General features: G+C 58.1%; 105 protein-coding genes and 1 riboswitch (1 of these 106 cut by a window edge). Of the genes, 65 read left to right on the top strand and 40 right to left on the bottom strand.

Annotated elements, in window-relative coordinates; all coding sequences use genetic code 11:
* The 3 genes in view from ACR0AD_RS15865 to ACR0AD_RS15855 are tightly spaced (at most 14 nt apart) and all read right to left on the bottom strand, a layout consistent with a single transcriptional unit that may run on beyond the window.
* Nucleotides 1–591: the 5' portion of an ABC transporter permease gene (locus ACR0AD_RS15865; RefSeq protein WP_480484048.1), read on the bottom strand. The gene continues 438 nt to the left of window position 1, outside the view; only the first 591 of its 1,029 coding nucleotides appear in the window; the start codon lies at nucleotides 589–591; its stop codon lies beyond the left edge, outside the window.
* Between the two features lie 14 nt (nucleotides 592–605).
* Nucleotides 606–2,519: an ABC transporter substrate-binding protein gene (locus tag ACR0AD_RS15860; RefSeq protein ID WP_267363794.1), complete on the bottom strand. Its 1,914-nt coding sequence runs from the start codon at nucleotides 2,517–2,519 to the stop codon at nucleotides 606–608.
* On the bottom strand, nucleotides 2,512–4,284 hold the full coding sequence (locus tag ACR0AD_RS15855) for an ABC transporter ATP-binding protein (protein WP_480488302.1): 1,773 nt from the start codon (nucleotides 4,282–4,284) through the stop codon (nucleotides 2,512–2,514). The genes ACR0AD_RS15860 and ACR0AD_RS15855 overlap by 8 nt, the downstream gene beginning before the upstream one ends.
* 233 nt (nucleotides 4,285–4,517) lie before the next feature.
* Between ACR0AD_RS15855 and ACR0AD_RS15850 the strand changes: the two genes are divergently transcribed.
* The 6 genes from ACR0AD_RS15850 (at nucleotide 4,518) to ACR0AD_RS15825 (ending at nucleotide 11,694) form a co-directional block, all read left to right on the top strand.
* Complete coding sequence (locus ACR0AD_RS15850; RefSeq protein ID WP_480484045.1) at nucleotides 4,518–5,015, top strand: class I SAM-dependent methyltransferase; 498 nt, start codon at nucleotides 4,518–4,520, stop codon at nucleotides 5,013–5,015.
* A 19-nt stretch (nucleotides 5,016–5,034) separates the two neighbouring features.
* Complete coding sequence (locus ACR0AD_RS15845) at nucleotides 5,035–5,664, top strand: glutathione S-transferase family protein (protein ID WP_480484044.1); 630 nt, start codon at nucleotides 5,035–5,037, stop codon at nucleotides 5,662–5,664.
* Nucleotides 5,665–5,774: 110 nt separating this feature from the next.
* On the top strand, nucleotides 5,775–8,177 hold the full coding sequence (locus ACR0AD_RS15840; protein WP_480488300.1) for a GcvT family protein: 2,403 nt from the start codon (nucleotides 5,775–5,777) through the stop codon (nucleotides 8,175–8,177).
* Nucleotides 8,178–8,179: 2 nt separating this feature from the next.
* Nucleotides 8,180–9,718: a trimethylamine methyltransferase family protein gene (locus ACR0AD_RS15835; protein ID WP_480488298.1), complete on the top strand. Its 1,539-nt coding sequence runs from the start codon at nucleotides 8,180–8,182 to the stop codon at nucleotides 9,716–9,718.
* Nucleotides 9,719–10,393: a TetR/AcrR family transcriptional regulator gene (locus ACR0AD_RS15830; protein WP_480488296.1), complete on the top strand. Its 675-nt coding sequence runs from the start codon at nucleotides 9,719–9,721 to the stop codon at nucleotides 10,391–10,393.
* Nucleotides 10,390–11,694 (top strand): NAD(P)/FAD-dependent oxidoreductase, encoded by a 1,305-nt coding sequence (locus ACR0AD_RS15825; RefSeq protein ID WP_480488294.1) that lies wholly within the window; start codon nucleotides 10,390–10,392, stop codon nucleotides 11,692–11,694. The genes ACR0AD_RS15830 and ACR0AD_RS15825 overlap by 4 nt, the downstream gene beginning before the upstream one ends.
* 121 nt (nucleotides 11,695–11,815) lie before the next feature.
* Here ACR0AD_RS15825 and ACR0AD_RS15820 read toward each other — a convergent pair whose 3' ends face one another.
* The gene (locus ACR0AD_RS15820) at nucleotides 11,816–12,178 is read right to left on the bottom strand and encodes a DUF3307 domain-containing protein (RefSeq protein WP_480488349.1); all 363 of its coding nucleotides are present in this window, start codon (nucleotides 12,176–12,178) and stop codon (nucleotides 11,816–11,818) included.
* Between the two features lie 187 nt (nucleotides 12,179–12,365).
* On the opposite strand from ACR0AD_RS15820, the gene ACR0AD_RS15815 reads away from it, so the two are divergent.
* Nucleotides 12,366–15,419 carry a cyclic nucleotide-binding domain-containing protein gene (locus ACR0AD_RS15815; RefSeq protein WP_480488292.1) on the top strand — a complete coding sequence of 1,018 codons (3,054 nt, stop codon included), beginning with the start codon at nucleotides 12,366–12,368 and terminating at the stop codon, nucleotides 15,417–15,419.
* A 6-nt stretch (nucleotides 15,420–15,425) separates the two neighbouring features.
* On the opposite strand, the gene ACR0AD_RS15810 is transcribed toward ACR0AD_RS15815, so the two are convergent.
* The 9 genes from ACR0AD_RS15810 to ACR0AD_RS15770 all read right to left on the bottom strand — a co-directional run bounded on the left by ACR0AD_RS15810 (nucleotide 15,426) and on the right by ACR0AD_RS15770 (nucleotide 23,609).
* Entirely contained in the window at nucleotides 15,426–15,713 is a 288-nt protein-coding gene (locus ACR0AD_RS15810; RefSeq protein ID WP_480488347.1) for an ArsR/SmtB family transcription factor, read from the bottom strand.
* 111 nt (nucleotides 15,714–15,824) lie between these two features.
* Nucleotides 15,825–17,057, bottom strand: a complete 1,233-nt coding sequence (locus ACR0AD_RS15805; RefSeq protein WP_480488290.1) for a mandelate racemase/muconate lactonizing enzyme family protein — start codon at nucleotides 17,055–17,057, stop codon at nucleotides 15,825–15,827.
* Between the two features lie 23 nt (nucleotides 17,058–17,080).
* Complete coding sequence (locus ACR0AD_RS15800; protein ID WP_480488288.1) at nucleotides 17,081–18,175, bottom strand: Zn-dependent alcohol dehydrogenase; 1,095 nt, start codon at nucleotides 18,173–18,175, stop codon at nucleotides 17,081–17,083.
* 82 nt (nucleotides 18,176–18,257) lie between these two features.
* Complete coding sequence (locus ACR0AD_RS15795; protein ID WP_480484036.1) at nucleotides 18,258–19,457, bottom strand: TCR/Tet family MFS transporter; 1,200 nt, start codon at nucleotides 19,455–19,457, stop codon at nucleotides 18,258–18,260.
* Between the two features lie 86 nt (nucleotides 19,458–19,543).
* A complete protein-coding gene (locus ACR0AD_RS15790) occupies nucleotides 19,544–20,260 on the bottom strand; it encodes an alpha/beta fold hydrolase (RefSeq protein ID WP_480484035.1) in 717 nt (238 codons plus the stop codon).
* 12 nt (nucleotides 20,261–20,272) lie between these two features.
* Nucleotides 20,273–21,061, bottom strand: a complete 789-nt coding sequence (gene pcaD / locus ACR0AD_RS15785; protein ID WP_480488286.1) for a 3-oxoadipate enol-lactonase — start codon at nucleotides 21,059–21,061, stop codon at nucleotides 20,273–20,275.
* 60 nt (nucleotides 21,062–21,121) lie between these two features.
* Nucleotides 21,122–22,096 carry a threonine ammonia-lyase gene (locus ACR0AD_RS15780; protein ID WP_480488284.1) on the bottom strand — a complete coding sequence of 325 codons (975 nt, stop codon included), beginning with the start codon at nucleotides 22,094–22,096 and terminating at the stop codon, nucleotides 21,122–21,124.
* Nucleotides 22,093–22,923 (bottom strand): alpha/beta fold hydrolase, encoded by an 831-nt coding sequence (locus tag ACR0AD_RS15775; protein ID WP_480488282.1) that lies wholly within the window; start codon nucleotides 22,921–22,923, stop codon nucleotides 22,093–22,095. Before ACR0AD_RS15775 ends, ACR0AD_RS15780 begins: the two co-directional genes overlap by 4 nt.
* The gene (locus tag ACR0AD_RS15770) at nucleotides 22,923–23,609 is read right to left on the bottom strand and encodes a haloacid dehalogenase type II (RefSeq protein ID WP_480484031.1); all 687 of its coding nucleotides are present in this window, start codon (nucleotides 23,607–23,609) and stop codon (nucleotides 22,923–22,925) included. Before ACR0AD_RS15770 ends, ACR0AD_RS15775 begins: the two co-directional genes overlap by 1 nt.
* A gap of 126 nt (nucleotides 23,610–23,735) precedes the next feature.
* Between ACR0AD_RS15770 and ACR0AD_RS15765 the strand changes: the two genes are divergently transcribed.
* Nucleotides 23,736–24,164 carry an FKBP-type peptidyl-prolyl cis-trans isomerase gene (locus ACR0AD_RS15765; protein WP_480488280.1) on the top strand — a complete coding sequence of 143 codons (429 nt, stop codon included), beginning with the start codon at nucleotides 23,736–23,738 and terminating at the stop codon, nucleotides 24,162–24,164.
* Between the two features lie 33 nt (nucleotides 24,165–24,197).
* Here ACR0AD_RS15765 and ACR0AD_RS15760 read toward each other — a convergent pair whose 3' ends face one another.
* From ACR0AD_RS15760 to fabA, 4 genes are read right to left on the bottom strand one after another with little or no spacing between them, the layout of a single operon-like run.
* Nucleotides 24,198–24,377, bottom strand: a complete 180-nt coding sequence (locus tag ACR0AD_RS15760) for a hypothetical protein (protein WP_480488278.1) — start codon at nucleotides 24,375–24,377, stop codon at nucleotides 24,198–24,200.
* A gap of 58 nt (nucleotides 24,378–24,435) precedes the next feature.
* A complete protein-coding gene (locus ACR0AD_RS15755) occupies nucleotides 24,436–25,227 on the bottom strand; it encodes an enoyl-ACP reductase FabI (protein WP_480488276.1) in 792 nt (263 codons plus the stop codon).
* A 5-nt stretch (nucleotides 25,228–25,232) separates the two neighbouring features.
* Nucleotides 25,233–26,462 (bottom strand): beta-ketoacyl-ACP synthase I, encoded by a 1,230-nt coding sequence (gene fabB / locus ACR0AD_RS15750; protein ID WP_480488274.1) that lies wholly within the window; start codon nucleotides 26,460–26,462, stop codon nucleotides 25,233–25,235.
* Nucleotides 26,463–26,493: 31 nt separating this feature from the next.
* Nucleotides 26,494–27,003, bottom strand: a complete 510-nt coding sequence (gene fabA / locus ACR0AD_RS15745) for a bifunctional 3-hydroxydecanoyl-ACP dehydratase/trans-2-decenoyl-ACP isomerase (RefSeq protein ID WP_209505371.1) — start codon at nucleotides 27,001–27,003, stop codon at nucleotides 26,494–26,496.
* A gap of 188 nt (nucleotides 27,004–27,191) precedes the next feature.
* Between fabA and irrA the strand changes: the two genes are divergently transcribed.
* Nucleotides 27,192–27,608 (top strand): iron response transcriptional regulator IrrA, encoded by a 417-nt coding sequence (irrA, locus tag ACR0AD_RS15740; RefSeq protein ID WP_267366106.1) that lies wholly within the window; start codon nucleotides 27,192–27,194, stop codon nucleotides 27,606–27,608.
* Here the strand turns inward: irrA and ACR0AD_RS15735 are convergent.
* Entirely contained in the window at nucleotides 27,586–28,509 is a 924-nt protein-coding gene (locus ACR0AD_RS15735) for a LysR family transcriptional regulator (protein ID WP_480488272.1), read from the bottom strand. The genes irrA and ACR0AD_RS15735 overlap by 23 nt on opposite strands.
* Before the next feature lie 83 nt (nucleotides 28,510–28,592).
* Here ACR0AD_RS15735 and ACR0AD_RS15730 point away from each other — a divergent pair, with 83 nt between their 5' ends.
* A complete protein-coding gene (locus tag ACR0AD_RS15730; RefSeq protein WP_480488270.1) occupies nucleotides 28,593–29,390 on the top strand; it encodes a phytanoyl-CoA dioxygenase family protein in 798 nt (265 codons plus the stop codon).
* A gap of 6 nt (nucleotides 29,391–29,396) precedes the next feature.
* On the opposite strand, the gene ACR0AD_RS15725 is transcribed toward ACR0AD_RS15730, so the two are convergent.
* Nucleotides 29,397–30,260 carry a hypothetical protein gene (locus ACR0AD_RS15725; protein WP_480488268.1) on the bottom strand — a complete coding sequence of 288 codons (864 nt, stop codon included), beginning with the start codon at nucleotides 30,258–30,260 and terminating at the stop codon, nucleotides 29,397–29,399.
* Nucleotides 30,261–30,382: 122 nt separating this feature from the next.
* Between ACR0AD_RS15725 and miaB the strand changes: the two genes are divergently transcribed.
* From miaB to cmk, 10 genes are all read left to right on the top strand, one after another.
* The gene (gene miaB, locus ACR0AD_RS15720) at nucleotides 30,383–31,702 is read left to right on the top strand and encodes a tRNA (N6-isopentenyl adenosine(37)-C2)-methylthiotransferase MiaB (protein WP_480488266.1); all 1,320 of its coding nucleotides are present in this window, start codon (nucleotides 30,383–30,385) and stop codon (nucleotides 31,700–31,702) included.
* Nucleotides 31,703–31,874: 172 nt separating this feature from the next.
* A complete protein-coding gene (locus ACR0AD_RS15715; protein ID WP_480488264.1) occupies nucleotides 31,875–32,639 on the top strand; it encodes an outer membrane protein in 765 nt (254 codons plus the stop codon).
* A 136-nt stretch (nucleotides 32,640–32,775) separates the two neighbouring features.
* Nucleotides 32,776–33,798 carry a PhoH family protein gene (locus ACR0AD_RS15710; protein ID WP_209505382.1) on the top strand — a complete coding sequence of 341 codons (1,023 nt, stop codon included), beginning with the start codon at nucleotides 32,776–32,778 and terminating at the stop codon, nucleotides 33,796–33,798.
* Nucleotides 33,799–33,834: 36 nt separating this feature from the next.
* The gene (gene ybeY / locus ACR0AD_RS15705) at nucleotides 33,835–34,329 is read left to right on the top strand and encodes an rRNA maturation RNase YbeY (protein WP_480488262.1); all 495 of its coding nucleotides are present in this window, start codon (nucleotides 33,835–33,837) and stop codon (nucleotides 34,327–34,329) included.
* Nucleotides 34,330–34,364: 35 nt separating this feature from the next.
* Nucleotides 34,365–35,252, top strand: a complete 888-nt coding sequence (locus ACR0AD_RS15700) for a hemolysin family protein (RefSeq protein WP_267366995.1) — start codon at nucleotides 34,365–34,367, stop codon at nucleotides 35,250–35,252.
* Nucleotides 35,249–36,763, top strand: coding sequence for an apolipoprotein N-acyltransferase (gene lnt / locus ACR0AD_RS15695; RefSeq protein ID WP_480488260.1), 1,515 nt, complete (start codon nucleotides 35,249–35,251; stop codon nucleotides 36,761–36,763). The genes ACR0AD_RS15700 and lnt overlap by 4 nt, the downstream gene beginning before the upstream one ends.
* A 30-nt stretch (nucleotides 36,764–36,793) precedes the next feature.
* A riboswitch (SAM-SAH riboswitch) is annotated at nucleotides 36,794–36,842 on the top strand.
* A gap of 5 nt (nucleotides 36,843–36,847) precedes the next feature.
* Nucleotides 36,848–38,029 carry a methionine adenosyltransferase gene (gene metK / locus ACR0AD_RS15690; protein ID WP_480484020.1) on the top strand — a complete coding sequence of 394 codons (1,182 nt, stop codon included), beginning with the start codon at nucleotides 36,848–36,850 and terminating at the stop codon, nucleotides 38,027–38,029.
* A 94-nt stretch (nucleotides 38,030–38,123) separates the two neighbouring features.
* On the top strand, nucleotides 38,124–38,834 hold the full coding sequence (gene trmB, locus ACR0AD_RS15685; RefSeq protein WP_480473788.1) for a tRNA (guanosine(46)-N7)-methyltransferase TrmB: 711 nt from the start codon (nucleotides 38,124–38,126) through the stop codon (nucleotides 38,832–38,834).
* 68 nt (nucleotides 38,835–38,902) lie between these two features.
* The gene (gene aroA, locus ACR0AD_RS15680; protein WP_480488258.1) at nucleotides 38,903–40,249 is read left to right on the top strand and encodes a 3-phosphoshikimate 1-carboxyvinyltransferase; all 1,347 of its coding nucleotides are present in this window, start codon (nucleotides 38,903–38,905) and stop codon (nucleotides 40,247–40,249) included.
* Entirely contained in the window at nucleotides 40,246–40,863 is a 618-nt protein-coding gene (cmk, locus tag ACR0AD_RS15675; RefSeq protein WP_480488256.1) for a (d)CMP kinase, read from the top strand. The genes aroA and cmk overlap by 4 nt, the downstream gene beginning before the upstream one ends.
* A gap of 24 nt (nucleotides 40,864–40,887) precedes the next feature.
* Here cmk and ACR0AD_RS15670 read toward each other — a convergent pair whose 3' ends face one another.
* On the bottom strand, nucleotides 40,888–41,364 hold the full coding sequence (locus ACR0AD_RS15670; RefSeq protein WP_480473785.1) for a YHS domain-containing (seleno)protein: 477 nt from the start codon (nucleotides 41,362–41,364) through the stop codon (nucleotides 40,888–40,890).
* A gap of 629 nt (nucleotides 41,365–41,993) precedes the next feature.
* Here ACR0AD_RS15670 and rpsA point away from each other — a divergent pair.
* The 6 genes from rpsA to ACR0AD_RS15640 all read left to right on the top strand — a co-directional run bounded on the left by rpsA (nucleotide 41,994) and on the right by ACR0AD_RS15640 (nucleotide 48,923).
* Complete coding sequence (gene rpsA, locus ACR0AD_RS15665; RefSeq protein WP_480473784.1) at nucleotides 41,994–43,670, top strand: 30S ribosomal protein S1; 1,677 nt, start codon at nucleotides 41,994–41,996, stop codon at nucleotides 43,668–43,670.
* A gap of 270 nt (nucleotides 43,671–43,940) precedes the next feature.
* On the top strand, nucleotides 43,941–44,225 hold the full coding sequence (gene ihfB, locus ACR0AD_RS15660; RefSeq protein ID WP_050603110.1) for an integration host factor subunit beta: 285 nt from the start codon (nucleotides 43,941–43,943) through the stop codon (nucleotides 44,223–44,225).
* A 7-nt stretch (nucleotides 44,226–44,232) separates the two neighbouring features.
* Nucleotides 44,233–44,583, top strand: a complete 351-nt coding sequence (locus ACR0AD_RS15655; RefSeq protein ID WP_267365457.1) for a LapA family protein — start codon at nucleotides 44,233–44,235, stop codon at nucleotides 44,581–44,583.
* Between the two features lie 5 nt (nucleotides 44,584–44,588).
* The gene (locus tag ACR0AD_RS15650) at nucleotides 44,589–45,233 is read left to right on the top strand and encodes a phosphoribosylanthranilate isomerase (protein ID WP_480484014.1); all 645 of its coding nucleotides are present in this window, start codon (nucleotides 44,589–44,591) and stop codon (nucleotides 45,231–45,233) included.
* A gap of 97 nt (nucleotides 45,234–45,330) precedes the next feature.
* Nucleotides 45,331–46,578: a tryptophan synthase subunit beta gene (gene trpB / locus ACR0AD_RS15645; protein WP_267365446.1), complete on the top strand. Its 1,248-nt coding sequence runs from the start codon at nucleotides 45,331–45,333 to the stop codon at nucleotides 46,576–46,578.
* Nucleotides 46,579–47,267: 689 nt separating this feature from the next.
* The gene (locus tag ACR0AD_RS15640) at nucleotides 47,268–48,923 is read left to right on the top strand and encodes an Ig-like domain-containing protein (protein WP_480488254.1); all 1,656 of its coding nucleotides are present in this window, start codon (nucleotides 47,268–47,270) and stop codon (nucleotides 48,921–48,923) included.
* 27 nt (nucleotides 48,924–48,950) lie between these two features.
* Here the strand turns inward: ACR0AD_RS15640 and ACR0AD_RS15635 are convergent, their stop codons facing one another.
* The 7 genes from ACR0AD_RS15635 to ACR0AD_RS15605 form a co-directional block, all read right to left on the bottom strand.
* A complete protein-coding gene (locus ACR0AD_RS15635) occupies nucleotides 48,951–49,325 on the bottom strand; it encodes a DUF2237 family protein (RefSeq protein ID WP_480488252.1) in 375 nt (124 codons plus the stop codon).
* A 9-nt stretch (nucleotides 49,326–49,334) separates the two neighbouring features.
* Complete coding sequence (locus ACR0AD_RS15630) at nucleotides 49,335–50,498, bottom strand: serine hydrolase domain-containing protein (RefSeq protein ID WP_480488250.1); 1,164 nt, start codon at nucleotides 50,496–50,498, stop codon at nucleotides 49,335–49,337.
* 83 nt (nucleotides 50,499–50,581) lie between these two features.
* Complete coding sequence (gene pth / locus ACR0AD_RS15625; RefSeq protein WP_480488248.1) at nucleotides 50,582–51,262, bottom strand: aminoacyl-tRNA hydrolase; 681 nt, start codon at nucleotides 51,260–51,262, stop codon at nucleotides 50,582–50,584.
* A 142-nt stretch (nucleotides 51,263–51,404) separates the two neighbouring features.
* Nucleotides 51,405–52,052 (bottom strand): 50S ribosomal protein L25/general stress protein Ctc, encoded by a 648-nt coding sequence (locus ACR0AD_RS15620; protein WP_480484009.1) that lies wholly within the window; start codon nucleotides 52,050–52,052, stop codon nucleotides 51,405–51,407.
* Between the two features lie 248 nt (nucleotides 52,053–52,300).
* Nucleotides 52,301–53,467, bottom strand: a complete 1,167-nt coding sequence (locus ACR0AD_RS15615; protein WP_480488247.1) for an alpha-hydroxy acid oxidase — start codon at nucleotides 53,465–53,467, stop codon at nucleotides 52,301–52,303.
* A 145-nt stretch (nucleotides 53,468–53,612) separates the two neighbouring features.
* Complete coding sequence (gene trpA, locus ACR0AD_RS15610; RefSeq protein ID WP_480488245.1) at nucleotides 53,613–54,404, bottom strand: tryptophan synthase subunit alpha; 792 nt, start codon at nucleotides 54,402–54,404, stop codon at nucleotides 53,613–53,615.
* Between the two features lie 79 nt (nucleotides 54,405–54,483).
* Complete coding sequence (locus ACR0AD_RS15605; protein WP_480488243.1) at nucleotides 54,484–54,972, bottom strand: acyloxyacyl hydrolase; 489 nt, start codon at nucleotides 54,970–54,972, stop codon at nucleotides 54,484–54,486.
* 200 nt (nucleotides 54,973–55,172) lie between these two features.
* On the opposite strand from ACR0AD_RS15605, the gene ychF reads away from it, so the two are divergent.
* From ychF to ACR0AD_RS15575, 6 genes are all read left to right on the top strand, one after another.
* The gene (ychF, locus tag ACR0AD_RS15600; RefSeq protein ID WP_480488241.1) at nucleotides 55,173–56,270 is read left to right on the top strand and encodes a redox-regulated ATPase YchF; all 1,098 of its coding nucleotides are present in this window, start codon (nucleotides 55,173–55,175) and stop codon (nucleotides 56,268–56,270) included.
* Nucleotides 56,271–56,335: 65 nt separating this feature from the next.
* Entirely contained in the window at nucleotides 56,336–57,217 is an 882-nt protein-coding gene (locus ACR0AD_RS15595; RefSeq protein ID WP_480488239.1) for a LysR family transcriptional regulator, read from the top strand.
* A gap of 85 nt (nucleotides 57,218–57,302) precedes the next feature.
* The gene (locus tag ACR0AD_RS15590) at nucleotides 57,303–59,006 is read left to right on the top strand and encodes an NAD(P)H-dependent oxidoreductase subunit E (protein ID WP_480488237.1); all 1,704 of its coding nucleotides are present in this window, start codon (nucleotides 57,303–57,305) and stop codon (nucleotides 59,004–59,006) included.
* Between the two features lie 13 nt (nucleotides 59,007–59,019).
* Nucleotides 59,020–61,803, top strand: a complete 2,784-nt coding sequence (gene fdhF, locus ACR0AD_RS15585; protein ID WP_480488235.1) for a formate dehydrogenase subunit alpha — start codon at nucleotides 59,020–59,022, stop codon at nucleotides 61,801–61,803.
* Nucleotides 61,804–61,914: 111 nt separating this feature from the next.
* On the top strand, nucleotides 61,915–62,703 hold the full coding sequence (locus ACR0AD_RS15580) for a cyclase family protein (RefSeq protein WP_480488233.1): 789 nt from the start codon (nucleotides 61,915–61,917) through the stop codon (nucleotides 62,701–62,703).
* Between the two features lie 10 nt (nucleotides 62,704–62,713).
* Nucleotides 62,714–63,235, top strand: a complete 522-nt coding sequence (locus tag ACR0AD_RS15575; protein ID WP_480488231.1) for a thioesterase family protein — start codon at nucleotides 62,714–62,716, stop codon at nucleotides 63,233–63,235.
* Between the two features lie 21 nt (nucleotides 63,236–63,256).
* Here the strand turns inward: ACR0AD_RS15575 and ACR0AD_RS15570 are convergent, their stop codons facing one another.
* Both ACR0AD_RS15570 and ACR0AD_RS15565 read right to left on the bottom strand, forming a co-directional pair.
* Entirely contained in the window at nucleotides 63,257–67,303 is a 4,047-nt protein-coding gene (locus ACR0AD_RS15570) for a translocation/assembly module TamB domain-containing protein (RefSeq protein ID WP_480528954.1), read from the bottom strand.
* Between the two features lie 38 nt (nucleotides 67,304–67,341).
* Nucleotides 67,342–69,147, bottom strand: a complete 1,806-nt coding sequence (locus ACR0AD_RS15565; RefSeq protein ID WP_480483998.1) for an autotransporter assembly complex protein TamA — start codon at nucleotides 69,145–69,147, stop codon at nucleotides 67,342–67,344.
* Between the two features lie 329 nt (nucleotides 69,148–69,476).
* On the opposite strand from ACR0AD_RS15565, the gene ACR0AD_RS15560 reads away from it, so the two are divergent.
* Entirely contained in the window at nucleotides 69,477–70,412 is a 936-nt protein-coding gene (locus ACR0AD_RS15560; protein ID WP_209598213.1) for a LysR family transcriptional regulator, read from the top strand.
* Between the two features lie 36 nt (nucleotides 70,413–70,448).
* On the opposite strand, the gene ACR0AD_RS15555 is transcribed toward ACR0AD_RS15560, so the two are convergent.
* The 3 genes from ACR0AD_RS15555 to ACR0AD_RS15545 form a co-directional block, all read right to left on the bottom strand.
* On the bottom strand, nucleotides 70,449–71,435 hold the full coding sequence (locus ACR0AD_RS15555; RefSeq protein WP_480488227.1) for a type I glyceraldehyde-3-phosphate dehydrogenase: 987 nt from the start codon (nucleotides 71,433–71,435) through the stop codon (nucleotides 70,449–70,451).
* A 53-nt stretch (nucleotides 71,436–71,488) separates the two neighbouring features.
* On the bottom strand, nucleotides 71,489–71,812 hold the full coding sequence (locus ACR0AD_RS15550; RefSeq protein ID WP_480483996.1) for a hypothetical protein: 324 nt from the start codon (nucleotides 71,810–71,812) through the stop codon (nucleotides 71,489–71,491).
* 111 nt (nucleotides 71,813–71,923) lie between these two features.
* Complete coding sequence (locus ACR0AD_RS15545) at nucleotides 71,924–72,757, bottom strand: bifunctional allantoicase/(S)-ureidoglycine aminohydrolase (RefSeq protein WP_267366556.1); 834 nt, start codon at nucleotides 72,755–72,757, stop codon at nucleotides 71,924–71,926.
* Nucleotides 72,758–72,981: 224 nt separating this feature from the next.
* On the opposite strand from ACR0AD_RS15545, the gene ACR0AD_RS15540 reads away from it, so the two are divergent.
* Nucleotides 72,982–73,290 (top strand): hypothetical protein, encoded by a 309-nt coding sequence (locus ACR0AD_RS15540; RefSeq protein WP_480488225.1) that lies wholly within the window; start codon nucleotides 72,982–72,984, stop codon nucleotides 73,288–73,290.
* 15 nt (nucleotides 73,291–73,305) lie between these two features.
* Here ACR0AD_RS15540 and ACR0AD_RS15535 read toward each other — a convergent pair whose 3' ends face one another.
* Nucleotides 73,306–74,241: a 2-hydroxyacid dehydrogenase gene (locus ACR0AD_RS15535; protein WP_480488223.1), complete on the bottom strand. Its 936-nt coding sequence runs from the start codon at nucleotides 74,239–74,241 to the stop codon at nucleotides 73,306–73,308.
* Nucleotides 74,242–74,472: 231 nt separating this feature from the next.
* Between ACR0AD_RS15535 and ACR0AD_RS15530 the strand changes: the two genes are divergently transcribed.
* From ACR0AD_RS15530 to ACR0AD_RS15520, 3 genes are read left to right on the top strand one after another with little or no spacing between them, the layout of a single operon-like run.
* Nucleotides 74,473–75,276: a thioesterase family protein gene (locus tag ACR0AD_RS15530; RefSeq protein ID WP_480483993.1), complete on the top strand. Its 804-nt coding sequence runs from the start codon at nucleotides 74,473–74,475 to the stop codon at nucleotides 75,274–75,276.
* Nucleotides 75,277–75,320: 44 nt separating this feature from the next.
* Complete coding sequence (locus ACR0AD_RS15525) at nucleotides 75,321–75,995, top strand: DUF1007 family protein (RefSeq protein WP_480483992.1); 675 nt, start codon at nucleotides 75,321–75,323, stop codon at nucleotides 75,993–75,995.
* Nucleotides 75,980–76,894 (top strand): nickel/cobalt transporter, encoded by a 915-nt coding sequence (locus ACR0AD_RS15520; protein ID WP_480488221.1) that lies wholly within the window; start codon nucleotides 75,980–75,982, stop codon nucleotides 76,892–76,894. The genes ACR0AD_RS15525 and ACR0AD_RS15520 overlap by 16 nt, the downstream gene beginning before the upstream one ends.
* A 1-nt stretch (nucleotide 76,895) precedes the next feature.
* On the opposite strand, the gene truA is transcribed toward ACR0AD_RS15520, so the two are convergent.
* Nucleotides 76,896–77,663: a tRNA pseudouridine(38-40) synthase TruA gene (gene truA, locus ACR0AD_RS15515; RefSeq protein WP_480483990.1), complete on the bottom strand. Its 768-nt coding sequence runs from the start codon at nucleotides 77,661–77,663 to the stop codon at nucleotides 76,896–76,898.
* A gap of 107 nt (nucleotides 77,664–77,770) precedes the next feature.
* Between truA and ACR0AD_RS15510 the strand changes: the two genes are divergently transcribed.
* From ACR0AD_RS15510 to ileS, 8 genes are all read left to right on the top strand, one after another.
* Nucleotides 77,771–79,186: a YcjX family GTP-binding protein gene (locus tag ACR0AD_RS15510; protein WP_480488219.1), complete on the top strand. Its 1,416-nt coding sequence runs from the start codon at nucleotides 77,771–77,773 to the stop codon at nucleotides 79,184–79,186.
* Nucleotides 79,183–79,638: an N-acetyltransferase family protein gene (locus ACR0AD_RS15505; protein ID WP_480483988.1), complete on the top strand. Its 456-nt coding sequence runs from the start codon at nucleotides 79,183–79,185 to the stop codon at nucleotides 79,636–79,638. The genes ACR0AD_RS15510 and ACR0AD_RS15505 overlap by 4 nt, the downstream gene beginning before the upstream one ends.
* Nucleotides 79,631–80,620: a YcjF family protein gene (locus ACR0AD_RS15500; RefSeq protein ID WP_480483987.1), complete on the top strand. Its 990-nt coding sequence runs from the start codon at nucleotides 79,631–79,633 to the stop codon at nucleotides 80,618–80,620. The genes ACR0AD_RS15505 and ACR0AD_RS15500 overlap by 8 nt, the downstream gene beginning before the upstream one ends.
* A 62-nt stretch (nucleotides 80,621–80,682) precedes the next feature.
* Nucleotides 80,683–81,393 (top strand): VIT1/CCC1 transporter family protein, encoded by a 711-nt coding sequence (locus ACR0AD_RS15495; RefSeq protein ID WP_267367744.1) that lies wholly within the window; start codon nucleotides 80,683–80,685, stop codon nucleotides 81,391–81,393.
* Nucleotides 81,394–81,469: 76 nt separating this feature from the next.
* Nucleotides 81,470–82,786, top strand: coding sequence for an SDR family oxidoreductase (locus tag ACR0AD_RS15490; protein WP_480488217.1), 1,317 nt, complete (start codon nucleotides 81,470–81,472; stop codon nucleotides 82,784–82,786).
* Nucleotides 82,786–83,265 carry a DUF2269 family protein gene (locus ACR0AD_RS15485; protein WP_480488345.1) on the top strand — a complete coding sequence of 160 codons (480 nt, stop codon included), beginning with the start codon at nucleotides 82,786–82,788 and terminating at the stop codon, nucleotides 83,263–83,265. The genes ACR0AD_RS15490 and ACR0AD_RS15485 overlap by 1 nt, the downstream gene beginning before the upstream one ends.
* An 80-nt stretch (nucleotides 83,266–83,345) precedes the next feature.
* Nucleotides 83,346–86,054: a DUF2339 domain-containing protein gene (locus ACR0AD_RS15480; protein ID WP_480488215.1), complete on the top strand. Its 2,709-nt coding sequence runs from the start codon at nucleotides 83,346–83,348 to the stop codon at nucleotides 86,052–86,054.
* A 164-nt stretch (nucleotides 86,055–86,218) separates the two neighbouring features.
* The gene (gene ileS / locus ACR0AD_RS15475) at nucleotides 86,219–89,131 is read left to right on the top strand and encodes an isoleucine--tRNA ligase (protein WP_480488213.1); all 2,913 of its coding nucleotides are present in this window, start codon (nucleotides 86,219–86,221) and stop codon (nucleotides 89,129–89,131) included.
* Between the two features lie 42 nt (nucleotides 89,132–89,173).
* Here ileS and ACR0AD_RS15470 read toward each other — a convergent pair whose 3' ends face one another.
* A complete protein-coding gene (locus tag ACR0AD_RS15470; protein ID WP_480488211.1) occupies nucleotides 89,174–91,144 on the bottom strand; it encodes a hypothetical protein in 1,971 nt (656 codons plus the stop codon).
* A gap of 132 nt (nucleotides 91,145–91,276) precedes the next feature.
* On the opposite strand from ACR0AD_RS15470, the gene ACR0AD_RS15465 reads away from it, so the two are divergent.
* Nucleotides 91,277–91,732, top strand: coding sequence for a methylated-DNA--[protein]-cysteine S-methyltransferase (locus tag ACR0AD_RS15465; RefSeq protein ID WP_480488210.1), 456 nt, complete (start codon nucleotides 91,277–91,279; stop codon nucleotides 91,730–91,732).
* Between the two features lie 76 nt (nucleotides 91,733–91,808).
* On the top strand, nucleotides 91,809–92,276 hold the full coding sequence (locus ACR0AD_RS15460) for a hypothetical protein (protein ID WP_267364127.1): 468 nt from the start codon (nucleotides 91,809–91,811) through the stop codon (nucleotides 92,274–92,276).
* 22 nt (nucleotides 92,277–92,298) lie between these two features.
* On the opposite strand, the gene ACR0AD_RS15455 is transcribed toward ACR0AD_RS15460, so the two are convergent.
* From ACR0AD_RS15455 to fsa, 4 genes are all read right to left on the bottom strand, one after another.
* Nucleotides 92,299–92,994: a CDP-alcohol phosphatidyltransferase family protein gene (locus tag ACR0AD_RS15455; protein WP_480483981.1), complete on the bottom strand. Its 696-nt coding sequence runs from the start codon at nucleotides 92,992–92,994 to the stop codon at nucleotides 92,299–92,301.
* 69 nt (nucleotides 92,995–93,063) lie between these two features.
* Nucleotides 93,064–93,984, bottom strand: coding sequence for a tyrosine recombinase XerC (locus tag ACR0AD_RS15450; RefSeq protein ID WP_480483980.1), 921 nt, complete (start codon nucleotides 93,982–93,984; stop codon nucleotides 93,064–93,066).
* On the bottom strand, nucleotides 93,981–94,688 hold the full coding sequence (locus ACR0AD_RS15445) for a DUF484 family protein (RefSeq protein ID WP_480483979.1): 708 nt from the start codon (nucleotides 94,686–94,688) through the stop codon (nucleotides 93,981–93,983). Before ACR0AD_RS15445 ends, ACR0AD_RS15450 begins: the two co-directional genes overlap by 4 nt.
* A 197-nt stretch (nucleotides 94,689–94,885) precedes the next feature.
* On the bottom strand, nucleotides 94,886–95,539 hold the full coding sequence (gene fsa / locus ACR0AD_RS15440) for a fructose-6-phosphate aldolase (RefSeq protein ID WP_209505487.1): 654 nt from the start codon (nucleotides 95,537–95,539) through the stop codon (nucleotides 94,886–94,888).
* Nucleotides 95,540–95,627: 88 nt separating this feature from the next.
* Here fsa and ACR0AD_RS15435 point away from each other — a divergent pair, with 88 nt between their 5' ends.
* The 4 genes from ACR0AD_RS15435 to ACR0AD_RS15420 all read left to right on the top strand — a co-directional run bounded on the left by ACR0AD_RS15435 (nucleotide 95,628) and on the right by ACR0AD_RS15420 (nucleotide 100,526).
* Nucleotides 95,628–97,823 (top strand): primosomal protein N', encoded by a 2,196-nt coding sequence (locus ACR0AD_RS15435; protein ID WP_480488208.1) that lies wholly within the window; start codon nucleotides 95,628–95,630, stop codon nucleotides 97,821–97,823.
* Nucleotides 97,824–97,902: 79 nt separating this feature from the next.
* On the top strand, nucleotides 97,903–99,135 hold the full coding sequence (locus tag ACR0AD_RS15430) for an MFS transporter (RefSeq protein ID WP_480488206.1): 1,233 nt from the start codon (nucleotides 97,903–97,905) through the stop codon (nucleotides 99,133–99,135).
* Nucleotides 99,136–99,201: 66 nt separating this feature from the next.
* Complete coding sequence (locus ACR0AD_RS15425; RefSeq protein WP_480488204.1) at nucleotides 99,202–100,080, top strand: 50S ribosomal protein L11 methyltransferase; 879 nt, start codon at nucleotides 99,202–99,204, stop codon at nucleotides 100,078–100,080.
* An 89-nt stretch (nucleotides 100,081–100,169) separates the two neighbouring features.
* The gene (locus ACR0AD_RS15420) at nucleotides 100,170–100,526 is read left to right on the top strand and encodes a hypothetical protein (RefSeq protein WP_267364115.1); all 357 of its coding nucleotides are present in this window, start codon (nucleotides 100,170–100,172) and stop codon (nucleotides 100,524–100,526) included.
* A gap of 105 nt (nucleotides 100,527–100,631) precedes the next feature.
* Here the strand turns inward: ACR0AD_RS15420 and ACR0AD_RS15415 are convergent, their stop codons facing one another.
* Nucleotides 100,632–100,847, bottom strand: a complete 216-nt coding sequence (locus ACR0AD_RS15415; protein WP_267364114.1) for a DUF1127 domain-containing protein — start codon at nucleotides 100,845–100,847, stop codon at nucleotides 100,632–100,634.
* Between the two features lie 333 nt (nucleotides 100,848–101,180).
* Here ACR0AD_RS15415 and ruvC point away from each other — a divergent pair, with 333 nt between their 5' ends.
* From ruvC to ACR0AD_RS15345, 14 genes are all read left to right on the top strand, one after another.
* Nucleotides 101,181–101,678 (top strand): crossover junction endodeoxyribonuclease RuvC, encoded by a 498-nt coding sequence (gene ruvC / locus ACR0AD_RS15410; protein ID WP_209598197.1) that lies wholly within the window; start codon nucleotides 101,181–101,183, stop codon nucleotides 101,676–101,678.
* On the top strand, nucleotides 101,675–102,352 hold the full coding sequence (gene ruvA, locus ACR0AD_RS15405; protein ID WP_480488202.1) for a Holliday junction branch migration protein RuvA: 678 nt from the start codon (nucleotides 101,675–101,677) through the stop codon (nucleotides 102,350–102,352). The genes ruvC and ruvA overlap by 4 nt, the downstream gene beginning before the upstream one ends.
* A 4-nt stretch (nucleotides 102,353–102,356) precedes the next feature.
* On the top strand, nucleotides 102,357–103,376 hold the full coding sequence (gene ruvB / locus ACR0AD_RS15400; protein WP_209505511.1) for a Holliday junction branch migration DNA helicase RuvB: 1,020 nt from the start codon (nucleotides 102,357–102,359) through the stop codon (nucleotides 103,374–103,376).
* 64 nt (nucleotides 103,377–103,440) lie between these two features.
* Entirely contained in the window at nucleotides 103,441–104,064 is a 624-nt protein-coding gene (locus ACR0AD_RS15395) for a hypothetical protein (protein WP_480488200.1), read from the top strand.
* Nucleotides 104,061–104,444 (top strand): tol-pal system-associated acyl-CoA thioesterase, encoded by a 384-nt coding sequence (gene ybgC, locus ACR0AD_RS15390; RefSeq protein WP_480483971.1) that lies wholly within the window; start codon nucleotides 104,061–104,063, stop codon nucleotides 104,442–104,444. Before ACR0AD_RS15395 ends, ybgC begins: the two co-directional genes overlap by 4 nt.
* A 109-nt stretch (nucleotides 104,445–104,553) precedes the next feature.
* Nucleotides 104,554–105,249 carry a protein TolQ gene (gene tolQ / locus ACR0AD_RS15385; protein ID WP_209505518.1) on the top strand — a complete coding sequence of 232 codons (696 nt, stop codon included), beginning with the start codon at nucleotides 104,554–104,556 and terminating at the stop codon, nucleotides 105,247–105,249.
* Between the two features lie 2 nt (nucleotides 105,250–105,251).
* Nucleotides 105,252–105,728, top strand: coding sequence for a protein TolR (gene tolR / locus ACR0AD_RS15380; protein ID WP_480483970.1), 477 nt, complete (start codon nucleotides 105,252–105,254; stop codon nucleotides 105,726–105,728).
* Between the two features lie 9 nt (nucleotides 105,729–105,737).
* Complete coding sequence (locus tag ACR0AD_RS15375; RefSeq protein WP_480488199.1) at nucleotides 105,738–106,841, top strand: energy transducer TonB; 1,104 nt, start codon at nucleotides 105,738–105,740, stop codon at nucleotides 106,839–106,841.
* Nucleotides 106,838–108,157 carry a Tol-Pal system beta propeller repeat protein TolB gene (tolB, locus tag ACR0AD_RS15370; RefSeq protein WP_480488197.1) on the top strand — a complete coding sequence of 440 codons (1,320 nt, stop codon included), beginning with the start codon at nucleotides 106,838–106,840 and terminating at the stop codon, nucleotides 108,155–108,157. The genes ACR0AD_RS15375 and tolB overlap by 4 nt, the downstream gene beginning before the upstream one ends.
* A 72-nt stretch (nucleotides 108,158–108,229) precedes the next feature.
* On the top strand, nucleotides 108,230–108,739 hold the full coding sequence (gene pal, locus ACR0AD_RS15365) for a peptidoglycan-associated lipoprotein Pal (protein WP_267364104.1): 510 nt from the start codon (nucleotides 108,230–108,232) through the stop codon (nucleotides 108,737–108,739).
* A gap of 4 nt (nucleotides 108,740–108,743) precedes the next feature.
* The gene (ybgF, locus tag ACR0AD_RS15360) at nucleotides 108,744–109,568 is read left to right on the top strand and encodes a tol-pal system protein YbgF (RefSeq protein WP_480488343.1); all 825 of its coding nucleotides are present in this window, start codon (nucleotides 108,744–108,746) and stop codon (nucleotides 109,566–109,568) included.
* Nucleotides 109,559–110,818, top strand: coding sequence for a tRNA lysidine(34) synthetase TilS (tilS, locus tag ACR0AD_RS15355; protein WP_480488195.1), 1,260 nt, complete (start codon nucleotides 109,559–109,561; stop codon nucleotides 110,816–110,818). The genes ybgF and tilS overlap by 10 nt, the downstream gene beginning before the upstream one ends.
* Before the next feature lie 75 nt (nucleotides 110,819–110,893).
* Nucleotides 110,894–112,810, top strand: a complete 1,917-nt coding sequence (ftsH, locus tag ACR0AD_RS15350; protein ID WP_267367030.1) for an ATP-dependent zinc metalloprotease FtsH — start codon at nucleotides 110,894–110,896, stop codon at nucleotides 112,808–112,810.
* A gap of 98 nt (nucleotides 112,811–112,908) precedes the next feature.
* Nucleotides 112,909–113,505, top strand: a complete 597-nt coding sequence (locus tag ACR0AD_RS15345) for an MOSC domain-containing protein (protein ID WP_480484072.1) — start codon at nucleotides 112,909–112,911, stop codon at nucleotides 113,503–113,505.
* Nucleotides 113,506–113,737 lie beyond the last annotated feature (232 nt).

Below are 113,737 nucleotides of genomic sequence, written 5' to 3'. Positions count from 1 at the left end.
CTTGTCCCAACTCAGCGGCTGACCTTCGAATTGCGGGTCCATCAGGCCGCCGATAGGCAGGTTGAAATACCGATGCCCGTAGTAGAACAGGATCAGGGCCAGCAGGAAGTTTGGGGTCGCCAACCCCAGATAACCCACAAAGGCCGAGGTATAATCAATCCATGTCCGTGATCGCGCCGCTGCAATAACACCTAATGGAAGGGCAACGGCATATACAAACAGGATGGCGGCCAGATTGACGACGACCGTCAGCCAAAGCGTGTCGCCCACAATTTCAGATACAGGCCGGTCAAATTCAAATGACCAGCCGTAATTGCCTTGGATCAGACCGGAAAATCCGTGCGGTCCCGGCCAGAAGCCCACCCAGATCAGGTACTGTTCCCACATGGGGCGATCCAGAGCGTACTCGGCGCGCAGAAACTCGGCCTTGGCGACACCTGCTGACTGGCCCGAAGCCTGAAGTTCGGCAATCTGGTTGCTCAGGTAATCACCGGGCGGCAGGTTGATGATTATGAAAATCAAGACCGAGACTACCAACAATGTCAGCAGCATCGTGAAAAAGCGATACACCGCATAGCGCAGCATGACCATTTAGCTGCTCCTGCTTAGTCGGCGAAAAAGAACTCGTCCGGGCGGTGAACGCCGAAATGCGCACCGGGCTCCCATGCCCACATGGCCTGTTCCGGCACATTGCGCAGACGGTTCGACACGACAATCGGTTGGGGTGCTCCGTTCAGGATACCGATGGCAAAAAGCTGGTCGGCGTGGATTCTCAGCATCTCAGTCCAGACTTCCTTGCGTTCGTCATCGGTAGTTGCGACCTCCCAGTCATGGGCCAGTTGCATCAGGCGTTCTGCCTCGGGCATGTCGGGGGCTTCCCCGGCTTCACCACCTGTCTGATAAAACTGGCCCCATTTCGGCCAGGCCAGGAAGACCTGATCGGTTGGTGCCAGGTACGCCGGTGACGTGTGCGCTTGCGGGATGCCGTCATCCCATCCATACCAGACCGATGCCATCGAGTTGCCGGCAAACACCCGGTTGCGCAGGATATCGCGATCCAACGGGCGCATGACCAGCTTGACCCCGATCTCGCGCCAGGTGTCAGTAACGATCTGAAGGGCGTTTTCAACCTCTTGCCGCTCGCCGGCGGTTTCGATCACCAGCTCCATTGGGCGCCCGTCCGGTAGCAGGCGGATACCGTTCTTGTCGCGCTGGGTCAGGCCGACCTCATCCAACAATGCATTGGCCTGGCCGACATCGTAACCGGCCCATGCGGTGGCATTCTTTTCATCGTAAAAGGGCGAGGCAGGCAGAACCGACATTGCGCCGGGATGCGCAAGCTTGAAATACAAAGCCTGGTTGATTGTCTCGCGGTCGATGGCAAGGGACAGGGCGCGCCGCACACGGACGTCACGCAACACGTCGCGCCAGACGTCATCCTCGAAATTGAGGTTCGGATAAATCGCGATTTGCGACGCAACGCCGGTTTTCCATAGCAATGTCTTGTAGCCGCCTTGCGCCTCGCCTTTTTTCAGGATCGAAGCGTCGCGGAAATCCAGACCCCGGCCTTGCAGGTCGCTTTCCCCTGCATTGGTTTTGGCAGCGACCAGACCGGGGGCAACGATCTCCATCTCGACCACATCGATATAGGGCAGCTGAACCCCTTTGCTGTCGATGCGGTGGTAATAGGGGTTACGTACGAAATTGTGGCGGATTTTCTTGCCGGAACTTGCATTCAGCCAGGGTTGCAACGTGGGCAATTCGTGATTGTCGAACTTGTACAGGTTGTCGAGCTTGTTGTGCAGCGCGGCCCAGCTTTTGACGCGGGCATCGTCGACCAGAAAGGCAAGTTCCTCGGGGTCGGCATATTTCTCGTGATATCGTTTCAGGAAAGCTGCTGGGCGATAAATAAAGGGCGGTCTTGCCTGAGCCAGCGATTGTAGAAAACCCGGGTTAGGGTCCTCCCATTCGAAAATCACAGTGGTTTCATCCGGGAAGGTAACGGTGGGTGATTTGCCTTCGACTATCAGAAAATCCGGCGGGCCTGACGGGCTGAGCAATTTGTTGTTGGCAACGTCTTCCCACCAATAGCGGAAATCTTCCGACGTAAACGGAGAACCGTCTGACCATTTGTGCCCTTCGCGCAGTTTCAGGGTGAACTTGCGGCCGTCTTCGTTTTCAAACGACGCCAGCAAATCGGGGATAATCTCATAGTTCTGGTCAAAACCGACCAGCCGGGCATAGCCATAGACAACCATCTGGCGGATATCTTTGGACCGCGTGATCATGGTGCGCAGGGTGCCGCCCTGTTTGCCGAACTCGCGACCCTTTGCTGCCAGATCTACAATCAGCGGGTCCGCTGGCAGGCGCTCCTGAACGGGTGGCAGATTGCCCGCTTCTACTTCCGCGTTCCAGAACGCGCTTTCCTGCGGCGTCGGAATTGTCTCTGCCGTGGCGGGCAGCATCCCGATGAGCGCCAGCGAAGCGGCCAGGATCAGGGGGCGAGTGGTCTTAAACATGGCAACGTACCTTATGGCCCGGTTCCAATTCCACCAATGAGGGTATCACGGTGTCCGAGAAACGAAAGGCTTCATCCCAACTGTCCGGCGCGCCGGCGCCCAAGGAAACCACTTGCAGGTCGATCGGGCGATTGATGTCGGGTTCGGGTTGAGCGGCAATCAGCGCTTTGGTGTAGGGGTGGCGCGGATTGTAGAAAAGAGTTTCGGGGGGTGCTTGCTCGACGATCAGGCCGCGACGCATCACGGCAACTTCGTCGGCGATCCGCGCGACCACAGCCAGATCGTGCGAGATGAACAGATAGGACAGGTTCAGGCTGTCCTGTAGATTTTCCAGCAGGGTCAGAATCTGCTCTTGTACAGATACGTCCAGCGCCGAGGTGGGTTCGTCACACACGATGAGCTGTGGATCGAGCATCATGGCGCGGGCTATCGACAGACGTTGCCGCTGGCCCCCCGAAAAGGCGTGTGGATAGCGTTTCAGCATGTCGGCTGTCAGGCCGACGCGCTGCAACATCTCGGCGGCCTTGTCGCGCTGCTCGGCCGTTGTTCCGATACGGTGAATTTCCAGCGGCTCGGTCATCGCGTCCTGAATGCGCATCCGCGGGCTGAGCGAGCTGTAGGGATCCTGAAACACCATCTGCGCATTGCGCTGAAACGCCGTGCGCTGGGCGCGGGTCATGTTGTGCACTGTGATGGGATCGGCATTCGGCACGGTGCGAAACAGGACTTCTCCGCCGGGATCGGGCAGTTCTGCACCCAATGCAATCCGCGCGGCTGTTGTTTTACCTGATCCGCTTTCACCGACAATGGCCAGCGTCTTGCCGCGTGCCAAATTCAGATCTACCCCTTTGCACGCATAGATTTCCTTGTCGGCCTGCCACCCTTTGCTGGACCGCATCGTGTAGGTTTTGGAGACACCCTTCATCTGAAGGATCAGATCGTCGTCCGGCATCGGTATACCCACAGCATCCTGATCTGGAATTTCCGGTGCAGCATCAAACAGTTGTTTGGTATATGGATGTGCGGGGGAGGTCAGGATTGGTGCGGCCGAGCCAGCCTCCATGATGCGGCCCTTGTGCATGACCACAACCTGTTCGGCCATGTTGGCGACCACGCCCAGATCATGGGTCACCAGAATAAGCGCCATGCCGGTCTCGCGCTGCAATTCCTTGATCAGCCCCAGAACCTGCGCCTGAGTGGTCACATCCAGCGCGGTGGTTGGCTCATCCGCGATCAGCAACTCGGGTTTGGATACCATGGCCATCGCAATCATGGCGCGTTGGCGCATTCCGCCCGACAGTTCGAACGGGTAGGAGTCATAGGCGCGCTGCGGATCTGGAAAGCCCACGCGCTCGAACTGCGTCAGGACCTTTTTGCGCGCCTCAGACTCAGATAGCCCGCGATGCAGCCACAGGACTTCACTGACCTGATTCCCAATCTTGTGCAGAGGTGACAGCGATCGCATGGGTTCCTGAAAGATCATCGAAACGCGATTGCCACGAATGCCGCGCATTTCCCGCTCGGAGACAGCTGTCAGGTTACATGTGCCCTTGGAATCATTCAGAGTTATCGTGCCGCTGCGTATCTGGGCCGTTCGCGGCAGAATCCGCAAGACGGCCCGGCACGTGATGGTTTTACCCGATCCCGATTCACCGACCAGCGCCAAGGTTTCTCCTGGTTTGACATCGAAATTCACATCCGTGACCACTGAACTTCCCGCACCAAAGCCGATGCTGAGGTCTCTGACAGACAACAACGCTCTCATGCAGGTTTTCCAACCGTTTGGCCGCTTGGTGACATCGGTCGTTTCAACTCCCCGTGATTTTTTCGTCAGTGTCGCGCGGTTCCGCCTGTCTAGTCAAACCCGTTCTTGGGCTGAAATGTCGCGAAAATGTGAAACTTTGGGCTTCGTCGCTACACAAAGTCTTGAGAATTTGTCATCTAAGGCGGCGTCGGGGGCACCTATGCTTTCGATTGGTATCAAGGAGATATTTGCCAGTGTCCGAGAATCAAAGTCGTCTGGACTTGTTTATCGATCGTATGGTGTCGCAGCGCGCCTGCCTGGATCACGCGATTGCGCAAACGGCAGGCATGGCTGGCCCGGTGTTTGAACTGGGTCTGGGCAATGGGCGCACCTATCATCATCTTGTGCAGCATATCGATGGACGCCCTGTCTTTGTGTTCGAACGCGCGGTGGCTTCGCACCCTGATTCAACCCCGCCCGAGGATCGGGTGATCTTGGGGGATGTGCGCGAGACGCTGCCAGCGGCGGTCGACAGGTTTGGACCGACAGCAAGCCTCATTCATGCAGACCTTGGGGGGCATAATCGCGAAAAGAACGACATCTTTGCGCGGCTTGTTTCCCCGTTGATCGAGCCCTTGCTGGCATCGGGTGGATTAATGGTATCAAGTGACCGGATGTATTTCGAGGCGCTGGAGGAAATGCCGTTGCCCGAGGGTGCCGTCGAAGGGCGCTGTTTCATCTATCGGCGCTGACCAGAGAGAAGGGGCCCGCATGATATTCTACGATTGCTCTACGGCCCCAAACCCGCGCCGTGCCCGCATGTTTATCGCGGAAAAAGGGTTGGACATCGAAACGCACGAAATCTCGATTGCTGAGGGCGCGCAGTTGAGCACTGAGTTTCGTGCGGTGAACCCCCGGGCCACAATCCCGGTTCTGGTAACGGATGAAGGCGCAGTCCTGACCGAAAATCTTGGCATCGCCGCGTATCTTGAAGCGCGTTTCCCCGAGCCGTCCTTAATGGGCCGTACCGCTGATGAAAAAGGGTTGGTCTTGATGTGGAACGCAATTGCCGAGCAGCAGGGTGGTGCGCCCATCGCTGAGGCTTTGCGCAACAGCCACCCGGCGTTCAAAGACCGTGCCATTCCCGGCACGGTAAATCATGCGCAGATCCCCGAACTGGCGCAGCGTGGGCGCGAGCGGGTTGCGTCGTTTTTTGAACTGCTGGAGGCGCGGCTGAAGCAAAGCGCGTATGTTGCGGGCGATGAATTCACTCTGGCGGATATATCCACTTTTGTTTTTGTCGATTTCGCGCGCGTCATTAAGATGCGGATACCGGACGGCAATACGAACACGCAGGTTTGGTTTGAAAGCGTGAAAACCCGCCCAAGCGCCCAGCTTTAGGTTTGCAAAGCATTCGGCAGAGTTCTCGCATTCCGTACTGTACATAAATGTCTAGACAGAACTGAACAGTGCCACTAGCGTCTTCCCAGATTCTGTTCAGGGAGGTCGGGATGAAATCCCAATATCGCGTAGTGGTCATTGGAGGGGGCGTCGTTGGTGCTTCGGTTCTGTATCATCTGGCCAAATTCGGCTGGTCGGATGTGGTCATGCTGGAGAGGCGGCGGCTGGCATCGGGATCGTCCTGGCATGCAGCGGGCGGTATCCATGCCCTGAACGCGGATCCAAACATGGCCTCGTTGCAGGCCTACACAATTGACCTGCTGAGTGAGATCGAAAAAGAATCGGGCCAGAATATCGGTTTGCACATGACCGGTGGTCTGACGCTGGCCGGTACGCCTGAACGCTGGGAGTGGTTGCAGGCTAATTACCGCATCTTCCAGTCCATCGGCATTGATGATTGCGAGCTGCTGACCCCGCAAGAGGCACAGAGACGCTGCCCGATCATGTCAACCGACGGTGTTTTGGGCGCGATGTGGGCGGATCGCGAAGGGTATATCGATACGACAGGCACTGTTCAGGCTTATGCGAGTGCGGCCAGAAAACGCGGTGCCGAATATTTCGAGGAAACCAAGGTCGAAGAGCTGATCCAGACAGATGATGGTTGGCAGGTTGTGACCGATAAGGGCACGATCACCTGTGAACATGTGGTCAACGCGGCCGGGCTCTGGGCCAAGCAGGTTGGGCGTATGGCCGGGGTAGAGTTGCCAGTCTCACCGTTGAAGCACCACTATCTGATCACAGACACTGTGCCCGAAGTGGCGCAGGCGGATTTCGAGATGCCGATGACTGTGGACCTCGAAGGATTCACCTATATGCGGCAGGACCAGAAGGGCGTTCTGGTGGGGATCTACGAGGTCGATCACGAACACTGGGCGATGGATGGCGCGCCGTGGAACTATGGCGAGGAACTGTTTCAGGAACAGCTTGACCGGATCGAGAACGAACTGACATTGGGCTTTGAGCGGTATCCGTCAATCCAGAACGTGGGCATCAAGACATGGGTCAATGGTGCGTTCACGTTCTCGCCGGACGGTAACCCGCTGGTCGGTCCGGTTCCGGGCAAGCGCGGCTATTGGACCGCCTGCGCGGTGATGGCCGGGTTCCTGCAAGGTGGTGGCGTTGGCAAAACACTGGCCGAATGGATGATCCATGGTGAGCCCGAAGCGGACGCCTGGCCGATGGATGTGGCGCGCTATGGTGATTTCGCACAGAACAAGCGGTATATCCGTGAAACCACTGGCCAGTTCTATTCGCGCCGCTTTGTGATGACCTACCCGAACGAGCAATTGCCTGCGGGTCGCCCGCTGAAGATGGCTCCGGCGCATGACGCGATGACCGAGGCCGGATGCAAATGGGGTGTCAGCTGGGATCTGGAGGTGCCGCTGTATTTCGCGCTCAAAGGGTTCGAGGAAACGCCAACGCTCAAACGTTCGAACGCGCACGACATCGTGGCCGCTGAATGCAGGACCATCCGTGAGGGCGTGGGCCTGATGGATATCACGGGTTTTTCCCGCTTTGAGGTTTCGGGCCCAAATGCCAAAGCGTGGCTGGATAACGTTATGGCATCGAAACTGCCCGCCCCGGGTCGTGCCAAACTGGCGCCGATGCTGGGCGAGGACGGGCGGCTCAAAGGCGATCTGACCGTGTTGAACTGGGGCGATGGCACCTGGTGGATCATGGGCAGCTATTACCTGCGCGCCTGGCATATGCGATGGTTCAACGATCATATGACGGATGGGGTCACTGTCCGCGACCTGGGAGAGGAGTATTGCGGGTTCGCCGTGGTCGGACCAAAATCGCAGGCGGTGGTCGAAAAATTGGCCGAACAGGATATCTCGGGTCTGAAATTCATGGGCTGCGGTGATTTCGACATCGGTCTCGTCCGTGCCCGCGTGGCTCGTATGTCGGTGACCGGCGAAAAAGGGTATGAAATCAACTGCCGCTATGGCGATCACATCAAACTGCGCCGCATTTTGCTGGAAGCCGGTGCAGAAGAGGGTATCCGCGAGTGCGGTTTCAATGCGATGCTATCAACCCGGCTTGAGAAAAGCTTTGGCATCTGGTCGGCAGAGTTCACGCAGGCTTACACACCCGGCATGACCGGCATGGATCGCTGGATCGACTGGGACAAGGATTTCATCGGCAAGAAGGCCGCTCTGGCCGAACGGGATGGCAATGGCCCGGTGCAGGTGCAGGTGACACTGGAAATCGATGCGTTGGACGCCGATGCCAGCGGGTATGAGCCGGTCTGGGCCAATGGTGAACGCGTGGGTTTTGTGACCTCAGGCGGTTACGGGCACTATACCGGCAAGTCGTTGGCGATGGCCTTGATTGACCGTGACAAGGTGGACCCGGGTACGGAACTGTCTGTCCATGTGGTGGGTGTGGAATGTCCGGCGCGGGTAATTGCACCGTCGCCTTACGACCCTCAGGGCAAAGCGATGCGGGGCTGATCATGACGGCTCCGGACCGACGACGCCGAAGGCGAGGGGGCGAGGCTGCCCCGCAGCCCAGCCGCGACGTGAACTATCGCCAGCTCAGGAACCCTTTCCCTTTGATGGAGGTGTTCCCGGCTGACCAGATCGCGAACATGCACGAGACAGCGTTGCGTACGCTCGAGGAGTTGGGTGTAAAGACCTTGCTTCCCGAGGCACGCAAGCTGTTCAAGCAGGGTGGTGCGCGCATGGATGAAGACAGTGAAATGGTCTTTATCGGGCGCGAGATGGTTGAGGCTGCTGTTTCCTCGGCCCCCAAATCTATCGCTTGTCGCGCCGGTTCACGGCATCGGGATTTTACTCTGGAACTGGGATCGCTGGTTTTTCAACCAGGGGCAGGCGCACCGAACGCAACCGATCTGGAACGTGGCCGTCGCCCGGCGACGGGTCAGGATTATCTGGAGTTTCTGAAGCTCACCCATCATTTCGATGTGTTCCAGATGATCTCGCCTCAGGTTGAACCGCAGGATGTACCGACGCATTTGCGCCACTACTTCACGACACAGGCGCAGATGGAACTGACCGACAAGTTTCCGTTCCTCTTCTCGCGCGGCATGCCGCAGGTCATGGATTGCTTTGAGATGCTGTCCACGGCGCGCGGTCTGTCGGATGATGAGTTTCGGGGCAATGCGCATTGTTACACGATCATCAACACAAACAGCCCGCGCACGTTGGATATTCCCATGGCGCAAGGGCTGATCGACTTTGCGCGCCACGGTCAGATGTCGATCATCACTCCGTTCACTCTGATGGGGGCGATGGCGCCGATCACCGTGGCCGGGGCAATCACCCTGTCCCATGCCGAGGCGCTTGCCGCGCTGACCTTGACGCAGCTGGCCAGACCGGGCGCTCCGGTCTGTTATGGCACGTTCACCAGCAATGTGGACATGAAATCCGGCGCACCTGCATTCGGGACGCCCTCGCATTTTCAGGCGTCACTTGCCGCAGGCCAACTGGCGCGTCACCTTGGCCTGCCCTGGCGGTCGGCGGCAGGGTCGGCGTCAAACAGCAACGACGTACAGGCGGCGAATGAAAACCAGTTTGGCCTCTGGGGTTGCCTGATGGCCGGCGCGACTGTGATCATTCATTCAGCGGGCTGGCTGGAAGGGGGATTGACCGTATCCTTCGAAAAGCTGGTCTGTGATGCCGAGGTGCTGAACATGGTGGCCGAGCTTTGCGCAGGCGCGCAGGCGGGGCCTGCCGAGATCGGCTTTGATAACGCTTTAAGTGAGGTCGCGCCCGGCGGTCATTTCTTTGCCTGCCCCCAGACGATGGAGCGCTACTCCACCGAGTTCTATCAACCGCATGTCCATGACTACGCCAATTTCGGCACATGGACCGAGCGAGGATCGACGGATGCCAACCAACGTGCAACGGGGGTTTGGCAGGGTATCCTGAACGATTTCAAGGCCCCCGCCATAGACAATGATCGTTTTGGTGCCTTGCAGGACTTTATCGCACGCCGCACCGCAGAGGGCGGGGCGCCACCGGAGAGTTGAATGAACAACAAACCTATCCTTCACCGCGACGATCCCGAAGCCGAGCCCCTGATCGGCAATATCAAGGTGACCCGCGACGACTGGCTGAACGTGGCGATGGACGTGCTGATTTCGGACGGGGTGGACCAGATCAAGGTTCTTAACCTGGCCGAGCGGATGGCCGTGTCACGCTCATCCTTCTACTGGTACTTCAAGTCCAGACAGGAACTTTTGGATGCACTGCTGGCGCGGTGGCAGGCGACCAATACGGTTGCGCTTGTAAAACAGGCCGAAGCACCAGCCGACACGATAACGGGCGCGGTCTGCAACGTGCATCGTTGTGTGGTCAATACGGATTTGTTTGACACCGCGTTGGATTTTGCCGTGCGCGACTGGGCGCGTAAATCGGGCAAAGTACGCCGTGCGCTGGACCAGTCAGACACTCGGCGACTTGAAGCTTTGCACGCGATGTTCGCCAGATACGGCTATTCCGAGATTGAGTCCGAAACACGTGCGCGCGTGCTGTATTACATGCAGATCGGATATGACCTTGCACAATTGAACGAACCCTTCGAGACGCGGATCTCGATGGTGCCGAATTACCTATACGCCTTTACAGGCGTCGAACCGAAACCCGAAGAAGTTGAAGAATTCAGCGCATATTCCCGGCGCTACTGGAAAGGAGACCCGACATGAGTCAACCAGACGCAATCATCATCGGTACCGGCGTGATCGGCGCGGCCATCGCGTTCGAAATGTCCAAGGCGGGTTGGAAAACCCTGTCTCTGGATCGCAACGCACAGGTTGGACACGGTTCAACCGCCGGGTCCTGCGCGATCATCCGGATGCATTATTCCACCTTCGATGGAACGGCGTTTGCCTGGGAAGGCTATCATTACTGGCGCGACTGGGCTGACTATCTTGGACTGCCGGAGGGGGCCAATCTGGCTCAGTTCAGGGAAACCGGCTGCCTGGTTATGAAGACCGAGGCGAACGGGATGCTGGAAAAGCACATGCGCAATTCATCAGAACTGGATTGCCCGTTCGAAGAATGGTCGGGGGAAAAAGTGGTTGAACGCCTGCCGGTTTATTCGCTGGACAGCTTTGCCCCGGCACGCCGTTTGGATGATCCGGAATTCGGCCAGCCCAACGGGCGAAAGATGTCGGGTGGAGTGTACTGGCCTCAGGCGGGGTACGTCACCGACCCGGCCTTGTCGGCGCAAAACCTGATAGATGCTGCCAAACAGCACGGAGCCGAGGTTCGCACCAGTGCCGAAGTAACCGAGATCCTGACCGAGGATGGACGTGTTTCCGGTGTAAAACTTGCCTCAGGCGAAGAAATCCGCGCAAGGGTTGTCGTGAACGTGGCCGGGCCGGGCTCGGCTATCATCAATGGGATGGCAGGCGTTCTGGATGACATGACCATCAAAACCCGCCCCCTGCGGCAAGAGGTCGTACATGTCCCTGCCCCGGAAGGGTTCGACTTTGAAAACGACGGAACCATCGTCTCGGACAGCGACATTGCCTGCTATTGCCGCCCGGAACACGGCAATCACATCCTTGTGGGATCAGAGGATCCGGAGTGTGATCCGCATCAATGGTGCGAGGATGACGTCACCTACAACCGCGAATTCACGGATCAATGGACCACACAGGCCATGCGATATGCGCAGCGCGTGCCTTCCCTTGGCATCCCATCGAAAACGCGTGGTGTGGTTGACCTTTACGATGCCTCAACCGACTGGATTCCGATCTATGACAAATCCAGCCTGCCGGGGTTTTACATGGCCTGCGGATCCAGCGGGAACCAGTATAAGAATGCACCGATTGCGGGTAAGATGATGGCAGCCCTGATCGCATATTGCGAAGGCGGAGCGGATCACGACGCGGAACCGCTGCAATTCGAACTGCCTTATATCAAACGGACCATCAACGTGGGCTTTTACTCACGCAAGCGCCCGATCAATGAGGAAAGCAGTTTTTCGGTTCTGGGCTAGTCGGGTTTTGGCATCGATCAAAGTCGAGCGGGGCAGGTTAACAGCTTGCCTCGCTATGACCGGCCGAAGGATAGGCGCATAGCTTCCGGGCTGCGCATCGGACGGCATATCCTGGTTCGAGCTACGTTGCCGCGAAAGTCACCCAGGCCCAGACCATCGCCACATAGGTCAGGTTGTGCAGGCACTGGTCTAACCCAGCCGCACGCCAGAACGCGGCCTGCGTCGGCTCAAGCTGTTTCTTGTCTGAATAGCTAGCTTTCAAGAAATCGATATTGAAATGAATGACCCATTCAAGCAGTCCGACAATCAGGATGAACAATACCGGAGCGCCAAACGCGGCAAACACGATAACAGAGCCCGCAACATGTACTGCTGCGTGCTGCGCGCGTCCCAAGTGAAAATACTCGCCTCGGCCAGAGAGCATTTTCGGTGTCTGGAGGTAGTAGTCAGCGAACATGTGCTTGACCTGAAAAAGGCAAAGCATAAGTAACACCGCGCCAATACTGGCAGTCAAAAGAACCCTCCCGATATCGTTCTAAACTGACTTTAGGCAATAACACGGCCATGCGTAAATGAACTAGTTCACATAAGATAAAGAAAATTCTCGGGTGGGAAAAAATTTGCATAACGTGTCAGTATGGCAGTAAATTCAAACCGTTGAATCCGGGTGCGTGGCATCCGGGCCGCGTTATCAGCCAGCAGTAGGGGCAGGTTCCATAGAACGCACGATTTTCCGCTTTATCTGGAAATACTCCAAACGCGATCAGCTGATCCTGCTGGCTGTGACGGCGACGTTGTTTCCGCTGCTCTATCTTACGCTGGAGTTGCCCAAGCGTATCATCAACGACGCAATCGGTTCGACAACGGCCGAAGTGGATGTCTGGGGCTATACGCTTTCACAGACGAATTTCCTGATCATCTTGTGCTTTGTTTTCCTTGTTGCCGTGTTGGCGCACGGGCTGATGAAAATGCGCATCAACACCATGAAGGGTGTGCTGAGCGAACGCATGCTGCGACGGTTTCGGTATCAGCTGGTCAGCCGCGCGCTTCTTTTTCCGCAACCCTATTTCGAACGGGTCAGCCAGGGCGAAATGGTCTCGATGATCACAGCTGAGAGCGAACCGATGGGTGGGCTGATGGGCGATGCGATCAGCCAGCCGGTTCTGCAAGCCGGTCAGATGATTACCATCCTTTCTTTCCTGTTCTTGCAAAGCTTTTGGTTCGGGCTGGCCGCTGTCGCCCTGATCCCGGTGCAGGCCTGGTTAATCCCTAAATTGCAGCGTCAGATCAACCTGTTGAACAAGAAACGTATTCAGGAAGTTCGGGCGTTGGCTGCCCAGATCGGCGAAAACGCGGCAGGTGCGTCAACCCTCCGCAGCAATGGCGGCTGGCGCTATCGCCGGGCTATGATCTCCGATCAATTGGGGCGGCTTTTTGCGATCCGCTTTGATATTTACCAGAAGAAGTTCTTTATGAAATTCATAAACAACTTCATCTCGCAGCTGACACCATTCATGTTCTACCTGATCGGTGGCCTTCTGGTGTTGCAGGGCTCGGTTTCTTTGGGGGCGTTGGTTGCGGCGCTGGCGGCGTACAAGGATCTGAGCTCACCCTGGAAAGAGCTGCTGACCTATTACAACCAAACTCAGGACATGTCGTTGCGCTGGGATATCGTCGTTGACCGTTTCGATCCGGCTGGACTGAAGGACGAAGCGCTGTTCGAGGGCGAACCAGCAGAGCGCCCCCACCTCAGCGGCGATATAGCACTAAAGCACGTCTCGGTTCGCGACATGGACGGCAATCAGGTGCTGGATGATCTGAATCTGACTTTCCCCGGCGGCAAAACGATTGGTATCGCCGCACCCAGCGAAGAGGACCGGCGCGCCATGGGGGAGTTACTGACTCGCGAGATTTTGCCCGCTGCCGGCACGGTTCAGGTGGGGGATCTGAATCTGGCAGACCTGCATCAGGGCGTTGTGGCCGCACGTATCGGGTATGCCACATCCCGCCCGGTGATGTTTCAGGGAACGTTGGGTGACAACGTGATGATGCCGATGCGGTTCAAACCTTTGGCTGAATCCACAGATGACCCAGATTTTGCCGAGACCTTGCGGGCTGGAAACAGCATGGATCCGTTCAGGGCGGAATGGCTTGACCCGGCGCTGGCCGGGTTTGAAGACGCGACGGCGTTGCGCGATTGGTGGTTGCAACTGATTGATGGAATGGGGTCCGGGGCTGCCCTGTTCCGGCGTGGTGCTGAACAGAGCTTTGTTGCGACCGAACACTGCGAACTGGCAAAGAAACTGGTCGAGCTGCGCCCGCTTGTGCGGCAGGCGGTCCATGACGCGGGTCTTGAGCAGCAGGCGCTGATTTTCGACCGGAATGCTTACAACCCGGCGCTGCCTGTTGCAGAAAACCTGCTTTTTGCGACGCCTCGCGTGCCGGTGACGCAGGCTTTGCTTGCCCGGCAGAAGGTTTTCCTCATGCAGTTGCGAGAGTTGGGACTGGATGAGACGTTGATCGCCCTGACGCGTGACGTGATCGAGATGCTGCGCCAGATCTTCGGGTTCGACGGAACCGACCATCCGTTGTTCCGCAAGCTGGGTCTTGATGCAAAGACCTATGAGGCAGCTGTGGAGCTGGTTGAACAGACCCGCAAAGAGGGAACGTCAGGGCTGGATGACGAACAGCTGGCCAGTATGTTGGCCGTGCCTTTCGTCGTCTCGGCTGAACAGATTGGCCCGGCGTTCACGGATGAGCTGAAGGACCGCATTCTGGAACTGAGGCAGAGTCATTCGGACAAGCTGTTGGAAAGTCTCAAGGACGCTTTTGTTCCGCTGGACCCGGAAGATTTCGCGCCTGGATTGACGGTCATGGAAAACGCGCTGTTCGGCAAGGTCAGCCAGATTGGTGGCGCGCGATCGGATGAGGCCCGCAAGGTCATTGTGGACGTGTTGGAGGAGAACGGCGCGCGTCCTTTGGTGGTCGAGCTGATTTATGACATTCCGGTTGCTTTGGGTGGGCAGAGCCTTCCGGCGGTTTTTGCCGAACCGCTGGCGTTTACCCGCGCGACAATCAAGAAGCCGGATATCCTGATCCTGGAGCAGGCATTGGCCAGTTACGACATGAAAACGCAGGTGTCGGTCTACAAGAAGCTGCGCGAGTTGTTGCCGGATGCCACGGTGTTCTACCTCAATGACCAGTTCGAAAACCCGGACGTATTCGACATGTTCGTGGAAATCCGGCAAGGTCGTGTCGTCTCGGACGGAGGACCGGTAGACGTGGGAAAAGACAGCGCATCTTCAGCAGATCTGGCGCGGAAACTTCGCGCGCTGGAGCAAACTCCCTTGTTTTCGGGACTGGACCGGAGGCAATTGCGCCTTCTGGCTTTTGGCGCGCAGTGGTTTGATGCCAAGCCCGGGCAGGTGGTGTTCCTGAAAGATGATCAGCCGACCGATGGCGCTTATGTGGTGCTGGAGGGTGAGGCCGGCCTGTACCTGCCGCAGGAAGATGGCCCCGACCAGTTGATCACCACCGTGGGGCCGGGCGCATTGGTGGGTGAGCTTGGTCTGATCCGCAAAGAACCACGCGCGCTGAGCATGGTGGCCGAAACAAACCTATCCTGTCTTCGGATCGGTGAAGAAGAGTTCCTGGCCGTTGTGGAAAACGATGCGGCAACCGCGTTCAAGCTGATGCAGGTGATCGCCGGTTACGTGTCCAATTAGGCGTGATCAGCTGGCAGGTTCGCAAAACAGATCGTACAGCAGGCCGATCATCTGCGCTGCATTCCCATCGCGCAGCGAATAATAGATCGTTTTGCCATCCCTTCGGGTGGTGACAAACCCTTCTTCCCGCAAGCGTGCCAACATCTGGCTGACGGCGGCTTGCCGCAATTGCAGCAAATCTTCAAGCTGGCCTACGGATTTCTCACCATTCCCAAGGTGGCACAGGATCATCAGGCGCCCTTCATGCGCCAGTGTCTTGAGAAATGCCGCCGCGCGGGCTGCATTTTCTTTCATTTCTGATGGTGTGTCCGAGGTGTGTGCCTGAGGTTCGGTTTCTAGGAGTGTCACGTTTTGACCGTTGTGCCATTAATCTTGGGTTAATATGCCTCAAACACGTCTGTGTTGTCACCCCTCGGTTGCAGGGGCACCGCCCTGAAAAGCATTGCCGTTAACATAATCGCAGGGCTCTTCCTGCATTTGCAGATGCAAGCCGCGACCTTCATACGGATGCGCGCGCGCCAGTTCTTCGTCGATGTCGATCCCAAGGCCCGGATCGGTCGGAGCGATCACGAAGCCGTTCTCTACCTGAATGGAGCCTTTGATAAGCTGATTATGGAACGGTGTTTCGATGGTTTCCAGCAACAGCAGGTTCGGGATCGACGCGGCCAGGTGGACATTGGCGGCCCATTCGACCGGTCCTGCATAAAGATGTGGCGCCATCTGAGCATTAAATATCTCTGCTATGGCGGCGACTTTCTTCATCTCCCAGATTCCGCCGGCACGCCCCAGCGCCGGTTGCAGGATTTCCGCAGCCCCGGCGCGCAGAACGGCTCCGAACTCGGCCTTGGTTGTCATGCGCTCTCCGGTGGCGATGGGGATACGGACGTTGCGGGCGACACGGGCCATGTCTTCGATCATATCAGGTGGCGTGGGTTCTTCGAACCATAGGGGCTGGTATGGTTCCAGCGCCTGCCCCAGCCGGATGGCCCCGGCCGTGTTGAACTGCCCGTGTGTGCCAAACAGCAGGTCAGCCTTGTCCCCTACCGCTTCGCGAATTGCCTTGCAAAAGGCGACGGACATGGAAATGTCACTCATCGCGGGCATGTGGCCGCCACGGATTGTATAAGGGCCCGCCGGGTCGAATTTCACCGCGGTATAGCCGCGCCGCACCATTTCGGCAGCTGTTTCACCCGCTTGTTCGGGAGAGGTCCAGAAGTCGGTCAGATTGTGATGCGGCAAAGGGTAGAGGTAAGTGTAGGAGCGAATTCGTTCGTTCACCTTGCCACCCAACAGCGCATAAACCGGACGGTCGCGATCCTTGCCCAGAATATCCCAGCAGGCGATCTCTAACCCCGAGAATGCGCCCATTGCCGTCAGGTCGGGGCGCTGCGTGAAACCGCTGGAATAGACGCGACGGAACATAAGTTCGATGTTCTCGGGGTTCTCGCCCAGCATGTGCCGTTCGAACACATCCCGAATGACGTGGCGCATCGCCTCGGGTCCGACGGACGAGGCATAGCATTCGCCCCAACCGGTGATGCCGGTGTCAGTCGTCAGCTTAACCAATATCCAGTATCGCCCCCCCCAACCCGGAGCGGGTGGGGCGGTGACGATGATGTCGAGATCCTGCAGTTTCATCTCAGTTTCTCCGGGCCGGGGGATCAGGTTCTGTCGAACAGGATCACGTTGCGCTTGGCAGATCCGGTTTTGGTATCGGCAATGGCCTCGTTGATCTGGTCCAGCGACCAGCGGCCCGAGATCAACTCGTCCAGTTTCATCCGACCTTGCTCGTAGAGGTCGATCATCCAGGGGATGTCCCGCTGAATAACCACATCACCCATTTTCGAGCCGACAACACCCTGACCCAGGGCTGCCAGAACAACCGGTTCATAGCTGGCCATGCTGCCCGAATGCGGCATTCCGATCATGATGGCCTTGCCGCCGCGGCCAAGATAGCGCGGGGCCTGATCATAGGCGGCGATTGCGCCGACAGTGATCAGAACCGCATCGGCGCCGCGCCCGCCAAGGGCATCGAACGCCGCGTTCCAGGGTTCTTGCAAGCTGGCCAGAACGCCATGGGTCGCGCCGAACTCCTTCGCGATTTCCAGCTTTTCTTCGGTCATGTCGACGGCCACGATCCGCCTTGCGCCTGCGATCCGCGCGCCCTGAATAGCGTTCAGGCCAACGCCGCCGGCGCCGATGACCACAACATCCTGACCCGGACGCAGACCGGCCGCGTTTACCGCAGCACCAACCCCGGTGATTACCCCGCAAGACAGAAGGCTAGCCAGGTCTTTGGGCAGGTTTTCGGGGATCCTGACGATTTGCCGATGGCTCACCACAACTTTTTCGGCAAACGCACCGCAGGCCATGGCCTGTTCCAGAGGACTACCGTCAGCCGTTTTTAGCGGGCCTTTGACGGTGTCGTACGGTGTTTCGCAATTTGTCGGGTGCCCTCCGGCACAGGTGGGGCAGGACCCGCACGCGCGGATCAGCGTTACAACCACAGGCTCGCCAATCCTGAAGTCACCGGCGGCCTCTCCAACTGCGGAGATCACGCCTGCGGCTTCGTGGCCGTAAACGGCGGGCAGAAAGCCGCCCCAGGCACCTTCGGCATAGGATATGTCCGAATGGCAGATGGCTACTGCATCCAGCGTCACTTCGACCTCGCCCGTGCCGGGGGGTGCCAGCTGAACCTCTTCGATAACCAAGGGTTCGCCGAATGCCCGGCAGACTGCGGCTTTGATTGTTTGCATGTTTTCCCTCACTTCCGTTGGGCCCACGGTGGCGTGGGAAAGGATTGATCGCAAGGCAGAAACCGTCATGTGTGTGTCGTTGTTAAGCCACGACAGGCGGGGACCGGCGAAATAACACAAACCCGGCCAGCATCAGCGCCAATGCCAGCAGGAACGGAGCACCCGGCAGGTACAGCGGTGTGTCGGGGCGAATGAATTGCGCAAATACGCTGGTCATGACCAAGGGCGAAATGACCATCGAAAGCGCGTGGAGCGCGGACAATACACCCTGCAACTCTCCTTGCTGCGAATCCGGTGTCGCTTTGGACATCATTGCCTGAAGTGCCGGTGTGGTGATTGCCCCGATTGCGGTGATTGGGATGAACAAAAGCGCAATGAACCCGTTGGTCAGAAAGGCCAGAATTGCGAAGCTGAGGATTTCAAAACCCATCCCGTAGATGATGGCGCCCCGCTCGCCGCACAATCGGATTGCGGGGCGGATCAGACCGCCTTGCACAACGGCCATGCCGATCCCGTAGACGCCCAGTGACAGGCCGATCATCTGAGGGGACCAGCCGAACCGCTCGGTGGTGAAAAAGGACCAGATAGCGGGGTAGACGTATATTGAGACCGAATACAGAAAGTAGACCCACAGCATAGGCCGGATACCGGGCAGTGCAGCAATGGCGCGCAGCGAATTCACCGGGTTGGCGCGGCGCAAGTTGAAGGCGCGCCGGGTCTTGTCGGTTACGGTTTCAGGCATCACGAAACAGCCTACGGCAAAGATCAGTGCCACCAGCCCTGCCGCCACCCAAAACGGGGCACGGGTTCCATATTCGCTGAGCAACCCGCCGATCACCGGGCCGAGGACAAAACCCACGCCAAAGGCCGCGCCCAACAGGCCGAAGTTCGCGGCCTTGTCCTTGGGATCGGAGATATCCGCCATGAACGCGGCAGCGGTGGAATGTGTGGCTGCGGTTATACCGCCGACAATACGACCGGCCAGCAACAGCCAGATACTGCCGGCCACGGCCATAACCATATAATCAAGCGCCATGACGAACAGCGACACCAGTAGTACGGTTCTGCGACCATAGGCGTCGGACAGGTTTCCCAGGATTGGACCAAAGACGAACTGCATCGCCGCAAAAGCCGTACTCAGCACTCCGCCCCAGATCGCCGCATTGGCAAGTGAGCTGCCCTGCACGTCTACAATCAGTTGCGGCATGATTGGCATCACCAGACCAATGCCCATTGCGTCGATCATGACGATGCTGAGGATGAAGAGTGATGGCAGGCGCATGGGACTCGGGCAGGTGATCTGTTCGTGGCACCCTAGGCACAGTCACCGAATGTGGGAAGACAGAGTTTTACGTACAATCTGCGGTATCACCCGAATTTGCTTGCCAATTCGCTTAGCAATCCGGCCAGTTCCTGTGGATGCGAGAAAAACGGAGAATGCGAACTGTCGATGGTTAGCCGCAGGTCCTTCGGGATGAACGCGCACATGTCCGCCTGATACTCCGTGGGGATTGTTTGGTCATCCGTGGTGCGGATATAGGCCTTGGGCACTTCGTTGAAATTCGTGCCGACCGGCAGTGGTGTTTCCTGGGGGAGAATGGCCTGTGGGCACAGGCGCGCATAGGCGTAAGGCAGAATATCGTCCGGACAATCGTGATAGAACAGCCTGGGAATGGCATCTACCGACACGGTGTAAGACAGACCGTCTGCGGATTTTTCGACTGCGTGAGCAATGGTTTGCCGTGGCCCGCGCCTGCGCATATCTGCCAGCGAAAGCCCATCGTGAGGCACGTAGGCGCACAGAAAGATCAGGGCGCGCATGGCGTCCGGTCGAGCCTCGGCGGCGGCGCTGATCGGATAGCCGCCCCACGAGTGACCCACGACAATCGTATCGGGCGTGCAGGCGCTCAGAACGGCATCGCGGCAAGTGTCCAGTGTCACCTCGGACACCGGCGTTGGATCCGCACCATGGCTGGGCATGTCGATGGCCCGGGCAGAGTGTCCCAAAGCCTCAAGCGCAGGGATCAGATCGCGCCAGCACCAGGCACCGTGGCAAGAGCCGTGGACCAACAGGAAAGACGCCATTGCTGTTCTCCTTCAGATATGCCCGATATCGGTCAGAAACCGGGTTAGGATTGCTGCGTATTCTGCGGGTTTCTCGACACAGGGCAAATGGCCAGCTTTGCGGATCAGTTCGAACCGCGATCCGGGGATCAGGTCAACAGTTTCGCGCACCAGATCGGGCGGGGTCGAGCCGTCCGTGCTTCCGGCGATGCCAAGTGTAGGCAGGCGCAGGCCGCTTGTGGGTGTATAGAAGTCGGTCCCGGCGATGGCAGCGCAACAGCCAAGATACCCGTCAAGGGGTTGGCTGACCATCATGTCGCGCCATGGCAGGTGGTCTTGCGCCGCGCGGAAATCACGGGAAAACCAGCGTTCCATCGTGGCGTCCGCCAGTGCTTCGATCCCACCGCGACGCACGGCGTCGATCCTATCCTGCCAGACTGCGGGTGTGGCAATTTTGGCAGCGGTGTTCGACAGAACCAGCGCACGTATCTGATCCATACGTTTGACGGCCAGCCCCTGTGCAATCATCCCGCCAATGGACAGGCCGACAAAAACGCAGTCGCGAACCTTCAGGTGATCCAGCAGTACCTCGGCATCACGAATCAGGGCGCCCATAGAATAAGGCACCGGTGGAACCGAGGATTGCCCATGTCCGCGTTTGTCATACCGGATGATGCGCAACCCGTTGGGCAAGTGCGGTAACACGGCGTCCCACAGGTGCAGGTTTGTTCCCAATGGGTTGGCAAAAACCAGTGGCGCGCCATCCGCCGCACCATCGACACGGTAATTCAGTTTCACGTCGCCCAGATCAGCGATCTTCATGACTCAGGTCCTTGCAGCCCCGGCGTTCCAGGTGCAACTTGCACAGGTTTGGGGTGCCTGTCAGGTCAGGAATTCCAACGCCCTGGCAAAAACATCCGGATCGACATTACCACCCGAAGTAACTACGATCACGTCGTCGCCCTCGATCTCGTCGCCCCGGAACAGCGCCGAGGCCAATGCGACTGCGCCGCCGGGTTCCAGCACGATCTTGAGGCGCAGGAAAGCAAGTGCCATGGCCCGCAGCGCCTCGTCTTCGGTGACCGAAATACCGGGTCCGCAAAGACGGTTTAGGATGGGAAAGGTGATATCGCCGGGTTGCGGTGTCAGGATAGCATCGCAAATATTGCCTGATGCCGCGTTGTTGTTCTGAATCCGTCCCGTCGCCAGTGATCGTTTGACGTCATCGAACCCTTCCGGTTCGCACGGGCGTACCCTTAGGTCGGGGGCGTGTTTTTCAAGCGCCAGCGCAATGCCAGAGGTGAGGCCGCCGCCACCACAACAGACCAGAACATCCGCCTGAGAAACCCCAAGTTCCGCTGCTTGTCTGGAGATTTCCAAGCCGGTGGTACCTTGCCCGGCAATCACCTGAGGCTCGTCATATGGCCGGATCAGGGTTAGCCCGCGTTCGGCGGCGATGGTTTCCCCGATCTCTTCGCGGCTTTCGTTTGCGCGGTCGTAAAGAACAACTTCACCCCCAAGCGCTCGGGTGTTTTCGATTTTCAGGTGCGGCGCGTCCGACGGCATGACAATGACCGAAGCAATTCCATGTTTCGACGCCGCCATCGCAACGCCCTGCGCGTGGTTGCCCGAGGAATAGGCAATCACGCCGCACTGGCGTATGTCTTCGTCCAGCGCGGATATGGCAGACCAAGCCCCCCGAAACTTGAAACTGCCCGTATGTTGCAGGCATTCCGGCTTGACCCAAATCCGGCGCCCGGCGATCGCGTCAAGAAATGGCGACGACAGAATTGGTGTCTCGCGGACATGTCCCTTAAGCCGTTTGGCCGCAGCTTCGATCATTTCAATTGTGCTCATGCAGCGTTCTTCAATACCTTTTTGATGACATCCAGAGATTGAGGCTCATTCAGGAACGGAACATGCCCGCGATCCGGGACTTCGGCCGAGATCAGACCGGGATGCCGCCGATGCATCTCAGCCAGGGTTTCGGCGCTCAGAACGTCCGAGTTCGCGCCCCTGATCGCGCCGCAGGGTATGTTGCGCAGCGCTTCAAAAAACAACCAGTAATCGGGTATGGCACCGCTCGCGGCCTGTTCCAGAAGCGCCTTGCGCAGGGCCGGGTCATAGCGCAGCGCCAGCCCGTCCCCTTGTTGTTTGTATTGAATTTCGGCCTGTTTGCGCCAGATCTCCAGCGGAACCCTGGGAAATTGCGGCTCCATCATATGTTTCAGGGCGGCAGCAGCTTCGTCATGGGTTTTCGCGGTGGGTTGCGCGCCCACATAGGCCATGATCTTGGCTATGCCTGACGTCTCGATGACGGGCCCCACATCGTTTAGGATCACACCGACCAAACGTTCGGGGTGGCTTGCTGCCAGTGCCATGGCAATCAGCCCGCCCCGCGAGGTGCCCAGAATGACCGCTTTTTCGATGCCCAGAAAATCCAGCAGTTCAATCGCGTCATGGGATTCACGAAAGATGTTGTAGTTCATGAAATCGGGATCGTAGTCCGAGCGGCCGCGCCCCCTGTAATCCATCGCAATCATGCGCAGTTCAGTGGCATGTGGTGCGAAATACGAAAAATCCCGGCTGTTCCTAGTCAATCCGGCCAGACACAAAAGCGGCGTGCCCGATCCATGGTCTTCGAAATAGATGCGCTTGCCGTCCGAAGTCGTAAAGTCTGACATCAAAGACCAGCCAGCTTGGGAATGGTGGTCAAATCAGACAGAACATGCGCTGGCGTCCACGGCAGCCGGTCCATTGGTTCCCCGATCCGATTGACCCAGGCGGTGACAAAACCATAACCGCTGGCCCCCGCGGCATCCCAGCCGTTTGAACTGACGAACAAGACTTCGTCGCGGGCGCAGTCAAACCTGTTCTGAACCAGATCATAGACACGGGAATGGGGCTTGAAGACCCCAACGCTTTCGACCGACAGCACGTCATCCAGCACATCGCCGATCCCGGCGGATTGAACAGCACCGTCCAGCATGGGCGGTGATCCGTTGGACAGGATGGCAGTCTGCATCCCGCCATCCTTGAGGGCATTCAGCATGACAGGAACTTCGGGATAGGCCTGTAACTCCCAATAAAGATCCAGCAGGCGTTGGCGCAATTCTGGGTTGCCCTGAAGGCCGGCAGCTTCCAGCGCCCAGTCCAGCCCGTCCTGCGTGACATCCCAAAAATCCGCATGGGCATCCGCCACAGCGCGCAGCCATGTGTATTGCAATTGCTTCAGGCGCCAATGTCCCGCGACCTCGGGCCATTTGTCTTTCAGGGCTTCGAACCCCGGCTCGCCTGCCGCCTGCCGGGCGGCGGCCGCTACGTCAAACAGCGTTCCGTAGGCGTCGAACACGCAGGTCGTGATTGCCATATGACCCTCCTTTGATTGCGCGCAGGTTGGCACAACGCGAAAGGGGGGGAAAGGGCCAAGGGTTTACAACTTTGTGTCAATCTCTAGGGTTGGCCGCTTAACCCCTAAAAACGGCCGGAGGCCACTATGACCGAAATCAAGCAAGGTGACACGGTTCGCATCCATTACACAGGGACATTGTTGGATGGCAAAGTCTTTGACAGTTCGGATGGGTGCGATCCGTTGGAGTTCGTGGTAGGATCGGGCCAGATCATTCCCGGTCTGGACAGTGCCATGCCCGGTTTGTCCGCAGGTGACAAGAAACGGGTCGAGATTGCCTGCACCGACGCTTACGGCCCGATCAACCCTGCGATGCGTCAGGAAATCCCCCGCGAGGGTATTCCCGAGGATATTCCGCTGGATCCGGGCACTCAACTGCAGATGCAGACACCGGACGGTCAGGCCGTACCTGTGACAGTTGTGGACACCAACGAAGCGACTGTGACCCTGGATGGAAACCATCCGTTGGCCGGACAGGATCTGGTGTTTGAGATTGAAGTCGTCTCGATCAATTGAGACATAGTTCGGGTTGGAACGCCTGCCCGGACTTCAGCCGATCAAAGCTTCAACAGCCGCGCGCACCTGTGGCTGGGTGAAAAAGACAAACACCAGCAGTAATGATGTCAGCGCGAGCAGCAGCACTCTGGCCCGCTGGCTGAGGAAAGCGGACTTCTTCCGGCTTTGCACTGATCGTGCGTTGTTTGCAATGATTTGATCTAGCTTGCTCATATCGAAGTCCTGCCGCCCAAAGATGGTGAAATCTTGGCGGCGGCAGGGAAAGATATGGTCACATGAAATCGGGTTGCGGCATGCCCAGAACGTGGAAACCACCGTCAACGCGGATGATTTCGCCAGACGTGCAGGCTCCCGCATCAGATGTCAGGTAAACTGCGGTCCCGCCAACAGCTTCCAGAGTGGCATTCGAACGCATCGGCGCATTCTGATCGCAGAACTTATATGTCCTGCGCGCCCCGCCAATGGCGGCACCGGCAAGGGTTTTCATCGGTCCCGGTGAGATTGCGTTCACGCGGATACCATCCGGGCCAAGGTCATTGGCCAGATAACGGGTCGCCGATTCCAGCGCCGCCTTGGCAACACCCATGACGTTGTAGTTCGGTACCACCCGGTTTGATCCCTGATAAGTCAGCGTCAGCAGCGAGCCCCCATTGTCCTTCATCATCGGATAGGCGCGGCGTGCCACCTCGATGAAAGAATAGGCCGACACGTCCATCGAGTGTTTGAAGTTCGCCCGCGTGGTATTCAGAAACCGGCCTGTCAGCTCGGATTTATCCGAATACGCAATGGCATGAACAACAAAGTCGATGGTGGGCCAACGCTGGGCCAGTTCACCAAAGGCACGATCCAGTGACTCGTCGTCGGTCACATCGGCATCCACCATGAAATCGCTGCCAAGGCTTTTAGCGAGAGGTTCCAGCCGTTTGCCGAAAGCCTCGCCCTGATAGGTGAAGGCCAGTTCTGCGCCTGCCTCGTGCATGGCCTTGGCAATGCCCCACGCGATTGAGCGGTCATTGGCCACGCCCATGATCAGGCCGCGCTTACCTTTGAGAAGATCCGACATCACTTTCACCCGTTATACTTAGACAGAATCATGGACCCGTTGGTGCCGCCAAAGCCGAAGCTGTTGGTCATGACACTGTCCAGTCCTGCGTTTTCAACCACTTCAGTTGCAATTTCACCGGGCAGGATGCCTTGGGCGAGTGTGTCGACATTGATCGACGGCGTAATGAAATCATTGTCCAGCATGAGTAGGCAGAAGATCGCCTCAAGCGCTCCTGCCGCGCCTTGCGCGTGGCCAGTCATTGATTTGGTCGAGGAAATCGGTGGCACGTTACCTTCACCGAAGATTCGGCGCACAGCCTCTACTTCACCCACGTCACCGACAGGTGTCGAGGTCCCATGTGCGTTGATATAGCCAACTTTGCGACCTTCGGGCAGTGTGTCCAGCGCCAGCCGCATTGCGCGCTCGCCGCCTTCACCCGAAGGGGCCACCATGTCGTGGCCATCCGAGGTAGCAGCATAGCCGGTGACTTCGGCATAAATCTTTGCGCCGCGGGCCAGAGCGTGCTCCAACTCCTCCAGAACGAGGATGCCGCCGCCACCGGAAATCACAAACCCGTCACGGTTTTCGTCAAACGCGCGCGAGGCTTTCTCGGGCGCGTCGTTATATTTTGACGACATCGCGCCCATTGCATCGAACAGGCACGAAAGTGTCCAGTCCAGTTCCTCGCCGCCGCCAGCGAACATGACGTCCTGCTTGCCCAGCATGATCTGTTCGGCCGCGTTGCCGATGCAATGTAGCGAGGTCGAGCAGGCCGAGGTGATCGAATAGTTGATACCCTTGATCTTGAATGCGGTCGCCAGGTTTGCCGAGATTGTCGAGCACATGCATTTCGGCACTGCGAACGGACCGATCCGCTTGGTCGCGCCTGTCTTCAGAACGGTCTGATGCGCCGTCAGCATCGCGCTTGTCGACGGGCCGCCAGAGCCCGCAACCAGTCCGGTGCGGGGATTAACGATCTGGTCTTCGGTCAGCCCGGAATCGGCAATCGCCTGGCTCATGGCGATATGTGCATAGGCGGCCCCGGGACCCATGAATCGCAGGGTACGTTTGTCCACGTGTTCAGCCACGTCAATCTTGAGCGTACCCGCGATCTGACTGCGAAACCCGTGTTCCACCATCTGTTCGCTGGCTTCGATCCCGGATTTACCAGCTTTAAGCGAGGCCAGAACCTCTTGGGCATTATTCCCGATCGAAGACACTACCCCCAGACCGGTGACGACTACTCGACGCATGTGCGCACTCCTTATTTCGGGTCGGTCAGGCTCAGGCCTCGGACAGAACGACCTTCATATCTTTGACATCATAGATCATCTCGCCATCGGCTTCGACGATTCCATCTGCCACACCCATGGTCAGGCGACGTGTCTGAATCGCTTTTTTGAAATCGATTTTATACGTTAGCATCTTGCGGTCGGGACGAACCATACCGGTCAGTTTCACTTCGCCCACGCCGACAGCCATGCCGCGCCCTTGCCAGCCACGCCAACCCAGGTTGAAACCGGTCAGCTGCCATAGACCGTCAAGGCCCAGGCAGCCCGGCATAATTGGGTTGCCGGGAAAATGGCAGTCAAAGAACCAAAGGTCAGGGGTGATATCGAACTCGGCCAGCACATGGCCCTTACCGTGCAGGCCACCGTCTTCCGAGATGTCGGTAATCCGGTCCATCATCAGCATTGGCGGGGCGGGCAATTGTGCATTGCCGGGGCCAAATAATTCGCCGCGGGCGCATTTCAGCAGATCGTCTTTGTCAAAACTGCTTGGGAACTGGGCCATTCTTGCCGCCTCTCCTGCCGTGGGTCCGTTCGTTATATCTGGCCTCGTCTAGCACCCGTTTGCAAGGTCCTGCAAGAGCAGCGGCTACATCATGTTGTGTATGCCGCGTTCTTTGCGAATGAATTTCATTTGAAATTGCCAACCATGCGCTCCTATATATAATGGAAGTGACTATGGGTATTGGATCAATGACACCGCAGAGCGGCGATATAGCAACGGGTTGGCTGGTGAACGCTGGCCTGCGTCCGACGCGTCAGCGCGTGGCGTTGGCCGAGCTTTTGGTGGGCGATGGCCGCCATCGTCACGTCACCGCCGAGAGCCTGTTTGAATCGGCCAAGGCGAATGGCGACGCTGTTTCACTGGCGACGGTTTACAATACCCTGCGCGCGTTTTGCGACGCTGGCGTTCTGCAGGAAATCACCGTGGACGGGTCAAAAAGCTACTTCGACACGAATACGCATGATCACCCTCATTTTTATTGGGAGGATGAGGCGCGCCTGAGTGACGCGCCGTCGGACCAATTGGTGATCCAGCGCCTGCCCGAAGCACCCGAAGGGGTCGAGATTGCCTCGGTCGACGTTGTCATTCGCCTGCGCAAAAAGTAGCGCCAATACCGCCTCTCAAACTCGCCAACAACAAACGTTCAACCTGATCAATCGTTGCGTCAGAGGGCCCTGTTCCGTGGCGCGCAAGTACAACCGATTCAGTTGCGTCCTGATTGCTGATCGGAACACTGACAAGACGTTTATTGTCATAACTGACCGGGCTGAGCGGGCTGGTATAACTGATCCCGATCCCTTCGCCATGGGCGGCAAGACTGCGCTGGATCTCAATCGACGCCGCCCTATGCGCGACAGTCGGGTGCAGACCGTTGCGCCGGAAGAGACTGAGGATGTGTTGGGCCGACCAGCCTTCTGTTGACAGGATCAACGGGTGAGCAGCCAAGTCAGCCAGTGAGACCATGCCCGCTGTCGCCAACAGATGATCCGGTGGCATTAGGGCCTTTGGTTGACTGTCGAACAGTTTTGTTCGTGTGAACCCCGCATCCATTGTCAGCTCATAGGTGATGGCAATATCGATCTGGCCATCAATTAATCTGTTCAGCAGCCCTTCAAAGGAAGCAGCAAAGTATGTGATTGCGATGTTTGGAAAAGTGTCGCGCAAATGGTGCAGGGCGGGTGCTAATAGGAAGGGGGCGAGGTCCGTAAAACACCCCAATCTTAGACGTGTCGTACCCGACGGCGGAGTTTCTGATGACTCGATTTGGGCTGCGCCTTTCAGCAGGGTCTCGGCCTGATCGATGAATTTTCGCCCCTGAGGCGTCAGCGCCATGGCCGAGCCTCGGCGGCGGATGAACAGAGGGTGACCCACATGTGCTTCGACACGCGTCAGGGCTGTAGACAGGGCTGGTTGCGAAACATTCAGGTATTGTGCGGCTGCTGACAGGCTGCCGTGGCGCCCGACCGCGCAAACATATTCGTACTGACGCAGTGAAATGTATAACATGAAATTAATTATAACTTCGAAAGATATGATTTGAACAGAACACTCCTTCTACGCAAAAGATTGAAAAACGAATGGAGACCCGGATGCCTCACCCGCTTGTTACCCAAGAGATGATCACAACGTATCAGGATGATGGCGTCGTTCTGATCAAAGGGCTGTTTGCAGACTATGTGGATCAACTGCGGAAGGGTGTGGCCGCGAATATGGCAGAGCCTGGCCCGTATGCATCAGAAAACAAGAAAGAGGGTCAAACGGGTCTGTTCTTTGACGATTACTGCAACTGGACCCGCATTCCACAGTTCCGCGAGGCGATCGAAAACTCGCCCGCGGCCGAGGTCGCAGCGGACCTGATGCAGTCGAAAAGCGTGCAGGTGTTTCACGACCACGTATTGGTAAAAGAACCCGGGACATCCATGGCCACGCCCTGGCATCAGGATGGCCCATATTACTTCGTTGAAGGTCAGCAAACCATCAGCTTCTGGTCTCCGCTGGATCCGGTCAGGCAGGCGACGTTGCGCTGTGTCGCAGGCTCTCACCGGTGGGAGAAAGAGGTGCTGCCAACCCGCTGGGTTTCCGAGGAAGGTTTTTTCCCCGATGAAGGGCAGTACATCCCCGTGCCGGACCCGGATGCCGAGGGCATGAAAGTCGTTGAATTCGAAATGGACCCCGGTGACGCCGTTGCCTTCAATTATCGCACCCTTCACGGTGCGCGGGGTAACCACTCGGATAGCCGTCGCCGCGCCTTTTCTCTCCGGCTGGTCGGCGATGACGCACGGTATGTAGAGCGTCCAGGCAGAACCTCTCCACCTTTTCCCGGCCATGGCATGACACCGGGGCAGCGTCTTCGTGAAGACTGGTTTCCGGTCCTGTTTGAGCGCTGAGGCGCTTCAGAACCATTGGCCTGATTCGATCAGACCCAGATCCAGCAGCTGCCGCGAGTGCCATTCAAAAGGCACGGAGTTGCGCCAGCTAAAATTTGGAATGTCAAAAGTCGACCCGGCATTTGTTTTGAGCGCCTTCGCAGCGCGGAAGGAACAAATAGCTGCGGTCATGTTGTGATGCCAAGGGCAGGAATAGGTATTGTATTCCGGCTCATTGAACGTGTGGTCGGATTTCAGGATCAGGCCCTTTTGCGCCTTGAACAGGGCGATGCGGTCGATGCGACGGCGTTCATAGGGAATGTGATCCTCGAACCGCCAGCGCAAGCCACCTGACAGGTCAACCTGCCGGTCCAGCGTTTGGCCGTCAGGGTCGCGGCGTGATTGGGCATAGTAACCCGTTTTGTCGAACAAAGCCTGTTCGGGGGCGACACCGTTGGGAAAAGCGGTCAGATCCTCGGCATAAAGGTCGATGACGTAGCTCAGCATCGCGTTGCGGCGTTCTTCGCTGTGAAAGGCCAGCATTTCGCCAATGCTGCGCGTTTCGCAGAACGGAAAGAACAGGTACTCGGCGTTATAGCAGTAATACATCCAGATGCTGGGTGCGGCCTGAATTATTCTGTTCAGGGTATCGACAACCACCGTTCGGGGAACGCACTTCAAGGTGACCCGATGCACCCGGTCGGTCAACGCGGGCTCCAGTCGGAACTCCTGAGGCATGAAGGCGATAACGGATTTGAACCCTAGTTTCAGATGGTGATGCAGAGTACTTTCCAACTCGACCTCATCCTCGGCAAAGACCATCGCAACGGGGCCTTGCGCCATTGCGGGCTGCCCGGCTTTCAGGAAATGGTCGAGGGAATCGTATTGCATCGGCTGTTTTCAGTTTTGTCTTGCTGGAAAGTTCCGCCAAATTCGGGTAATTGCGCCCGCATTGCAAGCGGCGTTCGAAGCATATAGACGACGCCGGTCCAGCGAATGCAAAGGCCCGTCTCATGTCCGAACCGAAGAAGCTGTTTATCAAGACCTATGGCTGTCAGATGAATGTCTATGACAGTGAACGCATGTCCGAGGCGCTGGGCGGGCAGGGCTACGTTGAAACCCAGACCCCCGAAGATGCGGATATGATCCTGCTGAACACGTGCCACATCCGCGAGAAAGCGGCAGAAAAAGTGTATTCCGAACTGGGGCGCTTCAAGGGTCTGAAGGCCGAGAAGCCTGATCTGAAAATCGGCGTGGCGGGCTGTGTTGCTCAGGCGGAAGGCGAAGAGATCATGCGCCGCCAGCCGCTGGTTGATCTGGTGGTCGGCCCGCAAAGCTATCACCGCCTGCCCGAGATGGAGGCAAAGACCCGAGCGGGCGAAAAGGCGCTGGACACGGATTTCCCCGAAGAAGACAAGTTCGAAAAATTGAAAAACCGCCCCAAGGCCAAGCGCGGACCGACGGCGTTTTTGACTGTTCAGGAGGGCTGCGATAAATTCTGCGCCTTCTGCGTGGTTCCTTATACACGCGGTGCTGAAGTCAGCCGCCCAGCCGATCGCATCATCCGCGAAGCCCATGATCTGGTCGAACGCGGGGTACGCGAGATCACGTTGCTGGGCCAAAACGTCAACGCCTATCACGGTGCCGGGGCGAATGGTGACATGACGCTTGCCGGCTTGATCTGGGAACTGAACAAGGTCGACGGGCTGGAACGCATCCGCTTTACCACCTCGCACCCAAACGACATGGCCGACGATCTGATCGAGGCGCATGGCACCTGTGACAAGCTGATGCCTTATCTGCACCTGCCGGTTCAGTCGGGTTCGGACCGTATCCTCAAGCGGATGAACCGTAGCCATACGGCAGAAAGCTATCTGCGGCTGGTCGAACGCATTCGTGCGGCGCGTCCAGATATCGTGATGTCGGGGGACTTCATTGTTGGTTTCCCAGAAGAGACCGAAGATGATTTTCAGGCCACGATGGATTTGGTCGAAGAGGTCAAATACGGCTATGCCTATTCCTTCAAATACTCCACACGTCCGGGAACCCCGGCAGCTGAACGGTCGCAGGTTGATCCGGCTGCGGCAGATGAACGGTTGCAGCGGCTTCAGGCCTTGATCACGCGCCATCAGCGAGAGATTCAGGACGGTATGGTCGGACGCACTGTCCGCGTTCTTTTCGAAAAACCGGGTCGCTTGTCCGGGCAGATGGTTGGAAAGTCCGAATATTTGCATTCGGTGCACGTAAAAGGACCAGAGATCGCCACGGGTGACTTGAGAGAAGTCCGGATCACTGAGTCCGGGGCGAATTCTCTGGCCGGTGAGTTGTTGTAGGTCGGTGTAAACACCTCCCGGACACCATAGTTGGTGTTTGTTTCCAAAATTTACCCTTGATTTATTGCTTGGAACTATGCTCCGAGAGGAGCCATGGTTTTTTGGGCGCAAGGATCTGCGTCTGCAAATCGGCGATATGCCGGTCCCGGAAAACGGGATGAGGGAGGTACGAGTGTCGACTATCAAGAGCTTTGGGAGCCTGAGCAGGTTGAAAACACTGACGCTAACTGCCGCTGTTACACTGATTGCCGGCGTATCCATGGCCGGTGATTTGAAAGGTGACATAAGCGATCCGGAAGTGGTCAGCCCGAAAAGATTCAGCAGCGATGTCCGCGCTTTTTACCTGGGACTTACCGGCGGTTATGGCTCTGGCGGGGACGATCGGTTTGGCCTGACAACGCCCGGCGGACAGTTTGATATCGGTGATCAGGATTTATCCGGAACATACGGGGGCCTCCGGGGCGGCTGGCGTGGTGTCTTACCAGCTGCAGGTGGGCGCGACTACGTCTATGGCTTTGAAGTCGGGTATGAATTCGCATCCCTAGACGACACTGTCAGCAGGCGGATCGGCGGCGTCAATGTGCAAGGCGGAACAGAGATATCGGATGTTCTGGCAGTCCGATTTCGCAATGGTCTGACAAACCGCAGCGGACGAATTCTGTATTTCTTCAGTGTCGGATATCTGTGGGGCGATGTGGAAACAACCAACAGTATTGCATCGGGCACTTCGGTTCAGAATTTCTCGGTGTCAGATCGGCGGAACGGCTATTCGGCAAGCATAGGGGCCGAGCATAAGTTGTCGGGCAATTGGTCGATTACGGGCGAATATGAATATGTCCAGTTCCAATCAAAGGACGTCCAGTTCAGTTCTGGCTTCTCCACTAAGTCCACACCAAAATACAGCGGCTTGAGAATCGGGCTGAATTACACCTTCTGATGTACATCCAATCGGCAACCGATCACCATTAAATCGGCTGTTATGACATCTCAGCATTTATTTTTGAAACTGTGGCTTGCGCCTACCAAGATTTGTTGTCTACGCTCGGGGTGAACAGCCAAGACAGGAGAGCGGATTGGCCATCGGTGCCCTGACCCCACCGCAAGATGAAATGCCCCAACACGAGGCGTTCGTAGAATTTCCCGACAACCGATTGCTGATTGACCTGTGCGGTGAATATGACCGCAATCTGGCCGAGATCGAAACAAAGCTTTCGGTCCAGATTGTGCGCCGCGGCAATCAGCTTGTTGTGATGGGCGATGAAGATGCTCAGAAACAGGCGGTTGAGGTACTTCAATCGCTGTATACAAGGCTTGAAGGTGGGCGCGAGGTTGAGGCCGCAGACGTCGATCGCGAGTTGAGGATGGGTGTTTCAGAACAGGGAACCGGAAGCCGGGATGGCGACCAGCTTGAAATGTTCAAGGGCGGTTCGGTCGAGATCAAGACCCGCAAGAAGCTGGTTGAACCGCGCACCGACGCCCAGAAAGCCTATGTCCAGTCACTGTTCAACAATGAGCTGGCCTTTGGAATTGGTCCCGCGGGGACGGGTAAGACCTATCTGGCAGTGGCGGTCGGGGTTTCGATGTTCATCGGCGGACATGTGGATCGAATCATCCTGAGCCGTCCGGCGGTCGAGGCGGGCGAGAAACTGGGCTATCTGCCAGGCGACATGAAGGACAAGGTCGACCCTTACATGCAGCCGCTTTATGACGCGCTGAACGATTTTCTGCCCGGAAAACAGTTGGCCAAGCTGATCGAAGAGAAACGAATCGAAATCGCTCCGCTGGCCTTTATGCGCGGTCGTACGCTGGCCAACGCATTTGTGGTTCTGGATGAAGCGCAAAACGCCACCACGATGCAGATGAAGATGTTCCTGACCCGTCTGGGCGAAGGAAGCCGCATGGTCATAACTGGCGACCGGTCACAGGTCGATTTGCCGCGTGGCGTTCAATCGGGCCTGGCGGACGCTGAGAGGTTGTTGAAAACGATCCCGAATATCAGCTTCAACTACTTCACTTCGAAAGACGTGGTGCGTCACCCGCTTGTCGCTGCGATCATCGAGGCGTATGAGGCCGATGCGGGCCGTGAAACCACGTGAACACATAGCCCGCTAACGAGGCTGTTGCGCGGTAAGATGACCCTGGATCTCATTTTCGAGGACGAAAGGTGGCAAGATCTTGAGGTCTTGTCACAAAAGGCGATTAACGCCGTTCTGACCCATTGCGGTTTGGCCCCGGAGCTGTGCGAAGTCAGTATTCTGGGGTGCAACGATGCGCGGATTTCGGAACTGAACGCAGAATTTCGCGGCAAACCGACGCCCACCAATGTGCTGAGCTGGCCTGCGGAAGACCTAGCTCCGGACGAGCCAGGGCAATCACCACGCCTGCCAGAGCCGGACTTTACCGGCGAGATTGTTCTGGGCGATGTTGCGATTTCCTATGACACTTGTGCCCGCGAGGCGGCCGAGGCCAACAAGGCAATGAGTGACCATGTGACCCATTTGCTTGTTCACGGAACGTTGCATTTGCTGGGTTATGATCACATTCGTGACCCCGATGCCACCTTGATGGAAGAGATTGAGGTCAAGATACTTGGCAAATTGGGTATTGATGACCCATATAAGGTATAATGTGGGTTCAAGACCCGATCAGTTGGAACAAGGTAATGGGCGAAATAGAAGGCAGTTCTAGGGCGGCGCAAAGCGCGCAACCTCAGGACAGCAGTACTGAAACGGAAGAGAAAACCGGTCTGTTTTCTCGAATCCTCGAAGTGTTTTCGAGCGATGATACTCAACCGGACCAGACGGTGAACGGGCAAAACGCGGCTGTGGCGCAGCCACGCGGGATGATTAACCTGCGCCGGATGCGCGTTGAGGATGTTGCCATCCCTACCGCTGAAATCGTCTCGGTACCTTCGACGATCACAAAAGATGAACTGGCGGACGTTTTCCGAAGCAGTGGTATGTCGAGGATTCCAGTCTATGAGGGAACCTTGGATACACCGCTTGGTTTTGTTCACCTCAAGGATTTTGCTCTGACCCACGGTTTCAACGGTGGGGGTAAAAAGTTTGATCTGACCTCTATGCTGCGGACGCTATTGTTCGTGCCGCCATCCATGCCAATCGGCGTCTTGTTGACCAAGATGCAAACCGAGCGGCGTCACATGGCATTGGTGATTGATGAATATGGCGGCGTTGATGGTCTGCTGACGATCGAAGACCTGATCGAGCAGGTCGTGGGTGAAATCGCTGACGAGCACGATGCGGATGAAGACCAGCTTTGGGTGCAGGAAAAGCCCGGATGCTATGTGGTACAGGCACGTGTGCCGCTCGAAGATTTCGAGGCCGAGATTGGCCGGTCTCTGACCAGTCATGAAGACGTCGACGAAGAGGAAATCGATACTCTGGGCGGGCTTGTCTTTATGCTCTCCGGCCGCGTTCCGGCGCGGGGTGAGGTTGTCATTCACCCAGAGGGCCCGGAATTCGAAGTGATCGAAGCCGATCCACGCCGAATCAAACGGCTGCGCGTCATGCTGCCGGACGTTGCTGCATGACCCCAGTAAGGGGCTGGCCATTATCGTTGAGATTGTTGGTCGCTGCCACCCTTGGCGGGGCAGGCGCGTTTGGTCAGGCGCCTCATCTGTATTGGGGCGCAACCGTTTTGGCTCTGGTCCTGATTGTGCCGATTTTCCTTGCCAGCGAAACCCGAGGCCGGGCGGCATGGGTCGGCTGGGCCTTCGCGACCGGCTATTTTGCCCATGCCCTTGGCTGGATCATTGAGCCGTTTCAGGTGGATGCTGAACGACATGCCTGGATGGCCCCGTTTGCGTTAGTATTCTTGGCGGGCGGACTGGCCTTGTTCTGGGCTGCCGCCTTTGGCCTGTCGCGCAATATTGGTGCCACGCCCATTCGTCAGGGCATATTACTGGTTGCAGTCTTGTCCCTGGCAGAGGTGGCGCGTGGATATGTGATGACCGGCTTTCCATGGGCTGGCGTCGCGCAGATTTGGGTGGATACACCGGTGGCTCAGGTGCTGTCTCTGGTTGGGCCATATGGGTTGAACGCGCTGACCTTTGCCGCAACGTTACCAATTGGCGCGGCATTGGTGCAGGATAAACCCTTGAACGGTTTGGTGCGGACCCTGGGTTGTACCGGCGTGATGGCAGCGATGGCGATTGCCTACGGGTTGACGCGACCCGTCGTTCAGGACGGTTCACATCTGGTTCGCGTGGTCCAGCCGAATGCCCCTCAGCACCAAAAATGGGATCCGGCATATGCGCCTTTGTTTTTCGCGCGTCAGGTTGAATATACCGCAGCCTTTCCCAGACCCGACCTGATTGTCTGGCCCGAGACCGCAGTTCCAGCTTGGTTAGGTAGCGCACAACCGTTTCTGTCAACTGTTGCGGATGCCGCGCAGGGTGTGCCGGTGATATTGGGGATTCAGCGCGCAGAAGGCCCGAGAATCTTCAACTCGCTGGTCTATCTGGATGAAACCGGGCGTCAGGCAGGGTTGTATGACAAACACCATCTGGCGCCTTTCGGTGAATACGTCCCCTTGGGTGACCTGATGGGGCGTTTCGGGGTCAGTGGCTTGGCAGCCACAACCGGGCACGGGTTCAGCGCGGGGCCGGGCCCCGCCCTGTTGGACCTCGGCAAGCTTGGAAGCGCATTGCCCCTGATTTGCTACGAAGCCATTTTCCCGCAAGATGTGAATGGTGCGCCGGGCCGGGCTGACTTCTTATTGCAGATCACAAATGACGCGTGGTTTGGTACGCGGTCGGGACCGTTTCAACACCTGGTGCAAGCCCGGATGAGGGCAATTGAGCAGGGCTTGCCGATGATACGTTCGGCCAATACCGGTGTATCGGCCATAATTGACCCATTGGGTCGGGTGACTGCGTCGTTGGCTCTGGGTGAGGCAGGATATGTGGACGCCGCGTTGCCGCAACCACACCGTCGCACGACTTATGCACGTATCGGGGACAGTCCGATCGTTGTTGTCTTACTGTTTATTCTGGCGATGGCGCTGTTTCGTACTCGCGGCAACCGGGCAATTAGAGATTGACCCCAACTTTGGGCAAGCGTATGCGTCTGTGGTCTGCCACAACGGCTTCCTGGCGTGGCGGAGAAACCTTAATGGAGCACATTTATGTCCCGACAGAACTATACTTTTACTTCGGAATCCGTTTCTGAAGGGCACCCGGATAAGGTCTGTGACCGTATCTCGGATGCTGTCCTTGATGCATTTCTAAACGAAGAGCCTGAGGCGCGCGTGGCCTGCGAAACCTTTGCCACGACCAACCGCATCGTTATCGGTGGCGAAGTTGGTCTGTCGGACAAGGACAAACTGCATGACTACATGAGCCGCATCGACGAAATTGCGCGCGAGTGCGTGAAAGACATCGGATATGAGCAGGACAAGTTCCACCACGAAACAGTCGAGGTGACGAACCTTCTGCACGAACAATCCGCCCATATCGCGCAGGGCGTGGATGCCGCGGACAACAAGGACGAAGGCGCTGGCGACCAGGGCATCATGTTTGGCTTTGCCACAACAGAAACGCCTGCGCTTATGCCTGCGCCGATCCAGTATTCGCACGCAATCCTGCGGCGTCTGGCCGAAGTGCGCAAGAACGGCACCGAGCCTGCACTGGGGCCGGATGCGAAATCTCAGTTGTCCGTCGTTTATCAAGACGGCAAACCAGTCGGCGTCAGCTCGATCGTTCTGTCGACGCAGCATCTGGATGAGGCGCTGACGTCGGATGACATCCGCGCCATCGTTGAACCCTATATCCGTGAAACTCTGCCCGAAGGCTGGCTGTCGGCTGATACCGAATGGCACGTCAACCCGACCGGCAAATTCGTTATTGGCGGACCGGATGGCGACGCGGGTCTGACCGGTCGTAAGATCATCGTGGATACCTATGGTGGCGCGGCCCCGCATGGTGGCGGTGCTTTCTCGGGCAAAGATCCGACCAAGGTTGACCGTTCGGCGGCCTATGCCGCGCGCTACCTGGCGAAAAACGTCGTAGCCGCCGGTATGGCCGAGCGCTGCACCATTCAGTTGAGCTATGCCATTGGCGTATCGAAGCCGCTGTCGATCTATGCAGACACGCATGGCACGGGTCAGGTTGCAGATGCGGCGATCGAAAAAGCAGTTGGCCAGATCATGGATCTGACACCCCGCGGCATTCGTCAGCACCTTCAGCTGAACAAGCCGATCTACCAGCGTACAGCGGCTTACGGTCACTTTGGCCGCGAACCGGATGCGGATGGCGGTTTTAGCTGGGAACGCACTGATCTGGTCGACGCGCTGAAATCCGCAGTTTGATCTGAAAAATCCAAAGCGCGCCTTCAGGGGCGCGCTTTTTTTGGGGCGGTGCACGCCCTTGCAACGTACTCCACTGCGCAGTATGGCCACCGCCATGAGCACAGAGACCCCACAACGCCCGCGCAGAAACTTTTATGGCCGCTTCAAGGGCAAGACCCTGAAGCCCAGTCAAAAGACCTATCTGAACGAAGATCTGGCCGCCTTGTCGCCCGGCGCCGTGGACTGGGCCTCGAATCCCGAACGCAAGCCACTGGACCTGAACGATCTGTTCGGCGGCAAGCCGGTCTGGTTGGAAATTGGCTTCGGAGGTGGTGAGCATCTGGTGCACCAGGCGCAAAACAATCCTGACATTGGCATCATCGGGGCCGAGCCATACATCAACGGTGTTGCCATGCTGCTGGGCAGAATCCGTCAGGCAGGTGTTGAAAACCTTGCCGTGCACCCCGGCGATGTGCGCGATCTGTTCGACGTGCTGCCAGAGGCCAGCATTTCGCGCGCGTTCCTTCTCTATCCCGACCCATGGCCCAAAACGCGGCATCATCGCCGTCGATTTGTAACCCAGGAACATCTTGAACCGCTGGCGAAAGTGCTGAAACCCGGGGCGATCTTCCGGGTTGCAACTGACATTCCCGATTATGTGCGTCAGACCTTGGAAGAGGTTCCGCGCGCCGGGTTTGAATGGCTGGCCGAACGCCCTTCTGACTGGCGCGAGCCGTGGGGCGACTGGATCTCCACGCGATACGAACAGAAGGCGCTGCGCGAGGGTCGGACACCTCACTACCTGACCTTCCGACGCAAAGGCTGATTGCCGCTGGACCAACGGGCGTCAATTCGCTAATCGGCTTGAGCACTGATAGCGCAAAAGGAGCCCTCATGTCCGGACACGGCACGCCCATCCCGATGACCTCGCATCCCTGCGGCCCGCTGACCGGCACGGCCGAGGTGCCCGGCGACAAGTCGATTTCGCACCGGTCGCTGATCCTTGGTGCGATGGCCGTGGGTGAAACCAGGATTTCGGGTTTGCTGGAAGGCGAAGACGTACTGGATACCGCAAAGGCGATGCGTGCCTTCGGCGCTGAGGTCACAGAGCACGGAAACGGGGAATGGACAGTGCACGGCGTGGGTGTCGGTGGCTTCGCCGAACCGGGTCAGGTGATCGACTGTGGCAACTCGGGAACCGGTGTGCGGCTGATCATGGGGGCGATGGCGACCTCTCCGATCACGGCGACCTTTACCGGTGATGCCAGTCTGAACAAACGCCCCATGGCGCGGGTGACTGACCCTCTGGCCTTGTTTGGGGCACAATCGGTTGGGCGATCCGGCGGGCGCTTGCCGATGACCATCGTCGGCGCTGCGGACCCGACCCCTGTGCGATACGAAGTTCCTGTGCCGTCGGCGCAGGTGAAATCCGCCGTACTTTTGGCGGGTCTGAATGCCCCCGGAAAGACCGTTGTGATCGAGAAAGAGGCTACGCGTGACCATTCCGAACGGATGCTGGCTGGATTTGGTGCCGAAATCACGGTCGAGGATACCGACGAGGGCCGTGTTATCACTCTGACCGGTCGCCCGGAGCTGAAGCCACAGGTCATCGCTGTACCGCGCGATCCGTCCAGCGCGGCTTTTCCGGTTTGCGCGGCATTGATCACACCTGGATCGGATGTTTTGGTGCCGGGGATCGGTTTGAACCCCACACGCGCGGGCCTTTTTACAACCTTGCGCGAGATGGGCGCTGATCTGACCTATGAAAACGAACGCGAAGAAGGGGGCGAGCCGGTTGCCGATTTGCGCGCCAAGTACTCGCCCAACATGAAAGGCATCGACGTTCCTTCCGAGCGTGCCGCCTCGATGATTGATGAATACCCGGTTCTGTCTGTGGTGGCTGCAAATGCCACAGGCACAACGATGATGGGCGGCGTGAAAGAGCTGCGCGTGAAGGAAAGCGACCGGATTGACGCCATGGCCCGTGGCCTGCGCGCCAACGGGGTGACAGTCGCTGAAGGCGACGACTGGTGGTCGGTTGAAGGGCTGGGCATCGGCAACGTTCCGGGCGGCGGCACCTGCGAAAGCTTTCTGGATCACCGCATTGCCATGTCGTTCATGGTGATGGGTATGGGGGCGCAGAATCCCGTAAGCGTGGATGATGGTGGCCCGATTGCAACGTCGTTCCCGATCTTTGAACCACTGATGGCGTCGCTGGGCGCAAAGGTACAGCGCACGTGAGTTTCACGGTTGCCATTGACGGACCAGCGGCTGCGGGCAAGGGCACGATATCCAAGGCTGTGGCGGCGCATTTCGGCTTTGCCCATCTGGACACGGGCTTGCTGTATCGCGCTGTCGGAAGGCGGACCCTGGAAGGGGTTGACGCGCTTGAGGCCGCACAGGCCCTGACAGCGGAAGAACTTGAACAAGGCGACCTGCGCACCGCCGAGATTGCGCAGGCAGCTTCCAAAGTGGCGGTTCTTCCGGAAGTTCGTGCGGCCTTGGTCAATTTTCAGCGCGCTTTTTCCCGCAGGGCAGGTGGGGCCGTTCTGGACGGTCGTGATATCGGCACGGTGATTTGTCCGAATGCCGAAGTGAAGCTGTTTGTAACAGCCAGTGCTGAAGTGCGCGCCGAGCGACGCTTCCTGGAGCTAAGTGCAAAAGGCGCTGACGTAACCCGTGAACAGGTTCTGGCAGATGTCAGAGAACGGGATGCGCGAGATGCTGAGCGCAGCACCGCTCCGATGAAACCCGCTGAGGATGCCGTGCGGTTGGACACCACCGATTTGAGTATCGAGGCGGCGTTGGCCAAAGCCCTTGAGGTGATCAACGCAAAACTGCCCGCGACGCGTTAACGCCGCAGGCAAACGGGGCAGGTCTTACAGCTCGCCCACGGCGACGGTTTTGATATTCGCCCATTGGTCATCCGCCGTCTTTGCGGTGGCGACAACGTCCTTCAAAAAGGCTGCCCGGGTTTCCGCGTTCAGGAACAGAAACAGTTTTCCGTCTGCGACAAGGTATTGATCCGGGTCACCGTCAAACTTCTTGCCGACCGATACGCCGAATGAACAGAAGCCACCATGCTGCGGCAGGTATGCAGCAGGGTTTGCCTCGAACGCTTCACGGTTCGCGGCGGACGTGAAATAATAGGAGGCTCCGTCATAAGTTGACGAGTGAGTGGCGAAGCCTTCGACCGGGTTGCCATCATTGACCAATGCAACCAGATCAACGCCATGTGCGGCCAGTGGCGCACCAGCGGCTGAAATGCCGTTGGACACGTTGATTTCGTCAGCGGCAAAGGCCGGGGTGGACAGGGCAATTGCAGTCGCCATGGCGGCAAAGATGAGAGATTTCATAATATTTTCCTTTTGGTTCTGGTTTCGGGTCGACCTCTTTGTCGACCGATAAAGCTAAAATAGGGAAAGGATACGGAACGTTTAATCTCAGATACGTCACCAAATCTTGCAGATCGTACAAACAGTCGAATGGTTGGCGTTCACTCTCCAATTCTCCACCATCCATCCTGTGACGCAGGAAGCCGGGCGCCGCGTGACGCGCGAAAAGTTGAGACATATCACTTTTGCGTTGCATGCTGAGGCTTAGCCGCGTGGTTCGGTTCCCGGTACCAAGATTCCTTCGGGCAAGAACCTGCCGCGGACCATGCAGACTTTTTCAGTCAGAACCTGCTATCATTCAGGTTGCCATCTTGCATTGGGGATCAGCGCTAGGCAGGAGTTCCTGCGCGCGCTGCCGCGCACCATAGGCTTTGCACTTGCACCGGTTCAAGATTCAGCCTATACGCGCGCTGTCGATACAAGGGCGGTCAACGTCCGGATGACGTTTCTGAGCAGGGCCGGGTTAACTCGGCCCTTTGTGTTTGTTTGCTCGGGGCGCACCGGATCACGCCTGAAGACGTCATGAAACAAGACCGGCGGAGACAACCGCTCGGCCAGCAAAAACGTACTGTAAAGGAAATGAACGCCACATGGCTAACACATCCATGGAGGAATTCGAAGCCCTCCTGAACGAAAGCTTCGAAATGGACACGCCCGAAGAGGGTTCTGTTGTCAAAGGCAAGATCCTGGCGATTGAAGCCGGTCAAGCCATCATCGACGTCGGCTATAAAATGGAAGGCCGCGTTGATCTGAAAGAATTTGCAAATCCCGGCGAAGCACCTGAAATCGCTGTCGGCGACGAGGTCGAAGTTTACCTGCGTGCCGCAGAAAACGCCCGTGGCGAAGCCGTCATCTCGCGCGAGATGGCCCGCCGCGAAGAGGCATGGGACCGCCTGGAAAAAGCATATGCCGACGACCAGCGTGTCGATGGTGCGATCTTTGGCCGCGTCAAAGGTGGCTTCACCGTCGATCTGGGTGGCGCAGTTGCATTCCTGCCCGGTTCGCAGGTTGACGTACGCCCCGTACGCGACGCAGGCCCGCTGATGGGTCTGAAGCAGCCGTTCCAGATTCTGAAAATGGACCGCCGCCGTGGCAACATCGTTGTGTCGCGCCGCGCAATCCTGGAAGAATCGCGTGCCGAACAGCGCGCCGAAGTCATCGGCAACCTGACCGAAGGTCAGAACGTCGAGGGCGTGGTCAAGAACATCACCGAATACGGCGCATTCGTTGACCTGGGCGGCGTAGATGGCCTGCTGCACGTCACTGACATGGCATGGCGTCGTGTGAACCACCCGTCCGAGATCCTGACGATCGGTGAAACCATCAAGGTTCAGGTCATCAAGATCAACAAAGACACCCACCGCATCAGCCTGGGCATGAAGCAGCTTCAGGAAGATCCGTGGGATCTGGTTGCTGCCAAGTACCCTCTGGGCTCGGTTCATCAGGGTCGCGTCACCAACATCACCGACTACGGCGCATTCGTCGAACTGGAAGCCGGTGTCGAAGGTCTGGTGCACGTGTCCGAGATGTCCTGGACCAAGAAAAACGTCCACCCCGGCAAGATCGTCTCGACCAGCCAGGAAGTCGACGTCATGGTTCTGGAAATCGACGGTGCCAAGCGCCGCGTGTCTCTGGGCCTGAAGCAGACTCAGCGCAACCCATGGGAAGTGTTTGCAGAAACCCACCCCGAGGGCACCGAAGTCGAAGGCGAAGTCAAGAACATCACCGAATTTGGTCTGTTCATTGGCCTCGAAGGAGACATCGACGGCATGGTTCACCTGTCGGACCTGTCCTGGGACGAGCGTGGCGAGGATGCGATCCAGAACTACCGCAAAGGCGACATGGTTTCGGCCGTTGTCTCGGAAGTGGATGTCGAGAAAGAGCGTATCTCGCTGTCGATCAAAGCTCTGGGCGGTGACAAGTTCGCAGAAGCCGTTGGCGGCGTGAAGCGTGGCTCGGTCATCACTGTCGAAGTGACTGCAATCGAAGATGGCGGCATCGAGGTTGAGTACGAAGGCATGAAGTCGTTCATCCGTCGTTCCGATCTGTCGCGTGACCGTTCCGAACAGCGCCCCGAGCGTTTCTCGGTCGGTGACAAGGTTGATGTCCGCGTAACCAACGTCGACAGCAAGACCCGTCGTCTGGGTCTGTCGATCAAGGCACGCGAGATCGCAGAAGAGAAAGAAGCCGTGGAACAGTACGGTTCTTCCGACTCGGGCGCGTCGCTGGGCGACATTCTGGGCGCAGCGCTGAAGTCGGGCGACTAAGCCCGGGGCGCATCCCAAGTATGATTTACGGCCTCGCATGGAAGTGCGGGGCCGTTTTTGTTGCGAATCAACATGTTCCAAACACGCTGCTCAAACTCGATAATGTTCGCGCTTGAAGTGTGTAAATCGCCCTGTCGGGCAAAATTTCGTGTGAGAATATGGCAAAATAAAGCCTCAACACGCAGAGTATCCGTTCCCCCGTTCTGGGTTTTTTCCTATACTGTCAAAACAGTAGACCTGTCACACCGGCTGCCTGGGAGGGTATCACGAATGATCCGTTCAGAACTGATTCAGAAAATCGCTGACGAAAACCCGCATCTCTATCAGCGTGATGTCGAGCGGATTGTGAACACCGTGTTCGAAGAAGTCACCGATGCCATGGCGCGCGGCGACCGGGTCGAACTGCGTGGCTTTGGTGCCTTTTCGGTGAAAAAGCGGGATGCCCGCGTTGGGCGCAACCCCCGTACCGGTGAAACCGTTCAGGTCGAAGAAAAATGTGTACCATTTTTCAAAACTGGTAAGTTGCTCAGGGATCGTTTGAACGGTAAAGCCTGACCTCATGATGCGTTACCTTCGATATGCTTTTCTTGGGACTCTCGGGATCGTTCTGATTTCCGTTTCCTTGGCAAATGTTCAGTCTGTAGAACTGAAACTGATGCCCGATGCTCTGGCCGAGCTTCTGGGCTTTAACGTCAGTACCTCTTTACCACTTTTTCTGGTCGTTCTGGGCGGTGTTGTCGCCGGTTTGATCATCGGTTTCATGTGGGAATGGCTGCGGGAACACAAACACCGCCGCGATGCGACCGTGAAAAAGGGCGAGGTCCGCAAGCTTGAACGCGAGGTCAAGAAGCTCAAGAAAAAGCAGAACGAGGGTAAGGATGATGTTCTGGCCCTGCTTGACGAGGCCAGCTGAGGCTTATGTCTACCGATGTGTCCGTTAAAATCTGCGGTTTGACCGCCTCAGAACATGTGCGCGCAGCCGTTGCAGCCGGTGCGCGCTATGTCGGGTTCAACTTTTTTCCCAAATCGCCCCGTTACGCACCGATACCGCAAGCCGCGGCGTTGGCCGCCGAAGTACCAGTCGGCGTCGCCAAGGTCGCTCTGGCCGTGAATTTCTCGGACGCGCAGCTTGATGAGATTGTCGCGGGGGTTCCGCTGGATATGTTGCAGCTTCACGGCGGAGAGAGCCCCGAGCGTGTGGCAGAGATCAAGCAGCGCTATGGCCTGCCCGTCATCAAGGCGATCGGTGTTGCCGAGGCCGAGGATTTGGCTGCGATTGATCTGTATTCCGAAGTTGCAGACCAGCTTCTGATCGATGCAAAGCCGCCGAAGAATTCGGAACTTCCCGGCGGCAACGGTCTTCCTTTTGACTGGCGGCTGCTGGCAGGTCGAAAATATTGGCGCAGGCCGTGGATGTTGTCCGGTGGTCTGAACCCAGACAATGTCGCTGAGGCGATCCGCATGACGGGTGCGCGGCAAGTCGATGTGGCGTCGGGTGTTGAAAGCGCGCCGGGCGTAAAGGACGCTGGACTGATACAGGCATTTATCGACGCGACACGCTGATTTTGTTTGCCGCTGCCAGGGGCGACATGGTGCGTTTTGCCATGGCAAATCCCGCGACGACCACCTATGAAAGTCAGGTACGACGAGGGAGACACCCATGGCCAACGATCTTTTCAATTCCTTCATGTCCGGCCCTGACGAGCAAGGGCGCTTTGGCATATTCGGCGGGCGTTTTGTCAGCGAAACGCTGATGCCGCTGATCCTGTCACTGGAAGAGGAATACAACAAAGCCAAGGATGATCCGACCTTCTGGGCCGAGATGGATGATCTGTGGGCCAACTATGTGGGCCGCCCCTCACCTCTGTATTTCGCGGAACGCCTGACCGAGCATCTGGGCGGGGCGAAGATCTATCTGAAACGTGATGAGCTGAACCACACCGGCGCACACAAGATCAACAACGTGCTGGGCCAGATCATTCTGGCGCGACGCATGGGCAAGACCCGGATCATTGCCGAGACCGGGGCAGGGCAGCACGGTGTGGCCACAGCCACGGTCTGCGCGAAATTTGGTTTGAAATGCATCGTCTATATGGGTGCCCATGACGTGCAACGTCAGGCCCCGAACGTGTTTCGTATGCGCCTGCTGGGGGCCGAGGTGATCCCTGTGACCTCGGGTCGCGGTACGCTGAAGGACGCGATGAATGACGCGCTGCGTGACTGGGTGACCAATGTGCGCGATACGTTCTACTGCATCGGCACAGTGGCCGGTCCGCACCCATACCCGGCGATGGTGCGTGATTTCCAGTCGATCATTGGCAAGGAAGCGAAAGAGCAGATGATGAAGGCCGAAGGCCGTCTGCCCGACACGATCATTGCGGCAATCGGCGGCGGCTCGAACGCGATGGGTCTGTTCTATCCTTTCCTTGATGACAAGGACGTCAATATCATCGGTGTCGAGGCCGGCGGTAAAGGTGTAAATGAAAAGATGGAGCATTGCGCCTCGCTGACAGGCGGTCGTCCGGGCGTTCTGCATGGCAACCGCACCTATCTGCTGCAGGATGATGACGGGCAGATTCTGGAAGGCTATTCGATTTCGGCCGGTCTGGACTATCCGGGTATCGGGCCCGAACATTCCTGGTTGCATGAGGTTGGTCGCGCGACTTACGTCTCGATTACCGACAAGGAAGCGCTTGAGGCATTCCAGCTCTGCTGTGCCACTGAGGGTATCATTCCGGCGCTGGAACCCAGCCACGCTCTGGCGCATGTCATGAAGATCGCGCCCGAGTTGCCCAAGGACCACCTGATCTGCATGAACATGTGTGGACGCGGTGACAAGGATGTTCAGACCGTCGCAAAATACCTGAACTTTGACATGTCTGACACCGAGGGCCGCACGGCCGGTTGATTTCGAACCGGGGCCACATGCCCCGGTTTACAGTCTTGATCAAGCAAGCTGTCGGAACACCCTTCGGTCCACCCTTGATTGTAATGCTGCTCCGAAATGGCCTTCGGATCTAATTGGTGTTTTAACGGGCGCAGACGGATTGTTGTTCCTGCCCTGGTGTGGCATCCGGTTTGGTCACCGTATGTTGGCCCTCGCAGGCGATCTTTTTGAACCCGACGGAGCCCGGTCAAAGAATCGTCCACAAGCGATATTACCCCGTTCAACCTGCGCCCGAAGGTTTCCAATTGGAGATCAGTGCAGCAAGCGGTGCCGTACTGTTGCAAAATTGCTGGACTGTCAGTGACTATGTCCTTTCTGTCTTTGCATGTGATTTTCCAGCGCAGCCTGTCTCACGTTTCTATCTCCACTCGACAACACAGCAAAAATTGGGTGTTTCAAGCCGTTTGAGATTTGGTCCAGGTCAAAACCCGCTTGTTCCAACAACACGACGTGTCCCGCACGCCCCAGTTGATTCCTGTCGCGTTCTATACAGCGTCTTCCAATTGAATTAACTTCTCATTAACCGGCGATTTGCGGTCGGTTCTGGGGATGTCTCTGCGAAGATGGGGCAAGGATGACGCTGCTTGGGATGCGATTTTAACCCCGGGCACTCTGGTGTTTGGCACCCACGCGGTGCTGTAGGAGGTAATATGGTTTGGTCCGCAATTACGAGGCTGTCGTGCCTGGGTCTTTTGGTTTCCGCGCTTTTGATGGGAAGCGTCAAAGAGGGTCTGGCGTTTGGCAACCCTTCGTTTCCGTCCCAGATAGTCGCAACACCCAACGGCGGGCAGATTTTCTTTTCCAATCTACAAGGCACTGCGACAGCGTTCATGTCGTTGGGCGGCTCGGGTGAAGGCCCGGGAGGATCGTTCTATTTCAACAATGGTGTTTTGACTCAACCTGCTATTACGCCAGCAGGATTGGCCAATCTTGGATATATTGGCGCGACGATACTCAGCCAGAATGGAGCCGATTCCACTTACGCCGCTGATGGCTATCTTGGGGTCATGTTCACCGCGCGCGAAACCGTCGGAGGGCCGCTTTACCTTTATGAAATCGCGCTGTCGGGTGTCACGAATACCCAGATTATCAACACTCGGACTTTGGCAGACACGACGCAGCCGACGGCCTCAATTGGTGCGCTGACAACAATCGGGAACGGTACGTTCCAAGCGGTGATCACACTGAGTGAACCCAGCACAGATTTCACGGTGGGCGACTTGTCGGTTACCAATGCCTCCGCAAGCCTGACAGGATCGGGAACCAATTATGTTGCGACGTTAACTGCGCAAAATAACGGTACAATTGAGCTGTTTATTCCCGCAGGCGTTTTTTCGGATGCCGCCGGGAACCTGAACCTTGCGTCCAACAGGGTCAGCACACAACAGGGTGTAACGGACACACAGCGACTGGTGCAGGCCTTTCAGAACGCCCGGGCCAACAGCCTCGTGACCAATCAGCCAGAGCTGACGCAGTTTCTTCAGCAATCAGGATCAGGTGCGCTGGACTCGTCGGTAACGCAAGGATCGGGGTATCTGAAATTTGCAAGTGACCCAACCCACCCGGTCTGGTTCAATCTGTCCGGGAACTGGAGCTCTCAAAACGATTACGACAGTTCTTATGCCTTGGCCGTGGTGGGGGCGCATGGCTGGGTGAACTCGAACCTTCTGATCGGCGCCATGTTGCAGATCGACTATGCCGAAACCGAAAACGGCCCGGCCAGCGTGGATGGCACAGGGTGGCTGGTCGGACCTTATGTCGTCGCAAAACTGCCCAGCCAGCCAGTGTTTTTCGAAGGGCGTGTTCTGTACGGTCAGGCTGATAACGACATTTCTCCACTGGGCACCTATACCGACAGTTTCGATAGTGAACGCTGGCTGATCCAGTCGCGCGTAACCGGAGAGTTCAAGCGCGGTAACCTGACACTTTTGCCGTTGCTGGATGTTAGCTATGCCAGCGACGATCAGGAGGCTTATACCGATAGTCTGGGCAACCTGATCCCACAGCAGGATTTCAGCCTGACCACTGCACGGTTGGGTATGGATTTCAGTCATCCAATCCAGGTGTCGCGTGGTCAGATGATGTTGACCGGTGGTTTGTCTGGTATCTGGAGCACAACATCTGGCACAGGCACTGTTCCTGGCGTGACACCGATAGGGGATACCGCCCGCGCTCGCGCTGATCTGGGTTTTGACTATCGGCTGGAAAACGACAGCCTTCTGGCTGCAAACCTGTTCTACGACGGTATCGGCGAAAGTGGTTTTGAAAACTACAGTGTCAGCCTGATCTGGCAAATGGCATTCTGAATCAGCCGTGCGCCCCTTATGGGGCCTTCAGGTCTTTGCCTTATTTTGAAGCAAAATGTCGAGTGGTACGATCTCAAGCGCGCGTTGATGTGTCGCCTCCAGATGAACCTGCGGTGCACATCCTTCGTCATGAGCTTGCAAAAACCGGCTGGCGCATAAACACCAGCTGTCGCCGGGGTGAAGGCCTGGAAAGTCGAATTCGGGTCGTGCCGTGCTCAGATCATTGCCGACATATTTTGAGAATGCCAGAAACTCGGCCGTCATCACGGCGCAGACGGTATGACTGCCCTGATCCTCGGGGCAGGTATTGCAGGCGCCATCCCGGAAAAACCCTGTCAAAGGGTCGCGAGAGCAAGGGGCCAGAACGCCACCCAGTACATTGATACTGTCTTGTTTCTGCATAAAGACATCTTACAGACTTTCCGCAATCTTGCGGAACATTTCGATGTTCAGGTCATTTACACCCGGCTCACGGAACAGCCTGTCTGCACCGGTGGACACAATCAGAACACCCCTGGGCTGGTTGAAATAGATGTATTGCCCATAGACGCCACGGGCCAGAAACTCTCCTTCATGCGCGCCGCGGGGAATCCACCATTGATACCCGTACCCGATCTCTCCTTGTGCGGTCGGTGCGCTGGGTTGGGTGGCTTCGAAAATCCATTCGGCAGGAACCAGTTGTTTTCCATTCGCGATGCCGTCCTGCAGGATCATTTGCCCGAACCGGGCGAAATCGCGCGTAATAAAGTTGAGGCCCCCCAAAACAAAAGCGACCCCTGCACCATCAGTGATGTAGTATCCGTCCCGCTCCAGCCCCAACGGTTGAAGGATCTTTTCCGTCAGAAGGTCTGCCACATTCCGCCCGGTCGCACCGCGTATCACCATGCCCAGAACATGGGTGTCGATCGACACGTATTGCCAGGTTTCACCCGGCGTCGCAAAGCTGTCTTGCAGCGAGGCTGCAAAATCGTCCAGCTCACCACCCAGGGCAACCACACGCCCCATCCGGTTGATGTCGGAATTTGGGTCGAGATAATCTTCATCAAACGTCACGCCGCTTGCCATGTTCAGCACGTTGCGGATCGACGCGGTTTCATACGCGCTGCCTTTCAGTTTGGGCGCATATTTGACGACCGGGTCATCCAACGACCCGATTGCGCCCTCTTGCAGCAGGACACCGAAGAGCGCCGAAAGATAGCTTTTGGCGACCGACCAGGAAATCCTCCGGTCATCCGGCCCGGTGCCAAGATAATATTCCTCGAATCTGATCTTGCTGTTCTGCATGACCAGCAACGACGTGACCGATCGTTCATCGATCCAGCTGTCGGTTCCTTCCGGCAAGTCGAATCCTTCGCCATAAGGCAGGTCCCAGGTTGGCGCGTCTCCGCGCGGCAGGTTTACGGTCAGAAAAGCCTCATCCATATGCGAGAAATTGTGAACGATCTTCTCTTCCGAAAATAACGAGTTTACGGCCAATAGGCGCTGCAATTCTTCGCGCTTCCACAGCCCGACGGCAGTGGCGGCCAGAACCAGCGTCAGTACGATGCGCAGCACCCACTTCAATATGGATTTCATCGCATTGCCTCCCTAGTTGGCCGGTATTGGAACGCGGGAGGTTGCATTCTGCAACCTCTACGTAACGGAAAGAGGCCGGGGTGCTACCTGAATTTGTCCAAAAGCTTCTGCATGGCGGACCGGTCGTCATCCTCGGTGTCGGGTGCGGGCGTTGAAGGTGTGTCGGCTTTAGGTGCAGCGGTTTTTGATGATCGCGGCGGGGCAGTGCGCAATGCAACTGCATTCATGAACTTGCCGCCCTCGTCCTGTGCCAGGTAGGGTGCTCCGTCCGAAACACCCCGAAGAAACTCGTCCAGCCAACTGGTTTCGGATTTCGCGAAATCACTGAGCACGTACCCCGAAACCATTTCCTTGCGGCCCGGATGCCCGATCCCAAGGCGTACACGGTCATATGCCGCCCCGATATGCTCATGGATCGAGCGCAGACCGTTATGCCCGGCGTGCCCGCCCCCTGCCTTGACGCGCAATTTACCCGGAGCAAGGTCCAATTCGTCATGAAATACAACAACGTCGGTGGACTCCAGCTTGTAAAACCGCATCGCCTCACCCACGGATTGACCCGAACGGTTCATGTAGGTCTGCGGTTTCAACAAAAGAACTTTCTCAGTGCCAAGCCGCCCTTCCGAGATCTCGCCCTGAAACTTCGACTTCCAGGGGCCAAACCCATGATCTTCTGCGATCCGGTCCAGGGCCATGAACCCGATATTGTGCCGGTTCCGGGCATATTTCTGACCCGGGTTTCCCAATCCAACAAACAGCTTCATGTTTCCGTTTTGCCTCTGTAGCTCCAAAACCATTTCATGCCCGGAAATCGTCAGGAAATCCAGTCAGGCCTGATTATTGGACCCGCAAAAAAAACGGGGCTCACCCGAGCCCCGCTTCAAAGTCGGAAACATTGTTCCAGACTTATTCTTCTTCTTTTCCGACAACTTCGACTTCATCGGCTGCAACTTCACCATCTTCATCGTCGTCGCTGGTGGACAGACCAGTCGGCGCCGAGATGTTGGCAATCACAAAGTCACGGTCGATGGTTGGTTTGGTGCCCTCAGGCAGTTCAACCGACGAAATGGTCACAACGTCATTGATGTTCAGACCGGTCAGATCAACGGTGATCTTTTCAGGAATGTCACCGGCGGTGCACATCAGTTCGACTTCCGGGCGGACAACGGTCAGAACGCCACCCTTTTTGATGCCAGGGGCCGCAGCTTCATTGATGAACTCAACGGGGATGAACAACGCGATCTTGGTGGTCCGGCGCAGGCGCATCAGGTCCAGATGGGTCGGCAGGTCTTTGACGACATCACGCTGAACGTCGCGGCAGATGACGCGGACGTCATCGTGGCCTTCAACTTTCAGGTTCCACAAGGTCGACTTGAACCGGCCCGCTTTCAGGCGCTTGAACAAGACGTTGAACGGGATCTGGATTGGCAACGGTTCTTTGTCGCCACCAAATACGATGCCCGGAACCATGCCGTCGCGGCGTGCTTGACGAGCGGCGCCCTTGCCTGTCCCCGTCCGTTCCAGAGCTACGAGATCAGGAATCTCACCAGCCATGATATATTCTCCAATGTTAGGGCGGGCATCCTCCAAGGCTGTATACCCGCGTGAAGCCGCGTCCTTAGCTTGATTCACCCGATTTGGAAAGAGGTATTTCTTGCCATGCCGTTCGGATGGGTTCTATCGCCTGTCCTGGAGTATTTATCGGGTGGACGATTGAAGGATCCCCAGCTTCATCTGGCCAAAAATATCCCGGGGGAGGCGCCCGGAACGGGCGTCGGGGGCAGAGCCCCCTGATTGACCGGTTACGCTTGCCAGCGGCCCCCGAAGTTTTCAGGTATCAGCAGATTGTGACGCCCCAACGCAGCCACATTTTTCTCACCACAAAGCGCCATTGTCGTATCAAGCTCCCTCTGGATCAGCTCAAGCGCCGTGGTGACACCTTTCTGACCCATGGCACCCAGACCATACACAAACGCGCGGCCAACATAGGTCCCTTTGGCCCCAAGCGCTAAGGCTTTGAGCACGTCTTGTCCGGATCGGATACCGCTGTCCAAATGCACCTCGATATCGCCCCCAACCGCATCCATGATCTCGGGCAGGACACGAATTGAGCTTAGCGCGCCGTCAAGCTGACGCCCACCATGGTTTGACACGACAATGGCATCGGCACCCAGCTTGGCGGCCATCCTTGCGTCATCCGCATCAAGGATGCCCTTAAGGATCACTTTCCCGCCCCATTGCTCCATCAGTTTTTCAACCTTCGACCAGTCGAGGCTGGGGTCAAACTGTTCTGCAGTCCAGGCCCCCAATGAAGACGTGTCCGAAATACCATGCACATGCCCCACGATATTGCCGAACTCGCGCCGCTGGGCCCGCAGCATTTCAATGCCCCAGGCCCATTTGGTCATCAGGTTGGCGATGGTCTTTGCCGTCAGTTTGGGCGGGGCCGACAGACCGTTTTTCAGGTCCTTGTGCCGTTGGCCCAGAATTTGCAGGTCGAGCGTGATTACCAGTGCGGAACATTTAGCGTCTTTTGCTCGCTGGATCAGGCGGTTGATGTAGTCCGTGTCCTTCATCGTATAAAGCTGGAACCAGAATGGTTTGTTGGTATATCCGGCCACATCTTCAATCGAGTTGATGGACATGGTGGACAGCGTAAAGGGCACACCAAATTCCTCGGCGGCTTTGGCGGCCTTCATCTCTCCGTCTGCATGTTGCATCCCCGTCAACCCGACCGGGGCAAGCGCAACAGGCATTGAAACGTCTTCGCCAATCATTTGCGAAGATGTCGACCGACCGGACATGTCGACCGCAACCCTTTGGCGAAGGCGTATTTTTTCAAAATCGGTCGTGTTTTCGCGAAAAGTCTGTTCTGTCCAGCTGCCGCTTTCGGCGTAGTCATAGAACATACGGGGCACGCGGCGTTCATATATGCGTTTGAGGTCTTCGATATTGGTGATCACAGGCATGAAAACAGGGCTCCGCGTTCATTGGTTAGTTTTCTTTACCAATTCATTCCCAAGGCTGCAATGTCTTGACGTCACAGTGAAGGGACGCGAAAAACCCGCCGCGGTATCCGCGACGGGTCACAATTCTCGCATGTTGGCTGCGAAATCAGGCGCTGTGCGCGCCATCCGAAAGAGATTTCACAAAGGTCAGCACGTCGGTCACAGGTTTACCTGCGCCGATCTGGCTGACGATCGCTGACCCGACCACCGCGCCGTCCGACACCGAAGCGATATTGCGCGATTTCTCGGGTGTGTTGATCCCGAACCCCACGATCACCGGCAGATCGGTCGCGGTCTTGATGCGGGCAACCTCGGGGCCAACATCTGTTGCCTCTGCCTCGGCTGCGCCAGTTATCCCGGTGATCGAAACGTAATAAACAAAGCCCGAAGTGTTTTGCAGAACACGAGGCAGGCGTTTGTCATCCGTGGTCGGGGTCGCCAGGCGAATGAAATTCAGACCTGCCGCTTGCGCGGGCAGGCAGAGTTCTTCGTCCTCTTCGGGGGGAAGGTCCACCACGATCAACCCGTCAATCCCTGCCGCTTTTGCATCGGCCAGAAACGCGTCGACACCGCGGCTGTAGATCGGGTTGTAATACCCCATTAGGACAATGGGGGTTGTATCGTCTGTTTCCCGAAACGTTCGTGCCAGATCCAATGTGCGTTGCAAGGTCATGCCCTGCTCAAGCGCACGTTGGCCCGCAGCCTGAATAGTAGGGCCATCGGCCATCGGGTCGGTAAAGGGTAGGCCCAGCTCGATAACATCCACGCCAGCGCCTGGCAGGCCTTTGACCACTTCAAGCGAAGTGTCATAGTCGGGATCCCCGGCCATGACATAGGCGACAAAGGCCTTCTTGCCTTCAGCTTTCAGGGCGGCGAACTTGGCGTCGATACGTGTCATCGGATGTCCTTGCACTCGGGTTTCGACCTGATGTGCAGAAACTTTGACCGAAAATCAATCCCGCCCAGACAGGAATGGATCAGAAGCCCAGATGATAGCGTACCAGCAGGGCATTCACGCCCGGGTTTTCGTCATTGGTACTGGCGTTGGATTTATGGGTAAGCGCGACAGACACGCTGTTGCCATTGTTCAGGTTATAGCCAAGACCCAATAGGCTGCGAATCTGAAAATCGCCCCCAAGATCATTCAGGTCGTTGCTGGCATTGTAGTAGCCGGGCATTACACTGCCTTCCAAGAACCAGCGATCGCTCAGCGCATACTGCCCGATCAGGCCCGCGCCGATATGCGTGTCACCATCTTCATCTACAGTTAGGGCCGCACCCCAACCGGCGCGAAACCGCGTGGCCTGATGAAATGGTGCATGGTGGTATTCAATCGAGATCAGGCCCTGATCCTCGGACGTGTCTTCGGAATAATCAGCGTATCCAGCGCCAAAAACAATGGTCTGTGCCTGGGCTGACACGCAGGCCGTTGCCGCCATTACGGTTACAAGAAAAAAGTGTTTCATCGGGTTCCGCTAACAAAAAGTGATCGTGCGATATTAACTGGTTATCGTAGGCGCCGTTTTTCAATTTAGACAAGAACACATTTTCCAAACAATTTTGTGATGTGGCGAAATGGACTCGGCAAAGGTGCCGCCAGCAATCCCTTGCGCATCTAGGCGGACCTGCATAGAAGCTGCGATCGTATTCTATGCAGGAGGCCGTGATGGGCTTTAAGATGGGAATCGTGGGTCTGCCGAATGTCGGCAAGTCGACCCTGTTCAATGCGTTGACCAAAACCGCAGCTGCGCAGGCCGCGAACTTCCCGTTCTGCACCATTGAACCCAATGTCGGGGATGTTGCGGTTCCCGACGCCCGCCTCGACAGGCTGGCGGCGATTGCGTCCTCAAAACAGATTATCCCGACACGGATGACTTTTGTGGATATCGCGGGTCTGGTGAAAGGCGCGTCAAAGGGCGAAGGGCTGGGCAACCAGTTTCTGGCGAATATTCGCGAAACGGATGCGATTGCCCATGTGCTGCGCTGTTTCGAAGACGGCGACGTGACACATGTCGATGGTCGCGTTGATCCGGTTGCGGACGCTGACACGATCGAAACCGAGCTGATGCTGGCCGATTTGGAAAGCATCGAAAAGCGCCGGGCCAATCTGGTGCGCAAGCTGAAGGGCAACGACAAAGAGGCGCAACAGCAAGATCGCCTGTTGGCCGAGGCGCAGGCCATGCTGGAAAGCGGCAAGCCCGCACGTCTGGTCGAAGTCAGCGACGAGGACGCCAAGGCTTGGAAGATGTTGCAACTGCTGACCACCAAACCGGTTCTCTACGTCTGCAACGTGTCCGAGGAAGACGCCGCACAAGGCAACGAATACACTGCCCGCGTGGCCGATATGGCCGTCGCGCAGGGCAATGCCCATGTCATCATCAGTGCCAAGATCGAAGAAGAGATAAGCCTGCTGGATGAGGACGAAGCCCAGATGTTCCTTGAGGAGATGGGATTGGAAGAGCCCGGCCTCGACCGTCTGATCCGCGCTGGTTACGATCTACTGAAGCTGGAAACCTATTTCACCGTTGGCCCGAAAGAGGCCCGCGCCTGGACCATCCGCACTGGCACCGCCGCTCCGCAGGCCGCCGGTGTGATCCATGGCGATTTCGAAAAGGGTTTCATTCGTGCCGAGACCATCGCCTATGACGACTATGTCGCCGCAAATGGCGAGCAGGGCGCGAAAGAGGCGGGTAAGATGCGGGCAGAGGGTAAGGGCTATATCGTCAAGGACGGCGATGTGATGCACTTTTTGTTTAATACCTGATCAATTGGGCTGTTCCTGTCGGGTGAGCGGGGTATCCTGCCTTATCCGCAGCATTGGAGCTTTCCTTGATCGAAATCCGCGACCTGCAACTGCTCAGCGCTTTGGCGCGGCATCGGCATTTTGCCAAGGCGGCCGAGGAGTGCGGGATTTCACAGCCTGCGTTTTCTATGCGCATCCGCAATCTTGAGGATCGTTTGGGTGTCTCCATCGTCCGCCGCGCCAACCGGTTTCAGGGCCTGACCGAAGAGGGCGAGATGATCGTCCAGCGGGCGCGGCGTATTCTGGACGACACCAAGGCGCTGGAACAGCAGGTGCTTGCTGCAAAGGGAGAGATTACGGGCACACTGATCCTCGGCGTGATCCCGACCGCAATCGCTTTCACGGGACGGTTGGTCAAAAGGCTGCGTGACGCGCATCCTCGTATCGTCACACGCATTGAAACCATGTCAGCCACCGCAATCCAGCATCGACTGGACGAAGGCAGCCTTGATGCTGGAGTAACCTATGGTGACAGTATCGGCACCGATTTCCGGCAGGTTCAGCCCCTTTACGAGGAAACCTATGTGTTGTTGGTGCCCACGCATCTGACGGACCAAAGCGGCCCGATTCCGTGGGCGCAGGTCTCAGAATTTCCGCTCAGCCTTTTGGAGCCGCAGATGCAGAACCGGCGTATTCTGGATCGGGTGTTTGCCGAACAGGGGCTGCACCCTGACATCGTGGCCGAAACCAGCGGTTTCACGGCTTCGATGGTCATGGTGCGGGAGGGGCTGGCGGCGACGGTTGTCCCTCGGGTTCTGGTGCGCGCGCTGGGCGATTTGAAGGGAACGAAAGTGTTGCCGCTGATCGAACCTGTTGTCAGCAAACCGATTTGTCTGGCGACCCTTAACCGGGACCCCGAGTTGCCGACGGTCAAGGCTTTGCGGGATGTGGTGACCTCTTTGCGGTGATAAGGTGTCGTTATCGTGCGATTGCCAAAAGCGATTTGACGATATGTTTGCCTGATGAGAGACGGAACCTCAATCGGAGGGCATCATGGCACCATTAGATACCAAGCCATCAGGCGCACCCAAGGGCGTCTGGAAGTCAGGTAAAGGCAAGGGGCGGCACACACCCAAGGGCCGTCAGTTCACGGATGAGGCGCAGGCTGAAATCACACGCCTGCTGGGCGATCGTCCGCGCCGCCGCGATCTGTTGATCGAATTCCTGCATTTGATTCAGGACGAACACGGTCATATCAGCGCCGACCATATCGCGGCATTGGCCGTCGAGATGCGGATCGGTCAGGCCGAGATCTACGAAACCGCGACTTTCTATGCCCATTTCGATGTGGTGAAAGAAGGCGAGACGCCACCTCCGGTGTTGACCATCCGGGTTTGTGATTCCCTGTCTTGCGAAATGGCCGGTGCCCAGCAGTTGCAGAAGGCGCTGGATGATGGTTTGGACCCTGCCGAAGTTCGCGTTGTTCGCGCGCCCTGCATGGGGCGTTGCGATACCGCTCCGGTATTGGAGATTGGCCACAATCACATTGATCATGCGACCCCCGAAAAGGTGCAGTCGGCGATTGCAGCAGGGGACACCCATGCGCATCTGCCCGACTATGAGACCTTCACGGCCTATGAGGCAAACGGCGGCTACGCCAAGCTTAAAGAGCTGCGCGACGGCGGTGATTGGGAACAGGTGCAAGAAGACGTCCTGTCCTCGGGTCTGCGTGGTCTGGGCGGCGCTGGCTTCCCGTCGGGTAAGAAATGGGGCTTTGTTCGTATGAACGAAGGTCCGCGCTATCTGGCGGTAAACGGCGACGAGGGTGAGCCCGGCACGTTCAAAGACCGCTATTATCTGGAGCGCACGCCGCATGTCTTCCTCGAAGGTATGCTGATCGCCGCTTGGGCAGTCGAGGCCGAGACCTGCTTCATCTACATGCGCGACGAATACCCGGCAGTGCTGGAAATTCTGCGCCGTGAGATAGCGGCATTGGAAAATGCCGGTATCGTCGCAAAGGGTTACATCGACCTGCGCCGGGGGGCCGGTGCCTATATCTGCGGTGAAGAATCCGCGATGATCGAATCGATCGAGGGCAAGAAGGGCCTGCCGCGCCACCGTCCTCCGTTTGTGGCGCAGGTTGGGGTCTTTAACCGTCCGACCTTGGTGCACAATGTCGAGACGCTGTATTGGGTCTCAAAAATCTGCCGCGAAGGGCCGCAGGTTCTGAACTCTGTTGAAAAGAACGGTCGCAAGGGCCTGCGCAGTTATTCAGTCTCGGGGCGTGTGGCGAAGCCGGGCGTTTACCTGCTGCCCGCAGGTTCGACCATTCTTGATGTGATTGATGCCGCCGGCGGCATGGCTGATGGCCATGTGTTCAAGGCGTATCAACCGGGCGGGCCGTCGTCTGGTCTTCTCCCCTCGAGCATTGACGACGTCCCGCTCGACTTCGACACGCTTCAACCGCTTGGCACTTTCATCGGGTCTGCCGCCGTTGTGGTTCTGTCCGATCAGGACACCGCCCGCGATGCCGCGCTTAACATGCTGCGGTTCTTCGAGGATGAAAGCTGTGGCCAGTGCACCCCCTGCCGGGCAGGCTGCGAAAAGGCGGTCAAGCTGATGCAGGCCGACAAGTGGGACACCGATCTGTTGGAAGATTTGTGCCAGGTCATGAGCGATGCCTCGATCTGCGGTCTGGGGCAGGCGGCCCCGAATCCGATCCGCCTGGTCATGAAACATTTCGCTGACGAAATCTGAGGGAGACAGAGCCATGCTTGACGCAAGCCCAACCAAGACCGTCACCTTCAACCTGAACGGCGATGACGTCACCGTGCCCGCGGGCACCACGATCTGGGAAGCGGCTAATGGCCGGGGCCTGGTGATCCCGCATCTGTGCCACAAGCCTGCACCGGGATACCGCCCCGATGGCAACTGCCGCGCCTGCATGGTCGAGGTGGAGGGCGAGCGCACGCTGGTCGCCTCGTGCATCCGCCCGGCGGCCGATGGGATGGTGGTCAAGACCGACACCGACCGCGCCGAAAAATCGCGCGCCATGGTCATGGAACTACTGGTGGCCGATCAGCCCGAGCAGCCGCATGACGTATCCAGCCATTTCTGGGATATGGCCAAGCTGAACGATGTCAGCGACAGCCGTTTTCCTGCGAAAGAGGCCGAGAAAATCCCGCTTCTGGATGACAGCCATGTGGCGATGCGTGTCAATCTGGATGCGTGTATCAACTGCAACCTTTGTGTTCGGGCCTGCCGCGAAGTGCAGGTGAATGACGTGATTGGCATGGCTGGTCGCGGTCATACCGCGCAGGTGGTGTTCGACCAGAATGACCCGATGGGTACCTCCTCCTGTGTTGCTTGCGGTGAATGTGTTCAGGCCTGCCCCACCGGTGCGCTGATGCCTGCCACCGTGTTGGACGACCAGCAGCAAGGGGACAGCAAGGATTACGATAGCGAAACCGAAAGCGTCTGCCCGTTCTGCGGTGTGGGCTGCAAGGTGTCGCTGAAGGTCAAGGACGGCAAGGTGAAGTATGTCGAGGGCATCAACGGCCCCGCAAACGAAGGTCGTTTGTGCGTCAAAGGTCGCTTTGGCTTTGACTACATCCACCACCCGCACCGCCTGACCAAACCTTTGATCCGGCGCGAGGATGCGCCCGCCAAGGGGCTGAACGTTGATCCAGGCAACCTGTCGACCCATTTCCGCGAGGCGACCTGGGAAGAGGCGATGGACTTGGCCGCGACCAAGCTGATGACCCTGCGCGCCGAAGACCCACGTTCGGTTGCGGGCTTCGGTTCGGCCAAGTGCACCAACGAAGAGGCGTATCTGTTCCAGAAGTTCATCCGTCAGGGCTTCAAGCACAACAACGTCGATCACTGCACCCGTCTGTGCCACGCTTCATCCGTTGCGGCGCTGATCGAGAATGTGGGTTCGGGCGCGGTGACGGCGACCTTTAACGAGATCGAAAACGCCGATGTGGCGATCATCATCGGTTCGAACCCGATCGAGAACCACCCTGTCGCGGCGACCTATTTCAAGCAGTTCGCCAAGCGTGGCGGCAAACTGATCGTTATGGACCCCCGTGGCGTTGGTATGCGCAAGTTCGCGGATGAAATGCTGCAGTTCCGTCCGGGGGCGGATGTCTCGATGCTCAACGCGATCATGAACGTGATCGTCGAGGAAGAGTTGTATGACAGCCAGTACATCCACCGCTGGACCGAGAACTGGGAGGCCGAGAAAGAGCACCTGCGCGCCTTCACGCCCGAAGCGATGGCACCGATCTGTGGTATTGAACCGGATCAGCTGCGCCGTGTCGCGCGTACCTTTGCGCAGGCCAAAGCTGGCCTGATCTTCTGGGGCATGGGCGTCAGCCAGCACATCCACGGCACCGACAACTCGCGCTGCCTGATTTCGCTGGCTCTGATGACGGGCAATGTCGGTAAACCCGGCGCTGGGCTGCACCCGCTGCGGGGGCAAAACAACGTGCAGGGCGCATCGGATGCGGGCCTGATCCCGATGTTCCTGCCGGACTATCAGTCGGTGACTGACGACGGCGTTCGTGCCAGGTTCAATGATGTCTGGCATTCGGATGACTTCTCGAACGAGAAGGGTCTGACGGTGACCGAAATCATCGATCAGGCCTATGCGGGCAATATCAAGGGCATGTATATTCAGGGTGAAAACCCGGCCATGTCCGACCCGGATGTGAACCACGCCCGCGCGGCGCTGGCCAAACTGGATCTGATGATCGTGCAGGACATCTTCCTGACCGAGACGGCGAACTATGCCGATATCATCCTGCCTGCCTCGGCGCTCTATGAAAAGAACGGTACGGTGTCGAACACCAACCGTCAGGTACAGCGTGTACGGCCTGCCGTTACCCCCCCGGGAGAAGCGCGCGAAGATTGGAAGATCACGGTCGAGCTGGCACAGCGCATCGGGCTGAACTGGGATTACACCGATGTCTCTCAGGTCTTTGCCGAGATGAAACTGACCATGGCATCGCTTGACAACATCACGTGGGAGCGTCTGGAGACCGAGACGATTACCTACCCGTCGCTCAGCGAAACCGATCCGGGTCAGGCCATCGTGTTCGGGGATGGTTTCCCCCGCTCGGGCGGTAAGGCGAAGTTCACCCCCGCCAGCGTCATTCCGCCGGATGAGGCCCCGGACGAGGAATACCCGATGATCGCCACCACTGGCCGTCAGCTGGAACATTGGCACACTGGCTCAATGACCCGCCGGTCCAACGTTCTTGACGCGGTGGAGCCCGAGGCGAACTGTTCGATGAATCCACGTACGCTCAAGCTGATGGGAATCGAGCCGGGCGACATGATCCGCCTGACCACACGCCGTGGTTCGATTGAGATCATGGTCCGCGCGGACCGGGCGATTGCCGAGGATATGGTGTTCATCCCGTTTGCCTATGTTGAGGCGGCGGCGAACATCCTGACAAACTCAGCCATCGACCCTTATGGCAAAATCCCCGAGTTCAAATTCTCGGCCATTCGCGTCGAGAAGATCGAAGGCGCAGTTGCGGCTGAGTAAACCCAATACATATCAAGCAAAGAAGGCGGCCAGACGGGTCGCCTTTTTCTTTTCTTGACAGACGCTTGTGCTCGACCAACCTTGTTTGGGAATATGGTGGAGGAATTTTTTATGGCACGTCGTTTCGTCGATCTGTCCGTTCCGTTGGAAACCGGGATCGTGTCTGACCCGCCAATCATGTTGCCGCAAATCGAATATCTGACCCATGACCAGACGGCAGAACAGGTCATGTCTTTCTTTCCGGGCCTAGAACGGCAAGACTTGCCGAACGGTGAAGGATGGGCAATCGAACGGTTGCAGGTCGCGACTCACAACGGCACGCATTTGGATGCGCCGTATCACCATCATTCCACGATGAACAAAGGTGAACGGGCGATAACCATCGACGAAGTGCCGTTGGAATGGTGCATGAACCCTGGCGTCAAGCTGGACTTTCGACACTTCGAGGATGGGTATGTCGTTACCGCGGCAGATGTCGAAGCCGAATTGAAGCGCATCGGCCACGAGCTTTGCCCGCTGGATATCGTCGTAGTCAACACTGCGGCAGGGACACGTTATGGCGCGCCGGACTATCTGGTCAAAGGATGTGGAATGGGGCGCGAGGCGACGCTTTATCTAACGGAACGTGGCGTGCGTGTCACCGGCACCGACGCCTGGAGCTGGGATGCCCCGTTTCCGCTCACCGCTCAGGAATACGCTGAGACCCGAGATCCATCTATTATCTGGGAAGGACACCGCGCGTCGATGGATATCGGGTATTGCCACTTGGAAAAGCTGACCAATCTGGAAGATTTGCCGCCCACCGGGTTCGAGATTTCCTGTTTCCCCTTCAAGATAATAGGGGCCTCTGCGGGATTTGTCCGGGCCGTGGCAATACTTGACGATGAAGACGCACAGTAAAGGGGGCCAAATGCAGCCGACTTCGACACCTCCTGGCGGGCATGATGGCCCGTATGCCGCGCCTGTGGAAATTCGCGGCTTTGAAGTACGGCCCGAATGGATCGACTATAACGGCCATATGAATGTCGGGTTTTACGGTGTCGCCTTTGACATGGCGTTGGAAAAGCTGATGGTTGACCATCTCGGGTTGGGCGAGGTGCAGGTCAAGGCGTTGGGGCAGGGGCCTTACATCCTGCAGTCTCATCTGCATTTCGTGCAGGAGGTCAAAGACAGTTCATGGTTTTATTTCAGGTTCCGAATGTTGGATGCTGACAGCAAGAGAGGACATTATTTCGCGCAGATGCTTTTGGCAGAAACTGACGAGATTTGCGCGACGCAAGAGGCGCTTTTCATGAATGTCAGCCACAGCACCGGGCGATCCACACCCTATCCGGATTGGGCAGCGGCGCGTCTTGCGCAAATGGTGGATGATCACAAATCTCTGGAACCGGCTTCGCAGACCGGCCAACCGATAGGAATTCGCCGAAATTAGTTTCCGGGCTCGGACGCGATTCTAATAGTCCTTTGAAAAGAACACTCCGATGCCCGTTTCGCCACGACCGTCAACCGTGCCCTTGACCGAGAAATTGTCGGTTACATCAAGGTTCAGGTTCACCTCGGTATTGCCTTCGGTATTGACGGTAAAGTCGGTGTAGAGGTTTTCACCCAGATAGGCCCCGGCACCCAGTCGGCCCGCGCCACCCTCTGACGCACCAACATCAATCGTATCAACACCGGTAGAGTCGCGTAATCCCTTGGTCGCATCCCCGCCAGCACCGCTGAGCTGCGCCAGCGATGCGGCCATCTGCGCAATCAGGAACGGTGAGATTTCCGAGAACCTGTTCCCAAAGAGCAGCATCGCCAGCGCCTCTTCAGCCGGACGCTCGGGATCGGAAAACACGTTAACCTCGGGTGAATCCAGTGGCCCTGCGATTTCGATGGTCGCGGTGCCGTCCGAGGTGCTGGCAGAGGATTCAAACTCGATATAAGGCGTCAAGTCACCTTGTAGGGTCACGATGCCTTTGGTCAGGGCCAGCCTGCGGCCCAGAATATCGAAATTACCGCGGATCAATTCAATCTGACCTGACGGGACCACCGAGGTCGTCGTACCACCAATGGAGATCCGGCCGCCCAATTCGGCATTTACACCGCGCCCCCGTACGAACACAGCTTTGGGTGCCAGCAAGTTGACGTCCAGTGCTATTCTGGACGTGCGTTGCCCCTTGTCTTCGGTGGCTACCAGACCTGCACGCTCACGCGTGATGAAACTGGCTCCGCTTTCGTTGACATGCTGTATCTCAGGGATCGGTGCGGCACCTACAGCCCCCGAAGCCGCAGCGAGGTTGATATTGGTCTCACCAAAGGTGATCTGCCCGGCCAGCGAACTGTTCCCGGCTAAGGCGCCGGTCATGGCAATCTGGCCATTCAAAGTCGTCTCATACAAAAGCCGATCGGTCAGGACGAGGTTGTCGATTGTTGTCGTGATCTGCGCGTTGAACGGGGGCGTCAGATCGACAGGTCCATTTACGGTAAAGCCACCACCGGCCCGCACACCGCCGTTCAGTTTGATGGTTGCACGGCTTTGCGCCAGATCCACCTGTCCGTTGATCCCGGTGATGGTCTGACCCGCGCCGGGAAGTGCTAGGGATGTTCCCGAGGTGGTAATCGACCCGCTTAGGGACGCCAGATCAGCCGGGCCTTTGAGGGCCAGATCAAAACGTGCGGACCCTTCAATCTTGTTAGGCGTGATGAAGACGTTTGCTATCCCCAGGTTTACGCCACCCTTCGCTGAAATATCTGCATTGCTGCTGGTTTCATCAAAGGTGCCTGCAACCGTGCTGACGATGTCTGCGGGACCTTGCGCCTTGGCGTCGATGGTCCAAACGCCACTGTCCCGCTTTGCATTGCCCGCAGCGGTAAGGGTGCCGGGAAACTCTGGCACAAACCTTTCGATGCGGTTGAACTTGGCATCAAAGTCCAGATCGGCGGATCCATTTGTGTCCACCGTACCGGCCACTTTGGCATAGGAACTCTCTGGCCCCAGCAGATGAGCTGACCCTTCCAGCCCGGATTGTGTCGGAGCGACGTTGCCGTCCAGCTTCAGAGGCCCGGAGAGTGTTTTCGACAGCCGCCCCAAATCATCCAGCGCAGCGGTAAAGGTCAGTCCGCCAGCATCGCGGTCCAGTTTGCCGGATGCATCCGCAGAAAGGGCGGTGCCGATCAGCTGGAATGTGCGAATATTCAGACCGGCCTCGTCATTCACCGCATCCACCGTCAGGTTCGTTCGCCCCTGGATCAGGTTGTCAACCGCATTGATGCCGGATTTGATGTCATCAGCAGCCAGGTTGCCTTTTACGTCAAAGGCCTTGCTGCCAACCGTACCTTTGCCTGCGACATCCGTGATAATCGAACCTGCAAGATCTCGCCCGGCAAGAGTTGAAAAGGGTGACAGGTCCGGGATGTTCAGACTGACCTGCCCGTCCACAGCCAAAGCATCCGTCGGATCGTCAATTGTTGCTGCGGCGCTTGCCACAAGGGCTGAACCTTTGATCACCGCGTCGCGGATTTCAATCTGCTTCTGGCTCAGCGCGCCGTCGAACGTGATCTCGGTCCGGCCGACCAGCAGCGGGTCAATCTCGGGTAGGCCCGTTTTGACATCCCGGCTCATCATGCTGGCTGTGCCATCGAATTCGAGCGTCTGAACAGTGCCTTTGCCGTCCAGTTTCGCCTGTACCGCACCGCCAAGCTCACGTTTGGCGAGGCCCGAGAACACGGAAAGGTCCTGCGCGTTGACTGTTGCTTGCCCATCAATCGTCACGTTGCCGTCAGGGGTGGTAACCGCGCCATCCGCCTGCGCGCGCAGAGCGTCGCCGATCAGCGTAAAATCCCGGATCGTTACGCCATCCGCTCCGCGTTTGGCGTCCAGCGTGATTGTTGTGTTGCCCCTTATCACCGGGTCAATGTCGTCGCGCCCTGTGGAAAGATCGCGCCCTTCGACCTCAAGCTTGCCATCGAAACTGCCTTCAAGCGGCGAACCCTGGCCGGTGAGCCGGGCAGAGGCCTGACCGCCCAGTTCCAGCTGCGCCAGACCCGAAAAGCGCGACAGATCGGTCGCCTGCAACGTCGCAGCACCATTGACGGCCAAACCACTGGACAAGCCGCTGATCTCGGCATCAACGCCCAGTTCATAGTCCGAGCCGACCATCTCGACCCCTGACAGGTTCAGGGTCTGATCCCTGCCATATTGGAACATACCGTCCAGCGTAATGCGGTCGCCAACGGCGGTGTTCAGGGCATCGTCAGTCAGGTCGATACCGTCCAAAGCAGCCTGCAAATCACCGTCGATCCGCAAAACGTCACCCTGTTCCAAGGTCCCTTGCGCCGTAATCTGCGCGCGTTGCAGGTTCAGGGTGTCGGATCTTACGGCGTTAGCGGTCAGACTTAGATCCCAGAGATTGCCGTTTTTCTCATCAAACAACGCAGAGACCTGCGCAGCTTCGATCGATGTGTCGCCACCTGATAACGGAAGGACGACGCTTTGCCCCTCTGGTGGCGTAATGCGTCCTTGCAGGGCCGCCAGTTGCAGCCGACCGCCCGGCGCCAGTTGCAACGCCCCTTTCAGGTTCAGTGCCTGAGAACTGAGTTCCAGATCACTGATATCCAACGCGCCTTCAGGCAGGGTCCGTCCTTCCACGATCAACTGCGTTTTGGGGCCGAAGAACGTATCCATATTCTCAGCGACAAAGGGCGTTAGGTCACCGCCCAGATCTGCGGTAAAGGCGATGCCCTCCTCCGCGCTAGCCGCGGCTGTTGGGGCCGAACGCAACCGAACCTGTCCGGTCACTCGTGGCTGCCCATCACTGCTCAGGCCAATATCGGCCGTAAAATCCGTCACCGGCCCGGACCCTTTCGCGGACAATCCGATCGGAGGGCTGTCCGGCATTTTTAGCGCGGTCGAGATCAGACCCCCCGCAGCTTCGGTGACCTGAAGGTCAAGATCGATCTGGCTGTCAGTGTTCCTAAAACCCGCAGCCAAAGAGATTTCATCACCGGCCCGATCCAGTCGGGTGATGTCCAGTTTGGTGTCCAGCGTGCCGTCGGCCAGCGACAGGTTGCCATTGACGGCCAGTTCCGCCGCAACGCCGATCAAAGGTTTGCCCAATGCCAGCTCGCCAATACGGATTTCGCCGATTTCGATGGCCACAGGCAGTTCAGGCAGTTGAAAAGCCTGGGTCTCGGCAGAAGGGGACGGCGTGTCCTTGGTCGTGGTGCCCGGCGCACGGGCCACGTCGATTTCCTGTGCGGTCAGCGCGTTGACCGAAAACCGCCCGCGGATCAGCGCCAACCGGTTCCAATCCAGTTCCGCTCCCCGAATGGTCAGCCAGACCCCTTCATCATCGGCCACCGTGATCTCGGCAATGGTGGCGCGTGAACTCAGCGCGCCTTGCAGGCCTTTGACGGTGACATTCTGATCGTCGCCCGACAGCGTGTCCTGTAGGAACCGCTCGATCATGCTGCCGCCTTCGTCCTCCTGCGCGGGGCCGGCCACTGGCACAAGCATCAGCGTGCCAATCAGCAGAGGGTATGAAAGGTGCCGTCTCAAAACGCTTGCCCGATCCCGATATAGAATTGCAAACCGTCTCCGGTGGGGCCGCTTACCGGGAAGGCCAGGTCAAACCGCAGGGGTCCGAAGCCGCCCAAATCATATCTTACGCCGATACCGGCACCTGCATGATCTTCCGCGCCACTTCCAATAAAGGAAGAGGTATCGACGACACCGTAGTCGTAAAACCCAACCAGCGACAGAGAATCTGTCACCTTGCCCCGGATCTCGCCGGAAAGTCCAAGAAAGGACTTGCCGCCTGCGACACCGGTCCCGACAGGGATGCCAAGGCTTTCATAGGGTTGCCCGCGCACGGTTCCCGCACCACCGGAAAAAAACAGAAAATCGGGTGTGACACCATCTGCTGGTGGACCAATGATTGATCCAATTTGCGCCCGCCCCGCCAGCACTATCCTTCCACCCGTGCCAAGGCTGGTATAGGCCCGACCGTCGAAGAACATGCGAATGCCAGTGTCTGTGCCAGAAAAACCGACAAACGGCATTATCTGAGAATCCAGATAGAAACCGCGTGTGGCACTAACTTTGCTGTCTCGCTCATCCCATTCCGAGCGGAAGGGCAGGATAAAGTATCTGAACTTGCGGCCACTTCCATAGGCGTCGTCAGCATCTGACCACTGTAACCCAGCCGAGGCTTCGGCATAGAGCGTGTCCGAGAATGTGCGGCGCGCACCATATGCCACAGACGCAACCGAGACATTGTAGTTTTCGGTGTTGCGGCGCTCCAGCAACGCGTTCCAGAAAGTATTGTCGTCCGGACCCAGACGATCGGGCTGATCCAGGCGCAATCCGATCCGCCCATCAAGATCTTCGGAACCACCGATATTTCGTATCGCGGCCTCGAACCGCAGGCGTTCCGCGCGTTTGAACATGTTTCGATGTGTCCAGGTCGCGGTCACGTCGAGGCCGTCGCGCGAGGCCAGCTCGAGCCCAAAGGTCAGCTGACGCTTTGGCAAGTCTTCGAATGTGGCGTCGAAATCCAGTGTGCCGTCGGGGTTTGCTGTCTCATGTTCCTGCAATGACACGACGTTGAACGTGCCGGTGCGGCGTAAACGTGTTCCAACCTTCTGGATTTTTTCTGGTGAGTAAACTTCTCCGCTTGGGAAACCGGCGATTTTTTCGATGGACCGGTGGCGCACATCCGTGTCGCCCTTGATGAACATTCTGCCAAACGTCAACCTGCGCCCCGGGTCCAGATCAATCTGCGCATCCAGACGGGCCTGCGCGTGGCGGGCGATGATGGTCTGATCCTCAATTTTCGCTTTCGCATGGCCCGCATTCCGCCACCCCTGCACACCGTCCGAGCCTGCTTTTTGAATGGCTCCGGTCGTTGCCAACTTGCCGGGGGCGAAACCTTCGGGCAGAACGGTGCCGGACGCCAGGGGCTGAACAATGGCCGTGCCGAATTTGAAGCTTGGTCCGGTTTCAACGGTAATTGCGGCCCTGTTGATCTGTGTTGGCACAGTCAAAGAGCTCAACTCAGCGGCTTCCTGCCCGTCAAGCTTGATGCTGACAACCGGGCTGAAATACCCTTCATCATACAAGATCTGTACAAGCGTGCGGTAATCCGACAAGGCGGCAGACAGGATCTCAAGTGGCGTATCCAAGCCCCGCTCTTTCGCTGTTGTAACCGATGATGTCTTTTTCAGGCGTTCAACCAGTTCCTTCGAAGCGCCCGGCGCCGTCAGAGAGGTTTCCAGCGCCATCAGAGCAGTCGGGGTCAGTGAAATGACAATGGCACTCAGCCAGAACTTCAAACGGCCTTGCGGCGTGCGCCCTTGCATGAATTGCCCCAATTGTCCCAGTTCCAAATCTCAGCTACCGTGTCACGGACGGTCTTATAGTGTCAGGTTAGAACATCTGAATGCTATTGGGAAAAGGGATAAACGCGGGATCGGGTAATTTTGGTCAAATTGTCCCGGTTTGTGCCGACACATCGTATTGCGCATCTAGATTGGCAGACTGGAATTGCCGCGTTGCAGGCGATAGTCAACCGTATGCAACAAATGTCCGGGCTGGCCTTTGGTCTTGGCCAGTGCAATTCACTAGGCAAACGGGCGGTTCTTCGGTATTCCCAGTATATTGCCAACGGGTATCAAAAAAAACCGAAAAAATGTCCTATCTCGACAACATCCGAACCTTTGTCAGGGTTTACGATCTGGGCAGCATGTCTGCGGCCGGGCGGGATCTTAGGATTTCGCCAGCGGTGACATCGGCGCGAATATCGCAGCTTGAGGACCATCTGGGTGTACGTCTGTTCCAGCGCACCACACGCAACCTGTCCCCGACAGAGCAGGGAAAGGCATTCTATCCCGGTGCGGTGGCGGTTCTGGATGCGGTGGACGAGGCCGAGGCTCAGGTCACACATCTGACCGAGGCACCGCGCGGGTCGTTGTTCGTGGCGTCTCCACTGGGGGTGGGGAGGCGATTGCTGGCTCCACATGTGCCCGAGTTTCTTGCGGAATACCCCGAGATTGATGTCCGGTTGCGCCTGACGGATCGCTCGGTTGATCTGACGACGGAAGGTCTGGATCTGGCGTTTTTCATTGGCCAGCCCGAGGACAGCACGTTGCGTATTCGCAAGATTGCCGACTGCCAGCGTGTACTGTGCACTGCGCCAGACTATGTGGCGCGGCGCGGTATGCCTAAGACCGGGGCTGACCTGATTGCCGACAAGCATGAATGCCTGAATCTGCGCTTTCCGGGTGCGACCGAGTTTCAGTGGATGCTGGTCACACCCGATGGCCCGAAACGATTTGCCGTGTCCGGGCGGTTCGAATGTGATGATGGGGATGTTCTGACGGATTGGGCGTTGTCCGGTCAAGGCATTGCAATGAAGCCGGTTTTCGAGGTGGCCGAGCATCTGAAATCCGGCCGCCTCGTGCCGGTTGCAACGGAAACTCCGCCTGTTTCAGTTCAGATGGCCTGCCTATACACGCATCGGCGCCATCAGGATCCAAAGGCACGCCTGTTCATGGATTTCATGATTGAACGGATCAGTAAGGTGGTTCGCGTTACAGAATACCCTGTCGCGGGGCCTAAACCATAGTTGCCGACCCGACGCTGTGTACGAAGGTTAGTCCGGTCACGACGCGGCCATCAGACGGGCCACGTCCAGCATGCGAGCCGAAAAGCCCCATTCATTGTCGTACCAGCCGAAAACGCGCACCTGATTTTCTCCGACCATGCGGGTTTCCGGCCCGGCAATGACCAGCGAATCCGGGCGCGCCCGCAAATCGGAAGAGACCAGCGGCATATCCGTCCAACCCAAAACCGGTGACGCGACAACAGCCTGACGCAAAGCACGATCGAAATCCTCGGCCCGCATACCGCGTTCCAGCGTGACCACGAGGTCGACCGCCGAAACGCTGGCTGTCGGGACGCGAACTGCGGCACCCGAGATGCGCCCGGCCAGATGTGGAAGGACCACGTCGATCAGGTGTGTGGCGCTGGACGTTGTCGGAACCATGGACAGCGCACCGGCCCGCGACCGGGCAAGGTCGCCGCGCGGGGCGTCAACCATGGGTTGGCTGTTGGTATAGCAATGGATGGTTGTCATATGGCCCGACAAAATACCGCCAATGTGGTCCAGCACTTTGACCAGCGGTGCCAGCCCATTCGTTGTGCAGGAGGCGTTCGATACGATCCGGGCGCTGCCCAACTGATCCTCGTTCGCCCCCAGAACGACGGTTAAGTCGGCCGCAGGCGAAGGACCCGAGATCAGGACCTTGCTGGCGCCCGCAGACAATCCGCGACGCGCCACGTCGGATGCGCGCGCGACCCCGGTACAATCCAGCATCACGTCTACGCCGGATAAATCAACGCGTGTCAGATCGGCACTGTGCGTCATAGGAACAGAGCGTCCGTCTACGATCAGCGCGGCATCGCCCTGTGACACATCGCCGGGATAGGGGCCGAAGGTGCTGTCGTATTTGAACAGGTAAGCACAGGTCTCCAGCGGCGCGATGTCATTGATCAGCACCAGCTCGATATCCGACCCTTCGGGCAGGGCCAGAACCTGCCGCAGGATCGTGCGGCCAATGCGGCCGAATCCGTTTATCGCGAGTTTCATGCGCAAGCTATGGCAGGGCGTCGGGTCGATCTCAATGCCTGATCAGCAACAGCTTACTTGCACCTGACCTGAGAAAAGAACTGACCCGATATATTCTGGTACATGCTGTTGAAGATCACCTTGCAGCCCGTCGCTTGTTGAATGGCAGTAATAGCTTGCGTCGTGCGAAGGCGTGGGGGCGGGCCGAACGGGTTCAGGTTGTTGTTGTCGCGTGTGGCGCGATAAATGACCGGTTCGTCTGCGACCTGTGTCACAGCCCAGTTGCGGCTCATGACGAAGACGGATTTGGTCTCTTCCCCCGCAATGGCGGGTGCGGTGTGCAGGATTGCAGAGGTAGAGAGTGTGGCAACGGCTATCAGGGCAAGGCGCAGTTTCATGGACAAATCTCCAATGCTCAAAACAAGAAGTTACCTGGATTTCAGCAAATTCCGACCCTTGTGTGAAGCCCCGGGGCAAAAGATCACTGCGATTCCCAGCCAGCCCAGCGTTTAGCGGCGCGACAGGGACAGGGGCATATGCCGGTTGACGTCCTTGTAAAGCAGATACCTGAACCGGCCCGGCCCCCCTGCGTAACAGGCTTGCGGGCAAAAGGCGCGCAGCCACATGTAATCTCCGGCCTCAACTTCGACCCAGTCCTGATTGAGGCGATAAACCGCTTTCCCTTCCAGAACATAAAGCCCGTGTTCCATCACATGGGTTTCGGCGAAGGGAATGACCCCGCCTGGTTCGAAATTGACGATGTTCACATGCATGTCATGGCGCAGGTCCTGCGGGTCTGCGAACCGCGTGGTGGACCATCGGCCTTCGGTGCCCGGCATTTCGACAGGCGTCACATCGCGTTCGTTGGTGATGATCGGGTCTGGCGCGGACAACCCGGGAACGGACTCATAGGCTTTGCGGACCCAGTGGAACCGGGCTGCCGTCTGGCCAGTGTTCCGCAATGTCCAGTCGCTGCCGGCGGGGATATAGGCGTATCCGCCTGTCTCCAACACATGGTTTTCCGAGTTCAGCGTCAAAGTGACTGTTCCTTCGACGACAAAAAGCACTGCCTGTGCTTGCGCGTCTGTCTCTGGCTGATCGCTGCCGCCGCCGGGCTGCACTTCCATGATGTATTGCGAGAACGTTTCGGCAAATCCGCTGAGCGGGCGTGAAAGAACCCACAGGCGTGTTCCTTCCCAGAACGGCAGATAGCTGGTGACAATGTCGCGCATCGTACCTTTGGGAATGACCGCATACGCGTCTGTGAACATGGCGCGGTCGGTCAGCAACTGGTTCTGGCCGGGGTGGCCGCCGGTCGGGGCGAAGTAGGTCGGATGGGTCATTTGTGTGCCTCGGGATCGTTTGAATGGCACTATGGGGACAAAGGCGCGGCGCTATTAGGTCCTGACACGCGATAGGTTTGTTCGGGATATTTTGAAGGTCGGCACCCCGGGGCTTGGCCCTGCTGAAACAGAGGTATATCCTTGGTCGTAAATGATTTCAGTTCTGTGAGGCCACAATGAAAGCCCAGTTTTTACCCGTCATTGCCGCGTGTGGCGCCCTATTGATGACCGGTTCCGCCGGCGCCAAGTCACTCTCCCGAATCATAGCTGAGATGGGGCTGTCCCCGGCAGACTTTGAAGTGGTCAGTGAAACCTCGAATGCCCTTTTGAACAATGGCACGCCCTCCGTAGGGCAGGAACGGTCCTGGCAAAACGACGAGACCGGCTCAAAAGGAACGATCCGGGTGCAAAACGTTCAGGGCAACTGCGTCGGCCTTCAGCATGTCATCCAGCCGGAAGGCAGCGATCAAAGCCGCGAGATCAGAACCCGCCGGTGCAATGACGGTAACGGAAACTGGATCCTGACGCCCTGATCTCTGACTTGGTTATCAGTACCCCAGATCGCGACTGACTTCGTGCAACAGGGGATCGCCGGACCTGAGCCTATGGTAGTTCTCAGCCACATCCGACAGTGCGTCCCCCAGATACCAGCCCGAGACATGCGGTGTGATCGTCACAGAAGGGTGCCGCCACAAGGGACTGTCTTTTGGCAGCGGTTCCTGTGACGTGACGTCCAACACGGCATGGCCCGGTGAGCCGTTATCCAGCGCCGCGATCAGCGCCGCCTCGTCAATCAGGTTTCCGCGTCCGGCGTTCAGCAACTGACTGCCCGGCTTCATCGCGGCCAGCGTCTGTGCGTCAAACAAACCCGCGGTTTGCGGCGTCGAAGGAAGGATGGCACAGACGTGATCACATTGCCCCAATAGCCGAGGCAGCGCGTCTTGCCCATGCAGGCAGGTGACACCATCGATGGACTTTGGTGAGCGGCTCCAGCCCATGACCTGAAACCCGACGGCATGTAACATGCGGGCAGTGCGGGCCCCTATATGGCCCAGACCCAGAACGCCCACAACCGTATCAGGTGTGAAGATAGGTGCGCGCGGCAACCATTCGGCGCGGCTCTGGGATGCCTCGTGAAAAACCATATGGCGCTGAGCGCGCAGAATATAGGCCAGAAACCATTCGGCAATGCCCTGCGCAGGCGCGTCTGGCTTCAATCGCGCTACACGGATATGCGGAGGCAGGTCCGGATGGCCAACTATGGTCTCAACCCCGGCCCCCAGCTTCTGAACCAGTTTCAGGTTGGGCAACTTCGCCGGGTGATTGCTTTGCATGCTGACCACTGCAAGCATCGTAATGTCGTTGGGGTCGCCCAGCGTTCCGGGTGTGCGGATGTCTGCACCGGGCGCTAAGGCTTGTAGTGAGGTGGCGATTTCCTCATCCCCAATCCAGTCCGACAACCCGGTTTCAATCAACAACGCCATATGCGACCCCACTTGGATGTGATGTGGTGACGTCCCGTCACAGCGGTGGACAGGATCAGGTCTGTTAAGCCATCCTCGTGCCTAAAAGTACAGCCCGGTTTCATAACCCGAAAAGGACAGTTTCGTGAAGATACCACTCACCTCGTGCAAGGGAAACCACGTTACTTCGCAACCGGTTACCGGTATGAGTGAGCCGAGGCACACAACGCAGCGAATGACCAGAGGGGACTGATGGCAGGGCTCGACTTCACGGATCAGACCTATTTTCATCAGCGCGAGGATGGGGCGTTTGTAGGACATGATCCTGCACGCGGTCCGTGGTCTGCCGATCATTGCCACGCAGGGCCGGTCAGCGGGTTGATAGTGCGGGCAGCGGAAACTGAGGTTGGCCCCGAAAAGATGCTGACCCGCCTGACAGTTGACCTGTTGCGCCCTCTGCCCTTGGCCGGGTTGCGGGTTGCCGCAGAAACCACGCGCCATACCAAGACGCTGGCGACCACACGGGTTACGGTGCATGATCTGGATGACACACTCTGCGCCACGGCCACCACCATGCATCTGGTGCGGCGCGATCTGGGCGTGGTGGCAAACGTCGAAACCAGCGCGCCACAGTTGGAAGACGCGGTAGAAGGTCCTTTTCCAATCGGCGAGATTCGTCATGATTTGAAGGGGTTTGCCCACTACAGTGACATCCTTTATCCCAAAGACGGCAAACAGGGGGCCGGACCCAAAACGGTCTGGATGCGCACCCCAAAGCTGTTGAGCGGCGAAGATCAGTCGCCCATTCAGGCACTGTGCCCGTTGGCGGATTGCGGCAATGGAATCTCGTGGAATGCTCCGACGTCGGAAATGGGGTTCATGAACACCGATCTGACCGTGAATATCCACCGCGAACCGGTGTCAGATTGGCTGGCGTCCCGTTCGGTTTCACATTGGCAACCTACGGGCATCGGCATGTCTCAGTCCGTGCTTTTCGACACGCAGGGTCCTGTAGGAACCGCTCTGCAAACACTTGTGCTGTTCCCGCCAGTCTGAAGGTCGGCCAGTTTCCGCATGTGTGTGTAAAGGCCGTTGTCGCCGTGTCCCTTCAGACCTATATTGCGCATATGCGCTGGCTGTTCACTGTCATGACCTGTTGCCTGCCGATCCCGGCACTATCCCACCCGCATGTCTTTATCGACACCGGGCTGGAATTCATCGTGGATGAGGCCGGTCACCTGACCCATATCCGGGTGACTTGGGCATATGACGAATTCTACTCTCTGCTTGTTCTGGAAGACATGAATTTGGATCAGGATGCTGACGGCATTTTGACGAAAAGCGAAGAAGAACGTCTGAGCGGGTTCGATATGCAATGGGTCGAGGGGTATAACGGCGACTTCGTGCTCACCAAAGACGGAGCGCTGGTTGCACTGTCCGGTCCAATGGAGCCCAGTGCGACAACGGAAGATGGGCGGGTCGTGACCACCCATATGCGCGCGGTCGAAGGCGACGCGATACCTGCCATAGGGCTTTCCGCCAAGGCATTTGATGAGTCCTTCTATACGGCCTACGAGATTACGCGCCCTGTAACCGTGACGGGCCCGGCTTTATGCCGGGTGGATCGTAACGACCCTGACATAGACGGGCAGCTTGCACAGATGCAGGCGTTTCTGTTGACACTGGACGCGGATTACGACCTGGAGGAAAACGATATTCCCTTGGTTGGTGAGAGCTTTGCGACCGAGATCCTCATTTCATGTCCCGTTTCCTGATTGTTCCGGTCGCTCTGGCCTTTGGTTTGCTGCTTTGGTTCTGGGGCAGTGGTGGGTTTGACAGTCTGGCAGGTTGGGCAGCCGGAGAGCAGCGTGACTTTCAGAACCAGATCGCGCGGTCCTTGCGTTCAGCGCGCGCGGAACAGCCTCAGGCGGTGGCCACGCTTCTGACTGTCTGTTTCGCCTATGGGTTCTTTCATGCTGTGGGTCCGGGCCACGGGAAGGTTTTGATCGGCGGCTACGGTTTGGGTCGGCGTGTCGCCTTCTGGCGGTTGTCGGCGATCAGTGTATTGTCCAGCCTTGGTCAGGCGGTGACGGCGGTTGTGCTGGTCTACGCGGGGGTACTGGTCTTTCAGATGTCCCGCGAAAGCCTAGTTGGGACGACCGAACAGGTGATGGCTCCGATCAGCTACGGGGCCATTGCGTTGATTGGGCTTTGGCTGGTTGTACGGGCTGTGCGCAATTTCGCACGACAGCAAAAAAAGCATGTCTCTAACGATCACACCCATCGGCACCATCATGATGAGGGAGCCTGTGCGGAGTGCGGTCATCGTCATGGTCCAACCGCGGACGAGGTCGCAAATGTGGGCACGTTGCGCGAAGCCCTGATCCTGATCGCAGGCATAGCAGCGCGGCCTTGTACCGGTGCCTTGTTTGTACTGATCCTGACGTGGCAAATGGGCATCGCCATGGTAGGGATCGCGGGTGCTTTCGCCATGGCGCTTGGCACGGCGACTGTGACTACGCTGGTCGGGTGGACGTCTTTTGGTCTGCGCGGCGGGCTACTGGCTTCGGCGTCGGCCACGCGCTTTGCGTCGGTTCTGGCACCCTCCATCGAACTGGTGGCGGGACTTGTCATTGCGGTGATTGCAGGCGGGTTGCTTCTGCGCGCGGTTTAGATCAGTCGAACACCGGGTCCGGATATCCGACCCGCGCCAGATACAGCCCGTGCGGCGGACATACCGGCCCGCAGGCAGCGCGGTCGGCGGCTTCTAAAGCCTCACGCACATCTTCCGGGGTCCACGCTCCGGCGCCCACACGTTCCAACGTTCCGACGAAACTGCGTACCTGATTGTGCAGGAACGACCGGGCGCGCACGTGGAAATGAACCTCGGGGCCGGAAAAGCCTGCGACCCGTTCAACGCGCAGTTCATCCAGGGTTTTGACCGGGCTGGCCGCCTGGCAGATCGACGACCTGAACGTGGTGAAATCATGCCGGCCCAGCAGCATGTTTGCCCCTTCCTGCATGGCGTCGACATCCAGAAGGTGGCTAATCTGCCAGACCTGTCCCCGGTCGTGGGTTGCGGGCGCCCGGCGCATCAGGATGCGGAACAGATATTGCCGTTCAACCGCTGAAAACCGCGCGTGCCAATCCTCGGTCACGGGGGCGGCCTTTACGATGGCCACTGGGAGTGGCTTGAGGTGATAGTTCAGCGCCTCAGACAGGCGGAACGGGTCCCATTCCTTTGCCATGTCGCAGTGGGCAACCTGCCCCAGGGCGTGAACACCGGCGTCCGTGCGCCCCGCTGCGGCAATTGTGTGGTCGCCCGGCTGAATACGGGACAGGGCCTGTTCGATGGCGCCTTGTACAGATGGTTGATCCTTTTGCCGCTGCCATCCGGCAAACGGTTCCCCCTGGTATTCAACTTTCAACGCATATCTGGGCATGTGCCGCTGGTACAGCGCAGCGCAGGATCGGGCAAGGGGGCGAAAGCGCTGGTATGTGCCGCGACCGCTACCTATCTTGGGTAAAAGGAAAATTGCGGGGCGGCGGATTGGTGATCTCTTCACTGGCAGACAGTCTTGCACGTGGCGTCGAAAGTATCGGCGACAGCGTGTCCGAGACATTTTTCGAGCCGGTCATCCGTTTGGGTGTCACCGGGCTGGCGCGGTCCGGTAAAACAGTATTCATCACTTCGTTGGTTGCCAATCTGCTGGATCGGGGCCGTATGACCGGGCTGGTTGCGCAGCAGGAGGGGCGAATCAATGCCGCCTTTCTGCAACCCCAACCGGATGACACTGTGCCCCGGTTTGATTATGAATCGCACCTGTCCGCCCTGACGGGACCGACACCGCACTGGCCAGACAGCACGCGCGCGGTATCTGAATTGCGCTTGTCCTTCAAAGCCCGTCCCGCCGGGCTGCTTGCCGGGCTGCAGGGGCCGCGCACGGTCCATCTGGATATTGTCGACTACCCCGGTGAATGGCTGCTGGACCTGGCCTTGCTGGACAAGTCTTACGCAGACTGGTCTCAGGAAACACTGGCACGGATTAAGACCCGCGCCGAGGCTGCCGCGTATCTGGCGCTGGTCCAAGATACAGACCCGTCGGTAGGGCACGACGAACCTGCCGCACAAGCTCTGGCCGCGTCGTTCACCGCCTATCTCAACGCAGCGCGCGATGCCGGGTTTTATGACTGTACTCCCGGTCGGTTCCTGTTGCCGGGTGATCTGGCGGGATCTCCGGTTCTGACCTTTGCACCGTTGGCAATCACTGGCCCGTCGCGGCGCAGGACCCTTCAGCGCGAGATGGAACGGCGGTTCGACGCTTATAAATCTCAGGTCGTGAAACCGTTTTTTCGGGATCACTTCTCGCGGATTGACCGGCAGGTGGTTCTGGTTGACGCGCTGGGCGCAATTCACAAAGGTCCTCAGGCCGTTGAAGATATGCGCCGCGCGATGGCCGATATCCTGTCGGCTTTTCGTCCGGGACGGAACGCATGGCTGAGCCAGCTTTTGTTGGGCAAAAAGGTCGAGCGCATCCTGTTTGCAGCGACAAAAGCGGACCACCTGCACCACACTCAGCATCCCCGCCTGACCGCGATTATCGAAGCTTTGACGCGCGAGGCACGCGATCGTGCGAATTTCGCCGGGGCCCGGACTGCGGCCCTGTCTCTGGCCTCGCTGCGTGCAACGACCGAAGAGATACGCAGCCATGACGGAACCGATCTGCCATGCGTGCGTGGCACTTTGTTGGACAGCGGCAAACAGGCTGCTTTTTATCCCGGAGAATTGCCCGAGGATCCGGCGCATCTGTTGGGTCCGGCGCGAAATGGGGCGGAGAGCTGGTTGAACGAAGATTATGGGTTCATGGCCTTTGCGCCTGCAAAACTAACCCTGAAACCTGGTGACGGCCCCCCGCATATTCGACTGGATCGTGCAGCGCAGTTTCTGATCGGAGAAAGATTATGATCGCGACACTGCGCCCCGCACGCACCACAGATGCCGGTACAATCGGTACGATCCTGCACGATTTCGCTTTGGAAAACGACTGGATGCCCAAATTGCACAGCTGTGCTGAAACCATCGCCTTTTGCGGCCGGATGATTGATCAGGGCTGGGTCACTGTGGCCGAGGCAGAGACGGGCGTGGTCGGGTTTCTGGCGCTGAATGGTGGTGAAATCCATTCACTTTATCTGGATGCACAAGCTCGGGGGCAGGGGATTGGTCAGCAATTGCTGGGTCACGCGAAAGCAAGCCAGCGGCGGCTGGGCTTGTACTCGTTTCAGGATAATTCCCGCGCCTGTCGGTTCTATGAGCGAAACGGCTTTGCCGAGGTGGCGCGCAGCGATGGGGCAGAAAACGATGAAAACCTGCCGGACATAAGGTTTGTCTGGCACAGCAGGGATACGACAAATGGCTAAAGGTCCGGTTTTGATCGATCTTGACGATGATGAACCCGCTGCTGATGTCGCGCAGGCAAAACCGGTGCCGGATATTGTGCCGCCTCAGGGGCAGGCGATGCAAAGCGCGGCCCGACTGGCGGCCCGCAAACCCTCGGCCCTTGCGCGCTGGTTCTGGGGGCTTGCGCTTTCCGTAGTCGGGGCGGCCATATCGGTGGCCGCCTGGGATTTTGCAACCTCTCTGGTGGCGCGGACGCCCGTTTTGGGTTGGATCGTTGCCGGATTGTTGGCTGCATTGGTTCTGGTGGTGGTGATCATCGCGCTGCGCGAGCTCGCGGCTTTGGGGCGGTTGTCCCGTGTTGATGGGATGCGCCGTGCAGCGGATATTGCATTGGCTGATGAAGACCTGGCTCAGGCACGTGCGGTCACACATCGCATCATTGCATTCTACAAAGGGCGCGAGGATACCCGCTGGGGTCGCGAGCGGTTGTCCGAGCGTATGGGGGAACAGTTCGATGCCGAGGCGCTTTTAAACCTTGCCGAGGATGAATTGTTGGCCCCGCTCGACGCCGCTGCCAGCCGTGAGGTTGAGGCCGCAGCACGGCAGGTTGCCACCGTGACCGCTCTGGTCCCGCTGGCACTGGCGGATGTTGTAACGGCACTAGCCGCGTCCCTGCGGATGATCCGCCGCGTCGCGGAAATCTACGGGGGGCGGGCTGGCACACTGGGAAGCTGGCGTCTGACCCGTGCCGTCTTTGTGCATCTGGTCGCAACTGGGGCGGTGGCCGTTGGTGACGATCTGCTGGAACCTGTTCTGGGCGGGTCCGTTCTCAGCAAATTGTCCCGACGGTTCGGAGAAGGTCTGGTCAACGGTGCGCTCAGCGCCCGAGTGGGCGTGGCCGCGATGGAGGTCTGCCGCCCGCTGCCATTCTCAAAACGCCACAAACCTTCCACGCGAGGCATCATTAAACGCGCCTTGCAGGGTCTGTTCTCCAAGGGTTGATCCAGAGCAAAGCGTCAGACCACACCCTTCTGCACTCTGCCAGTGAGCAATAGGAGCAAACCATGACGGATCACGGTCACAGTCCGCAGGAAATTGCCGACCGGATCAACGCTCCGCCCGGGCGCGGTGTGTTACGCGACGTTGTGTATGGCGGCATTGATGGTTCCGTCACCACGTTTGCCATTGTCGCCGGTGTCGCGGGGGCGGGTCTCTCCCCGTTTGTTATCGTGGCACTTGGTTTGGCAAACGTTCTGGCGGACGGGTTTTCAATGGCTGCCGGGAATTACTCGGGCACCAAGGCCGAACTGGACAACATACGGCGCATTCGGGCGATCGAGGAACGCCACATCGCACTCTACCCCGACGGCGAGCGCGAGGAGGTCCGTGAAATTCTGTCGCAAAAAGGGTTGTCAGGGGAAATTCTGAACGAAGCCACCGCCGCGATCACGTCGAGCCACGAACATTGGGTCAACCTGATGATCGAGGGTGAATATGGGCTGGGCAGTGTCGACCCACATCCGATGAAAGCCGCGTTGGCAACGTTCTTCGCGTTCCTTGTGGCCGGGATGATCCCGCTGTTGCCGTTTTTGGCGTCGGTGGAGAATGCTTTCGAGATGTCGGTCTGGATGACGATGGGGGTCTTCTTTGCGATTGGTGCGTTCAAAAGCCGGTGGTCGTTGGCGCCCTGGTGGCGGTCAGGTATCGAAACGCTGTTGATCGGTGGTCTGGCGGCACTGATCGCGTATCTCGTCGGGTCTCTGTTCCATCCATAAATGTCGCAGCACGGTAGTCGCGACTGGTCAAAACTTCCCGGATAGGTAGAGTGGCGCAAAACAGGTGCAAAGGACGATGGCAGATCACGAGCTTTCTGGAAAGAACGTATTGGTTCTGGGTGCTTATGGGTTCATCGGCACCGCCGTCACGCGGGCATTGTCGGCCGCAGGTGCCACGGTTCAGGGCATGGGGCGCAATCTTGCTCAAGGGGCAAAGGTCCTGCCGGGGGTTTTGCTGAAACAGGGCGATATGCGCGATCTGTTGCACAAGGACGATTGGCAGGACCTGCTGGCCGACGTCGATGTCGTGGTGAATTGCGCAGGGGCTTTGCAGGATAACGCGCAGGACAACCTTGAAGCGGTGCACCATATGGCGGTCGCAGCCCTTGCAGGGGCCTGCGCGGAAGGTGGCATAAGCATTGTTCAGATTTCGGCCATCGGAGCAGAGCCGGACGCCAGCACGCATTTCCTGTGCAGCAAGGCACGCGGAGATGCCGCTTTGCGCGCATCGGGCGTAACACTTTGGATTCTAAAGCCAGGGCTTGTTATCGGGCAAACGGATTATGGGGGAACGGCGTTGCTTCGAATGCTGGCGTCTGTTCCTTTTATTCAACCGCTGGCTTACCCCGATACACCCGTTCAATGCATCGGGATGCCCGATCTGTGTGACGTCGTGATTGCTGCCGTTGCCGGTCGTCTGCCGCAGGGTAATTACGATCTGGTCGAGGATACCCCGCATAGTTTGTCGGACGTGGTGCGCTGCACGCGGCAGTGGCTGGGGTTTCCCGCTGCGCGCTTCCATCTGGTCCTGCCGCCTGTCCTGACAAAAGCCGTTGCGGCCATGGCGGATTGTCTGGCCCTGTTGGGTTGGCGGTCTCCGCTGCGCAGCACGGCGATGACGGTCATGGCGGATGGCGTGATCGGCGACCCTGGCCCCTATCGTGCAGCGGCCGGGCGCGGAAATGCCGCCTTGCCTGAGGTTTATGCCATGCTGCCTTGCGCGCGCGAGCATCGGTTGACCGCGCGGATGACGCTGTTGATGCCGCTGATCGTTGCAACACTCAGCCTGTTCTGGTTGCTGTCGGGCCTGTTTGGGCTGGCGGGTTTGTCTACGGCTTCTGGTATGCTGGTCGAAGCGGGGTGGTCATCCGCCTTGGCGGTGACCAGCGTTGTGTTCTGGTCCCTGATCGACATAGCACTTGGTCTGGCCATCCTGTGGCGCCGATGGGCGGCGCGGGCCTGTGTGGCGCAGTTGACTGTGGCCATATTCTACCTGATTGCCGCTTCGGTCACGATGCCAGAATTGTGGTTGGATCCGCTGGGGCCGCTGGTGAAAATCCTGCCCGCGATGATCCTGTCGCTTGTGGCGTTGCCCTTGTTTGAGAGCCGATGATGGACCCTGAACTGATCTTGCGATGGCTGCATGTCATCGGTGCATGTGTGCTGCTGGGAACAGGGGCAGGGATCGCCTTTTTCATGCTGATGGCGCATCGGACAAACGACCCGCGCGTCATCGCCCATACGGCGGGTATCGTGGTACTGGCCGACCTTCTGTTCACCACGACCGCTGTCATCCTGCAACCAGTGACCGGAACTCTGCTTGCCTGGCAGATCGGGTGGCATTTGGGCGAAGGATGGATTGTGTTGTCTCTGGTGCTTTATGTTTTGACGGGCCTGTTCTGGTTGCCGGTGGTTTGGGTCCAAATCCGGTTGCGGGACCACGCGCGAACGGCGGCAGAGCAGGGAACGCAACTGCCACCGGAGTATTACCGCTTGTTTCGGTTCTGGTTCGCCTGCGGGGTTCCGGCGTTTCTGGCGGTTTTGACCATCCTTTGGCTGATGATCGCTCGTCCGGCGATTTCTGTGCTTTAGACTTTCTCACGGCTTTCCTGACTGTTGCTGACCGACAGCACAAGATAGCTTGGCCGAAATTACGGATCGGAGAGACTCGGTTGGAAACGCTGCTTGTTCTTATTGGCCTGGTTGTTCTGGCCATCCCGGTGACATTGATTGCACTTCTGGTCGGACATTCCCGATTGCGTCGCCGGGTCGAACAACTGGAAGCGCAGATCAATGCGTTGGTGTCGGGCGATGTACCGGCATCGCTTCAACCGGAACAGGAGGCACCTTCATCGCAACCTGTGGCAGAGGAACAGGTTCACAGCCCGGGGCCGTGGGCCGCGCCAAAGCGACAGGAAGACGAAAGCGCCGAAGATGTAGACACCGACGCCGCTACTCCTGCAATTGTATTTCGCCATGACAGGTTTGCTGCGCTGGGCGCGTGGCTGCGTGAGAACTGGTTTTACGCGGTCTCGGCCCTGTCGCTGGCATTGGCCGGAATTTTCCTCGTGCAATATGGCGTTGAGAACGGATTGTTACCTCCGACGGTCCGCGTTTTCGCCGCGCTTGGTTTCGGCTCGGCTTTGATTGTCGGGGGCGAGGTTCTGCGCCGCAGGTTCGGGGATGACGAAGCGGTGGCCACTGCCTATTTGCCATCGGTCTTTTCCGGGGCCGGCCTTGTCACCTTGTTTGGGGCAATCCTGTCTGCGCGGCAGCTCTATGGCTTGATCGGGGCCGAGACGGCATTGGCAGGGATGGTCGTTGTCGCGCTTGTTGGGCTTGTTCTGGGGTGGTTCCACGGCCCGCTGTTGGCTGCGGTTGGACTGATCGGAGCTTTTGCTGCACCCTTTCTGGTTGGAGGCGCATCTGACGATCCCTCGTGGCTCTATGCCTATTTTCTTTTGGTTGCTGTTTTGGGGCTGGGTATCGACACGGTGCGGCGTTGGGCGTGGATTTCGGTTCTGACGTTGGTCGGGGCTTATGCGGCAAACCTGCTTTTGATAAGTGGCGCTCCGAATACGGAACCGGGATATCTGGTCGCGACAACAGTGCTGGCACTGCTGGCGACGGCCATTCCGGTGCGGCGCGTTTGGCCCGATCATGCAGGGTGCATGATGTCTCAGGTGATCCGAACCCCCGGAACCCGCCCATGGCCCGAGTTTCCAACTCGGCTCGCCGCCGGAGCGATTGCGGCCAGCACAGCAATCCTGTCCTGGCATTGGGCAGACTCAGCGGCTGAATTCTGGTTGGGTGTCTGCCTGCTGTCCGCCCTGCTTCTGGCGCTGCTTTTGTGCGCCAAGGATGCGCCTGCGTTACAGGATCTGACCGTGCTACCTGCGGCGGGCCTTGTGTTTTTTGTTGCCTCTCACGGTCTGGAATACGGCGCAGTTCTGCGCAGCTTCGCTGACACTTATGCCGAGACGCCCGAGGCCGACTTTCCGATGCCAGCCACCGCGCTGGTTGCTTTGGGCGCGCTCATGTCGATTTTGATGGCATGGCGGTCATTCAGGGCAAACCAGTATCGTGCAATCTGGGCCGGGGGCGCTGTAATTCTTGCACCGGCGCTGGCCATCGCTTTGGAATTGGGCTGGCGTCCTGCCACGGTTATCGGTGCGTACGCCTGGGCCCTGCACGCGATTGTCCTGGCAATTCTGATGGTGGTTCTGGCCGGGCGTTTTGGTCGCGCCGATGGCGACGACCGGATGCGGGCTGCTCTGGCCACGTTGTCCGCGTTGTCTTGTCTGGTCTTTGCTTGCGTCATCGTGCTCAGCTCGGCCGCGCTGACGATCGCGCTGGTGGCCAGTGTCATCGCAGCAGCAGCCTTGGATCGCAGGTTCACCTTGCCGCAGATGAGTTGGTTTATCTGGGCCGGTGTCTTTACCGTCACCGTACGCTTGGTACTTGATCCGGGTCTGGACTGGGCCAACGCGGCCCCGCTTCCCGAAATGGCGATGGTCTATGGCGCGGCCACGTTGGGTTTCGTGGCTGGCTGGTGGCTGTTGCGTCCCTTGCGGCGGCCGGTTGCAGCACTGTTGCTGGAAAGCGCGGCATGGGCGACGGGCGGCATTCTGCTGTCCCTGTTGCTACTGCGGTGGCTTGAAGGTTTCGGAGAAGGCGGGGCCGACAACAGCCATTGGGGTCTGGGCCTGCTGGCGGTCATCTGGCTGCTGCTGGCCTTCGCTCAGGTTCAGAGGTTTGGGCTGGGTGGCAAGCTGAATTATGCACGGTACGTGTTGGCGGCGTTCTTTGCCGGTCATGGCGTGTTCCGTCTGACCCTGGCGTTGACCGACCAAAACCCGCTTCTGAACCCCAACGCCGACCCGGTGCTTGGCCCACCGGTTCTGAACACCCTTGTCCTTGCCTATCTGGTGCCTGCACTGACCATTGGATTCTCGGTCTGGCGGATCAAGGACATGCCAAGGCAGATCAGGCTGGCAAGCTACGCCATTGCGGGTGCGTTGATTGCTGTGTGGTTTGGCCTGACTATCCGCCATGTCTGGCAGGGAGCAGCAGGCATGTTTGAAGGCAACGGCGTCACGCAGCCCGAGCTTTATACATATACCCTTGTTCTGCTGCTGGTTGGGGCGGTGCTGTTCTACCAATCTCTGGCACGCGGTTCGGATGTGATGCGCAAGGCGGGGCTGGTGGTGATCGGGCTGGCGGTGGCCAAGGTCTTTCTGATCGATATTGCCGGTCTGGGCGGGCTGATCCGCGTGTTCTCACTGCTGGCGCTGGGGCTTGGGTTGGCCGGTCTGGCATGGTTGAATCGCTGGGCCAAGCTGCGCCATTCGCCGCATGGGCCGGAACCTCTGGACCATTGAAGGCAGGCGTCTTATAAGCGCGGCCATGTATGACCGGACGGCCATCATTATTCGAATTATATCCCCGGCGCTCTGACCCTCTGAGACGCCGGGCAAAGGTGTTTGAGAATTCGCACCGACCGCTTCGATCCTAGTACGACCAGATCATCCAAAGGACGCTCAAAATGTGCGCCGACACGACCCAAACGCCTGACTATAAAGACACGCTGAACCTGCCCAAAACCGATTTTCCCATGCGCGCGGGCCTACCTGCACGCGAACCCGCATGGCTGGAGCGGTGGGAGACCATCGGTGTCTATGACCGCCTGCGCGAGAAAACGGGGCGCAAACCCTTTACTCTGCACGACGGCCCCCCCTATGCGAATGGCCACCTGCATATCGGCCACGCACTGAACAAGACGATCAAGGACATGATCGTGCGCTCTCATCAGATGATGGGCTTTGACGCGCGTTACGTGCCCGGTTGGGACTGCCACGGCCTGCCGATCGAATGGAAGATCGAAGAACAGTACCGCAAGAAGGGCAAGAACAAGGACGAGGTGAACATCGTCGACTTCCGTCAGGAATGCCGCAAGTTCGCCGAAGGCTGGATCGACATCCAGCGCGAAGAGTTCAAGCGTCTGGGCATCACCGGCAACTGGCCTGATCCCTACATCACCATGGACTTCCATGCCGAGGCCGTGATCGCCGACGAGTTCATGAAGTTCCTGATGAACGGCACGCTCTATCAGGGCTCGAAACCCGTGATGTGGTCGCCCATCGAGAAGACAGCGCTGGCCGAGGCCGAGGTCGAGTATCACGACAAGGAAAGCTTTACCATCTGGGTGAAGTTCAAGGTCGTGAACGCGGGTGATCTGGATGATGCGTTCGTCGTAATCTGGACCACCACTCCCTGGACTATGCCGTCGAACAAGGCGGTCGTTTATGGCAAAGACATCTCCTACGGTCTCTACGAAGTCACCGGTGCGCCCGAGGAATGTTGGGCCGCTGTTGGCGACAAGTTTCTGCTGGCAGACAATCTGGCTGCCGACGTGTTAGGTCGCGCCCGTCTGAACGACGATCAATGGACCCGTGTCCGCGACGTAAGCTCAGATGAGCTGGACGGCGTCCAACTGACCCACCCGCTGGCCGGGGCCGAAGGCGGCAATGGCGAATGGGACGATATCCGCGACTTCCGCGCGGCTGACTTCGTGACCGATACCGAAGGCACCGGTTTCGTTCATTGTGCGCCGTCACACGGTATGGAGGAATTCGAGCTGTACCGCGATCTGGGTATGTTGGAGCAGGTCATCACCTATAACGTGATGGATGACGGTAGCTTCCGCGCTGACCTGCCATTTTTCGGTGGCAAATACATTCTGTCCCGCAAAGGCGGTGAGGGTGACGCGAACAAGGCCGTCATCGACAAGCTGGCCGAAGTTGGCGGGCTGCTGGCGCGCGGCAAGATCAAGCACAGCTATCCGCATTCATGGCGCTCGAAGGCGCCGATCATCTATCGCAACACGCCGCAGTGGTTTGCATCCGTTGACCGCAACCTGGATGACGGCATGGGTGAGATGGGCGACAGCATCCGCGAACGTGCCCTGCGCTCGATCGACGAACTGGTCAAATGGACGCCGCAGACGGGGCGCAACCGCCTCTATTCGATGATCGAAGCGCGCCCGGACTGGGTTCTCTCGCGCCAGCGTGCCTGGGGCGTGCCGCTGACCTGTTTCACCAAGAAAGGTGCCTTGCCCACCGACGCGGATTACCTTCTGCGCAACGCAGACCTGAACGCGCGCATCAAGGCGGCGTTTGAGAAAGACGGCGCCGATATCTGGTACACCGACGGGTTCAAAGAGAAAATTCTCGACGGCATCGCCAACCCCGATGACTACGATCAGGTGTTTGACGTGCTGGATGTGTGGTTCGATTCTGGTTCGACCCACGCCTTTGTTTTGCGCGACCGCGAAGATGGGACCGAGGACGGTATCGCCGACGTCTACATGGAAGGCACCGACCAGCACCGTGGTTGGTTCCATTCTTCCATGTTGCAGGCCTGCGGCACCAAAGGCCGCGCGCCTTATCGCAACGTCGTGACACATGGTTTCACGCTGGATGCCAAGGGCAACAAGATGTCCAAATCGCTGGGCAACACCATCGTACCGGAAGAGGTCGTCAAGCAGTACGGCGCCGATATCCTGCGTCTGTGGGTGGCACAGACCGACTATACCGCCGATCAGCGGATCGGGCCGGAGATCCTGAAAGGCACTGCCGACAGTTATCGCCGTCTGCGCAACACTATGCGGTTCATGCTGGGCTCGCTGGCGGATTTCACCGAGGCCGATCGCGTCGCGCCCGAAGATATGCCGCGTCTGGAACGCTGGGTGCTCAGCCGGCTGGCGGAATTGGATGAGCAGGTGCGCAAGGGTTATGCGTCTTTCGATTTCCAGGGCGTATTCAGTGCGGTCTTTACCTTTGCCACGGTTGATCTGTCGTCCTTCTATTTCGACGTTCGCAAGGATGCTCTTTATTGTGACGGCGACACGCCGCGCCGTCGTGCTGCGCGGACGGTGTTGGATATCCTGTTCCATCGCCTGACCACGTGGCTGGCACCGGTTCTGGTTTTCACCATGGAAGAGGTCTGGCTGGGGCGCTTTCCGGGCGACGATAGCTCGGTCCACTTGGTCGACTTCCCGGAAACGCCTGCGGATTGGCGCGATGCCGAGCTTGAGGCCAACATGGCAAAGGTGCGCCGAGTGCGCCGGGCCGTGACTGCCGCGCTGGAAATCCAGCGCCAGGACAAGGTGATCGGCTCAAGCCTCGAAGCGGCCCCGATCGTGCATGTCGATGATGGCGATACCCGCGATCTGCTGGCCACGTTCGACGTGGACGACATGTGCATCACCTCGGGCCTGACCGTGACCGGCGACCCGGCCCCTGCCGAGGCGTTCCGTGTGCCCGAAATCGAAGGCGTGGCCGTCGTGTTCGAAAAAGCAGAAGGCGAGAAATGTCAGCGCTGTTGGAAAATCCTTCCTGACGTGGGCCGCCACGCCCATGTCGGAGTTTGCCGACGCTGCGATGAGGCGCTAAGCTGATTGAAACCGCCCTCTCGATCCTTCGAGGGGGCGTTTTTCGTTTCACGTCTGCGCGGATTGCGGTGTCGGATTAAACAGGTCAAAGCCTATGGCTGAGTCCTTCAGGGCCTTCCAAACCTGATAATCCGTGAAATATCCGGTGTGACCACCGGGCTCGACCGGAATGTTGCGGTTTGCGGAAATCAGCCCGCCTTCAATCTCGGTCCCTACAAAGTCATCCTGCCTGAAGATGTTGAACCATGCGGCGTTCAGGTTTTTGGGAACGACTGTGAACATCTCGGGAAAATAGCGCTGATAGATATGGGTCACAGGACAGCCCATTGTAATCAGCGTCAGGGTGCGCCCATTGATAAGCTTTTTCACGCGTGGATCAGCCAGCATTTGCGTGGCAATCACCGTGCCTTGTGAATGTGAGATCACCGTGATGTGGTCCGCGGCAAAGATATCCACCACATAATGCAGCGCACGATAAAATCGTTCATCAATCGCCTTGCGATCCGGATAATTGCGCAGCCTCGTTTTCAGGTCCGCTGTCAATAAACACTTGTCGCGAATGGCATAGGTGACGATGTCCCGTGCCACACCCAGCCCTGCTGCGACGAAATCGGAAAAGCGGTACATCAATGCTGTTGCACCCAGGACGATCAGGCCAATCTCGCCCTGTTTGCTTGCCAGTTTGTTCAGAACCCGGCCAATCAGGTTGCAATTGTCCGTTCCGATCTGACACAGGGGATCGACGTGCTGGCTCAACGCGATTTCTCGGATAGTGACCATCGCCAGTACGATTGCACCGAACAAAAAAACCCATTGTGCAAAACGATTGAGGATGGCGCGGCTGATCAGCCCGTCGCGGACATGCAGGTTTGCCTTCAGCCTTCTGCGACCGGCAAACAGCCCAACACCGACAAACGCAAGCAGGACAATTGCCGCGAAGGCAACACTGAGTGTTTCGATGGAGTCACTGAGGAAATTGTCAAAAAGACCGGTCAGTTTTCCATCCGACAGCCCCGGAACCGTGTCGAGCATTTCCCGCAGCATTAGCCACAACCCGGAAATGAAGAACATCCAGAACACCAACATGCCTGCACAAATGCTGGGGTACAGCCGCCTGTGTTCTTTCAGATTGTCTGCCTGAACCTTTTCATCAAGGCTGGTCGCAGAAAGCACGTACAAAATGATTGTCATGAAGATCAGAGAAGCCCAGAAAAACGCGAGCAGGTAGACCTGAAAAGCTACAAACTGCTCCAGCGCCGAAGGGCAAACCGGGCTGTCCGGCAAGGGTGTGCAGGCTCGGATTTCCAGACCAAGCGGACCAATGATCAGGCAGATCAGCAGCAAAAACCCTATCCCGAAAATGCCGCGCCAGAATACGCGTCTTAGATAAGTCGGGGCTGCAAAGCTGCGCCTTAGTCCGTATGCGGCCCCTCCGGCGTAAAGCGTGAACAAGAGCCAAAACAGCAGGATCGTGCTTTGAAAGAAGATCCCGGGAACGCGATCAACCATAACGGCTATGGCACCGATCAGAAGATAGGCATTCAGGGTCGCAACTGCGCCGAAGAAAACCCAGGTAAAAAGGTGAACCAGCCGCGCGGCCAAAGTGTTCCTGCCGTTGACTTGGTCCGAGGCCACATCCGCGCGGCTATGCGTTTGTTCGGCATTGTCCATGGCCAGATAACCCAGCGCAAGAACAACCCAGATCAGGTCCAATGCTGTCTTAATGGCTCCTTTCGGGGCGGGTGAGCGGTCGGCCCAGAAAACCTCGGCAAACATGGCCTCGTCCTGCGGTGCTGACGGTTTCGTCACCTTGCGCAGGTTGACCGGGAATAGTTTTGCGCTTCGGGGCGTGCCGTCGAAGGTTGTTTCGGCCAGCTCTATCATCCCACGCTGAACCTCAATCGGGGGTTCGGGATTGCCATCCAGCCAGGTTGTCGCGGCCCCGACGACCTGATCGACGGTCTCACCGGGTATTTGTTCGCCAATTCCGTGAACCGTCAGGATCAAATGGCGACCCATCTCATGCTCCAAATCTCTTTTTGACAATGCGGCTAGGCTAACATGATTGCGGCAATTCGCAAAATCCGCGCGCCTCGCAGCCCCATGGCTTCGCCACTTGAACTTGGAGGATTGATCTGAAACCGTCAGCCCATGGCGATGATTGCAGTTGATACTCAGTTCGGAAAACTTGGGATCGAGGAAACGGATGGTGCCCTCACGCGGCTGGTCTGGGACGGTCAGGACGACGGCGAACCAACAGCTCTGCTGCGCGAGGCGGCGGCGCAGTTGATGGCCTATGACGCTGGACGGCTTGACCGCTTCGATCTGCCCTACCGCATTCATGGATCGCAGTTTCAAAGGCAGGTCTGTGATCTCATGTATGCCATTCCCCTTGGGGAAACGCGCACCTACGGGGATATCGCCAAGGCGTTGGGGCAACCGGCGCAACCGGTCGGTCAGGCCTGCGGGGCAAACCCGATCCCCGTTATTATTCCCTGCCACCGAGTGCTGGCTGCCAATGGGCTGGGCGGGTTTTCCGGGTGCGGCGGGATCGAGACAAAGGTTGCACTGCTACGGCATGAGCGGGCGGCGGGTCTTTTGATCTGAGCCTCGAAATTCGGTTGCAATCCGGTTCTGGGAAGCACAACTTATATCAGTTGCTGAATTTGAAGGATCGCATTGAATGAGCACCGAAAAAGATCGCGCAGCCCAGAAGAAGGCCATTATCGACCGGTTGATGTCGCTTGAGGCAGAGGAGCTTGCAACGGCGCAGGCCCATTACGACGCATTTCTGAAGGATGCCCAACTGGATGACCGGGAAGGCCACGACAAGGATGACATAGCCGCATCGCGCGAAAATGCCGATCTGGCAGCTGCATTTGACGCGCCTGTTCATGCGCATCATGCCAAAATCGATGTGATTGAGAATACCGATTTTGGTCTGACAGATACAGTCAGGCCGGGATCGGTGATCAGGTTCAACAACCGCAGCTTTGTCGTCTGCGTTTCGACGACCCGGTTCGAGGTGGGTGGAGATACATATATGGGGATCTCGACACAAAGCCCGATCTACCTAGCCATGGCGGGCCTGCAAGCAGGCGACGTCTTTACCCATAACGGTACTGAATTTGAGGTTCAGGACGTTCTTTAAATCCGGTCCGGCAGCGCTCGTGTCAGGTACGGCGCTGCGGAACAACCTGTTGTGCGATACCCGCAAATGTCAGGTACAGGCTGGCGATGACCAGACCCCAGTGGGCCCAGCTTTCGGGATGAAAATCGACCCATGCGGCCCAGCCCGCAAAAAACGTCCAGGCAAGGGCGACCGGCAAGGTCAGACTGCGCCAACGCTCGGTGCGCACGGGGTGAACGAATTTCAAAGGTAGAAACATCGCAAGCGACAGCAGCGTGACCAGCAGCAGGATGATCCAGAAATTGGGCTCCAGTGCGAAGATCACGACAACGAACATGTTCCAGCATCCGGGAAAGCCGGAAAAGGAATTGTCCTTTGTTTTCATCCGGGTGTCCGCGAAATACATCGCGCTGGCAAAGGTGATGACGATGATTGCGAACCAGCCGGTCCATCCATCCATCAATCCGGATTTGAACAGCGCAAAGGCTGGGATGAACACATAGGTCAGATAATCGATGATCAGATCCAGCAAGACGCCGTCAAACTCGGGTGCGTTTTTCTTGACGTGATAGTGCCGCGCCAACGGGCCGTCGATGCCATCGACAATGAAGGATACAACCAGCCAAAGGTACATGAGGCTCCATTTCTCTTCCACGGCGGCCAGCATGGCCAGCATTGCGAAAACAGCACCAGTGGCAGTGAAGAGATGTACGGCAAGAGCTTTGAATCTGAGTGTCATGCTAGGGTCATGACCGATGCACGCCAGAGATGCAAACCAAAAGCCCGAGGTTCCTGTTCGATGTGTCGGTCACGCCTTTGGATGCGCACGGTTGTAGACCTCCATCAGCCGTGCGGTATCCACGGCGGTATAGGTCTGTGTGGTTGACAATGAGGCGTGCCCCAACAGTTCCTGAATGGCCCGCAGATCTCCTCCGGCGGACAGCAGATGGGTGGCAAAGCTGTGTCGCATGGCATGAGGCGTGGCAGTTGAAGGCAGCCCCAGTTGCATTCGTGCCTTGGTCATGACGCCCTGAATCGCGCGCGGGTTCAGCGGACCGCCACGGGCACCCCGGAACAGGGCGGCGTTCTTCGCTTGCGGGTGGGGGCAAAGCTGAAGATACCGGTCAACCGCGTCTCGGGCAGCTGGAAGAACCGGAACGATCCGTTCCTTGTCGCCCTTCCCGACAATGCGCAATGTCTCGGGCAGGGGCGCGTCTGCACCGGTCAGGGACAAGGCCTCGGATATCCGCAGGCCGCATCCATAGAGCAGCGTGACAACCGCAACATCACGGGCCGCGACCCAGTCGGACACAGATTGCAGCTCGACCGTGTCAATCATGGCGAGCGCGGCGTCTTCGGCCAGAGGGCGGGGCAGTTTCTTGGTGAATTTGGGCGCGCGGGTCGACAGAACGGCGGTGGGTTCAAATCCCTCTCGCTCGGCCAGCCAACGATAGAAGCTTTTGACGGCGGACAGTTTGCGCGCAAGGGATCGCGCGCCGATATCCCCGCTGCGCTGATCTGCCATCCAGGCGCGCATGTCCGAGACGGTGATCCGTTCCAGCGCCTTCAACCCTTGTCGTTCCCCTTGATGAAGGGTCATGAAAGACAAAAACTCGGTGACATCGCCGCGATAGGCGGTCTGGGTGTTCTGGGACCGCCCCGCCAGCGCGCCCAGAGTGTCCAGCCAGTGCTGGAGCGCGTCGCGGCAAGCAGGTGAGATAAGGTTCATGACAGCCAGTGGCGCATCGAGCGTTCGAATACGCCGGAAAAGAAGGTGAGAAGATCGGTGCCGAGTTGCGGTGTGAAATGCCGCGGATCACGGGCCCCCATGACGATCATGCCCGGCAGGCGACCCGGACCGAGGTCCAGCTTCAGGCAGGCTTCCGAGCGCAACTGATCCGCCAGCGCGCCGAAAACACGTCGGTTCGGCTGATGAGTTTCGCGCAAGGTCACGTCGCGGACAGGGCCGCCGCGACCATTGGTCAGGTATTGGTTGATGAAGCCGGGCTCTGCGATCGTCAGAACGCCTCCAAGCCTGTCGATGGCAGGATCGTTCTGAGCCACGGTGGTTTCCAGAACCAGCGTGATATGGTCAACCCGCAGGATATTTGCGACATCGGCGCCAAGGGCACGCAGGAAATCCTCGAATTCGACGGGTTCCAGCAAGCGCAAAATCGCGCGGTGTACCTGATTGGTGCCTGCAAGGTTTTCATAGGCCGCAGCGATGACCGAGCGGTGGGTATCTTCCAACCGGTCCAGCCGCGCCTCGAGCCGCTGCATGGCAATGCCGCGCAGATCGATCACATTATCACCCCGGGCGCGTTCGTTCGCGGCCACAAGGGCTTGCATCAGGTCCTTGTCGTCCAGAACGACGTCGGGCTCGGCCAGAATTGCCGCGCGGAGATTATCCTCGAGTTTGGGATTGCTGCTCATGTCCTGTCCGGTCTTTTTTTGTTGGGCGGGTTATAGCATGCCGAACCGGATTTGCCTTGGGAAAAATGCACGCAAGAGTGGATTTCCCCGGATGCTGTGGCGGATAGGCTCCCGCCTGCCACGCCTGATCACAGATCAGGCTTTGGGCCGTTGGGCCGGGCGCGGCGCCTGATAGCGCCGCGCGGTTGCACACCAGATCAGAGGATTTTCTGACCGGTTTTGGCCCAGTCTGCCAGAAAGGTTTCCAGACCTTTGTCGGTCAGCGGGTGATCGGCCAGTTTCTTGATTACGGCTGGCGGCGCGGTGATGACGTCCGCACCAATGCGGGCACTTTCGGTGACGTGGTTCACGGTGCGGATCGAAGCAGCCAGAATTTCGGTTTCGAATCCGTAATTGTCATAGACCTGACGGATGTCGGCGATCAGATCCATGCCATCCAGGTTGATATCGTCCAGACGGCCGATGAAGGGCGAAATGAAGGTCGCACCTGCTTTTGCAGCCAGAATCGCCTGATTGGTCGAAAAGCACAGGGTGACGTTGACCATCTGCCCTTCGTCGCTGAGCGTCTTGCAGGTTTTCAGACCGGCCCATGTCAACGGAACCTTCACGGCGATATTCGGGGCAATCTTGGCCAGCTTGCGGCCTTCGGCGATCATGTCGTCAGCTTCGGTGGCGACAACTTCGGCGGAAACGGGACCGTCGACCAGATCGCAGATCTCCTTTGTCACTTCCAGAATGTCGCGGCCCGATTTCAGGATCAGCGAGGGGTTGGTGGTCACGCCGTCCACCATGCCCAGATCGTTCAGTTCAGCAATGGCGTCGATCTCGGCAGTGTCTACGAAGAATTTCATGAGGGCAGTCCTTTGATGGGTTGGCCTTGGTCGCGGATGGCTTTACCTCAAAGAGAGCCATGCTGGAACCCCCTGCAAAGGATATGCTGTGAGCGCTAACGGATTTTTCGACGAGGGAGAGCTGATTGCGGTGCTGACAACGCAACCGCTGGACCGGACGTTGGATTACAAAGCGCCGGAAGGAGGATGCTTTCTGGGTGCGTTTGTCGAGGTGCCACTTGGTCCGCGCAAGGTGTTGGGGGTTGTCTGGGGGCCGGGGCAGGGTGGATTCGATCTGAACAAGGCGCGGTCGGTGATCCGTGTGCTTGAAGTTGCGCCCATGCGCGAGGAAATGCGGGCATTCCTCGGCAAGGTTGCCGACTACACCCTGACGCCGATGCCCGCGATGCTGCGACTGGCAACCCGCGCGCCGGGGCTGGGTGACCCACCGTCCATGCGCAAGATCTATCGTTTGGGAACCACCTTGCCAGACCGGATGACCGACGCCAGAACCCGTGTACTTGAGGTGTTGCGCGACTATGGCGGGCTGGCATTTACGTTAAAGGAACTGGCGGAACAGGCCGGAGTAACTTCGTCCGTTGTCAAAGGCTTGGTCAAGCAAGGCGCGGTTCGTGAAGAAGACAGCCCGCGCGACCTGCCGTATCCGCATCTTGATCCCGATTTGCCGGGAAAGGACCTGACCGAAGATCAGGCAAGTGCGGTTGCGCAGCTTCGGGCCGGGCAACGGACGGGGAATTACGGCACAACGCTGCTGAAAGGCGTGACGGGTTCCGGCAAGACCGAAGTCTATCTGGAGGCCGTGGCCGAAGCGCTGCGCATGGGGCGGCAGGCACTTGTCCTTTTGCCGGAAATTGCGCTAACCGCAGAATTCCTGACACGGGTTGAGGCGCGGTTTGGCGCGCGCCCTGCCGAGTGGCATTCGGGCGCGACCATGACTGAACGCAGGCGAGTCTGGCGGATGGTCGGGCAGGGGGAAGCTCAACTGGTTGTTGGCGCGCGGTCAGCCCTGTTTCTGCCATTTCGCGATCTGGGGCTGGTCGTGGTGGATGAGGAACACGACACCTCATACAAACAGGAAGACGGGGTGCATTACAGCGCGCGCGACATGGCGGTCCTGCGGTCTGCCATCTGCGGTGCGCGGGTGATTCTGGCCAGTGCAACCCCGTCGCTGGAAAGCTGGGCGAATGCTGAGGCAGGTAAATATGATCGGGTCGACCTGACTTCGCGTTTCGGCGCGGCGGTGTTGCCCGAGATGAAGCCCATCGACATGCGGGCCGAACAGATGCAGGCCGGAACGTGGATATCTCCGACTTTGCGGCAGGCGGTGCAGCAGCGGATCGAGAAAGGCGAGCAGTCGCTTTTGTTCATAAACCGCCGTGGCTATGCTCCGGTAACCCTGTGCCGCGCCTGCGGGGAACAGATCGCCTGTGATCATTGCGACGCGCGCATGGTGGAACACAGGTTCCTGAAGCGCCTGATGTGCCACCAATGCGGTGAGACCAAGCCGATGCCCGAGGTCTGCCCTTTTTGCGGGGTCGAGGGCAAGCTGGCCCCGGTGGGGCCGGGCATTGAGCGTTTGGCCGAAGAGGCCGAAGCAACCTTCCCCGAGGCCAGGATTGCCATGCTGAGTTCTGATCTGTTCGGCTCAGCCCGGGCACTGAAGGCCAAGATCGAAGAAATTGCGGCAGGGGACGCAGATATCGTCATCGGAACGCAATTGGTGGCCAAGGGGCACAACTTTCCCAAGCTGACATTGGTGGGGGTGATCGACGCGGATCTCAGTCTGCATGGCGCAGACCTGAGGGCCGCTGAACGAACATTTCAGCTGATGCGACAGGTTGCGGGGCGTGCTGGTCGGGCTGAAAAACCGGGGCAGGCGCTGTTACAGACTTTCCAGCCGGAACACCCGGTGATCCGGGCGATTCTGTCGGGTGACGAAGAGGGCTTTTGGAAGGCCGAGGCCGCCGGTCGGCAAGCGGCCGGTGTGCCGCCTTATGGACGTATGGCGGGGATCGTGTTGTCGGGCCCCGAGGTCGGACCGGTCTTTGACATTGGCAACGCCATGGCGCGCAACGACAGCCCATTGCGCCAGATTGGCGCGCAGGTGTTTGGCCCCGCCCCAGCGCCGATTGCCCGTATTCGCGGACGTCACCGTGTCCGCCTGCTGGTCAAGGCACCTAAAGGCGCACCAATCCAGGACGCCATCGCTCGTTGGATCGCCCCGCTGCGCCTGAAAGGCGATATCCGCCTGACCGTCGATATCGATCCACAAAGCTTTTACTGACTATTGCATTAACGCAGGGCCATTGTGCGCCGGTCGCTTCCCCCTCGCCAAAGTCGGGAAATGGGCGTAGAGGATTCTCATGCTGAAACCCATGCCCCTTGCCGAGGCGCAGAGCCTTCCGTTCTGGCGTCGTCCTGTCACGCTTCTGTTCGTGATGGCCTTGACCATGCCCATCGCGTTTAATGCATGGAGCGCGCTGTTGAACAACTTCGTCATTGAGGCAGCGAATTTCGACGGGGCCGATATCGGCCTGCTACACACGGTGCGCGAGATTCCGGGCTTTCTGGCGGTCGGCGTGATTGCCGTCATCATTTTCATTCGCGAGCAGGTGCTGGCCATGATCTCGCTGATGATGCTTGGGGTCGCAACGGCTTTGACGGCCTGGTTCCCAAGCCTTGGCGGATTGTTGTTCGTGACCTTGTTCAGTTCAATCGGGTTTCACTACTATGAGACTGTGAACCAGTCGCTTCAGCTGCAATGGCTTCCCAAGGATCGCGCACCGCAGGTATTGGGGTGGCTGGTCGCTATGGGCTCGGCAGCAACGATGGTGGTGTACGGGCTGATCGTTCTGACCTGGGAGCGGTTCGATCTGTCCTACAACTTTGTCTTCATGGCTGCTGGCGGTGCAACAGCTTTGCTGGCCCTGTTTTGCCTGTTCGCCTTCCCACAATTCGATGCCCCCACGCCGCAAACCAAGAAACTGATCCTGCGCCGTCGATACTGGCTGTATTACGCTCTGCAATTCATGGCGGGTGCGCGGCGACAGATCTTTGTCGTGTTTGCCGGGTTCATGATGGTCGAGAAGTTCGGCTTTGAAGTGCATGAGCTGACCAGCCTGTATCTGATCAACCTGATGATCAACATGATGGTTGCTCCGTTGCTGGGTAAAGCAGTGGCCAGGTTTGGCGAACGGCGCACGTTGATCTTTGAATATACCGGTCTGGCAATCGTGTTCGCAGCCTATGGTGGCATCTACTGGTTTGGCTGGGGCGTGCTGTTGGCGGCGACACTCTATGTCATCGACCATGTGCTGTTCGCGCTGGCGCTTGCACTGAAAACCTATTTTCAGAAAATCGCCGATCCGGCGGATATTGCGCCAACTGCCGCAGTAGCGTTCACGATCAACCATATCGCCGCGGTTTTCTTGCCCGCGTTGCTGGGTTTGCTCTGGGTCGTGTCGCCAGGTGCCGTGTTTGGCCTTGCGGCGGCGATGGCGGTCGTTTCTCTGCTGTTGTCCCTGCTGGTTCCGCGCCACCCGGAACCGGGCAATGAGACCGTCCTGAGCAAATACGCGCCAGCCCCGGCGGAATAGGCCGCAAAGCTTGACGTTGGCTGCGCACCGTCCTACGCGCAGTGCCAACTGACACAGGAGTTCCGGATGCCCACATTCACTGCGCTGACCACGCTGACAGGTAAGAAAGCCGCCGAAGGTCTGGGCGAAGCGATGGAGCGTCTGGAGCCCGAACCAACCGGCGTCGGTGTGTTCGAGGTCGAAGACGGTTCGGGCCTGTGGGAAGTGGGCGGGTACTTTACCGAAGCCCCTGACGAGACCGCATTGGCCGTTCTGGCAGTTGCTTTTGAAGCCAAACCTTTTGTTGTGTCGGAAGTGCCTGAAACGGATTGGGTGGCCCATGTTCGGCGAGAGCTTGCCCCGGTTGAGGCGGGCCGCTTTTTTGTCTATGGCAGCCACGATGCCGACAAGCTGCCCGACGGTCGCATTCCACTGCTGATCGAGGCGGCAATGGCCTTTGGTACCGGACATCACGGTACCACGCTGGGATGTTTGAAAGCTCTGGACCGGTTGTTGGATGAAGGGTTCAGTGCCTCAAAAGTAGCGGATATCGGTTGCGGCACGGCCGTTCTGGCCATGGCGGCAGCCCGGGTATGGGATGGCGATTTCATTGCCAGCGATATCGACGAGGTGGCCGTTGAAGTGGCCGAAGCCAACCTGAAGGCAAACGGTATGTCCGGCGCGGTTCAGTGTGTTGAAGCCGCAGGTTTCGATCATCCCGACCTCAAGGCGCACGCACCCTACGATCTGATTTTTGCCAATATCCTCAAAGGGCCTTTGGTAGCTTTATCACCCGAAATGGCAGCGAATCTCCGCCCAGGTGGGCACGCGATCCTGTCGGGAATCCTCAACGAACAGGCCGATGACGTGGTTTCCGTTTATTCACAAAACGGGTTCAATCAGACCTGTAGGGCCGAGATTGGTGAGTGGACGACCCTAATTTTAACCAAACAGGGCGTGAATTAGGCCATTTGCAGGAGTTTTATAGGTTTTTGCCACGTTTTTGTCGCAATCTCTTTTTACCGTTTTCTGAATGAAGTCGAGGGGGGCGGTTTTTGGAGGCTGCCATGACGGGTAAACAACTGGAGTTCAATCAGCGCGTAAGTCGCCTGAACAAGAAACACCAAAAGATGAGCCGTGGCTATCGCGCGACGATGCGCAAGGATGGCCTGGTGGTGATGAGGCCGCAGCGGGTGAGCTCGGCGGTGCCAGCAAAGGTGCTGCTGCTTACGCTTGTGGGTTTCTTCGCCTTCAAAGCATTTCTTTTGTCCCACCTTGGCCCGACCGGCTATCAATATCGGATCGACAGCCTGAACGAAGGTACGCCAGTCGAAAAAGCCGGTGCCTGGGTGATGCAAATCGACCCTGTGTCGCAAGCCCTCGCCGCTCAGCTGAACAAAGTTTTCTACTAATCCGCTCCCTCGGATTAAAAAACACCGCGTACCCTTATGGTGCGCGGTGTTTTTGTGTGCCCCTCAAGGGAGGAGGAAGGGGCAAATAAGTATAGTGGCCGGTTCTTAGCGGCGACCTTCGGCGATGGAGTCGATGTCACCACGGCACAGGCCGATATCGTCCAGTTCGCGGTCTGTCAGACCGGTCAGCGCGTTGCGGGTTACGCGGGCGTCATTCCATTCAACTGCGGCGTTAACGGCCGATACGAAAAATGCGCCGATACGGCCAACAAGGCCGAACGAGCCAGTGGTAGCGACGCGGGTTGTGTCCAGTGCAGCCATATCCTGTTTCCTTCTGGTTAGTGTTCACATTGCATTTCTGCGATCTGCGGGGCATCTAGTGCTGTCATTTCGTTCGCACAAGTTCAGTTTTTGCATGTGTCCTATGCGTTTTCCGCAAGGCTTCACGAAGCTGTAATCCCCTTTAACAATTGGTGAAAAAGCCTTTGGGAAAGTGTCGAATTCAGACTTCACGGGGTCGCAAAACGCGCCCGAAGTCGCGCCTGAGACACGCGTGTCGTTTTCAGCCCTGGGGTCAATTCGCTTGGAAAATGTTCACGCTTCGTGCTAGGCGTTGAAAAAAGATCACACAACCCGAGCAGGCCGAGGCAAAATATGCGAATTCTGGGCATCGATCCGGGGCTTAGAACCCTGGGATGGGGCGTCATCGAATCAAATGGCAGCCGCCTGAGCCATGTGGCCAACGGGTTGTGCAAATCGGATGGGGACGATCTGGGCGAGCGGCTGCTGTCGCTGCACAATCAGATTGTCGAAGTGATTGCGGATCACAGACCCGATCAGGCTGCTATCGAACAGACATTCGTGAACAAGGATGGGGCCGGAACCCTCAAATTGGGGCAGGCACGTGGTGTGGCGTTGCTGACGCTGGCACAGGCCGGTCTGCCGGTGGGGGAATATGCCCCCAACCGGGTGAAAAAGACCGTGGTGGGTGTGGGTCATGCCGAGAAAGAGCAGGTTTTGCATATGGTCAAACTGCAATTGCCGGGCTGTTTGCCGAAAGGGGCCGACGCGGCGGATGCACTGGCGATTGCGATCTGCCATGCCTATTACGGGAAAACGCAACAGGCGCGTGTGAAAGAGGTGCGGGCATGATCGGCAAACTGACAGGGCGGCTGGATTACCGCGCGGTGGATCATGTGCTGATCGATGTTCGGGGCGTCGGCTATCTTGTCTATTGTTCCGACCGGACCTTGGCGGCATTGCCGGGGGCGGGTGAGGCGGTCTCGATCTACACTGACATGGTCGTCCGCGAAGACCTTATGCAGCTTTACGGGTTTCTGTCGCTTGTCGAGAAAGAGTGGCATCGCCTGCTGTGCTCGGTCCAGGGGGTCGGCGCGAAGGTGTCGCTGGCGATCCTGAGTGCACTGGGGCCCGACGGTGTCAGCCGCGCAATTGCCCTCGGGGACTGGGGCGCGGTCAAGGCGGCCAAGGGCGTCGGGCCAAAAACCGCCCAGCGGATCGTGTTGGACCTCAAGGATAAGGCACCTGGCGTGATGGCCATGGGCGGCACGATTGCTCAGGCGATGGACGGGCCGGAACTCGAGGTTGTTGAACCGAATGACACTACGCCCGCGCCGAGACGTGTTTCGAAACCGCCATCGGGTGCAGCGGCCGCGTCTGCCGGGGCGTTGTCGGCGTTGGCCAACCTTGGATATGGGCCGTCCGAGGCGGCAGGTGCCGTGGCTGAAGCGGCTGCCAGTCAGCCGGATGCGGACGAGGCTGATCTGATCCGCGCGGCCCTCAGGCTGTTGGCTCCGAAAGGGTAAGTGAATGGTTGAAGCTGATCCCACCCTGCGCCCGGAACCCCTGCCGGAAGACAATGACCGCGCTTTGCGTCCTCAGGGGCTGGATGAATTCATTGGTCAGGCTGAGGCGCGCGCTAACTTGCGCATCTTTATCCAGTCTGCCCGGCAACGCGGCGAGGCGATGGACCACACCTTGTTTCACGGACCTCCGGGGTTGGGTAAGACGACCCTCGCGCAGATCATGGCGCGTGAGTTGGGGGTGAACTTTCGCATGACCTCGGGCCCGGTTCTGGCCAAGGCGGGGGATCTGGCGGCGATCCTGACCAATCTTGAATCGCGGGACGTGTTGTTCATCGACGAGATTCACAGGCTCAACCCGGCGGTGGAAGAAGTGCTGTACCCGGCGATGGAAGATTTCGAGCTGGATCTTGTTATAGGTGAAGGTCCTGCTGCGCGCACCGTTCGGATCGAATTGCAGCCATTCACGCTGGTGGGGGCCACCACGCGGATGGGTCTGCTGACAACGCCCTTGCGTGACCGGTTTGGTATCCCGACCCGGCTTCAGTTCTACACGGTCGATGAATTGCACGAAATCGTCACCCGGAACGCGCGGAAACTGGGCGCGCCCGCGGATAACGATGGTGCGCGCGAAATCGCACGCCGGTCGCGCGGAACGCCGCGTATCGCCGGGCGATTGCTGAGACGCGTTGTGGATTTCGCCATTGTCGAAGGGGACGGGCGGATCACACGGGACCTGGCCGATGGTGCCTTGACCCGTCTGGGCGTCGATAATTTGGGCCTTGATGGTGCGGACCGGCGTTATCTGAAGCTGATTGCCGAAAACTATGCAGGTGGCCCGGTGGGGATTGAAACCCTGTCTGCCGCGCTGTCCGAAAGCCGCGACTCGCTTGAGGAAGTGATTGAGCCCTATTTGCTGCAACAGGGGCTGATCCAACGTACTCCGCGTGGGCGGATGTTGGCGCAGAAGGCGTGGACGCATCTTGGGATGGCCGCGCCCAAGCGGCAAAGCGATCTGTTCGGTTGAAGCCAGCGCGCTTAGATTTTAAGCCTTTCGGCGAGAGTATTTTTGAAAAGATGAAGGGCTGGCGGTGACACCGGAAGAAATTGAAGCGCTGTTCACACGCGAAAGCGGCGAGTTTCTGTTTGCGCGTTGGGGGCGGCCAATTGTTCCGATCGTTTTCGGCGTCGAAGACGAGACGCTGGCCACCGTAAAGGGGGCTTTTGAGGCGGTTGTCGCGCTGGCTGGTCACCAAATGGCCGAGACGGACCCTGAGCTTGGCGCGAACTGCATGGTTTTCTTTTTCCGGGACTGGCAGGAACTGCTGGAGGTACCGGACCTTGATCGATTGATCCCGGATCTGGAACCTTTGGTCGCGCGTCTGGTCGCGGCAGATGCAAACCAGTACCGCGTTTTCCGATTCGAAGAAGATGGCGCGATCCGTGCGGCGTTTGTGTTTCTGCGCATGGACAAGGAATTGTGCAAGGTTCCGGCGGAAACCCTTGCGCTCAATCAGGTCGTGCAGACCATCTTGCTCTGGTCGGACACTGCATTTCGCAATCAATCTCCACTGGCAATCGCAGGTGAGGCCACGATCCTGCGTCCCGACATCGCGTCCTTGATCCGGGCGGCCTATGATCCGGTTTTGCCACGGGCGGCACAGGATGCCTCGCATGCGTTAAGGCTGTTTGCCCGACTGGAGGCGTTGCAATGAAACACACCTACCCCATCCGCGTGTATTATGAAGACACCGACATGGGTGGGGTTGTCTATCACGCGAACTACCTGCGCTATATCGAGCGCGCGCGCTCGGACTGGGTGCGTAATCTGGGCAATGACCAAAACGCCATGCGGGAGGAGGGCATTGTTTGGGTCGTGCGGCGGGTCGAGGCCGAGTATCTGGGGCCTGCAAGGTTTGATGATGAATTGATCGTCGAAACCGAGGTCACCGAAATCTCGGGCGTGCGTCTGACTATGGCGCAGCTTGTTCGCCGCGGTGAGACCGAAATATTTCGTGCATCTGTCACGGCCGTTTGCATCAATAAAGCGGGCAAACCGATCCGATTGCCGGCAGAGATTCGCGCATTGATGTAACAATTTGCGGACCATGGGTGGTTCTGTTGGCTTTTCATGACCAACTGAGATAGCGTTTGGCAAAATAAGGCCAAACGAACGGCCATCAGGCAAAACAAAGAGCAGGTTCATGGAAGCTGAAACGCTGGCGCTGGCGCAGGAGATCGACTTCTCCATGTGGGGGCTGTTTGCCCGCGCGACCTTTATCGTCAAACTGGTGATGCTGGTACTTACCGGCGCATCCATCTGGTCCTGGGGGATCATCATTCAGAAGCTGATCAACTATCGCGCGGCCCGACGCGAGGCGCAGGTTTTTGATGAAAGCTTCTGGTCGGGCAACCCGTTGGATGAGTTGTTCGAGCAGATCGGAACGCAGCCGGATGGCAGCTCGGAAAAGATCTTTGCGTCAGGCATGATCGAGTGGCGCAGGTCACATCGCAATGATGGCGGGCTGATTGCCGGGGCAACCGCGCGGATCGACCGGTCGATGGATGTCGCCATCGCGAAAGAGGCGGAAACCCTGCAAAAAGGTCTTCCCATTCTGGCAACTGTCGGCTCCACGGCTCCGTTTATCGGGCTGTTTGGCACCGTTTGGGGCATCATGAATGCATTCATCGAGATTGCCGAACAGCAAAACACCAACCTTGCCGTTGTGGCCCCCGGTATTGCCGAGGCGTTGATGGCGACAGGGTTGGGCCTTTTGGCGGCGATCCCGGCGGTGATTTTCTATAACAAACTCAGCGCCGATAGTGACCGGATCGTTGGCGGCTATGAAGCCTTTGCGGATGAATTCGCAACCATTCTGTCGCGCCAGTTGGACAGCTGACGATGGGCGCTGCGATCCAGCAATCTTCGAACGGCAATGGGCGCAGGCGTGGTCGGCGTCGCGGTCGCGCGCAGCCGATGGCCGAGATCAATGTGACACCTTTCGTGGATGTCATGCTGGTGTTGCTGATCATCTTCATGGTGGCCGCGCCATTGCTGACGGTTGGTGTTCCGGTCGATCTGCCCAAGACCGCAGCCAGTGCGCTGCCCGGCGACAATGAAGAGCCTTTGACCGTGACCCTGACCGCTGACGGACGCGTGCAGATCCAGACCACCGACGTGTTGCGCGAAGAATTGATTGGCAAGCTGCGTGCCATTGCGGCAGAGCGGAGCAGTGACCGGGTTTTCCTGCGGGCCGATGGCGCAATCCCTTACGCACAGGTGATGCAGGTCATGGGTGCGCTGAACGCGGGCGGGTTTTCCAACGTTGGCCTTGTGACCGATACCGGCGGGCCGACGCTGGATGAAGGTGGAGAGTGAGGTCGCACGGTGGATACCGGCACCAAGATTTCAGCGATTGCGCATGTCAGCCTGATCGGATGGGCGATATTCGGCGGCACCTTCCGGTCCGAACCGTTGCCGATGGCTGTGCAGGATGTCTCTGTGATCACGGCTGAACAATTCGCGGCCATGACGGCCCAGCGGGATGCGCCGGAACTCCCCGAAGTGCCGACCGCGTTGCAGCAGCCGCCCGAGCCGGAGGCTGTGACCAAGCCGCCGGAACCCGAGAGTGACGAACAGCCCCGCCCTGAACCTGTTGCACCGGCTGAACCGGAACCAGAGCCAGAGCCCATCATCGTGGAAGCGCCGCCAGAACCCGAGGTTCCTGACGAGCCTCCGGTTCTGACGGAACCTCAGATCGAGCCTGTTGCACAGCCTGCGCCGCCCGGTCCGGAGGCACAGCCGCGCCCATCAGACCGCGTCGCGCCTGAGGCAATAGCTCCGCCACCGCCCGAGGCAAAGCCTGATGATTTTGAAACGCCTCCGGTATCCCTGGATGAAGGCGCAGAGGTTCAACAGGAACAGCAGGATCAGACCGCGCCGCAAGAGGCAGCCCCGGAGATTGTGACCGAAGCCGAGGAAACCAAGGACCAGTCGCCCCTGACATCTCCGCGACCGCGCGTGCGCCCAAACCGGCCAAGCCCGCCGCCGGAACCCGCTGTGGCCAAAACGCCTGAGGCGACCCCGGAACCTGAGAAACAAACCGATGAAACGGCAATCAACGACGCCCTGGCCGAAGCCTTGGGCAGCGGGTCCGAACCTTCTGGCCCACCGCTGACCAGCGGAGAGAAAGACGCGATGCGACTGGCTGTCTCTGGATGTTGGAATGTGGGTTCCTTGTCCACGGATGCGCTGAACACTGTGGTTGTTGTCGCGTTTTCACTGAACCGTGATGGTACGGTCGTCGGTGGCAGTGTTCGGATGCTGGACAGCTCTGGTGGCTCGGCGGGAGCCGTTAAACAGGCCTACGAGGCTGCGCGACGTGCTATTTTGCGCTGCGGGGCCAAAGGATATGATTTGCCTGCTGACAAATACGAACATTGGCAGGATGTTGAGATTACATTTAACCCCGAGAGGATGCGGATCAAATGATGAAGCTTCTGACCAGCCTCTTTGTCGGCCTGACACTGATGTCTGCGCCGGTTTATGCACAGAACGGGCCTTTGCGCCTGGAACTGGATGAGGGGATTATCGAACCCTTGCCCTTTGCCGTTCCGAATTTTGTGCCGGACGGCCCGGCCGCAGCTCAGTTCGCGCAGGATATATCGCGCGTGGTGGCGGCTGACCTGACCGGGACCGGGTTGTTCCGCGAAATCTCCTCGGATGCGTTCATCAGCCGGGTCAGCAGCTTCGAAGCTCCGGTTCAGTTTGCGGATTGGAAGGCGATCAACGCTGACGCGCTGGTCACGGGCGCTGTCAATGTGTCAGGTCAGAAACTGACGGTCCGGTTCCGGGTGTGGGATGTGTTTTCGGGCCAGGAACTGGGCAATGGCCTTCAACTGGCAGGTACCACAGACGGGTGGCGGCGCATGGCGCACAAGGTGGCCGATCAGGTCTATAGCCGGATCACAGGTGAAGGCGGTTATTTTGACAGCCGCGTTGCCTTTGTTTCGGAAAGCGGGCCGAAGGACCAGCGCCTGAAGCGTTTGGCGATCATGGATTACGATGGCGCGAATGTGCAGTACATGACCGACAGCGCCGCAATCGTTCTGGCGCCCCGGTTCTCACCCACCGGTGACCGGCTGCTTTATACCAGTTATGAAAGCGGCAGCCCGCGCATTTACGTGACTGAAGTCGGGCGCCCCAAACCGCGGGAACTGAAGACGCAGGACGGGACGATGAGCTTTTCGCCTCGGTTCTCGCCGGATGGCCGGTCGATTGTCTATTCGCTGATTCAGGGCGGCAATACCGATCTGTGGAAGATGGATATCGTTTCGGGTCAAAGCACGCGCCTGACCAACACGCCCGCAATTGAAACTGCCCCCAGCTATTCACCCGACGGCAGCCGGATCGTCTTTGAAAGCGACCGCTCCGGCACGCCGCAATTGTACGTGATGGCAGCAAACGGGGGCGAGGTCACGCGGATCAGCTTTGGCGCAGGCCGCTATGGTACCCCGGTCTGGTCACCGCGCGGCGACCTGATCGCCTTTACCAAGCAGAACCAGGGCCGGTTCCATATCGGCGTGATGCGCATCGACGGGTCAGAAGAACGTTTGCTGACAGCCTCTTTCCTGGATGAAGGCCCCACCTGGTCGCCCAATGGCCGGGTCATCATGTTCACCCGCGAAACGCAGGGGGCCAGTGGTAGGGCATCGCTTTACTCGGTGGATATCTCGGGCAGGAACCTGCGCCCGGTACGTACACCGGACGGCGGCAGCGATCCGTCCTGGGGCCCATTGCAGAATTGATCGCAGCAAAGTTCACAACAAATCGTCCCTGTGGTAGACAGGCGGCAATAAACATAACACGAGGCACCTGAAATGAACGTATTGAGCAAAGTTCTGGCGCTGGGCGCGCTGAGTGTGATCGCCGCCTGCACAAACAATGACCCCTCAGCCTTGGGTGGCGGTGGTGGTAGCGGAGGCATTGGATCCATTGTCCCCGGATCACCGAGTGATCCGCGCTCGCCCGCGTATTTCCAGCAAACAGTCGGGGACCGTGTCCTGTTTGCCGTTGACCAGTCAACCCTTTCGCCCGAGGCGCAAACAGTGCTGCAAGGGCAGGCGGACTGGCTGCTGGCCAATCCGGATTTTGTCGCAACGATCGAAGGCCACGCGGATGAGCAGGGCACGCGGGAATACAACCTTGCGCTGGGCGCACGCCGGGCGAACGCTGCGCGTGAGTACCTGATTTCGCGCGGTGTTGCGGGCAGCCGCCTGAACACCGTGAGCTATGGCAAGGAACGCCCGATCGAGATTTGCAGCACCGAGGAATGTTATTCCAAGAACCGCCGTGCGGTAACGGTTCTGACCGGGTCAACTCTGGGGTAAGATGATGCGCATTGCAGGATGGGTTTTGGCGGCGGTTGTGGCGACGGCTGGTGTAGCACAGGCACAGGATCAACAGACCCTTGCGGACATCCGTCAGGAACTGACGGTGCTACATGTGGAAATTCAGCGTTTGAAACGCGAATTTTCCACTACGGGTTCACCCGCACCTAACCTGTCCGGCAGTTCGGTCCTTGAACGGGTGGATGCCATCGAGGCCGAATTGCAGCGCCTGACCCGCCAGACCGAGCAATTGAACCAGCGGGTGCAGAACATTGTTACCGACGGCACCAACCGCATCGGTGACCTTGAGTTCCGGCTGGTTGAACTGGAAGGCGGCGATTTGTCGACGTTGGGTGAGACCTCGACATTGGGTGGTGACACGGCCACTGTGATAACCGGACCAACAAGTATCGAAACGCCAACGGCGACCGATAATGTTGAACTTGCCATAGGTGAGCGTGCTGATTTTGATGCTGCCTCGCAAGCGTTGGCCGATGGCGATTTCCAGACTGCTGCCACGTTGTTTGCGCAGTTTGAAACAAGCTATCCCGGCAGTCCGCTGGCGCCCGAAGCCAACCTGAAACGCGGTCATGCCCTAGAAGGGATTGGCGACACACGCGAAGCGGCCCGGGCATTTCTGGCCAGCTTCACGGGTGATTCCGAGGGCGCGTTTGCACCCGAGGCGCTGTACGAACTGGGCGCGGCGCTTGGCCGTTTGGGACAGACCGATCAGGCCTGCATCACGCTTAATGAGGTCGGAGTACGCTTTCCTTCTGCGCCAGAGTTTTCGAGCGCCACGCAGGAGATGACCGCGTTGGGATGTACTTGAACCATCACTCCGGCAAACTACTTGCAGACCTGCGCGCCCAGCTACCGGAAACACTTCCGCGCAAGTTGGGGATTGCCGTTTCGGGAGGCGGGGATTCCGTCGCCTTGATGCATCTTTTGCATCAGGTGGCGCAAGATGAGGCCATCACTCTTTTCGTTGCCACGGTCGACCACGGTTTGCGACCCGAATCCGCGTGCGAGGCCGAAACGGTATTTCGGCAGGCGGCTGCGTTGGGGATGTCTCATGATACGCTGCGTTGGCCGGGATGGGACGGTACCGGCAACTTGCAGGACCGGGCACGTCAGGCGCGATATGATTTGTTATCCGAATGGGCGAAGGGCCGCGGAATCGACTCCATTGCGCTGGGCCACACCGCAGATGATCAGGCGGAAACACTGCTGATGCGGTTGGGCCGATCATCCGGGGTCACGGGCCTGTCCGGCATGTCGGCTATTCGGAAACGGCGGGGTCTGACGTTGCTGCGTCCGATGCTGGGGATCACCCGTGAACAGCTGCGCTCCTATCTGACTGAGGCTGGCGTAGCATGGGTGGACGATCCTTCGAATCAGGATGCCCGTTTCGATCGGATCAAGGCGCGCGAAGCTTTGGGTGGGCTGGAACCTTTGGGAATTGATGCGCTTTCATTGTCCCGCGTGGCGGATAATCTGGCGCAGGCAAACACGGCACTTGGCCTCTGTACGCAAGAATCCGCAGGGTCCGTGGCGCAGGTGGATCAAAGTGACGTGAGGGTGAATCGGGCCGGATTTGCCGCGTTGCCCCTTGAGATTCGGCGTCGTGTGCTGCTGGGAATCCTCTCGTGGATTGCCGGGTCGGGTTATCCCCCGCGTCAGGCGGCCGTGGATCAGGCAATGGATGCAGTTGCGAATGGGCAATCGGGGTCAGTGGGCGGTTGTCTGATTGTTCCACAAGGCGGGAGTGTTTGGATTTGCAGGGAATTTAATGCCGTGAAATCTCAGATCGCGGCGCCCAGTGCTGTGTGGGATGGCAAATGGCGGCTCAGCGGACCGGCAATAATGGGCGCAGAAATCCGCGCTTTGGGCGGTGAGGGGTTGCAACAGGTGCCCGAGTGGCGTGCAACCGGGCGTCCCAGGATAGCGTTGACGGCGACGCCTGCGGTTTGGATTGCGGACAGGGTGCTGGCCGCCCCGCTTGCGGGTCTCGCGAATGGCTGGCATGCCAGGCTTGCGTCAGATTGGCCCGAGTTCCACGCATCTTTTTTATCGCATTGAACATACGACAATCCTCTCTATTTTAAGAGGTAACTTGGCAGCGTCTCACCTGCCGGAACTTTTAGGAGAATTTCCTTGGGCAACGCTCGCAATATCGCGTTTTGGGTCGTTTTGTTCCTGCTCATCCTTGCACTGTTCAATCTGTTCAGTGGACCGGGCGGAACGCTTCAGAGCAACGAGAAAACCTATTCCGACTTTGTCGGTGCCGTCCAAAGCGGTGAAGTCAAGAACGTGACCCTGGATGGTGAACAGATTCGCTATACCCTGCAAAGCGGTGCCAGCTATGTCACGATCAAACCCGGCGACGCCGAAGTGACCAAGCTTCTGATCGAAGAAAACATCCCCGTTCAGGCCGTAAAACAACAGCAATCAGGCTTTCAGTCGTTCCTGATCACGCTGCTGCCTTTCCTGCTGCTGATCGGTGTCTGGGTCTATTTCATGAATCGGATGCAAGGCGGCGGCAAAGGTGGCGCGATGGGCTTTGGCAAGTCCAAGGCCAAGATGCTGACCGAAAAGCATGGCCGCGTGACCTTTGACGATGTTGCCGGTATCGACGAGGCCAAGGAAGAGCTGGAAGAGATTGTCGAGTTCCTGCGAAACCCGCAGAAGTTCAGCCGCCTTGGTGGCAAGATCCCCAAGGGCGCGCTGCTGGTTGGCCCTCCGGGTACCGGTAAGACGCTTCTGGCCCGTGCCATTGCGGGTGAGGCGGGTGTGCCGTTCTTCACCATCTCGGGTTCGGATTTTGTCGAAATGTTCGTTGGTGTGGGTGCGTCCCGCGTGCGTGACATGTTCGAGCAGGCGAAAAAGAACGCGCCCTGTATCGTGTTTATCGATGAAATTGACGCTGTGGGTCGTCATCGCGGCGCCGGGTATGGTGGCGGCAACGACGAGCGGGAACAAACGCTCAACCAGTTGCTGGTCGAAATGGACGGGTTTGAGGCCAACGAAGGTGTAATCATTCTGGCGGCGACAAACCGCAAGGATGTTCTGGACCCTGCGCTGCTGCGACCGGGCCGGTTCGACCGTCAGGTCACAGTCGGCAACCCGGACATCAAGGGCCGCGAGAAAATTCTGGGCGTTCACGCACGCAAGACGCCGCTGGGCCCCGATGTCGATCTGCGCATCATCGCGCGCGGTACGCCCGGCTTCTCGGGTGCGGATCTGGCCAACCTCGTGAACGAGGCTGCGTTGATGGCCGCACGCGTGGGTCGTCGCTTTGTCACCATGGAAGATTTTGAAAACGCCAAGGACAAGGTGATGATGGGGGCCGAGCGCCGCTCGATGGTGCTGACGCAGGATCAGAAGGAAAAAACTGCCTATCACGAAGCGGGTCATGCTGTTGTTGGTCTGTCTCTGCCCATGTGCGATCCGGTCTACAAGGCGACCATCATACCGCGCGGGGGTGCGCTGGGTATGGTGGTTTCGCTGCCGGAAATGGATCGCCTGAACTATCACCGGGATGAGTGCGAACAAAAGCTGGCGATGACCATGGCAGGTAAAGCTGCCGAAGTCATCAAGTATGGCGAAGATCACGTGTCGAACGGTCCTGCCGGGGACATCATGCAGGCCAGCCAACTGGCACGCGCCATGGTGATGCGCTGGGGTATGTCGGATAAGGTCGGCAATATCGACTATGCCGAGGCGCATGAGGGATATCAGGGCAATACTGCCGGGTTCTCGGTATCGGCTCATACCAAGGAACTGATTGAAGAAGAGGTAAAGCGTCTGATCCAGCAAGGCTATGAACAGGCGCACAAGATTCTGACCGATCAGAACGAGGAATGGGAACGTCTGGCCCAAGGTTTGCTGGAATACGAAACGCTGACCGGTGACGAAATCAAACGCGTCATGAACGGGGAGTCGCCCGGCGATAGCGATGACCGGAACGACAAGTCGGACGAGGGCAGTGCGCCCAGCGTGACAGCCATCCCCAAGACCAAGGCAAAGAAATCACCACCTGAGGGTGGGATGGAACCTGAACCGACAGCATAACCAGCAAGAACCCGGGCTCTGACCCGGGTTTTTCTCTTTCCATCAGAGCGTTACTGAGCATTATGCGCTGGCAGACACCAATGGGAAGGGAAGCGCGTATGCCGTTTTTGCGGGAAACCGAATTTGCAGCCGAAGTTCTTTGGCTGGGCCTTGTTCCTGCCGGCGGATCGCTTCGTGCCAAGCCCGTTGAGTTGCTGGATCTTGGGTTTGAGGGCGTGAAAGGCGAGCGGCACGAAGGTCTGAACCGTGCGTCCTGTGTTCGGGTCTCGAACCTCTATCCCAAGGGCACTGAAATCCGCAATGTTCGTCAACTGTCGGTGCTGTCCTTGGAAGAGTTGCAGCAGATCGCGCAGAACATGGGGCTGGACCAGCTTGACCCGTCTTATCTGGGCGCATCCATAGTGCTGAAAGGTATTCCGGATTTCTCGCACATTCCGCCGTCCTCGCGTCTTCAGGCGGTCAACGGGCTGACGATCACTGTGGATATGGAAAACGCACCTTGCGTATTGCCCGGTCGCGAAATCGAAGCGGATCATCAGGGGTATGGTGCAGGGTTTAAACCTGCTGCCGTCGGACGCCGGGGTGTCACGGGCTGGGTCGAACGTCCCGGGCGCATTCAACTGGGCGATCACCTCAAGCTCTTTGTTCCGGACCAGCCTGCCTGGAGCCCTGAAAATATGCAGGTTTCCGATTAGTTCCCGATGAAGTGACCTGACGACGCTTCGCGACGCCAGAATGTCGGAATCCATGGCTAATCAGATTGTACACAAGGGTATGGAATGCGTAGCGCCGACGTTAGACGTCGGTTTTGCACGGTATTCAATCAAGGACCCCGGCCAATGAGCTATAAATCCGACATCGAAATTGCGCGTGAAGCGAATAAGAAGCCGATCCAGGAGATCGGCGCGAAGCTTGGAATATCCAGTG

The sequence above is a fragment of the Ruegeria sp. BH8 genome (genome assembly GCF_056538065.1).
The sequence above is the reverse complement of the archived record's forward strand: the minus strand, read 5'-3'. Positions and strand labels throughout refer to the sequence as shown.

What these genes read in the sequence shown, in the direction of transcription:
- ACR0AD_RS15520 (WP_480488221.1), top strand. Translation starts at nt 75,980, where the DNA reads ATGTCCCGTTTCCTGATTGTTCCGGTCGCTCTGGCCTTTGGTTTGCTG.
- ACR0AD_RS15650 (WP_480484014.1), top strand. Translation starts at nt 44,589, where the DNA reads ATGTCTACCGATGTGTCCGTTAAAATCTGCGGTTTGACCGCCTCAGAA.
- ACR0AD_RS15825 (WP_480488294.1), top strand. Translation starts at nt 10,390, where the DNA reads ATGAGTCAACCAGACGCAATCATCATCGGTACCGGCGTGATCGGCGCG.
- ACR0AD_RS15530 (WP_480483993.1), top strand. Translation starts at nt 74,473, where the DNA reads ATGGCAGGGCTCGACTTCACGGATCAGACCTATTTTCATCAGCGCGAG.
- ACR0AD_RS15590 (WP_480488237.1), top strand. Translation starts at nt 57,303, where the DNA reads ATGGCACCATTAGATACCAAGCCATCAGGCGCACCCAAGGGCGTCTGG.
- ACR0AD_RS15840 (WP_480488300.1), top strand. Translation starts at nt 5,775, where the DNA reads ATGAAATCCCAATATCGCGTAGTGGTCATTGGAGGGGGCGTCGTTGGT.
- pth (WP_480488248.1), bottom strand. Translation starts at nt 51,262, where the DNA reads ATGAAGCTGTTTGTTGGATTGGGAAACCCGGGTCAGAAATATGCCCGG.
- ACR0AD_RS15430 (WP_480488206.1), top strand. Translation starts at nt 97,903, where the DNA reads ATGCTGAAACCCATGCCCCTTGCCGAGGCGCAGAGCCTTCCGTTCTGG.
- fabB (WP_480488274.1), bottom strand. Translation starts at nt 26,462, where the DNA reads ATGCGTCGAGTAGTCGTCACCGGTCTGGGGGTAGTGTCTTCGATCGGG.
- ACR0AD_RS15425 (WP_480488204.1), top strand. Translation starts at nt 99,202, where the DNA reads ATGCCCACATTCACTGCGCTGACCACGCTGACAGGTAAGAAAGCCGCC.
- ACR0AD_RS15755 (WP_480488276.1), bottom strand. Translation starts at nt 25,227, where the DNA reads ATGTCGGATCTTCTCAAAGGTAAGCGCGGCCTGATCATGGGCGTGGCC.
- ACR0AD_RS15820 (WP_480488349.1), bottom strand. Translation starts at nt 12,178, where the DNA reads ATGCTTTGCCTTTTTCAGGTCAAGCACATGTTCGCTGACTACTACCTC.
- ACR0AD_RS15550 (WP_480483996.1), bottom strand. Translation starts at nt 71,812, where the DNA reads ATGAAACTGCGCCTTGCCCTGATAGCCGTTGCCACACTCTCTACCTCT.
- ybeY (WP_480488262.1), top strand. Translation starts at nt 33,835, where the DNA reads ATGACCCTGGATCTCATTTTCGAGGACGAAAGGTGGCAAGATCTTGAG.
- ACR0AD_RS15620 (WP_480484009.1), bottom strand. Translation starts at nt 52,052, where the DNA reads ATGGCTGGTGAGATTCCTGATCTCGTAGCTCTGGAACGGACGGGGACA.
- ACR0AD_RS15500 (WP_480483987.1), top strand. Translation starts at nt 79,631, where the DNA reads ATGGCTAAAGGTCCGGTTTTGATCGATCTTGACGATGATGAACCCGCT.
- ACR0AD_RS15855 (WP_480488302.1), bottom strand. Translation starts at nt 4,284, where the DNA reads ATGAGAGCGTTGTTGTCTGTCAGAGACCTCAGCATCGGCTTTGGTGCG.
- metK (WP_480484020.1), top strand. Translation starts at nt 36,848, where the DNA reads ATGTCCCGACAGAACTATACTTTTACTTCGGAATCCGTTTCTGAAGGG.
- ACR0AD_RS15470 (WP_480488211.1), bottom strand. Translation starts at nt 91,144, where the DNA reads ATGGGTCGCCATTTGATCCTGACGGTTCACGGAATTGGCGAACAAATA.
- trpB (WP_267365446.1), top strand. Translation starts at nt 45,331, where the DNA reads ATGGCCAACGATCTTTTCAATTCCTTCATGTCCGGCCCTGACGAGCAA.
- ACR0AD_RS15575 (WP_480488231.1), top strand. Translation starts at nt 62,714, where the DNA reads ATGCAGCCGACTTCGACACCTCCTGGCGGGCATGATGGCCCGTATGCC.
- ruvC (WP_209598197.1), top strand. Translation starts at nt 101,181, where the DNA reads ATGCGAATTCTGGGCATCGATCCGGGGCTTAGAACCCTGGGATGGGGC.
- ACR0AD_RS15630 (WP_480488250.1), bottom strand. Translation starts at nt 50,498, where the DNA reads ATGAAATCCATATTGAAGTGGGTGCTGCGCATCGTACTGACGCTGGTT.
- ACR0AD_RS15860 (WP_267363794.1), bottom strand. Translation starts at nt 2,519, where the DNA reads ATGTTTAAGACCACTCGCCCCCTGATCCTGGCCGCTTCGCTGGCGCTC.
- ACR0AD_RS15810 (WP_480488347.1), bottom strand. Translation starts at nt 15,713, where the DNA reads ATGAAAGAAAATGCAGCCCGCGCGGCGGCATTTCTCAAGACACTGGCG.
- ruvB (WP_209505511.1), top strand. Translation starts at nt 102,357, where the DNA reads ATGGTTGAAGCTGATCCCACCCTGCGCCCGGAACCCCTGCCGGAAGAC.
- ACR0AD_RS15845 (WP_480484044.1), top strand. Translation starts at nt 5,035, where the DNA reads ATGATATTCTACGATTGCTCTACGGCCCCAAACCCGCGCCGTGCCCGC.
- ACR0AD_RS15780 (WP_480488284.1), bottom strand. Translation starts at nt 22,096, where the DNA reads ATGAGCACAATTGAAATGATCGAAGCTGCGGCCAAACGGCTTAAGGGA.
- ACR0AD_RS15830 (WP_480488296.1), top strand. Translation starts at nt 9,719, where the DNA reads ATGAACAACAAACCTATCCTTCACCGCGACGATCCCGAAGCCGAGCCC.
- ACR0AD_RS15560 (WP_209598213.1), top strand. Translation starts at nt 69,477, where the DNA reads ATGTCCTATCTCGACAACATCCGAACCTTTGTCAGGGTTTACGATCTG.
- irrA (WP_267366106.1), top strand. Translation starts at nt 27,192, where the DNA reads ATGACACCGCAGAGCGGCGATATAGCAACGGGTTGGCTGGTGAACGCT.
- ACR0AD_RS15495 (WP_267367744.1), top strand. Translation starts at nt 80,683, where the DNA reads ATGACGGATCACGGTCACAGTCCGCAGGAAATTGCCGACCGGATCAAC.
- rpsA (WP_480473784.1), top strand. Translation starts at nt 41,994, where the DNA reads ATGGCTAACACATCCATGGAGGAATTCGAAGCCCTCCTGAACGAAAGC.
- ruvA (WP_480488202.1), top strand. Translation starts at nt 101,675, where the DNA reads ATGATCGGCAAACTGACAGGGCGGCTGGATTACCGCGCGGTGGATCAT.
- ACR0AD_RS15730 (WP_480488270.1), top strand. Translation starts at nt 28,593, where the DNA reads ATGCCTCACCCGCTTGTTACCCAAGAGATGATCACAACGTATCAGGAT.
- ybgC (WP_480483971.1), top strand. Translation starts at nt 104,061, where the DNA reads ATGAAACACACCTACCCCATCCGCGTGTATTATGAAGACACCGACATG.
- pal (WP_267364104.1), top strand. Translation starts at nt 108,230, where the DNA reads ATGAACGTATTGAGCAAAGTTCTGGCGCTGGGCGCGCTGAGTGTGATC.
- ihfB (WP_050603110.1), top strand. Translation starts at nt 43,941, where the DNA reads ATGATCCGTTCAGAACTGATTCAGAAAATCGCTGACGAAAACCCGCAT.
- ACR0AD_RS15490 (WP_480488217.1), top strand. Translation starts at nt 81,470, where the DNA reads ATGGCAGATCACGAGCTTTCTGGAAAGAACGTATTGGTTCTGGGTGCT.
- ACR0AD_RS15635 (WP_480488252.1), bottom strand. Translation starts at nt 49,325, where the DNA reads ATGCAGAAACAAGACAGTATCAATGTACTGGGTGGCGTTCTGGCCCCT.
- ACR0AD_RS15760 (WP_480488278.1), bottom strand. Translation starts at nt 24,377, where the DNA reads ATGAGCAAGCTAGATCAAATCATTGCAAACAACGCACGATCAGTGCAA.
- ychF (WP_480488241.1), top strand. Translation starts at nt 55,173, where the DNA reads ATGGGCTTTAAGATGGGAATCGTGGGTCTGCCGAATGTCGGCAAGTCG.
- ACR0AD_RS15535 (WP_480488223.1), bottom strand. Translation starts at nt 74,241, where the DNA reads ATGGCGTTGTTGATTGAAACCGGGTTGTCGGACTGGATTGGGGATGAG.
- ACR0AD_RS15345 (WP_480484072.1), top strand. Translation starts at nt 112,909, where the DNA reads ATGCCGTTTTTGCGGGAAACCGAATTTGCAGCCGAAGTTCTTTGGCTG.
- trmB (WP_480473788.1), top strand. Translation starts at nt 38,124, where the DNA reads ATGAGCACAGAGACCCCACAACGCCCGCGCAGAAACTTTTATGGCCGC.
- ACR0AD_RS15565 (WP_480483998.1), bottom strand. Translation starts at nt 69,147, where the DNA reads ATGCAAGGGCGCACGCCGCAAGGCCGTTTGAAGTTCTGGCTGAGTGCC.
- fabA (WP_209505371.1), bottom strand. Translation starts at nt 27,003, where the DNA reads ATGGCCCAGTTCCCAAGCAGTTTTGACAAAGACGATCTGCTGAAATGC.
- ACR0AD_RS15670 (WP_480473785.1), bottom strand. Translation starts at nt 41,364, where the DNA reads ATGAAATCTCTCATCTTTGCCGCCATGGCGACTGCAATTGCCCTGTCC.
- ACR0AD_RS15505 (WP_480483988.1), top strand. Translation starts at nt 79,183, where the DNA reads ATGATCGCGACACTGCGCCCCGCACGCACCACAGATGCCGGTACAATC.
- ACR0AD_RS15605 (WP_480488243.1), bottom strand. Translation starts at nt 54,972, where the DNA reads ATGAAACACTTTTTTCTTGTAACCGTAATGGCGGCAACGGCCTGCGTG.
- ACR0AD_RS15800 (WP_480488288.1), bottom strand. Translation starts at nt 18,175, where the DNA reads ATGCAAACAATCAAAGCCGCAGTCTGCCGGGCATTCGGCGAACCCTTG.
- ACR0AD_RS15580 (WP_480488233.1), top strand. Translation starts at nt 61,915, where the DNA reads ATGGCACGTCGTTTCGTCGATCTGTCCGTTCCGTTGGAAACCGGGATC.
- truA (WP_480483990.1), bottom strand. Translation starts at nt 77,663, where the DNA reads ATGCCCAGATATGCGTTGAAAGTTGAATACCAGGGGGAACCGTTTGCC.
- ACR0AD_RS15445 (WP_480483979.1), bottom strand. Translation starts at nt 94,688, where the DNA reads ATGAGCAGCAATCCCAAACTCGAGGATAATCTCCGCGCGGCAATTCTG.
- aroA (WP_480488258.1), top strand. Translation starts at nt 38,903, where the DNA reads ATGTCCGGACACGGCACGCCCATCCCGATGACCTCGCATCCCTGCGGC.
- ACR0AD_RS15770 (WP_480484031.1), bottom strand. Translation starts at nt 23,609, where the DNA reads ATGGCAATCACGACCTGCGTGTTCGACGCCTACGGAACGCTGTTTGAC.
- ACR0AD_RS15655 (WP_267365457.1), top strand. Translation starts at nt 44,233, where the DNA reads ATGCGTTACCTTCGATATGCTTTTCTTGGGACTCTCGGGATCGTTCTG.
- ybgF (WP_480488343.1), top strand. Translation starts at nt 108,744, where the DNA reads ATGCGCATTGCAGGATGGGTTTTGGCGGCGGTTGTGGCGACGGCTGGT.
- ACR0AD_RS15465 (WP_480488210.1), top strand. Translation starts at nt 91,277, where the DNA reads ATGGCGATGATTGCAGTTGATACTCAGTTCGGAAAACTTGGGATCGAG.
- ACR0AD_RS15640 (WP_480488254.1), top strand. Translation starts at nt 47,268, where the DNA reads ATGGTTTGGTCCGCAATTACGAGGCTGTCGTGCCTGGGTCTTTTGGTT.
- ACR0AD_RS15570 (WP_480528954.1), bottom strand. Translation starts at nt 67,303, where the DNA reads ATGCTTGTGCCAGTGGCCGGCCCCGCGCAGGAGGACGAAGGCGGCAGC.
- ACR0AD_RS15790 (WP_480484035.1), bottom strand. Translation starts at nt 20,260, where the DNA reads ATGGCGTCTTTCCTGTTGGTCCACGGCTCTTGCCACGGTGCCTGGTGC.
- ACR0AD_RS15545 (WP_267366556.1), bottom strand. Translation starts at nt 72,757, where the DNA reads ATGACCCATCCGACCTACTTCGCCCCGACCGGCGGCCACCCCGGCCAG.
- ileS (WP_480488213.1), top strand. Translation starts at nt 86,219, where the DNA reads ATGTGCGCCGACACGACCCAAACGCCTGACTATAAAGACACGCTGAAC.
- tilS (WP_480488195.1), top strand. Translation starts at nt 109,559, where the DNA reads ATGTACTTGAACCATCACTCCGGCAAACTACTTGCAGACCTGCGCGCC.
- ACR0AD_RS15765 (WP_480488280.1), top strand. Translation starts at nt 23,736, where the DNA reads ATGACCGAAATCAAGCAAGGTGACACGGTTCGCATCCATTACACAGGG.
- ACR0AD_RS15485 (WP_480488345.1), top strand. Translation starts at nt 82,786, where the DNA reads ATGGACCCTGAACTGATCTTGCGATGGCTGCATGTCATCGGTGCATGT.
- ACR0AD_RS15415 (WP_267364114.1), bottom strand. Translation starts at nt 100,847, where the DNA reads ATGGCTGCACTGGACACAACCCGCGTCGCTACCACTGGCTCGTTCGGC.
- ACR0AD_RS15735 (WP_480488272.1), bottom strand. Translation starts at nt 28,509, where the DNA reads ATGTTATACATTTCACTGCGTCAGTACGAATATGTTTGCGCGGTCGGG.
- ACR0AD_RS15555 (WP_480488227.1), bottom strand. Translation starts at nt 71,435, where the DNA reads ATGAAACTCGCGATAAACGGATTCGGCCGCATTGGCCGCACGATCCTG.
- fdhF (WP_480488235.1), top strand. Translation starts at nt 59,020, where the DNA reads ATGCTTGACGCAAGCCCAACCAAGACCGTCACCTTCAACCTGAACGGC.
- ACR0AD_RS15795 (WP_480484036.1), bottom strand. Translation starts at nt 19,457, where the DNA reads ATGCGCCTGCCATCACTCTTCATCCTCAGCATCGTCATGATCGACGCA.
- ACR0AD_RS15460 (WP_267364127.1), top strand. Translation starts at nt 91,809, where the DNA reads ATGAGCACCGAAAAAGATCGCGCAGCCCAGAAGAAGGCCATTATCGAC.
- ACR0AD_RS15835 (WP_480488298.1), top strand. Translation starts at nt 8,180, where the DNA reads ATGACGGCTCCGGACCGACGACGCCGAAGGCGAGGGGGCGAGGCTGCC.
- fsa (WP_209505487.1), bottom strand. Translation starts at nt 95,539, where the DNA reads ATGAAATTCTTCGTAGACACTGCCGAGATCGACGCCATTGCTGAACTG.
- ACR0AD_RS15725 (WP_480488268.1), bottom strand. Translation starts at nt 30,260, where the DNA reads ATGCAATACGATTCCCTCGACCATTTCCTGAAAGCCGGGCAGCCCGCA.
- miaB (WP_480488266.1), top strand. Translation starts at nt 30,383, where the DNA reads ATGTCCGAACCGAAGAAGCTGTTTATCAAGACCTATGGCTGTCAGATG.
- pcaD (WP_480488286.1), bottom strand. Translation starts at nt 21,061, where the DNA reads ATGAAGATCGCTGATCTGGGCGACGTGAAACTGAATTACCGTGTCGAT.
- tolQ (WP_209505518.1), top strand. Translation starts at nt 104,554, where the DNA reads ATGGAAGCTGAAACGCTGGCGCTGGCGCAGGAGATCGACTTCTCCATG.
- ACR0AD_RS15615 (WP_480488247.1), bottom strand. Translation starts at nt 53,467, where the DNA reads ATGCCTGTGATCACCAATATCGAAGACCTCAAACGCATATATGAACGC.
- ACR0AD_RS15775 (WP_480488282.1), bottom strand. Translation starts at nt 22,923, where the DNA reads ATGTCAGACTTTACGACTTCGGACGGCAAGCGCATCTATTTCGAAGAC.
- trpA (WP_480488245.1), bottom strand. Translation starts at nt 54,404, where the DNA reads ATGACACGTATCGACGCCAAGTTCGCCGCCCTGAAAGCTGAAGGCAAG.
- ACR0AD_RS15540 (WP_480488225.1), top strand. Translation starts at nt 72,982, where the DNA reads ATGACCGGTTCCGCCGGCGCCAAGTCACTCTCCCGAATCATAGCTGAG.
- ACR0AD_RS15450 (WP_480483980.1), bottom strand. Translation starts at nt 93,984, where the DNA reads ATGAACCTTATCTCACCTGCTTGCCGCGACGCGCTCCAGCACTGGCTG.
- ACR0AD_RS15805 (WP_480488290.1), bottom strand. Translation starts at nt 17,057, where the DNA reads ATGAAACTGCAGGATCTCGACATCATCGTCACCGCCCCACCCGCTCCG.
- tolR (WP_480483970.1), top strand. Translation starts at nt 105,252, where the DNA reads ATGGGCGCTGCGATCCAGCAATCTTCGAACGGCAATGGGCGCAGGCGT.
- ACR0AD_RS15455 (WP_480483981.1), bottom strand. Translation starts at nt 92,994, where the DNA reads ATGACACTCAGATTCAAAGCTCTTGCCGTACATCTCTTCACTGCCACT.
- lnt (WP_480488260.1), top strand. Translation starts at nt 35,249, where the DNA reads ATGACCCCAGTAAGGGGCTGGCCATTATCGTTGAGATTGTTGGTCGCT.
- tolB (WP_480488197.1), top strand. Translation starts at nt 106,838, where the DNA reads ATGATGAAGCTTCTGACCAGCCTCTTTGTCGGCCTGACACTGATGTCT.
- ACR0AD_RS15700 (WP_267366995.1), top strand. Translation starts at nt 34,365, where the DNA reads ATGGGCGAAATAGAAGGCAGTTCTAGGGCGGCGCAAAGCGCGCAACCT.